The organism is Burkholderia sp. AU19243 (assembly GCF_018148075.1).
In the GTDB taxonomy this organism is placed as follows: domain Bacteria; phylum Pseudomonadota; class Gammaproteobacteria; order Burkholderiales; family Burkholderiaceae; genus Burkholderia; species Burkholderia latens_A.
In genome coordinates, this window is the sequence record NZ_JAGSTV010000010.1 from 57,524 (window position 1) to 170,505 (window position 112,982).

At 67.2% G+C, this 112,982-nt stretch carries 100 protein-coding genes and 1 other RNA gene (2 of these 101 running past the window's edge); 42 read left to right on the plus strand and 59 right to left on the minus strand.

From position 1 onward, the window contains the following. From katG to recG, 3 genes are all read right to left on the minus strand, one after another. A protein-coding gene (katG, locus tag KDW55_RS19310; protein WP_040143453.1) for a catalase/peroxidase HPI crosses the window boundary here: on the minus strand, window positions 1-1,837 show its 5' portion. It extends 350 nt beyond the left edge of the window; 1,837 of the gene's 2,187 nt are visible here — the first part of the coding sequence; its start codon is at window positions 1,835-1,837; its stop codon lies off the left edge, out of view. A gap of 542 nt (window positions 1,838-2,379) precedes the next feature. Beyond that, complete coding sequence (locus KDW55_RS19315) at window positions 2,380-3,339, minus strand: LysR substrate-binding domain-containing protein (protein WP_040143452.1); 960 nt, start codon at window positions 3,337-3,339, stop codon at window positions 2,380-2,382. A gap of 135 nt (window positions 3,340-3,474) precedes the next feature. Beyond that, window positions 3,475-5,823 carry an ATP-dependent DNA helicase RecG gene (gene recG / locus KDW55_RS19320; protein WP_212160914.1) on the minus strand — a complete coding sequence of 783 codons (2,349 nt, stop codon included), beginning with the start codon at window positions 5,821-5,823 and terminating at the stop codon, window positions 3,475-3,477. A 167-nt stretch (window positions 5,824-5,990) separates the two neighbouring features. On the opposite strand from recG, the gene queA reads away from it, so the two are divergent. From queA to secF, 5 genes are all read left to right on the plus strand, one after another. Beyond that, on the plus strand, window positions 5,991-7,067 hold the full coding sequence (queA, locus tag KDW55_RS19325; RefSeq protein ID WP_209824937.1) for a tRNA preQ1(34) S-adenosylmethionine ribosyltransferase-isomerase QueA: 1,077 nt from the start codon (window positions 5,991-5,993) through the stop codon (window positions 7,065-7,067). A gap of 176 nt (window positions 7,068-7,243) precedes the next feature. Continuing rightward, window positions 7,244-8,443 carry a tRNA guanosine(34) transglycosylase Tgt gene (gene tgt, locus KDW55_RS19330; protein ID WP_059547814.1) on the plus strand — a complete coding sequence of 400 codons (1,200 nt, stop codon included), beginning with the start codon at window positions 7,244-7,246 and terminating at the stop codon, window positions 8,441-8,443. 231 nt (window positions 8,444-8,674) lie between these two features. Further along, on the plus strand, window positions 8,675-8,998 hold the full coding sequence (yajC, locus tag KDW55_RS19335) for a preprotein translocase subunit YajC (protein WP_006401647.1): 324 nt from the start codon (window positions 8,675-8,677) through the stop codon (window positions 8,996-8,998). Window positions 8,999-9,104: 106 nt separating this feature from the next. Beyond that, a complete protein-coding gene (gene secD, locus KDW55_RS19340; protein ID WP_059547816.1) occupies window positions 9,105-11,135 on the plus strand; it encodes a protein translocase subunit SecD in 2,031 nt (676 codons plus the stop codon). A gap of 18 nt (window positions 11,136-11,153) precedes the next feature. Continuing rightward, window positions 11,154-12,104 (plus strand): protein translocase subunit SecF, encoded by a 951-nt coding sequence (secF, locus tag KDW55_RS19345; RefSeq protein ID WP_040143447.1) that lies wholly within the window; start codon window positions 11,154-11,156, stop codon window positions 12,102-12,104. Between the two features lie 372 nt (window positions 12,105-12,476). On the opposite strand, the gene KDW55_RS19350 is transcribed toward secF, so the two are convergent. From KDW55_RS19350 to KDW55_RS19365, 4 genes are all read right to left on the minus strand, one after another. Further along, on the minus strand, window positions 12,477-13,754 hold the full coding sequence (locus KDW55_RS19350) for an MFS transporter (protein ID WP_212160913.1): 1,278 nt from the start codon (window positions 13,752-13,754) through the stop codon (window positions 12,477-12,479). A 150-nt stretch (window positions 13,755-13,904) separates the two neighbouring features. Further along, window positions 13,905-14,486: a YceI family protein gene (locus KDW55_RS19355; protein ID WP_040143444.1), complete on the minus strand. Its 582-nt coding sequence runs from the start codon at window positions 14,484-14,486 to the stop codon at window positions 13,905-13,907. Between the two features lie 64 nt (window positions 14,487-14,550). After that, on the minus strand, window positions 14,551-15,111 hold the full coding sequence (locus KDW55_RS19360; protein WP_040144880.1) for a YceI family protein: 561 nt from the start codon (window positions 15,109-15,111) through the stop codon (window positions 14,551-14,553). A gap of 8 nt (window positions 15,112-15,119) precedes the next feature. Continuing rightward, window positions 15,120-15,680 carry a cytochrome b gene (locus KDW55_RS19365; RefSeq protein ID WP_212160912.1) on the minus strand — a complete coding sequence of 187 codons (561 nt, stop codon included), beginning with the start codon at window positions 15,678-15,680 and terminating at the stop codon, window positions 15,120-15,122. A 258-nt stretch (window positions 15,681-15,938) separates the two neighbouring features. Between KDW55_RS19365 and KDW55_RS19370 the strand changes: the two genes are divergently transcribed. The 8 genes from KDW55_RS19370 (at window position 15,939) to KDW55_RS19405 (ending at window position 25,262) form a co-directional block, all read left to right on the plus strand. Then, window positions 15,939-16,631 (plus strand): paraquat-inducible protein A, encoded by a 693-nt coding sequence (locus KDW55_RS19370; RefSeq protein ID WP_040143442.1) that lies wholly within the window; start codon window positions 15,939-15,941, stop codon window positions 16,629-16,631. After that, entirely contained in the window at window positions 16,628-17,257 is a 630-nt protein-coding gene (locus KDW55_RS19375) for a paraquat-inducible protein A (protein WP_040143441.1), read from the plus strand. The genes KDW55_RS19370 and KDW55_RS19375 overlap by 4 nt, the downstream gene beginning before the upstream one ends. After that, a complete protein-coding gene (locus tag KDW55_RS19380) occupies window positions 17,250-18,869 on the plus strand; it encodes an MlaD family protein (protein WP_040143440.1) in 1,620 nt (539 codons plus the stop codon). Before KDW55_RS19375 ends, KDW55_RS19380 begins: the two co-directional genes overlap by 8 nt. Beyond that, entirely contained in the window at window positions 18,866-19,591 is a 726-nt protein-coding gene (locus KDW55_RS19385) for a PqiC family protein (RefSeq protein ID WP_040143439.1), read from the plus strand. Before KDW55_RS19380 ends, KDW55_RS19385 begins: the two co-directional genes overlap by 4 nt. 547 nt (window positions 19,592-20,138) lie before the next feature. Next, a complete protein-coding gene (locus tag KDW55_RS19390; RefSeq protein WP_209821421.1) occupies window positions 20,139-22,262 on the plus strand; it encodes a site-specific recombinase in 2,124 nt (707 codons plus the stop codon). A gap of 168 nt (window positions 22,263-22,430) precedes the next feature. Next, complete coding sequence (locus KDW55_RS19395; protein WP_040143436.1) at window positions 22,431-23,735, plus strand: class I SAM-dependent RNA methyltransferase; 1,305 nt, start codon at window positions 22,431-22,433, stop codon at window positions 23,733-23,735. Window positions 23,736-24,097: 362 nt separating this feature from the next. Next, the gene (locus KDW55_RS19400) at window positions 24,098-24,502 is read left to right on the plus strand and encodes a VOC family protein (RefSeq protein WP_006751908.1); all 405 of its coding nucleotides are present in this window, start codon (window positions 24,098-24,100) and stop codon (window positions 24,500-24,502) included. A gap of 73 nt (window positions 24,503-24,575) precedes the next feature. Continuing rightward, window positions 24,576-25,262, plus strand: coding sequence for a YafY family protein (locus tag KDW55_RS19405; RefSeq protein ID WP_040143435.1), 687 nt, complete (start codon window positions 24,576-24,578; stop codon window positions 25,260-25,262). A gap of 73 nt (window positions 25,263-25,335) precedes the next feature. Here the strand turns inward: KDW55_RS19405 and KDW55_RS19410 are convergent, their stop codons facing one another. Continuing rightward, complete coding sequence (locus tag KDW55_RS19410; RefSeq protein ID WP_212198015.1) at window positions 25,336-26,259, minus strand: carbon-nitrogen hydrolase family protein; 924 nt, start codon at window positions 26,257-26,259, stop codon at window positions 25,336-25,338. Window positions 26,260-26,348: 89 nt separating this feature from the next. On the opposite strand from KDW55_RS19410, the gene KDW55_RS19415 reads away from it, so the two are divergent. From KDW55_RS19415 to KDW55_RS19430, 4 genes are all read left to right on the plus strand, one after another. After that, complete coding sequence (locus KDW55_RS19415) at window positions 26,349-27,269, plus strand: LysR family transcriptional regulator (protein ID WP_040143433.1); 921 nt, start codon at window positions 26,349-26,351, stop codon at window positions 27,267-27,269. Between the two features lie 90 nt (window positions 27,270-27,359). Further along, a complete protein-coding gene (locus tag KDW55_RS19420; protein WP_040144879.1) occupies window positions 27,360-27,869 on the plus strand; it encodes an NUDIX hydrolase in 510 nt (169 codons plus the stop codon). Next, entirely contained in the window at window positions 27,866-29,050 is a 1,185-nt protein-coding gene (gene mnmA / locus KDW55_RS19425) for a tRNA 2-thiouridine(34) synthase MnmA (RefSeq protein WP_212160911.1), read from the plus strand. Before KDW55_RS19420 ends, mnmA begins: the two co-directional genes overlap by 4 nt. Window positions 29,051-29,169: 119 nt before the next feature. Continuing rightward, complete coding sequence (locus KDW55_RS19430) at window positions 29,170-30,789, plus strand: FMN-binding glutamate synthase family protein (RefSeq protein WP_212160909.1); 1,620 nt, start codon at window positions 29,170-29,172, stop codon at window positions 30,787-30,789. A 106-nt stretch (window positions 30,790-30,895) separates the two neighbouring features. Here KDW55_RS19430 and KDW55_RS19435 read toward each other — a convergent pair whose 3' ends face one another. Then, window positions 30,896-31,510, minus strand: coding sequence for a glutathione S-transferase N-terminal domain-containing protein (locus tag KDW55_RS19435; protein ID WP_040143430.1), 615 nt, complete (start codon window positions 31,508-31,510; stop codon window positions 30,896-30,898). Between the two features lie 185 nt (window positions 31,511-31,695). Here KDW55_RS19435 and KDW55_RS19440 point away from each other — a divergent pair, with 185 nt between their 5' ends. The 9 genes from KDW55_RS19440 to KDW55_RS19480 all read left to right on the plus strand — a co-directional run bounded on the left by KDW55_RS19440 (window position 31,696) and on the right by KDW55_RS19480 (window position 41,144). Further along, entirely contained in the window at window positions 31,696-33,090 is a 1,395-nt protein-coding gene (locus KDW55_RS19440) for an aminopeptidase P N-terminal domain-containing protein (protein WP_212160908.1), read from the plus strand. Between the two features lie 110 nt (window positions 33,091-33,200). After that, the gene (locus KDW55_RS19445) at window positions 33,201-34,379 is read left to right on the plus strand and encodes a UbiH/UbiF/VisC/COQ6 family ubiquinone biosynthesis hydroxylase (protein ID WP_212160907.1); all 1,179 of its coding nucleotides are present in this window, start codon (window positions 33,201-33,203) and stop codon (window positions 34,377-34,379) included. 143 nt (window positions 34,380-34,522) lie between these two features. Then, window positions 34,523-35,590 carry a tRNA dihydrouridine synthase DusB gene (gene dusB, locus KDW55_RS19450; protein ID WP_212160906.1) on the plus strand — a complete coding sequence of 356 codons (1,068 nt, stop codon included), beginning with the start codon at window positions 34,523-34,525 and terminating at the stop codon, window positions 35,588-35,590. After that, complete coding sequence (locus KDW55_RS19455; RefSeq protein WP_006476892.1) at window positions 35,587-35,820, plus strand: Fis family transcriptional regulator; 234 nt, start codon at window positions 35,587-35,589, stop codon at window positions 35,818-35,820. The genes dusB and KDW55_RS19455 overlap by 4 nt, the downstream gene beginning before the upstream one ends. 44 nt (window positions 35,821-35,864) lie before the next feature. Then, window positions 35,865-37,430: a bifunctional phosphoribosylaminoimidazolecarboxamide formyltransferase/IMP cyclohydrolase gene (purH, locus tag KDW55_RS19460; protein ID WP_040143427.1), complete on the plus strand. Its 1,566-nt coding sequence runs from the start codon at window positions 35,865-35,867 to the stop codon at window positions 37,428-37,430. Window positions 37,431-37,581: 151 nt separating this feature from the next. Beyond that, window positions 37,582-38,124: a crossover junction endodeoxyribonuclease RuvC gene (ruvC, locus tag KDW55_RS19465; protein ID WP_040143426.1), complete on the plus strand. Its 543-nt coding sequence runs from the start codon at window positions 37,582-37,584 to the stop codon at window positions 38,122-38,124. Between the two features lie 271 nt (window positions 38,125-38,395). After that, entirely contained in the window at window positions 38,396-38,977 is a 582-nt protein-coding gene (gene ruvA, locus KDW55_RS19470; RefSeq protein WP_212160905.1) for a Holliday junction branch migration protein RuvA, read from the plus strand. 121 nt (window positions 38,978-39,098) lie between these two features. Beyond that, window positions 39,099-40,166, plus strand: coding sequence for a Holliday junction branch migration DNA helicase RuvB (ruvB, locus tag KDW55_RS19475; protein WP_040143424.1), 1,068 nt, complete (start codon window positions 39,099-39,101; stop codon window positions 40,164-40,166). Between the two features lie 24 nt (window positions 40,167-40,190). Beyond that, window positions 40,191-41,144 carry an oxygenase MpaB family protein gene (locus tag KDW55_RS19480; protein WP_212160903.1) on the plus strand — a complete coding sequence of 318 codons (954 nt, stop codon included), beginning with the start codon at window positions 40,191-40,193 and terminating at the stop codon, window positions 41,142-41,144. Between the two features lie 144 nt (window positions 41,145-41,288). Here KDW55_RS19480 and KDW55_RS19485 read toward each other — a convergent pair whose 3' ends face one another. The 3 genes from KDW55_RS19485 to tyrS are packed head-to-tail and all read right to left on the minus strand — an operon-like array spanning window position 41,289 to window position 43,681. Next, complete coding sequence (locus tag KDW55_RS19485) at window positions 41,289-41,951, minus strand: histidine phosphatase family protein (protein ID WP_069240973.1); 663 nt, start codon at window positions 41,949-41,951, stop codon at window positions 41,289-41,291. Window positions 41,952-41,984: 33 nt separating this feature from the next. Then, window positions 41,985-42,443 carry a D-aminoacyl-tRNA deacylase gene (gene dtd / locus KDW55_RS19490; protein WP_040143421.1) on the minus strand — a complete coding sequence of 153 codons (459 nt, stop codon included), beginning with the start codon at window positions 42,441-42,443 and terminating at the stop codon, window positions 41,985-41,987. Then, a complete protein-coding gene (tyrS, locus tag KDW55_RS19495; protein ID WP_040143420.1) occupies window positions 42,440-43,681 on the minus strand; it encodes a tyrosine--tRNA ligase in 1,242 nt (413 codons plus the stop codon). The genes dtd and tyrS overlap by 4 nt, the downstream gene beginning before the upstream one ends. Before the next feature lie 142 nt (window positions 43,682-43,823). Between tyrS and KDW55_RS19500 the strand changes: the two genes are divergently transcribed. Further along, window positions 43,824-44,972, plus strand: a complete 1,149-nt coding sequence (locus KDW55_RS19500; RefSeq protein ID WP_040144877.1) for an anhydro-N-acetylmuramic acid kinase — start codon at window positions 43,824-43,826, stop codon at window positions 44,970-44,972. A gap of 105 nt (window positions 44,973-45,077) precedes the next feature. On the opposite strand, the gene erpA is transcribed toward KDW55_RS19500, so the two are convergent. The 3 genes from erpA to rplM form a co-directional block, all read right to left on the minus strand. Further along, a complete protein-coding gene (erpA, locus tag KDW55_RS19505) occupies window positions 45,078-45,449 on the minus strand; it encodes an iron-sulfur cluster insertion protein ErpA (RefSeq protein WP_006751888.1) in 372 nt (123 codons plus the stop codon). Window positions 45,450-45,655: 206 nt separating this feature from the next. Next, entirely contained in the window at window positions 45,656-46,048 is a 393-nt protein-coding gene (gene rpsI / locus KDW55_RS19510; protein WP_011883283.1) for a 30S ribosomal protein S9, read from the minus strand. A gap of 11 nt (window positions 46,049-46,059) precedes the next feature. After that, window positions 46,060-46,488, minus strand: coding sequence for a 50S ribosomal protein L13 (rplM, locus tag KDW55_RS19515; protein ID WP_009687896.1), 429 nt, complete (start codon window positions 46,486-46,488; stop codon window positions 46,060-46,062). Between the two features lie 315 nt (window positions 46,489-46,803). Between rplM and KDW55_RS19520 the strand changes: the two genes are divergently transcribed. Together KDW55_RS19520 and KDW55_RS19525 are read left to right on the plus strand one after the other, a co-directional pair. Continuing rightward, a complete protein-coding gene (locus KDW55_RS19520; RefSeq protein ID WP_059547891.1) occupies window positions 46,804-47,124 on the plus strand; it encodes a DUF1090 family protein in 321 nt (106 codons plus the stop codon). 434 nt (window positions 47,125-47,558) lie between these two features. Next, on the plus strand, window positions 47,559-48,023 hold the full coding sequence (locus tag KDW55_RS19525; protein WP_080294563.1) for an OsmC family protein: 465 nt from the start codon (window positions 47,559-47,561) through the stop codon (window positions 48,021-48,023). Window positions 48,024-48,092: 69 nt separating this feature from the next. Here KDW55_RS19525 and rnpB read toward each other — a convergent pair. The 3 genes from rnpB to pyrC all read right to left on the minus strand — a co-directional run bounded on the left by rnpB (window position 48,093) and on the right by pyrC (window position 50,456). Beyond that, window positions 48,093-48,504, minus strand: an RNA gene (rnpB, locus tag KDW55_RS19530) — RNase P RNA component class A. A 12-nt stretch (window positions 48,505-48,516) separates the two neighbouring features. Continuing rightward, complete coding sequence (locus KDW55_RS19535) at window positions 48,517-49,395, minus strand: DUF3025 domain-containing protein (protein WP_040143418.1); 879 nt, start codon at window positions 49,393-49,395, stop codon at window positions 48,517-48,519. Next, window positions 49,392-50,456, minus strand: coding sequence for a dihydroorotase (pyrC, locus tag KDW55_RS19540; RefSeq protein ID WP_212160902.1), 1,065 nt, complete (start codon window positions 50,454-50,456; stop codon window positions 49,392-49,394). The genes KDW55_RS19535 and pyrC overlap by 4 nt, the downstream gene beginning before the upstream one ends. Before the next feature lie 201 nt (window positions 50,457-50,657). Between pyrC and KDW55_RS19545 the strand changes: the two genes are divergently transcribed. Both KDW55_RS19545 and KDW55_RS19550 read left to right on the plus strand, forming a co-directional pair. Next, the gene (locus KDW55_RS19545; protein WP_040143416.1) at window positions 50,658-51,575 is read left to right on the plus strand and encodes a class II glutamine amidotransferase; all 918 of its coding nucleotides are present in this window, start codon (window positions 50,658-50,660) and stop codon (window positions 51,573-51,575) included. 671 nt (window positions 51,576-52,246) lie between these two features. Continuing rightward, on the plus strand, window positions 52,247-57,505 hold the full coding sequence (locus tag KDW55_RS19550) for an autotransporter outer membrane beta-barrel domain-containing protein (RefSeq protein ID WP_212198016.1): 5,259 nt from the start codon (window positions 52,247-52,249) through the stop codon (window positions 57,503-57,505). A 94-nt stretch (window positions 57,506-57,599) separates the two neighbouring features. Here the strand turns inward: KDW55_RS19550 and KDW55_RS19555 are convergent, their stop codons facing one another. The 6 genes from KDW55_RS19555 to KDW55_RS19580 form a co-directional block, all read right to left on the minus strand. Beyond that, a complete protein-coding gene (locus KDW55_RS19555) occupies window positions 57,600-58,325 on the minus strand; it encodes an amino acid ABC transporter ATP-binding protein (protein WP_040143414.1) in 726 nt (241 codons plus the stop codon). Next, a complete protein-coding gene (gene gltK, locus KDW55_RS19560) occupies window positions 58,322-58,999 on the minus strand; it encodes a glutamate/aspartate ABC transporter permease GltK (protein ID WP_040143413.1) in 678 nt (225 codons plus the stop codon). The genes KDW55_RS19555 and gltK overlap by 4 nt, the downstream gene beginning before the upstream one ends. Continuing rightward, window positions 58,999-59,739 (minus strand): amino acid ABC transporter permease, encoded by a 741-nt coding sequence (locus tag KDW55_RS19565; RefSeq protein WP_040143412.1) that lies wholly within the window; start codon window positions 59,737-59,739, stop codon window positions 58,999-59,001. Before KDW55_RS19565 ends, gltK begins: the two co-directional genes overlap by 1 nt. Before the next feature lie 84 nt (window positions 59,740-59,823). Continuing rightward, window positions 59,824-60,717 (minus strand): glutamate/aspartate ABC transporter substrate-binding protein, encoded by an 894-nt coding sequence (locus tag KDW55_RS19570; RefSeq protein ID WP_040143411.1) that lies wholly within the window; start codon window positions 60,715-60,717, stop codon window positions 59,824-59,826. Window positions 60,718-60,971: 254 nt separating this feature from the next. Further along, window positions 60,972-62,258, minus strand: coding sequence for a Glu/Leu/Phe/Val dehydrogenase (locus KDW55_RS19575; protein WP_040143410.1), 1,287 nt, complete (start codon window positions 62,256-62,258; stop codon window positions 60,972-60,974). Window positions 62,259-62,543: 285 nt separating this feature from the next. Then, window positions 62,544-63,497, minus strand: a complete 954-nt coding sequence (locus KDW55_RS19580) for a LysR substrate-binding domain-containing protein (RefSeq protein WP_040143409.1) — start codon at window positions 63,495-63,497, stop codon at window positions 62,544-62,546. A gap of 247 nt (window positions 63,498-63,744) precedes the next feature. On the opposite strand from KDW55_RS19580, the gene purB reads away from it, so the two are divergent. Then, the gene (purB, locus tag KDW55_RS19585) at window positions 63,745-65,133 is read left to right on the plus strand and encodes an adenylosuccinate lyase (protein WP_059547833.1); all 1,389 of its coding nucleotides are present in this window, start codon (window positions 63,745-63,747) and stop codon (window positions 65,131-65,133) included. Window positions 65,134-65,205: 72 nt separating this feature from the next. Here purB and KDW55_RS19590 read toward each other — a convergent pair whose 3' ends face one another. Beyond that, complete coding sequence (locus KDW55_RS19590; RefSeq protein ID WP_059547835.1) at window positions 65,206-66,627, minus strand: FAD-dependent oxidoreductase; 1,422 nt, start codon at window positions 66,625-66,627, stop codon at window positions 65,206-65,208. Window positions 66,628-66,901: 274 nt separating this feature from the next. Here KDW55_RS19590 and KDW55_RS19595 point away from each other — a divergent pair, with 274 nt between their 5' ends. Continuing rightward, window positions 66,902-67,549 carry a TetR family transcriptional regulator gene (locus KDW55_RS19595; RefSeq protein ID WP_212198017.1) on the plus strand — a complete coding sequence of 216 codons (648 nt, stop codon included), beginning with the start codon at window positions 66,902-66,904 and terminating at the stop codon, window positions 67,547-67,549. 93 nt (window positions 67,550-67,642) lie between these two features. Here the strand turns inward: KDW55_RS19595 and KDW55_RS19600 are convergent, their stop codons facing one another. The 4 genes from KDW55_RS19600 to edd all read right to left on the minus strand — a co-directional run bounded on the left by KDW55_RS19600 (window position 67,643) and on the right by edd (window position 72,245). Further along, window positions 67,643-68,146, minus strand: a complete 504-nt coding sequence (locus KDW55_RS19600; RefSeq protein ID WP_040143405.1) for a gluconokinase — start codon at window positions 68,144-68,146, stop codon at window positions 67,643-67,645. Window positions 68,147-68,159: 13 nt separating this feature from the next. After that, a complete protein-coding gene (locus KDW55_RS19605; RefSeq protein ID WP_040143404.1) occupies window positions 68,160-69,521 on the minus strand; it encodes a GntP family permease in 1,362 nt (453 codons plus the stop codon). A gap of 221 nt (window positions 69,522-69,742) precedes the next feature. After that, complete coding sequence (eda, locus tag KDW55_RS19610) at window positions 69,743-70,369, minus strand: bifunctional 4-hydroxy-2-oxoglutarate aldolase/2-dehydro-3-deoxy-phosphogluconate aldolase (RefSeq protein ID WP_040143403.1); 627 nt, start codon at window positions 70,367-70,369, stop codon at window positions 69,743-69,745. Between the two features lie 19 nt (window positions 70,370-70,388). Next, the gene (edd, locus tag KDW55_RS19615) at window positions 70,389-72,245 is read right to left on the minus strand and encodes a phosphogluconate dehydratase (protein WP_040143402.1); all 1,857 of its coding nucleotides are present in this window, start codon (window positions 72,243-72,245) and stop codon (window positions 70,389-70,391) included. A gap of 294 nt (window positions 72,246-72,539) precedes the next feature. Between edd and KDW55_RS19620 the strand changes: the two genes are divergently transcribed. Then, on the plus strand, window positions 72,540-73,388 hold the full coding sequence (locus KDW55_RS19620; protein WP_040143401.1) for a MurR/RpiR family transcriptional regulator: 849 nt from the start codon (window positions 72,540-72,542) through the stop codon (window positions 73,386-73,388). A gap of 90 nt (window positions 73,389-73,478) precedes the next feature. Here the strand turns inward: KDW55_RS19620 and KDW55_RS19625 are convergent, their stop codons facing one another. The 9 genes from KDW55_RS19625 to KDW55_RS19665 form a co-directional block, all read right to left on the minus strand. Beyond that, complete coding sequence (locus tag KDW55_RS19625) at window positions 73,479-73,901, minus strand: CopD family protein (protein ID WP_144245423.1); 423 nt, start codon at window positions 73,899-73,901, stop codon at window positions 73,479-73,481. Window positions 73,902-73,918: 17 nt separating this feature from the next. Next, complete coding sequence (locus tag KDW55_RS19630) at window positions 73,919-75,190, minus strand: glutamate-5-semialdehyde dehydrogenase (RefSeq protein WP_209821404.1); 1,272 nt, start codon at window positions 75,188-75,190, stop codon at window positions 73,919-73,921. 167 nt (window positions 75,191-75,357) lie between these two features. Continuing rightward, a complete protein-coding gene (holA, locus tag KDW55_RS19635; RefSeq protein WP_212160898.1) occupies window positions 75,358-76,452 on the minus strand; it encodes a DNA polymerase III subunit delta in 1,095 nt (364 codons plus the stop codon). An 18-nt stretch (window positions 76,453-76,470) separates the two neighbouring features. Continuing rightward, a complete protein-coding gene (gene lptE, locus KDW55_RS19640) occupies window positions 76,471-77,025 on the minus strand; it encodes an LPS assembly lipoprotein LptE (RefSeq protein WP_040143397.1) in 555 nt (184 codons plus the stop codon). A 38-nt stretch (window positions 77,026-77,063) separates the two neighbouring features. Continuing rightward, window positions 77,064-79,658: a leucine--tRNA ligase gene (leuS, locus tag KDW55_RS19645; RefSeq protein WP_040143396.1), complete on the minus strand. Its 2,595-nt coding sequence runs from the start codon at window positions 79,656-79,658 to the stop codon at window positions 77,064-77,066. A 410-nt stretch (window positions 79,659-80,068) separates the two neighbouring features. Beyond that, window positions 80,069-80,524: a biopolymer transporter ExbD gene (locus tag KDW55_RS19650; RefSeq protein ID WP_069240967.1), complete on the minus strand. Its 456-nt coding sequence runs from the start codon at window positions 80,522-80,524 to the stop codon at window positions 80,069-80,071. A gap of 22 nt (window positions 80,525-80,546) precedes the next feature. Beyond that, the gene (locus KDW55_RS19655; RefSeq protein ID WP_040143394.1) at window positions 80,547-81,215 is read right to left on the minus strand and encodes a MotA/TolQ/ExbB proton channel family protein; all 669 of its coding nucleotides are present in this window, start codon (window positions 81,213-81,215) and stop codon (window positions 80,547-80,549) included. Window positions 81,216-81,235: 20 nt separating this feature from the next. After that, window positions 81,236-82,033, minus strand: a complete 798-nt coding sequence (gene dapB, locus KDW55_RS19660) for a 4-hydroxy-tetrahydrodipicolinate reductase (protein ID WP_040143393.1) — start codon at window positions 82,031-82,033, stop codon at window positions 81,236-81,238. A gap of 65 nt (window positions 82,034-82,098) precedes the next feature. Beyond that, on the minus strand, window positions 82,099-82,896 hold the full coding sequence (locus tag KDW55_RS19665) for an outer membrane protein assembly factor BamE (protein WP_040143392.1): 798 nt from the start codon (window positions 82,894-82,896) through the stop codon (window positions 82,099-82,101). Window positions 82,897-83,038: 142 nt separating this feature from the next. Here KDW55_RS19665 and fur point away from each other — a divergent pair, with 142 nt between their 5' ends. Further along, window positions 83,039-83,467, plus strand: a complete 429-nt coding sequence (fur, locus tag KDW55_RS19670; protein ID WP_006400349.1) for a ferric iron uptake transcriptional regulator — start codon at window positions 83,039-83,041, stop codon at window positions 83,465-83,467. A 105-nt stretch (window positions 83,468-83,572) separates the two neighbouring features. On the opposite strand, the gene KDW55_RS19675 is transcribed toward fur, so the two are convergent. From KDW55_RS19675 to KDW55_RS19685, 3 genes are all read right to left on the minus strand, one after another. Then, window positions 83,573-84,097: an ureidoglycolate lyase gene (locus KDW55_RS19675; protein WP_069241919.1), complete on the minus strand. Its 525-nt coding sequence runs from the start codon at window positions 84,095-84,097 to the stop codon at window positions 83,573-83,575. Window positions 84,098-84,111: 14 nt separating this feature from the next. Further along, the gene (gene alc, locus KDW55_RS19680; RefSeq protein ID WP_040143391.1) at window positions 84,112-85,119 is read right to left on the minus strand and encodes an allantoicase; all 1,008 of its coding nucleotides are present in this window, start codon (window positions 85,117-85,119) and stop codon (window positions 84,112-84,114) included. 105 nt (window positions 85,120-85,224) lie between these two features. Continuing rightward, window positions 85,225-86,544 carry a C4-dicarboxylate transporter DctA gene (locus tag KDW55_RS19685; RefSeq protein ID WP_059547842.1) on the minus strand — a complete coding sequence of 440 codons (1,320 nt, stop codon included), beginning with the start codon at window positions 86,542-86,544 and terminating at the stop codon, window positions 85,225-85,227. Between the two features lie 211 nt (window positions 86,545-86,755). Between KDW55_RS19685 and KDW55_RS19690 the strand changes: the two genes are divergently transcribed. Further along, entirely contained in the window at window positions 86,756-87,478 is a 723-nt protein-coding gene (locus tag KDW55_RS19690) for an FCD domain-containing protein (protein WP_174554664.1), read from the plus strand. Window positions 87,479-87,726: 248 nt separating this feature from the next. Here the strand turns inward: KDW55_RS19690 and gap are convergent, their stop codons facing one another. Further along, the gene (gap, locus tag KDW55_RS19695; RefSeq protein WP_040143388.1) at window positions 87,727-88,737 is read right to left on the minus strand and encodes a type I glyceraldehyde-3-phosphate dehydrogenase; all 1,011 of its coding nucleotides are present in this window, start codon (window positions 88,735-88,737) and stop codon (window positions 87,727-87,729) included. Window positions 88,738-88,824: 87 nt separating this feature from the next. Further along, window positions 88,825-90,897, minus strand: a complete 2,073-nt coding sequence (gene tkt / locus KDW55_RS19700) for a transketolase (RefSeq protein WP_212160896.1) — start codon at window positions 90,895-90,897, stop codon at window positions 88,825-88,827. A 218-nt stretch (window positions 90,898-91,115) separates the two neighbouring features. Between tkt and speE the strand changes: the two genes are divergently transcribed. The 3 genes from speE to KDW55_RS19715 all read left to right on the plus strand — a co-directional run bounded on the left by speE (window position 91,116) and on the right by KDW55_RS19715 (window position 93,452). Continuing rightward, on the plus strand, window positions 91,116-91,973 hold the full coding sequence (gene speE / locus KDW55_RS19705) for a polyamine aminopropyltransferase (RefSeq protein WP_040143386.1): 858 nt from the start codon (window positions 91,116-91,118) through the stop codon (window positions 91,971-91,973). 281 nt (window positions 91,974-92,254) lie between these two features. Next, complete coding sequence (locus KDW55_RS19710) at window positions 92,255-92,692, plus strand: VOC family protein (RefSeq protein ID WP_040143385.1); 438 nt, start codon at window positions 92,255-92,257, stop codon at window positions 92,690-92,692. Further along, window positions 92,685-93,452, plus strand: coding sequence for a 16S rRNA (uracil(1498)-N(3))-methyltransferase (locus KDW55_RS19715; RefSeq protein WP_040143384.1), 768 nt, complete (start codon window positions 92,685-92,687; stop codon window positions 93,450-93,452). Before KDW55_RS19710 ends, KDW55_RS19715 begins: the two co-directional genes overlap by 8 nt. A gap of 155 nt (window positions 93,453-93,607) precedes the next feature. Here KDW55_RS19715 and KDW55_RS19720 read toward each other — a convergent pair whose 3' ends face one another. The 3 genes from KDW55_RS19720 to KDW55_RS19730 form a co-directional block, all read right to left on the minus strand. After that, a complete protein-coding gene (locus KDW55_RS19720) occupies window positions 93,608-94,171 on the minus strand; it encodes a barstar family protein (protein ID WP_040144874.1) in 564 nt (187 codons plus the stop codon). A 16-nt stretch (window positions 94,172-94,187) separates the two neighbouring features. Then, window positions 94,188-94,619: a ribonuclease gene (locus KDW55_RS19725; protein ID WP_069240965.1), complete on the minus strand. Its 432-nt coding sequence runs from the start codon at window positions 94,617-94,619 to the stop codon at window positions 94,188-94,190. A gap of 377 nt (window positions 94,620-94,996) precedes the next feature. Next, complete coding sequence (locus KDW55_RS19730; protein WP_282972519.1) at window positions 94,997-97,339, minus strand: NADP-dependent malic enzyme; 2,343 nt, start codon at window positions 97,337-97,339, stop codon at window positions 94,997-94,999. 100 nt (window positions 97,340-97,439) lie between these two features. Here KDW55_RS19730 and thiL point away from each other — a divergent pair, with 100 nt between their 5' ends. The 3 genes from thiL to KDW55_RS19745 are packed head-to-tail and all read left to right on the plus strand — an operon-like array spanning window position 97,440 to window position 99,541. After that, window positions 97,440-98,474, plus strand: coding sequence for a thiamine-phosphate kinase (thiL, locus tag KDW55_RS19735; RefSeq protein WP_144245422.1), 1,035 nt, complete (start codon window positions 97,440-97,442; stop codon window positions 98,472-98,474). Further along, window positions 98,464-99,009, plus strand: coding sequence for a phosphatidylglycerophosphatase A (locus KDW55_RS19740; protein WP_040143380.1), 546 nt, complete (start codon window positions 98,464-98,466; stop codon window positions 99,007-99,009). The genes thiL and KDW55_RS19740 overlap by 11 nt, the downstream gene beginning before the upstream one ends. Window positions 99,010-99,040: 31 nt before the next feature. Next, window positions 99,041-99,541: a CinA family protein gene (locus tag KDW55_RS19745; RefSeq protein ID WP_040143379.1), complete on the plus strand. Its 501-nt coding sequence runs from the start codon at window positions 99,041-99,043 to the stop codon at window positions 99,539-99,541. A gap of 48 nt (window positions 99,542-99,589) precedes the next feature. Here KDW55_RS19745 and KDW55_RS19750 read toward each other — a convergent pair whose 3' ends face one another. The 13 genes from KDW55_RS19750 to KDW55_RS19810 form a co-directional block, all read right to left on the minus strand. Then, window positions 99,590-100,648, minus strand: a complete 1,059-nt coding sequence (locus KDW55_RS19750) for a haloacid dehalogenase-like hydrolase (RefSeq protein ID WP_212160895.1) — start codon at window positions 100,646-100,648, stop codon at window positions 99,590-99,592. 202 nt (window positions 100,649-100,850) lie between these two features. Further along, window positions 100,851-101,678, minus strand: a complete 828-nt coding sequence (gene pyrF, locus KDW55_RS19755; RefSeq protein ID WP_209824926.1) for an orotidine-5'-phosphate decarboxylase — start codon at window positions 101,676-101,678, stop codon at window positions 100,851-100,853. 39 nt (window positions 101,679-101,717) lie between these two features. Next, window positions 101,718-102,779, minus strand: a complete 1,062-nt coding sequence (locus KDW55_RS19760; RefSeq protein WP_212160894.1) for an aldose 1-epimerase — start codon at window positions 102,777-102,779, stop codon at window positions 101,718-101,720. A 64-nt stretch (window positions 102,780-102,843) separates the two neighbouring features. Further along, window positions 102,844-103,662: an SDR family oxidoreductase gene (locus tag KDW55_RS19765; protein WP_040143375.1), complete on the minus strand. Its 819-nt coding sequence runs from the start codon at window positions 103,660-103,662 to the stop codon at window positions 102,844-102,846. Window positions 103,663-103,685: 23 nt separating this feature from the next. Continuing rightward, on the minus strand, window positions 103,686-104,702 hold the full coding sequence (araH, locus tag KDW55_RS19770) for an L-arabinose ABC transporter permease AraH (protein WP_040143374.1): 1,017 nt from the start codon (window positions 104,700-104,702) through the stop codon (window positions 103,686-103,688). 80 nt (window positions 104,703-104,782) lie between these two features. Then, window positions 104,783-106,303: an L-arabinose ABC transporter ATP-binding protein AraG gene (araG, locus tag KDW55_RS19775; RefSeq protein WP_069240961.1), complete on the minus strand. Its 1,521-nt coding sequence runs from the start codon at window positions 106,301-106,303 to the stop codon at window positions 104,783-104,785. A gap of 66 nt (window positions 106,304-106,369) precedes the next feature. Beyond that, window positions 106,370-107,365: an arabinose ABC transporter substrate-binding protein gene (locus tag KDW55_RS19780; RefSeq protein WP_059547855.1), complete on the minus strand. Its 996-nt coding sequence runs from the start codon at window positions 107,363-107,365 to the stop codon at window positions 106,370-106,372. 102 nt (window positions 107,366-107,467) lie between these two features. Then, window positions 107,468-108,247 (minus strand): SDR family oxidoreductase, encoded by a 780-nt coding sequence (locus KDW55_RS19785; protein WP_040144873.1) that lies wholly within the window; start codon window positions 108,245-108,247, stop codon window positions 107,468-107,470. Continuing rightward, window positions 108,247-108,924: a 2-dehydro-3-deoxy-6-phosphogalactonate aldolase gene (locus KDW55_RS19790; protein WP_059547893.1), complete on the minus strand. Its 678-nt coding sequence runs from the start codon at window positions 108,922-108,924 to the stop codon at window positions 108,247-108,249. The genes KDW55_RS19785 and KDW55_RS19790 overlap by 1 nt, the downstream gene beginning before the upstream one ends. A 22-nt stretch (window positions 108,925-108,946) precedes the next feature. Next, complete coding sequence (locus KDW55_RS19795) at window positions 108,947-109,972, minus strand: 2-dehydro-3-deoxygalactonokinase (RefSeq protein ID WP_212160893.1); 1,026 nt, start codon at window positions 109,970-109,972, stop codon at window positions 108,947-108,949. Continuing rightward, entirely contained in the window at window positions 109,969-110,868 is a 900-nt protein-coding gene (locus KDW55_RS19800) for an IclR family transcriptional regulator (RefSeq protein WP_040143370.1), read from the minus strand. Before KDW55_RS19800 ends, KDW55_RS19795 begins: the two co-directional genes overlap by 4 nt. A gap of 349 nt (window positions 110,869-111,217) precedes the next feature. Further along, window positions 111,218-111,622: an EF-hand domain-containing protein gene (locus KDW55_RS19805; protein ID WP_212160891.1), complete on the minus strand. Its 405-nt coding sequence runs from the start codon at window positions 111,620-111,622 to the stop codon at window positions 111,218-111,220. A gap of 78 nt (window positions 111,623-111,700) precedes the next feature. Then, a protein-coding gene (locus KDW55_RS19810) for a peptidase S10 (protein WP_212160890.1) crosses the window boundary here: on the minus strand, window positions 111,701-112,982 show its 3' portion. 329 nt of this gene lie beyond the right edge of the window; the window shows 1,282 of its 1,611 coding nt (coding positions 330-1,611); its start codon lies off the right edge, out of view; the stop codon is at window positions 111,701-111,703.

The following is a 112,982-nucleotide window of genomic DNA, read 5'->3' on the forward strand; positions in this document are numbered from 1 at the left end:
CGGTCATCTCGGGCGCCGTCAGCGTCAGCAACTGCGCCTTGTCGACCAGCAGCGCCTCGGCCGGCGTCTTATACGCGGCCTTCAGGTAGTTGCGGAAGCCGTCGGCCACCGGCTCGAGCACGGCCATCGCGTCGACGTCGGTCTGCTCCTGCGACGCATCCATCCGGCCCGGCGCGAACGGCACGGTGACCGCGACACCCGCGTTCTTCGCGGCCTGCTCGACGGCTGCCGCGCCGGCCAGCACGATCAGGTCGGCCAGCGATACCTTCTTGCCGCCCGTCTGCGCGTCGTTGAACGCCTTTTGCACGCCTTCGAGCGCCTCGAGTACTGCCGCGAGCGCGGCCGGCTGGTTCACTTCCCAGTCCTTCTGCGGTGCGAGGCGGATACGCGCGCCGTTCGCGCCGCCGCGCTTGTCCGAACCGCGGAACGTCGATGCGGACGCCCATGCGGTCGACACGAGCTGCGACACGCTCAGTCCCGTCGCAAGGATCTTCGCCTTCAGCGCAGCGACATCCGCGTCGTCGATCAACTGGTGGTCGACGGCCGGAATCGGGTCCTGCCACAGCAGTTCTTCAGCCGGCACTTCCGGGCCGAGATAGCGAGCGCGCGGCCCCATGTCGCGGTGCGTGAGCTTGAACCATGCGCGCGCGAACGCGTCGGCGAATTCAGCGGGATTCTCGTAGAAGCGGCGCGAGATCTTCTCGTAGGCCGGATCGAAACGCAGCGACAGGTCGGTCGTCAGCATCGTCGGACGGTGCTTCTTCGACGGATCGAACGCATCCGGGATCACCGCATCGGCATCCTTCGCGACCCACTGGTGCGCGCCGGCCGGGCTCTTCGTCAACTCCCACTCGTAGCTGAACAGGTGCTTGAAGAAGTCGTTGCTCCACTTCGTCGGCGTCGACGTCCACGTGACTTCGAGGCCGCTCGTGATCGCGTCGCGGCCCTTGCCCGATGCGTACGTGCTCTTCCAGCCGAGGCCTTGCTGTTCGATGCCCGCTGCTTCCGGCTCCGGACCGACGCTCGACGCAGGGCCCGCGCCGTGCGTCTTGCCGAACGTGTGGCCGCCCGCGATCAGCGCGACCGTCTCTTCGTCGTTCATCGCCATCCGCGCGAACGTCTCGCGGATGTCACGCGCGGCCGCAACCGGGTCGGGGTTGCCGTCCGGACCTTCAGGGTTCACATAGATCAGGCCCATCTGCACGGCCGCGAGCGGATTCTCGAGCTCGCGGTCGCCCGAATAGCGGCTGTTCGGGCCGCCGCTCAATTCCAGCCAGATCTTTTCCGAGCCCCAGTAGACGTCGTCCGGCTCCCACGTGTCGGCACGGCCGCCCGCGTAGCCGAAGGTCTTGAAGCCCATCGATTCGAGCGCGACGTTGCCGGTCAGGATCATCAGGTCGGCCCACGAAATGCTGCGGCCGTACTTTTGCTTGATCGGCCACAGCAGCCGGCGCGCCTTGTCGAGGTTACCGTTGTCGGGCCAGCTGTTCAGCGGCGCGAAGCGCTGCTGCCCGCCGCCCGCGCCGCCGCGACCGTCGGCGATCCGGTACGTGCCGGCGCTGTGCCATGCCATCCGCACGAACAGGCCGCCGTAATGGCCGAAATCGGCCGGCCACCAGTCCTGCGACGTGGTCATCAACGCGTGCAGGTCGCGCTTCACCGCCGCGAGGTCGAGCTTGTTGAACGCTTCCGCGTAGTCGAAATCCGGATCCATCGGATCGGACAGCGCCGAGTGGCGGTGCAGGATGTTGAGGTCCAGCTGATTCGGCCACCAGTCCTTGTTCGACGTGCCGCCGGCCGCCGTGTGGTGGAACGGACATTTCGCTTCGGTCGACATGCTTTTTCTCCTTTTCTTGCTCGTAGGCCCCCACTTGCCGGGCGCGGTTCGTGGAGCATTGCGGGGGGATGAAACGGAACAGGTTGATCCTGTCGTGTTACGGGGTGCCACGGGCGGCTTGGGTTACGGCCTTGCAGACCTTGGACCTGCAACGCCACCTCATGGCCGGACAACGCGCGAAGCGCCGGACCTCCGGCCCGGCGCGCGGCGGCGCTCATCCGCCATACGCGCGATCCGCCAGGTACGCGAACGCAAGCGGCTGAAGACCGCGAACCGCGGCCTTCGCACGGCGAACGACCTCGTCGCGCGACGGGATGGTCCGTTGCGCTTGCTGCAATACCGACCGCATCATGACATCCTCCTTTGACCGTTGCATTTAGCGTGCAGACCGGGCCCTTCGCGGTGACGCCGATCCATGCGAAAGATAGTATATTCATCTATCGCATATTAGAATTTAATAAATTTCATCTATGTGATAGAGAAAAATAAACGGGGTCGCGAGACCCCGTCGATTCGGACCGTCGGCACGCGACACGCGCGGCTCAATTCATCGTGGTCGGCATGTCGAGCTTCGTGACGCCGGGCAGCTCGCACGCGGCGATCGCCTCGCTGATCGCGTCGATGGCGGGCATCCGCGTAAAGCTCTTGCGCCATACCAGCACGACGCGGCGGTCGGGCACCGGTTCGTGAAACGGCACGTACGACAGCAGCTCGGCGTCCGGGCCGTTGGCGCGCGGGCCGACCTCGGCGACCGACATGCGCGGCAGCACCGTGATGCCGACACCGCTCGCGACCATATGCCGAATCGTTTCGAGCGACGATCCTTCGAAGGTCTTCTGGATGCCGTCGGCCGTCTGCGAGAAGCGCATCAGTTCCGGGCACACGCCGAGCACGTGATCGCGGAAGCAGTGGCCGTTGCCGAGCAGCAGCATCGTCTCCTGCTTCAGGTCCTCGGCGTCGATCTCGTCGCGCTTCTCCCACGGGTGGCCAGCCGGCAGCGCGACGACGAACGGCTCGTCGTACAGCGGCCGCACCATCAGGCCGGTTTCGGGGAACGGGAGCGCCATGATCGCGGCGTCGATCTCGCCCTGCTTCAGCAGCTCGAGCAGCTTCAGCGTGTAGTTCTCCTGCAGCATCAGCGGCATCTGCGGCACGCGCTGGATCATCTGCTTGACGAGCGTCGGCAGCAGGTAGGGGCCGATCGTGTAGATCACGCCGAGACGGAACGGGCCGACGAGCGGGTCCTTGCCCTGCTTCGCAATCTCCTTGATCGCGAACGTCTGCTCGAGCACACGCTGCGCCTGCGTGACGATCTGGTCGCCGATCGGCGTCACGCTCACTTCGCTCGCGCCGCGCTCGAAAATCTGCACGTTGAGCTCGTCTTCCAGCTTCTTGATCGCCACCGACAACGTCGGCTGGCTCACGAAGCATGCTTCGGCCGCGCGGCCGAAATGCCGCTCGCGCGCCACCGCGACGATGTATTTCAGTTCAGTCAGGGTCATTGTGGGTCAATCAGAGATATACAGGCGATAGGTTTAATTTATACACCCGTTGGCACCGGTTCGCCAAGTTTCTCTGCATCGCGGCACGCCCAATATGCGCGCCACGCTGTTTTAAATCCGGCCCCGAATGCACGATCACGCTTTCAGATACTGCTCGCGCGCGCCGAGCCAGCGCGCCAGATGCTGCGTGACCACGTCAGGATAAGCGGCGATCAGGCGCGCCGCCGCGTCGCGGGCCGGGTCGATCAGCCACCCGTCGGTCTCGAGGTTCGCGAAGCGCAGCATCGCCGCGCCCGACTGGCGCGCGCCCAGGAATTCGCCGGGGCCGCGGATCTCGAGGTCGCGCCGCGCGATCTCGAAGCCGTCGGTGGTTTCGCGCATCGTCTTCAGCCGCTCGCGGCCGGCAACGGACAGCGGCCCGCTGTACAGCAGCACGCACACCGACGCCGCGGTGCCGCGCCCGACGCGCCCGCGCAGCTGGTGCAGCTGCGCGAGGCCGAAGCGTTCCGCATGCTCGATCACCATCAGCGACGCGTTCGGCACGTCGACACCGACCTCGATCACGGTCGTCGCGACGAGCAGCTGCACTTCGTTGCGCGTGAACGCGTCCATCACGGCCGCCTTTTCGGCCGGCGACAGCCGCCCGTGCACGAGCCCGACCTTCAGCTCGGGCAGCGCCGCGGCCAGCGTCTCGTAGGTTTCGACAGCCGTCTGCAATTGCAGCGTCTCGCTCTCCTCGATCAGCGGACACACCCAGTACACCTGGCGGCCGGTCAGCGCGGCTTCGCGCACACGGGCGATCACCTCCTCGCGCCGCGCGTCGCCGACGACGCGCGTGAGCACCGGCGTGCGGCCCGGCGGCAGCTCGTCGATCGTCGACACCTCGAGATCCGCGTAATACGTCATCGCCAGCGTGCGCGGAATCGGCGTAGCCGACATCATCAGCTGGTGCGGCTGGAAGTCGCGCGCGCCATTGGCCGCGTTCGCGGCTTTCGCGCGCAGCGCGAGACGCTGCTCGACGCCGAAGCGGTGCTGCTCGTCGACGATCACGAGGCCGAGCCGCGCGAATTCGACCGTGTCCTGGATGATCGCATGCGTGCCGATCACGAGCTGCGCGGTGCCGAGCGCCGCCGCCTCGACCGCCGCGCGCTTCTCCTTCGCCTTCAGGCTGCCGGCGAGCCACGCGACCGACACGCCGAGCGGTTCGAGCCACGCGCGCAGCTTGCGTGCGTGTTGTTCCGCCAGGATTTCGGTCGGCGCCATCAGCGCGGCCTGATAGCCGGCGTCGATCGCCTGCGTCGCGGCCAGCGCCGCGACGACCGTTTTGCCGCTGCCGACGTCGCCCTGCAGCAGTCGCTGCATCGGGTGCGGGAGCGTGAGATCGTGCGCGATCTCGTCGACCACGCGCGCCTGCGCGCCCGTCAGCGTGAACGGCAGCGCCGCGTACAGGCGCGTGGTCAGCGCGTCGGCGTCGGCCGCGCTACGACGCGGCATCGCGGGGGCCGCGCGCGTGCGGCGCTCCTCATGCGCGCGCTTCAGCGACAGCTGCTGCGCGAGCAGTTCCTCGAACTTGATGCGCGTCCACGCGGGGTGCGAGCCGTCCATCAGCGCGGCTTCGTCGGAGTCGACGCCCGGATGGTGCAGGATCCGCACCGCCTGCGCGAGCGTCGGCACGCCGAGCGGCCTCAGGTAGTCGCGTTCGATTTCGGGCGGCAGCAGCTCGGGGAGCGGCGTGCGCTCGACCGCGTTCTCGATCGCCTTGCGCAGATACGCCTGCGACACGCCCGCCGTGCTCGGATAGACGGGCGTGAGCACCTGCGGCAGCGGCGCATCGGCTTCGACCACGCGCACGGCCGGATGCACCATCTCCATCCCGAAGAAGCCGCCGCGCACGTCGCCACGCACGCGCAGCCGCTGACCGACGGCCATCTGCTTGACCTGCGAGCCGTAGAAATTGAGAAAGCGCAGCACCAGCTGGTCGCCGTCGTCGTCGCGGATCTTCACGACGAGCTGGCGGCGCGGCCGGTAGGCCACCTCGTTGTCGAACACGACGCCTTCGGTCTGCGCGATGCCGCCCGGCAGCAGTTCGCCGATCGGCGTGAGCGTGGTTTCGTCCTCGTAGCGCATCGGCAGATGCAGCACGAGATCGATCGAGCGCGTGAGGCCGAGCTTCGCGAGCTTGTCGGCGGTTTTCACGGGCTTGTCCGCGGCCGGCTTCTTCTTGCCCTTCGTGCCCTTCGCGCCGGATGCCCCCGATTCCGCCGCTTCGTTGCCGTCCGTTGCGGGTTCGACGCCGGGCGCGGCCGCGGCCGGCTGCGCGAGCCGCCCGTCGGCGCCGCGTTTCGGCCCCGCGCGACGCGATGCCGTGCGGTGCGGCGCGGCGCCCTCGCCCGCGCTTTCGGCGGGCGGCGCAGCATCGTTCGCGTCGAACGGATCGGCGGAATCGGCAACGGCGGCGGCGGAACGGCGGGGCGACACGGGCATTGGATCGTCTGGATGCTTCGCAAGGCAAGTACAATAGCGGCTTTCACGTCGTCCGAACGAACGGCGCCGGCCAGGCCGCGCATCCCGCCATCATAGCGGCTCGCGCGCGCCGATTACGCGTTTCCGCCTTGTCGGCGGCGCCCGCCGGCCGTTTCGAACCAGCCCGCATGTTCACGCTTTCCGATTTCGATTTCAATCTGCCCCCCGAGCTGATCGCGCAAACCGCGCTGCCCGACCGCACCGCGAGCCGCCTGCTCGAGGTCGACGCCACCGTCGAACCCGCCCGCCTCGTCGACCGCCGCTTCACCGAACTGCTGTCGTGCATCGCGCCGGGCGACCTGCTCGTGTTCAACGATACCAAGGTGCTGAAGGCGCGGTTCTTCGGCCAGAAGGCCAGCGGCGGCAAGATCGAGGTGCTGATCGAGCGCGTGACCGGCACGCACACGGCGCTCGCGCAAATCCGTGCGAGCAAGTCGCCGGGCGCCGGCACGACGCTGCGCCTCGCCGACGCGTTCGACGTGACGGTCGGCGAGCGCGTGGAGCCGTTCTTCACGCTGCACTTTCCCGCGCCGTGCCTCGACCTGATCGAGCAGTACGGACGCCTGCCGTTGCCGCCGTATATCGAGCACGACGCCGACGCGAACGACGAGACGCGCTACCAGACCGTCTATGCGAGCAACCCGGGTGCGGTCGCGGCGCCAACCGCCGGCCTCCATTTCGACCAGCCGCTGCTCGACAAGCTCGACGCGATCGGCGTCGAGCGCGCGACGCTGACGCTGCACGTCGGCGCCGGCACGTTCCAGCCGGTGCGCGTCGAGAACATCGCCGAGCACAAGATGCACAGCGAGTGGTACGACCTGCCGCAGACGCTCGTCGACAAGATTGCCGCGACCCGCGCGCGCGGCGGCAGCGTGATCGCGGTCGGCACGACGTCGATGCGCGCGCTCGAAGCCGCGGCGCGCGACGCCGACGAAGCCGGCCGCCCGCTCGCGGCGACGCAGGCCGAAACCGACATCTTCATCACGCCAGGCTATCGTTTCCGCGTCGTCGACCGGCTCGTCACGAACTTCCATCTGCCGAAGTCGACGCTGCTGATGCTGGTGTCCGCGTTCGCGGGCGTCGAGACGATCCGCGCCGCGTACAGGCATGCGATCGAAGCACGCTACCGCTTCTTCAGCTATGGCGACGCGATGCTGCTCACGCGACGCGACACGCCGGAGGCGCCGGAAGCGCCGCGCGCGTAAGCGCGGCTCACGGCATCCGCCTGATTGCGCACGGCGGCCGGCACGTCGCACGGTCGCCGCGCTTTTTTGCGTTGCGCGCGCTACGCGCGCACACCCGCTTTCCCCCCGCCGCCGGTTGCCCGGCGGCGTTTCCAACATGCGCCGGACTGTTTTCCGGTGGCAAGGAGAATGACGCGATGACCGAAGGCTCATCCCACGATACGCACGCTGATACGCACGCCCCCGCGCAGGAACGCCCCGCGAACGGGCTCGAATTCGAACTGCTGACGACCGACGGCCATGCGCGCCGCGGCCGCGTGAAGCTCAACCACGGCGTGGTCGAAACGCCGATCTTCATGCCGGTCGGCACGTACGGCACCGTGAAGGCGATCCAGCCGCGCGAGCTGCACGAGATCAAGGCCCAGATCATCCTCGGCAACACGTTCCACCTGTGGCTGCGCCCAGGCCTCGACACGATCGACGCGCACGGCGGCCTGCACGGCTTCATGGGCTGGAACAAGCCGATCCTGACCGACTCGGGCGGCTTCCAGGTGTTCTCGCTCGGCGACCTGCGCAAGATCACCGAGGACGGCGTCACGTTCGCGTCGCCGATCAACGGCGACAAGCTGTTCCTGTCGCCGGAAGTGTCGATGCAGATCCAGAAGGTGCTGAATTCGGACATCGTGATGCAGTTCGACGAATGCACGCCGTATGCGACCAACGGCGTACCGACGACGCACAAGGAAGCGGCCGACTCGATGCGCATGTCGCTGCGCTGGGCGAAGCGCTCGCTCGACGAGTTCGATCGGCTCGGCAACCCGAACGCGCTGTTCGGGATCGTGCAGGGCGGGATGTTCGAAGACTTGCGCGACGAGTCGCTCGCGGGCCTGTCCGAGCTCGGCTTCCATGGCCTCGCGATCGGCGGGCTGTCGGTCGGCGAGCCGAAGGAAGACATGATGCGCGTGCTGCGGCACGTCGGCCCGAAGCTGCCGGCCGACAAGCCGCACTACCTGATGGGTGTCGGCACGCCGGAGGATCTCGTCGAGGGCGTCGCGAACGGCGTCGACATGTTCGACTGCGTGATGCCGACCCGCAACGCGCGCAACGGCTGGCTGTTCACGCGCTTCGGCGACGTGAAGATCCGCAACGCGACGCACAAGAATTCGCTGAAGCCGCTCGACGCGAGCTGCACGTGCTACACGTGCCAGAACTTCTCGCGCGGCTATCTGCATCACCTGCACCGCGTCGGCGAGATCCTCGGCGCGCAGTTGAATACGATCCACAACCTGCATTACTACCTGCAGCTGATGAGCGAGATCCGGGAGGCCATCGAGACTCATACGTTCGACGCATTCCGTCAGCGCTTCGCGGAGGATCGGGCGAGAGGCGTCGACTGACGGGCGGCTGCCACGCCTCCGCCCGTCACATAAGACGAGTACTAAATTCGGCCGCCCCGATACCGGTCGGGACCGCCGAACATTACAATTGCCTTTCCAGATGCGTTGCGACCGTGCCGGTTCGCGCTTTAACAGCTTGATCCGAAAGCGCATTTGCTGCGCGGTTTGCGCATGGGGCCGGTGGTAGAATAACCGGCTTATTTTTCGATCTTCCCCTACGGAGAGACCAACGTGCCGTTCATTTCCAATGCCTTCGCGCAAGGTGCCGGTGGCGCCGAATCGAGCCTGATGAGCTTCCTGCCGCTCATCCTGATGTTCGCGGTGCTGTACTTCATCATGATCCGTCCGCAGATGAAGCGCCAGAAGGAACACCGCAACATGCTCGCGGCCATGGCGAAGGGCGACGAAGTCGTCACGAGCGGCGGCCTCGTCGGCAAGGTGACGAAGGTCAGCGAAGGCTACATCGGCGTCGAGATCGCCGAAGGCACCGAAATCACCGTGCAGAAGGCTGCCGTCACGACCATTCTGCCGAAGGGCACGATCAAGTCGCTGTAAGGCTTTCACCGAGCGTCCGGCTCCCCGCGCCGTGCCCGCCTGAGAGAGCGGGCCGTCGCGGCGCCGGACGCGACGCTTTCACGCCAACCACCCGTTCGGCCCCCTCATGAATCGTTATCCAATCTGGAAATATGTCGTGATGGTCGTGGCGCTCGCCATCGGCCTTCTGTACACATTGCCCAACTTCTTCGGCGAAGCGCCGGCGGTGCAGGTGTCGAGCGGCAAGGCCACGGTCAAGCTCGATTCGACCACGCTGACCCAGGTCGAATCCGCGCTCGCGTCCGCGCAGATCAAGCCGGACGACGTCACGTTCGAGAACACGGCGACCAACGCGAACATCCGCGTGCGCCTGAAGGACACCGATACGCAGCTGCGCGTCAAGGACCTGCTGCAGAAGTCGCTGAACACCGACCCGAACGATCCGCAGTATGTTGTCGCACTGAACCTGCAGAGCGCGTCGCCGCGCTGGCTGACCGCGCTGCACGCACTGCCGATGTATCTCGGCCTCGACCTGCGCGGCGGTGTGCACTTCCTGCTCCAGGTCGACATGACGGGCGCGCTCACGAAGAAGCTCGACTCCGACGCGTCCGACGCGCGCTCGCTGCTGCGCGACAAGAACATCCGCGACGGCGGCGTGAGCCGCGTCGACCAGTCCGTGGTCGTCAACTTCAGCGATGCGCAGACGGCCGAAGACGCCCGCAAGGTGCTCGCAGCGTCGATCACCGAACTGCAATGGGCGACCCAGCCCGGCGGCGGCGGCACGCAGGTCGTCGGCACGTTCACGCCGGCGGTGCAGAAGGCCGTCGAGGACGCAGCGCTCAAGCAGAACCTGACAACCCTGCACAACCGCGTAAACGAGCTCGGCGTGTCCGAGCCGATCCTGCAGCAGCAAGGCAGCGACCGCATCGTCGTCGAACTGCCGGGCGTGCAGGACACCGCGAAGGCGAAAGACATCATTGGCCGCACCGCGACGCTCGAGGCGCGCCTCGCCGATCCGATCAACACGCACCCGAACCCGAACGACCCCGTGCCGCCAGGCGAGGAACTGTTCACACAGGGCAACCAGGTCCCCGTGCTGCTGAAGAAGGACGTGATCTTCACCGGCGATCGCATCATCGATGCATCCGCCGGCTTCGACGAACACCAGCGTCCGTCGGTCAACATCCGGCTCGACTCGGCGGGCGGCCGCTCGGTCCGCACCGTGTCGCGCGACAACATCGGCAAGCCGATGGCGATGGTGCTGTTCGAGAAGGGCAAGGGCGAAGTGCTGACGGTCGCGACGATCCAGTCCGAACTCGGCGACCGCTTCCAGATCACGGGCCAGCCGACGCCGCAGGCCGCGGCCGATCTCGCACTGCTGCTGCGCGCCGGCTCGCTCGCCGCGCCGATGGACATCATCGAGGAGCGCACGATCGGCCCGAGCCTCGGCGCGGACAACATCAAGATGGGCGTGCATTCGGTGATCTGGGGTTTCTGCGCGATCGCCGTGTTCATGATCGCGTACTACATGCTGTTCGGCGTGATCTCGGTGATTGGGCTGTCGGTGAACCTGCTGCTGCTCGTCGCGGTGCTGTCGCTGATGCAGGCGACGCTGACGCTGCCCGGTATCGCGGCAATCGCGCTCGCACTCGGCATGGCGATCGACTCGAACGTGCTGATCAACGAGCGCGTGCGTGAAGAATTGCGCGCGGGCCAGCCGCCGCAGCTCGCGATCCAGGCCGGCTACGCGCACGCATGGGCGACGATTCTCGACTCGAACGTCACGACGCTGATCGCGGGTCTCGCCCTGCTCGCGTTCGGCTCGGGCCCGGTTCGCGCATTCGCGATCGTGCACTGCCTCGGCATCCTGACGTCGATGTTCTCCGCGGTGTTCTTCTCGCGCGGGATCGTCAACCTCTGGTACGGCGGCCGCAAGAAGCTGAAGTCGCTCGCGATCGGCCAGGTGTGGAAGCCGGAAGGCGCGACGGCCGGCGCCGCCGGTGCGGCGTTCGACGCGGCAGACGAATCGACCGACACCGCGCGCGCCGCGAAGCTCGCGGCCCCGGCGAAGAGCAACGCGCCGCGCGCGGGCAAGCCGCAACTGCGCAACCGCGCGCAGCAACGCGTGTCGCCGAAGAAACCGGGCTCGACCCAATAAGGCCCCGGAGACGAAGCCATGGAATTTTTCCGCATCCGTAAAGACATTCCGTTCATGCGGCACGCGCTGGTGTTCAACGTGATCTCGCTGGTCACGTTCCTCGCCGCCGTATTCTTTCTGTTCCACCGCGGGCTGCACCTGTCCGTCGAGTTCACCGGCGGCACGGTGATCGAGGTCCAGTATCAGCAGGCCGCGCAGCTCGAACCCGTGCGCGCGACGCTCGGCAAGCTCGGCTACGCCGACGCGCAGGTGCAGAACTTCGGCACGTCGCGCAACGTGCTGATCCGCCTGCAGTTGAAGCAGGGCCTCACGTCCGCGCAGCAAAGCGACCAGGTGATGAACGCGCTGAAGGCGCAAAGCCCGGACGTGACGCTGCAGCGCGTCGAGTTCGTCGGCCCGCAAGTCGGCCGCGAGCTCGCGACCGACGGCCTGCTCGCGCTGGCGTGCGTCGTGATCGGTATCGTGATCTATCTGTCGTTCCGCTTCGAATGGAAGTACGCGGTGGCCGGCATCATCGCCAACCTGCACGACGTCGTGATCATTCTCGGCTTCTTCGCGTTCTTCCAGTGGGAGTTCTCGCTGGCGGTGCTCGCGGCAATCCTCGCGGTGCTCGGCTACTCGGTCAACGAGTCGGTCGTCATCTTCGACCGGATCCGCGAAACGTTCCGCCGCGAACGGAAGATGAACGTGCAGGAAGTGATCAACCACGCGATCACGACCACGATGTCGCGCACGATCATCACGCACACGTCGACGGAAATGATGGTGCTGTCGATGTTCTTCTTCGGCGGCCCGACGTTGCACTACTTCGCGCTCGCGCTGACGGTCGGCATCATGTTCGGCATCTACTCGTCGGTGTTCGTCGCGGGTTCGCTCGCGATGTGGCTCGGCATCAAACGCGAAGACCTGATCAAGGAAAAGAAGACCGCGCACGATCCGGACGATCCGAACGCCGGCGCGCAGGTTTGAGCGGCGCGGCGTTTTGGCTGATTGACGAAGGCCGGTCCTGTTGGACCGGCCTTTTTTCATGCGGGCGCGCCGCCCTCGTCTCGCGGCGCGCCGTCCGGGTGCTGGCTACGGTGTCGGGCCGGCCTCGCGCTTGACGCCGCGTTGCGATGGGGATGTCGACGACATGCTGCCGTCGTACCGGGAAGTCGATCTCGCACGCGATTTGCGAACGGGCCGGTTTCGACTGCGACACCGTCGCGCAGTGGAGCGTAGCCGCGCTGCTTTTCACTGCGGTCGTCGTCGTGCTTGCAGCAACCGCTCGCTTGGAGCCTGCGGCACCGGCGGGCGTCCCGCGACGCCGGTTAACCGCGCTTCCTGCACCCCGTTACTCGATTACCGAAACCCGAACCGCCGCCGCAGCACAACCAGCGCCCCAAGGCTCAGCACCGCCGCGAACATCAGGTAGAAGCTCGGTGCCGTCTTCATCCCGGTCGCCTTGATCAGCCACGCGATGATGAACGGCCCGAAGCCGCCGAAGATCGTCACCGCGACGTTGTACGCGAGCGACATCCCCGTCGTGCGCGTCTGCACCGGAAATACCTCGGAAAGCAGGCCCGGCAGCGCCGCGAAGTAGCCCGTCATCAGGAATGCGAGCAGCACCTGCAGCGCGATCAGCGTGCCGAAGCCCGGATGCGCGACGAGGTACGCGAATGCCGGATAGATCAGCACGAGAATGCCCAGCGCCGGCGCGATCATCACGCGCACACGGCCGTAGCGATCGGACCAGTGGCCGACGAGCGGCGCGAACGCCATCTGAATTACGCCGACGACGAGGATCGCCGCGAACGCGGCCGAAGGCGCGAGGCCGAGTTGCTTCACGCCGTACGTCGGCATGAACAGCACGAGATACGTCGCGACCGTGCCAAGTACGACCACTCCCATCGCAGCAACGAGTCGCGCCTTGTGCGATGCGAACGTATCGCGCAGCGGGTTCGCGGTGCTTTCGGCAGCGAGGAATTCGGGCGTCTCGTCGACCTTCGCCCGGATGTAGTACGCGACCGGCCCGAGCAGCAGCCCGAAGAAGAACGGCACACGCCAGCCCCATGCGGCCATCTGGTCGGCCGTGAGCTGCGCGTTCAGCACGGTGCCGAAACCGGCCGCGAGCAGCGTCGTGAGACCCTGGCTCGCGACCTGCCAGCTCGCGAAGAAACCGCGCCGGCCGGGGACGTGCTCGGCCAGGAACGCGGTCGCGCTACCGAATTCGCCGCCGGCCGAGAAGCCCTGCATCAGCCGTGCGGCGACGAGAATCAGCGGCGCCGCAACGCCGATCGTCTGGTAGGTCGGCAGCACCGCGATCACCAGCGTGCCGGCCATCATCAGCAGGATCGATAGCGTGAGCGCGGCCTTGCGGCCCGCGCGGTCCGCGTACGCGCCGAGCACGATCGCGCCGAGCGGGCGCATGAAGAAGGACACGCCGAAGGTGCCGAGCGTGAGCAGAAGCGACACGGTGTCGTTGCCGGCGGGGAAGAACAGCTTCGAGATCGTCACCGCGAAGAAGCCGTAGACGACGAGGTCGAACCACTCGAGCGCGTTGCCGATCGACGCGGCGACCACCGCGCGCCACACGCGCGGCGACGATGCTACGGAGCTGGACTGCGTGACGGCATGCATCGGCGATCTCCTTGTCGTTGTACGTTCTGTCAGACGCGTCCGTTGTCGCGCCGCGAGCTGTGCCGACGATTATAGGCGCGCAAAAAAAAGCCGCCGCGCCCCCCGGAAAGGGAGCGCGGCGGTGCGTATGCGACGGCCAGGCCGCGCGCGTTACTGCTGCTTGACGGCTTCGGCCGTGATCAGCAGCTTCGTCTTCATCTTGAAGCCGTACTGCTTGCCGTAGTCGAGGCCGAAATCGTCACGGCTGAATTCGCCGACCGCGTCGACGCCGCACACTTCACGCTTGAGCATCGGATGCGGCATGCACTTGAGCGAATCGATCTTCAGCGTCAGCGGCTTCGTGACGCCATGCAGCGTCAGATTGCCGACGACCGCCACCGGCTTGTCGCCTTCGAACTTGATCGTGCCCTTGTAGTTCGCCTGCGGGAACTTCGCCGCATCGAAGAAATCCGGCGTCTGCAGATGCTCGTCGAGCTTCGCGCTGCCCGTGTGGATCGACGCGATGTCGGTCGTCACGTCGACCGTACCCGTCTTCGCCGCGCGGTCGAGCGTCACGGTGCCGCTCGACTTGTCGAACTTGCCGCGCCAGACCGACAGGCCGCCGAAGTGATCGGCCTCGAAGCTCGGGTACGTGTGGCTCGGATCGAACTGGTACGTCGCGCTGTCGGCGAAAGCCGAGAACGACAGCGAAGCGGCCAGCGCGCCCGCGGCGATGATCAGATGCTTTTTCAACTCTTTCTCCTTGGAACAGCGCCGCGCCCTCGCGCGGCATTCGGGTGATGCGACACCCCGCCGCTTACTTCGTCGCGACGAGATGGAACTTGATCTGCACTTCGTCGGCGACGATCGACGTGTCCTTCCATTCGCCGGTGCCGACGTTGAACGCCGAACGCTTGATCGGCAGCACGCCGTCGAAGGTCTGCGTCGCGCCGCTTTGCGTGACGGTGACGGGCACCGTGACGGTCTCGGACTTGCCCTTGATCGTCAGCTTGCCGGTCACGTTGTACTTGTTGCCGCCGGCCGGCGCGATCGCCGACGACGTGAAGGTTGCCTGCGGGTACGCCTTCGCGTCGAACCAGTCCTTGCCCGCGACCTGGTCGTTGTACATCTTGTCGCCGAGGTCGAAGCTCGCGACGTCGATCGTCATTTGCGCGCTGCCTTGCGCGGCCTTCGCCGGATCGAACTTCACCTGCGCGGAGAACTTCTTGAATGCGCCTTCGGTCGGCACGTTCATCTGCTTCGACACGGCGGACACCTTGCTCTTCGAGAGATCGACGTCGGCGTGCGCCGCGGCCGATGCGGCGAGTGACACCGCGGCGAACGCGGTCAGCATGGAGCGGGAGAAAGACACTTTCATGGGATCCTTCATTTGGCAAAGGGAAGCATGCGCGACAGCAGCCCGTCGCGGTCCAGCACCTGGTGCTTGAGCGCAGCGAGCACGTGCAGTGAAACGAGCGCAAGCAGAATGTAATTCAAAGTCACGTGCAGCGTCTTGAACGTTTCCTTCAGCGCCGGATCCGGGTCGATCAGGCGCGGCAGCGGCACGATGCTGAGGTAGACGACCGGGATGTTCGACGCCGAGCTGTACAGATAGCCGGTCAGCGGAATCGCGAGCATCAGCGCGTAGAGCAGGATGTGCACGCCGTGCGATGCCGCGCGCTGCCATGCCGGGGTACTTCCGGGCAGCGCGGGCGCGGCATGGGTTGCGCGCCACAGCACGCGCACGACCGCCAGCGCGAACGCAGTCACGCCGATCCACTTGTGCCACGAAAAGTACTTCAGCTTGGTCGGCGTGAAACCGGGGATGTCGGTCATCACCCAGCCGAGCCCGAAGCCGCAGACGATCAGCAGCGCGATCAGCCAGTGCAATGCGATCGCCGTCTGCGAGTAACGTACCGGGCTGGCCGGCAGCGAATTCGATGCCATCGTGGATCCTCAGTTGAGCGAACGGCTGCGCCGGCAACTTCGACCGACGCATGTCAAGGGCGCCATGCTACCGCAACCTTTTGACGGCCGCCGACTCTGAGAACTGACGCGTCAGCGGGCTGCCATGTCGACGCCATGTTACCGACCGGTCACCGGTCATTTGGACGTTGACACCGCCAAAAGGCCGTTTTGGTAAGATTGGCGCGGGTTCCGGCCCCGTCGACGCGTGCTCCCTGCCGTCGCAACACCGCCTTTTCCATGCAACGATACGATCTGATTGCCTGCCACGAATGCGACGCACTGTTGCATAAACCGCGTCTGAGCGGCCGCGAAATCGCGCGCTGCCCGCGCTGCGACGCGCTGCTCTATCGCAACAGCACCACGCAGATCGAGCGCATCAGCGCGCTCGCGGTCGCCGCGCTCGTCACGTTCATCATCGCGCAGACGTTCCCGATCCTCGAAATGGACCTGAACGGCACGCGCGTGCAGACGACGCTGATCGGCGCGATCGATGCGCTTTGGCATCAGGACATGGCGATCGTCGGCGTGATGGTGTTCTGCTCGACGGTGCTGTTCCCGCTCGTCGAGATGGCCGCGCTGCTGTACGTGCTGCTGCCGATCCGGCGCGGCGTCGTGCCGCCGGGCCTGAACCTGGTGCTGCGCACGATCCAGTTCGTGCGCCCGTGGGGGATGATCGAGGTGTTCATGCTCGGCATCGTCGTCACGATCGTGAAGATGGTGAGCCTCGCGCGCGTCGTGCCCGACGCCGCGCTGTTCGCATTCGGCGCGCTCACGCTGATGACCGCCGTCGTGCTGATGTTCGACCCGCGCACGTTGTGGGACATCGCCGACGACCTGCGCGCCGGCCGCACGCCCGGACGGCCCGAACCCGCTCCCGCCATCCCAGCCACCCCCGCCGCCGCGCCGCGGCCGGACGCGCCGCGCCAATGACGACGCCCATCGCTGCCCGCGAGGGCTATGCCAGCTGCCACGCATGCGGGCTCGTGCAGACGATCGACCATCCGCACGCGCACTGCGCTCGCTGCGGCAGCGCGCTGCACTTCCGCACGCCGAACAGCATCATGCGCACGTGGGCGCTGCTGATCGCCGCCGCGATCCTGTACATTCCGGCGAACCTGCTGCCGATCCTGCACACGTCGTCGATCGTCGGCTCGCAGGATGACACGATCATGAGCGGCGTCATCTATTTCTGGACGTCGGGCGACTGGCCGCTCGCGGTCGTCGTGTTTGTCGCGAGCATTCTCGTGCCGATGCTCAAGCTGGGCGTGCTGACGATCCTCGCGACCAGCGCGCAGCGCCGCGTCGCTTGGCGGCCGCTGCAGCGTACGCGGCTGTACCGGATCGTCGAGCGGATCGGCCGCTGGTCGATGCTTGACGTCTTCGTCGTGACGCTGACCGTCGCGCTCGTCCATTTCCGTTCGCTCGCCGTCATCACGGCCGGCCCCGGCGCGCTCGCGTTCGGCTCGGTCGTGATCCTGACGATGCTCGCGTCGATGCAGTTCGATCCCCGCCTGATCTGGGATCCAGTCGAAACCTCAGGGAAACACCATGAATAGTCCGCAAGGCCCGCAGCACGACGCGCCCCGGCCGCCCGATCCGGCCATCTCGACGAAGAGCGGCTGGCTGCCGTCGCTCGTCTGGCTCGTGCCGCTGATCGCCGCGCTGATCGGCATCGGCCTCGTGATCAAGTCCGTGCGCGAGCGCGGCCCGGAAATCTCGATCAGCTTCCACAGCGCGGAAGGGCTCGAGCCGGGCAAAACGCAGGTCAAGTACAAGGACGTCGAGATCGGCATGGTCAAGACGATCAAGCTGTCGAAAGACCTGTCGCGCGTGCTCGTCCAGGTGCAACTGAAGAAGGAGGCCGAGGACTTCGCGGTCAAGGGCTCGCGCTTCTGGATCGTGCGGCCGCGCGTCGGCGCGACCGGCGTGTCGGGGCTGGGCACGCTGCTGTCGGGCGCGTACATCGGCGTCGACGCCGGCCACGGGCAGGACACGCAGACCGACTTCACCGGCCTCGAGACGCCGCCGGCCGTGACCGGCGACCAGAAAGGCACGCAGTACGTGCTGCGCGGCGATTCGCTCGGCTCGGTCGACATCGGCTCGCCGGTCTACTACCGCCGCGTGCAGGTGGGCCAGGTGGTCGGCTTCTCGCTCGACAAGGACGGCACCGGCGTCACGTTCAACGTGTTCGTCAATGCGCCGTACGACCAGTACGTCGGCCTGAATTCGCGCTGGTGGCAGGCGAGCGGCGTCGACCTGCGGCTCGATTCGAGCGGCCTGAAGCTGAACACGCAGTCGCTCGCCACGGTGATCCTCGGCGGCATCGCGTTCCAGACGCCGCCGAACCAGGACACCGGCGCGATCGCGCCGAACAACACGACCTTCCGTCTCGGCTCCGACGAGGGCGATGCAATGCGCGACCCGGACGGCCAGCCGCTGCAGGTCGTGATGAACTTCAACCAGTCGCTGCGCGGGCTCGCCGTCGGCGCGCCGGTCGACTTCCGCGGCATCGTGCTCGGCGAAGTGACGAACATCGGCATCGACTACGACCCGAAGACCAAGAACTTCCTGATGCCGGTCACGATGAACGTGTATCCGGAGCGGCTCGGCCGACGCTTCCGCGAAACGATCGAAAGCAAGGGCGAACCGGCGCGCCGCGAAATCGTCGAGCGCCTCGTCCAGCACGGGCTGCGCGGCCAGCTGCGCACCGGCAACCTGCTGACGAGCCAGCTGTACGTCGCGCTCGACTTCTTCCCGAAGGCGCCGCCGGTGAAGATCGACGCGGCGCGCCAGCCGCTCGAGCTGCCGACCGTACCGAACACGCTCGACGAGCTGCAGCTGCAGGTCGCCGACATCGCGAAGAAGCTCGACAAGGTGCCGTTCGACCAGATCGGCGCGAACCTGAACAGCGCGCTGTCGAACGCCGACAAACTGTTCAAGCAGCTCGACACGCAGATCGCGCCGCAAGCGCGCGACACGCTGGCGGCTGCGAAGCAGACCTTCTCGACCGCCGAAGCGACGCTGCAGCAGGATTCGCCGCTGCAGTCCGACGTGCGCGGCGCGCTGAAGGAGCTCACGCGCACGCTGCAATCGCTGAACGCGCTCGCCGATTATCTCGAGCGCCACCCCGAATCGCTGCTCAAGGGCAAGCCAGGAGATCAACAATGACGACGACACGCGTGAACGGCCTCGCGAGCGGCGCGGCGGCAGTCTTCGCCGCGCTCGCGCTGGCCGCGTGCAGTTCGCCGCCCGCGCGGTTCTATACGCTGAGCCCCGCAGATGCCGCGGCGCCCGTGCGCACCGCACCCGCCAACCCCGCGTTCCTGATCGAGGTGCCGGCCGTCGGCGTGCCCGAGCAGGTCGCGAAGAACCAGCTCGTCGTGCAGAAGAACGCCGCGCAGGTCGACGTGCTCGAGCAGGAGCGGTGGGCCGCGGCGCCCGCCGACGAGATCCGCCGCGCGCTGTCGGACGATCTCGCCGCGCGGCTCGGCACGATCGACGTCGCGAATTCTGCGTATCCGGCCGGCGTGCCCGTCTATCGAATCAGTGTGAACGTGCAGCGCTTCGAGTCGTGGCCGGGCAAACGCGCGGCGATCGACGCGGTGTGGAGCGTGCGTGCGCTCGACACGCAAGCGGTGATGACGTGCCGCACGAGCGTCGCGGAGCCGGTTGGTGACGGGTACGACGCGCTCGTCGCCGGCCACCGGCGTGCGCTCGACGTGATCGCATCGCAAGCCGCAGCCGGCGTGCGCACGATGGCCGCGCGGCGCGCGGCGGCGCCGTCATCGGCTGCGTCCGGCAAGGCGGCCGCCGCCGCGCCCGTCCTGGCCTGCCCGGCCAATCCGGCGGCGCACGATGACGCGGGCGCGACGGGCAAGTCCGGCGTGTAAGCGTCCGGTGCGCGGCCGTACGCCCGTGCAGCCGTGCAGCCGTGCAGCCGTGCAGCCGCGCAGCCGGCAGCCGGCAGCCGGCCCGTCTCGCCGATGACGATCACGATCATCTGCCGCGAACCGCACGCGCACCCGGCCGCATATGCGACGGCGCCGCCATCGCCGCTGCCGCAGCGGCTGCGCACACTCCGCGGCATCCATTGGCCGGACGGCCGCTTTGCATTGTTTGTCAAAATCCTCCGGAACCCGCGCCCGGCAATGCGGTCGGCTTGCGTTTTCGCGTCCGATTGACGATCCTACGCACGTTCCGGCTCGCGCCGCCGTCGTGCGCGCCCGCCGGCGGCGATCCACCCGTCGTCTCGGGGGCGGCCGCCGCGTCTGCCGGGGTGCGCATGCGTGTCCGCATGCGCCGCGTCGGGGCAGCCGCATCGCGAGTCGCCGCGCATCGTCCGGCCACCCGGCCAGCGTCACCGTTCTCTCCGGCGCCGCGCCGCAATCCCGGCCGGCATCCCGTACCCGCCCGTCTCGGGCTTTCGCTATTCCGTTTATGTTTCGTTCCCTGACGACCCTGATCAAGAAGTGGCGCGCGTCGCGCAATGCCGGTCACCAGCTCGATGCGCTGCTCGCGCATGCCGACGCGGACGCGTCGTACGCCGAGCGCAGCGAATGGCTGATCGAACTCGCGCACTGGCTGCGCCGCAACGGCGCGATGCAGGCCGCGCAGGAGGTGCCGGCCGACCGCGACGCCGACGCACGCACGTACCCGGCGCATGCACGCTTGCGCTACCTGTTCCACGTGCTGGACCGCAATCCCGAATGGAAGTCCCACGCGGCGCGCATCCTGCGCGGGATTCTGCGCGAATGCGACGGCATCTCGCTGCTGTGCGATGCGGGGATGCCCGTGCATTCGGGCTTTTTCGGCGCGCTGTTCGAGCGGATCGACTCGTCGCTGATCCCGCCGGCGCCGAACCGCCGCGAGCTGACGGCGCTGTTCACGCTGATGTTCCCCGCGCCGGAAGACGCGCAATGGATCGACGCGCTGCCCGACGACCTGCTCGCGCGCATCGCCGAGCTCCTCGCGTTCGACGTTACCGACGAGGAGCGCCACGAGCCGGGCTCGTTCTCGCGCGACTTGCTGGCCGCGCTGCACAACCTGACGTGCCAGATCAGCTCGACGGGATTGTCGCAAACGGTGCGCAGCCGCCTGTCCGACGACGACGCGCGCAAGCCGCTCGAAACGCAGCCGTTCTACCGTCTCACGCGCGCGATGCTCGCGGTCGAGACCGCGCACGCGGCCGTCGAGGACGGCGGCGACCCGAGCAAGCTGCTGCACGAGGTGAATTACCTGCGCGTGCTGCTCGACCAATGCCGGATCGCGGTCGACGACGTGTTCGCGCACCTGTACCGCAACGGCGTGTCGGTCGACATCGTGTTCCAGGTCGAGCGGATGCGCATGCGCATCCTGCGCGCGGAAATGCTGCTGAACGCGTGGATGGCGCGCGACGACCTGCACGGGATGGCGCGCCTCACGGCCGAGCTTGTCGACGCGAACCAGAACAGCCAGAGCGTGTCGCACCTCGTGCGCAGCAATTTCTCGCTGTTCGCGCGCAAGCTCGTCGAGACCAACGCGGATACCGGCGAGCACTACATCTCGCGCGGCCGCGCCGAATACCTGAAGATGCTGCGGATGGCGGCGGGCGGCGGCCTCGTCACCGTCGCGACCGTGTGCGTGAAGTTCGCGATCACGGGCGCCCATCTGCAATCGATGCTCGAAGGGCTGCTGGCGGGCATCAACTACGCGGCGAGTTTCATGCTGATGCACTTCCTGCACTTCACGCTCGCAACCAAGCAGCCGGCAATGACCGCGCCGACGCTCGCGCGCGAGCTCGACGACACGAACCACGACGAAGGGGTGAAGGCGTTCGTCGCGTCGGTGATCGCGCTGATCCGCACGCAGGCCGCGGCGATTTCCGGCAACGTGCTCGTCGTGCTGCCCGTGTGCCTGCTCGTGCAGTTGTTCGCGGGCAACCTGCTGCACGCGAACCTGATCTCGCCGCAGAAGGCGCACGCGACGCTGCACTCATTCTCGCTGCTGGGCCCAACGCCGTTCTACGCGGCGCTCACGGGCGTGCTGCTGTGGGCGTCGAGCCTGCTCGCGGGCTGGGCCGACAACTGGTTCGTGCTGCACCGGGTCGGCGACGCGCTCGCGTACAACCGCCGCCTGCGCCTCACGCTCGGCGCGGCCGGGGCCGCGAAGTTCGCACACTTCTGCCGGTCGAACGTCGCGGGCGTCGTCGCCAACGTCGGCCTCGGCCTGATGCTCGGCCTGATCCCCGCGATCGTCACCGTGTTTCTGTTCCCGTTCGAAGTGCGGCACGTAACGCTGTCGGCCGGTTCGATCGGCGTCGCGCTCGGCGTGCTCGGCAAGGACGCGTTGAGTACGCCCGAACTCTGGTGGGCCTGCGCGGGCGTGCTCAGCATGGCGATCCTCAACGTGCTCGTGAGCTTCGCGCTCGCGTTCACGATGGCCGTGCGCTCGCGCAGCCTGCGCCGCGCCAAGGTACGCTCGCTGGTCGGCGCGATCGTGCGCACGGTGCTGTCGAAGCCGTCCGCGCTGTTCTGGCCGGCCGGCGCCCCGGCAGTGCGGACCGGCCAGACGGGCTCGCACTGAACCTGTCGCAGCCGCGGAGGCACCTCGCCATGCGCGCGGCGGCGGGCGCCGCGCGCCCGGCGAGCACGAGTGCGGACGCATGCGTGGGGTCATGAAACGGACGCAACGCCGGCCCCGGCCGTCCGCGCCGCGTACAATAGTGGACTTTTGCACGCCTTCACCCGCCTTATGTCCTCGCCCACCCTGTACGAATTCTTCGCTCCCTGCCCGCGCGGCCTCGAAGCGGCGCTTGCCGCCGAGCTGGCCGAGATCGCCGGCCGTCATCTGGACGGCGCGCCGTTCACCGCGGGCGCGCAGGTGCCGGGCGGCGTGCATTTCCGCGGCGGCTGGGCCGCCGGCATGGCCGCGAACCTCCATTCGCGCATTGCGAGCCGGATCCTGCTGAAGATCGCGCACCGCCCGTACCGCAACGAACAGGACGTCTACGCGCTCGCGCTCGAGCAGCCGTGGGAACGCTGGTTTGCGTCGACGCAGACGCTGCGTGTCGACATCACCGCGATCAAGTCGCCGCTGAAGAGCCTCGAATTCGCGACGCTGCGCGTGAAGGATGCGATCTGCGACCGGATGCGCGACAAGACCGGCGCGCGGCCGAGCATCGACACCGGCGCGCCGGACGTGCGCGTGTTCGCGTTTCTGACGGCCACCGAATGCACGCTGTACCTCGATACGTCGGGCGAGCCGCTGTTCAAGCGCGGCTGGCGCCTCGACAAGGGTGCGGCGCCGCTGCGCGAGAACCTCGCGGCCGGCATCCTGCGGCTCACCGGCTGGACACCCGGCACGCCGCTGTACGACCCGATGTGCGGCAGCGGCACGTTCCTCGCGGAAGCCGCGCAGATCGCACTCGGCGTCGCGCCGGGCGTCGAGCGTCGTTTCGGCTTCGAAAAGCTCAAGCAATACGACATCACCGCGTGGCAAGGCCTGAAGGTCGCGGCGCTCGACGCGAAGCGCGCGGCACGCGGCAAGCGCGATTCGCTCGGCGTGTACGGCAGCGACATCTCCGGTGACATGCTCGAGAAGGCGCGCGCCAACCTGGAGCGCGCGGGTGTGCCGTCGGTATGGCTCAAGCAGGTCGATGCGCGCGGGATGACGCCGCCTTGCGACGGCCCCGGCATCATCCTCGCGAACCCGCCGTACGGCGAGCGGATCGAAGTGCGCGGCCGCAGCGCGCGGGGCGAGGTGCGGGAGACGGGCCGCAACCGCGGCAACGACGACGCATTCCGCCGCACGCACACCGATGCGCCGGACAGCGAGTTCTTCAACGCGCTCGGCGACGCGCTCAAGCAGCGCTTCACGGGCTGGCAGGCGTTCCTGCTGACGTCCGACCGCTCGCTGCCGGGCCAGCTGCGCCTGCGTGAATCGGCGAAGACGCCGCTGTTCAACGGCGCGCTCGAATGCCGGCTGTTCCGTTTCGACCTGATCGCCGGCAGCGTGAAGGCACGCCCGGCCGCGCACGAAGGCGACGCCGAATCCTGACGCGCGACACCCGCACACACGTCGCTGCGGCCGCCACGGCCGCCTGCTGACACCTCGACGACGCCCGGCATCCGCCGGGCGTCTTGCTTTGCGCGGCCGCGATGCGCGGGCGGCAGTGCCCGCTCTCGCGCCGCGCCGCGTGTGCACGCCGCCCCGCGGGCGACCTCCGCCGTTCCCGGGGCCGCCGCCCTCGCCGCCCTCGCCGCGACTGCCCGGCGCCCGCAGACACCGCGACGCGAGCTTTGTCAGCACCGCCATCACTACTGACAGCACGCTGTCAGCAGCCCCCGCTCACACTGCAATCCCGGCGCAATGCAAGGCTGGTTTCCGTGAAGAACAACCCGAACAACAAGGAGCTCGTCATGACGTCCGCAACTGCAACCGCAACACTCGAGCGTGCGATCGCGTGGTTCGACATCCCGTCCCTCGATTTCGACCGCGCGATCCGTTTCTACGAGACCGTGCTGCAAACCACCCTTCAGCGCGAAGTCATCGGCGGCGTGCCGATGGCGATGTTCGATCACGAAGCGTCGAGCACGGGCGGCAGCATCGTGTTCGATCCTCAACAGATGAAGCCGAGCGCGAACGGCGTGCTCGTGTACCTGAACGCCGGCGAATCGGTCGTCGCGGCGCTCGAGCGCGCGAAGCGCGCAGGCGGCGTCGTGCAGGGCTCGGTCGTCGAGTTGCCGAACAACTACGGCTACATCGGCTATCTGATCGACACCGAAGGCAACCGCGTCGGTCTGCACGCGCCGAAATGCCACTGAACGCGTCCACGATCGGGCCGGCACGGCGCTATCATCGCGAAGTCCCCATAGCCGTTGGAGCCGAGGTGCAGCCATGACGCGCCGTGCCGACCGCCTGTTCCAGATCGCCGAGCTGCTGCGCGGGCGCCGTCTCACGACCGCGCAGCAGCTGGCCGACTGGCTGTCGGTGTCGCCGCGCACCGTCTATCGCGACGTGCGCGACCTGCAACTGTCAGGGGTGCCGATCGAAGGCGAAGCCGGCATCGGCTATCGGCTGAACCGCAATGCGAGCCTGCCGCCGCTCACGTTCACGGCCGAGGAACTCGCGGCGCTCGCGGTCGGCGCGCGGATGCTCGAAACCTGGGGCGGCGCGCGCTTCGCAGGCGGTGCGCGTTCGGCGCTCGCGAAGATCGCGTCGGCGATGCCGGCCGACAAGCGCACGGCGCTCGACCGGCTGCCGGTGTTCGCGCCGTCGTTTCATATCGACGAGACGTTCTGCGCGAAGGTCGACGCGATCCACCAGGCGGTCGACACGCGCCACATCGTCAGCTTCGATTACCGCGACCGGCTCGGCGCGCACACGAAGCGCCGCGTGTGGCCGCTCGGGCTCGTCTACTGGGGCGGCCGCTGGACGATCGGTGCGTGGTGCGAGTTGCGCGGCGACTTCCGTACGTTCGACATCGCACGGATGGGCGACATCACCGTGCACGAGCAATTTCCGGACATGGAAGGCCGCCGGATCGCCGACTACATGAGAATCGCCGAAGCGCCGATGCGCTGACGCACGCGGCGGCCCGCCGCACGCCACACGGCGGCCATGCCGCCGTGGCGCAGCGTCGCCCCGCCAACGGCCGTCACGCGTCGAATACCACCGGCCGCTTCGGCCGCTCGTCGACGTGCAGCGAAAACACGTCGGCGCGCGCATAGTGGCCCACGACGTCGAAGTCGTAACGCGCGCGCACGAGTTCGTCGAGATCGATGCGCGCGGTCACGAGCCCCGCCTCGCCGATGAGCGGCTCGGTCAGCAGATCGCCAAGCGGCCCGACGATCACGCTGCCGCCACGGATCAGCGGCCGCTCGGGATCCCAGCCGGGCACGTCGATGCCCAGCGCGCTCGGCGACGGCTGCACCTGACACGCGCTCACGACGAAACAGCGCCCCTCGTGCGCGATGTGCCGCATCGAGCTTAGCCACAGGTCGCGCTCGTCGACGGTCGGCGCGCACCAGATCTGCACACCTTTCGCGTACATCGCGCAGCGCAGCAGCGGCATGTGGTTCTCCCAGCAGATTGCGGCGCCCGCGCGGCCCGCGGCAGTTTCGACGACGGGCAGCGTCGAGCCGTCGCCCTGCCCCCAGATCAGCCGCTCCGTGCCGGTCGGCATCAGCTTGCGGTGCTTCGCGACGAGCCCGTCGCGCGGATCGAAGAACAGTGCCGCGCAGTACAGCGTGCTGCCGCCGCGCTCGATCACGCCGACCACGATGCTTGCACCGGTGCGCTGCGACAGCGCAGCCAGTTCGTCGGTTTCCGGCCCCGGCACGTCGATCGCCTGGGCGGCGTAGCGGGCATACGCGTCGCGTCCCTCGGGCAATCGGTAGCCGAGCCGCGTGCCGAAGATCTCGCCTTTCGGATAACCACCGAGCACGGCCTCGGGGAGTACGACGAGCGAGGCGCCGCTGTCGCGGATCGCAGTTTCGTAGCCGAGGATCGTGTCGAGCGTGGCACGCGTGCCGGCGGGCGATGCGCCAATCTGCAGCGCGGCAATGACCGAGGTGAACATGAGAGCGTCTCCGGCAAGTGCGGTAAATCGGACGACGCCATCTTGGTCGATATCATTTCATCGATCAAATCGATGCAACGATAACTGACATGAACGCAGATGATATCGCCGGGCTCGACCTGAACCTGCTGAAGGTGTTCGAGGCGCTCTACGAGGAAGGCGGCGCGAGCCGCGCGGCGCTGCGGCTCGGCCTTACGCAGTCGGCGGTCAGCGCGGCGCTCGCCCGGCTGCGCGTGATCTACGCCGATCCGCTGTTCGCGCGCACCGGCCGCGGGCTCGCGCCGACGCCGCGCGCGGACGAACTGAAGCCGATCCTGTCCGATGCGCTCGACCGCTGCCGCGAAAGCCTCGCGATCGTGACCGACGGCGGCGAGCGGATCGGCCGCACGATCTCGATCGGGCTGTCGGACGACTTCGAAATCGCGCTCGGCCGCGCGCTGATCGACGCGGTCGCGCGAGAAGCCGCCGGTATTCGGCTGATCTTCAGGCAAACCCACAGCGGGATCGCGGGCGACGCGCTGCTGCGGCACGGCGTCGACGTGGCGATCGCTTCGGGCGGATTCTCGGCAAACGGACTCAGCCGGCGCGCGGTCGCGACGGGCGGTTACGCGTGCCTGATCGATCCTGCCGGCCAGGCCGGTGCGCCGCGCAAGCTCGCGCTGGCCGACTTCCTCGCGCGGGATCACCTGCTGGTGTCGTCCGGAGGCGTGATCGGCATTGTCGACGAGGCGCTCGCCGCGCTCGGCCACAAGCGGCGCGTCGCGGCGTCGACCACGCACTTCGCGGCGCTGCCGTACCTGCTCGCCGGGTCCGGCGCGGTGGCGACGATTCCGGCGCACGCCGCGCGCGCGATCGCGCACGCGACGTCGCTGCGGGCGCTCGCGTGCCCGGTCGAGTTGCCGCGCTATCCGGTCGAGATCGGCTGGCGGACCAGCACGCAGCGCGATCCGGCGATCGTGCGCGTGCGGGACACGATCGCTGCCTGTGTCGCGAGAATCGTCGCGCCATAAAAAGGGGCGGATATGGCGGGTCGATCGGGGCCGGATTCGTCCAACGAGACGGCCGGCAGCGTCGTGGCGCAACCGGTAAAATGCCGAACCATGAAACCCGAAATCTGGACCCCGCATGTGACCGTCGCGGCGCTCGTCGAGCGCGCCGGCCGCTTTCTCGTGATCGAGGAAGAAACCTCGACGGGCCTGCGCATCAATCAGCCGGCCGGCCATCTTGAGGCCGGCGAGACGCTCGCCGACGCCGTGATTCGCGAGACGCTCGAGGAAACCGCGCATCCGTTCACGCCCGACGCGCTCGTCGGCGTCTATCTCGCGCACTACGACCGCCCGGACAGCGCCGGCGCGACCTACCTGCGCTTCACGTTCTGCGGCACGGCCGGCGAGCCGCTGCCGAACCACGTGCTCGACGAAGGCATCGTCCGCACGCTGTGGATGAGCGCCGACGAACTGCGCGCGTGCACCGAGCGCCACCGTTCGCCGGCGGTGATGCGCTGCGTCGACGATTATCTCGCCGGGCGGCGCATTCCGCTCGATTTCGTGCATACGCATTCGGTCGCGCCGCGCCCGGAAGCATTCGACCGTCAGGCGGTAGGCAAATGAGCAAGCGCCGTGTAGTGGTGGGCATGTCGGGCGGCGTCGATTCGTCGGTGACCGCGTGGCTGTTGAAGGAACAGGGCTACGACGTGGTCGGCCTGTTCATGAAGAACTGGGAAGACGACGACGACGGCGAATACTGCTCGACGCGCCAGGACTGGATCGACGTGGTATCCGTCGCCGACCTGATCGGCATCGACGTCGAAGCGGTGAACTTCGCAGCCGAATACAAGGACCGCGTATTCGCCGAATTCCTGCGCGAATACTCTGCCGGCCGCACGCCGAACCCCGACGTGCTGTGCAACGCCGAGATCAAGTTCAAGGCGTTCCTCGACCACGCGATGTCGCTCGACGCCGAAATGATCGCGACCGGCCACTACGCGCGCGTGCGCGAGCGCGACGGCCGCTTCGAGCTGCTGAAGGCGTTCGATCATACGAAAGACCAGTCGTACTTCCTGCACCGGCTGAACCAGGCGCAGTTGTCGAAAACGATGTTCCCGCTCGGCGAGATCCCGAAGACGAAGGTGCGCGAGATCGCTGCGCAGATCGGCCTGCCGAACGCGAAGAAGAAGGATTCGACCGGCATCTGCTTCATCGGCGAGCGGCCGTTTCGCGATTTCCTGAACCGCTATCTGCCGACGAAACCCGGCCCGATGAAGACGCCGGACGGCAAGGTGGTCGGCGAGCACATCGGCCTCGCGTTCTACACGTTCGGCCAGCGCAAGGGCATCGGCCTCGGCGGCAGCAAGGACGGCAACGGCGATCCGTGGTTCGTCGCCGCGAAGGACATCGCGTCGAACACGCTGTACGTCGTGCAAGGCCACGACCATCCATGGCTGCTGTCGCGCGAGCTGGTCGCCGGCAACGTGAGCTGGGTCGCCGGCGAGCCGCCGGGCGAAGGCTTCGCATGTGGCGCGAAGACGCGCTACCGGCAGGCCGACGCGGCGTGCAGGTTCAGTCGGGCCGCGCTCGGTCGGGCCGCGCTCGGCCAGACCGACGACGGACGCTTCTCGCTCGCGTTCGACGACGCGCAATGGGCGGTCACGCCCGGCCAGTCGGCCGTGCTGTACGACGGCGAGATCTGCCTCGGCGGCGGCATCATCGAGTTCGCGGCCACCGGCCAGCCCGGCCAAACCGCACCGGCATCGGCGGCAGGTCACGCAATCGCGCTCGCCGACGCACGCTGACATTCATTCGGTTTAGACTTGCGGCACGCCGCGCCCGGCGGAACACGATTCCGTCGCGGCCGGCGCGCCGCCTTCGCAGCGCACGCATGGCGGCATTTCAAGATTCTTACGGAGTCCCCATGCTTTCTCGACGCTACCTCGCGATGTGGTGTGCCGTCCTGCTGCTCGTTGCCGCGGCCGCACTCGCGTCGATCCACGCGCTTTCGTGGCTGTGGATCGTCATCCCCGTTGCCCTCGTCGCCGTCGGCCTGTACGACCTGAACCAGGACCGCCACGCGATCCTGCGCAACTACCCGCTCTGGGGCCACTTCCGCTTCCTGTTCGAGTTCATCCGCCCCGAGATCCGCCAGTATTTCGTCGAGGACGACACCGACGAGAAGCCGTTCTCGCGCGCGCAGCGCAGCCTCGTCTACCAGCGCGCGAAGAACGTCGCCGACAACCGCCCGTACGGCACCGAACTCAACGTGAAGGCCGTCGCGCACGAATGGATCAGCCATTCGCTCGCGCCGACGAAGCTGCCGAACCACGACTTCCGCATCCGGGTCGGCGCGAGTCGCGCGCAGCCTTACGACATCTCGATCTTCAACATCTCGGCGATGAGCTTCGGCTCGCTGTCCGCGAACGCGATCCGCTCGTTGAACCTCGGCGCGAAGAAAGGCGGGTTCGCGCACGACACCGGCGAAGGCTCGCTGTCGAAATATCACCGTGAGCATGGCGGCGACATCATCTGGGAAATCGCGTCCGGCTACTTCGGCTGCCGCAACGACGACGGCACGTTCAACCCGGACAAGTTCGCGAAGCAGGCCGCGGAGCCGCAGGTCAAGATGATCGAGATCAAGCTGTCGCAGGGCGCGAAGCCGGGCCACGGCGGCGTGCTGCCGGCCGCGAAGATCACGCCGGAAATCGCCGAGACGCGCGGCGTGCCGATGGGCAAGGATTGCATCTCGCCCGCGACGCACTCCGAGTTTTCGACGCCGCGCGGGCTGCTCGAATTCGTCGAGCGGCTGCGCACGCTGTCGGGCGGCAAGCCGACCGGTTTCAAGCTGTGCATCGGCCATCCGTGGGAATTCTTCGGGATCGCGAAGGCGATGATCGAGACAGGCATCGTGCCGGACTTCATCGTCGTCGACGGCGCGGAAGGCGGCACCGGCGCGGCACCGCTCGAATTCACCGACCACGTCGGCGTGCCGCTGCAGGAAGGGCTGCTGCTGGTGCACAACACGCTCGTCGGGATCGGCGTGCGCGACCGCGTGAAGATCGGCGCGAGCGGCAAAATCATTACCGCGTTCGACATCGCGCGCACGCTCGCGATCGGCGCGGACTGGGTGAACTCGGCGCGCGGCTTCATGTTCGCGGTCGGCTGCATCCAGGCGCAGCATTGCCACACCGACCGCTGCCCGACCGGCGTCGCGACACAGGATCCGGTGCGCCAGCGCGCGATCGTCGTGCCGGACAAGGCCGAACGCGTGTACAACTTCCATCGCAACACGCTGCATGCGCTGCAGGAACTCGTGCAGGCGGCCGGCCTCGGGCATCCGTCCGAGTTGCGCGCGCATCACATCGTGCAGCGCGTCGCGCCGCACGAGGTGCGGTTGATGTCGCAATTGCTGAAGTATCTGAAGCCCGGCGCGCTGCTTGACGGCCAGACCTGCGGCTATACGCTGTACGACAAGTGGTGGCCGATCGCGCGCAGCGATTCGTTCGTGCTCGGCGAGACCGTTTACGCGTCGATCGAATAACGCCCGGCACGGGCCATACGGGTGGCGCCGGCCGGCGCGACCCGCCAAGAAGAAAAGCGCCCGCGGGCGCTTTTCTTTCGTCTGCTCGATATGGAGCCGGCGCCGTTCAGTTCTGCGGCACCGTGTCGGCGAACGTCTGCCGCTGCGACAGCTTCACGAAATGCTTGTCGAGGTTCGGATGACGGTCGCGCCAGTTCAGCTCGGGCATCCGGAAATCGAGGTAGCCGAGCGCGCAGCCGAGCGCGATGTCGGCGAGCGTGTAATGATTACCGACGCACCACGTCTTGCCGCCAAGGCCCTGCGACATCGCGACGAGCGCGTCGTCGATCTTGCGCTGCTGGCGCGCGATCCAGCTCGCGCTGCGCTGCCCTTCTTCCCGTAGCGTGTGTTCGAGACGAATCGCAACGGCCGCATCGAGCACGCCGTCGCCGAGCGCTTCCCAGCAGCGCACTTCGACGCGCTCGCGCCCCGACGGCGGAATCAGCTTGCCGACCGGCGACAGCGTATCGACGTATTCGCAAATCACGCGGGAATCGAATACCGCGGCACCATCTTCCATCACGAGACACGGGACCTTGCCGAGCGGATTCGATGCATGAATGCTCGTCTCCGGCGCCCACACGTTCTCGAGCTCCAGCTTGTAGTCGATCTTCTTTTCAGCAAGCACGATCCGCGCCTTGCGGACGTACGGGCTGCTGAGCGAACCGATTAATTTCATCATCTGCCTTTTCAAGGGAACTGCCGGGAGTATACGTTGTCGCCGATCATAACCGGCCGGCACTGCCGGGTAGAAAATCGCCCGTCCGGCCTGTGGATGGTTTGCAACAGCTGCCGCACAGGCCCGTCCGGCGTGGCTTGCGGCCATGCCTGTCACGCGCGGCGCCCGGCGGCGCTACAATCGCACGAATGAACGCGCCCCTCGATACCGACATCGCCGTCGACGTCTACCTCCAGCGCCGCGAACGCGTGCTTGCCGCACTGCGCGCCGCCGGCGGCGGCGTCGCCATCGTGCCAACCGCCCCGGAACTGCTGCGCAACCGCGATACGGCCTTCCCGTACCGGCATGACAGCTACTTCCATTACCTGACCGGCTTCGCCGAACCCGATGCCGTGCTCGTGCTGAATGCCGCCGGCTCGCACGGCGCGCCGGAATCGATCCTGTTCTGCCGCGCGAAGAATGCCGATCGCGAAATCTGGGAAGGCTTCCATTACGGGCCCGAGGCCGCGCGCGACGCGTTCGGCTTCGACGCGGCGTATGCGGTCGACGTGATCGATACCGAGATGCCGCGCCTGCTTGCCGATGCGGGCACCGTCCACTATCGCTTCGGCGCATCGGCCGAGTTCGATCGCCAACTGGCCGGCTGGCTCGACGCGGTGCGCGCGCAGGCGCGCACCGGCGTTGCCGCGCCGGACGCGATGCTCGACCTCACGCCGCTGCTCGACGACATGCGGCTCGTGAAGGACGAACACGAACTCGCGATCATGATGCGCGCCGCGCACATCTCCGCGCTCGCGCACCGCCGCGCGATGCAGGTATGCCGCCCGGGCATACGCGAATACGAACTCGAGGCCGAGCTGCTGTACACGTTCCGCAAGCACGGTGCGCAGGCGCCCGCGTACGGCTCGATCGTCGCGGCCGGCGCGAACGCGTGCGTGCTGCACTACCCGGCGGGCAACGCGGCCGCGCAGGACGGCGACCTGATCCTGATCGACGCCGCGTGCGAACTCGATGGCTACGCGTCGGACATCACACGCACGTTCCCGGCCAACGGCCGCTTCTCGCCCGCGCAGCGCACGCTGTACGACATCGTGCTTGCCGCGCAGCAGGCCGCGATCGACGCGACGCGCGCGGGCGTGCCGTTCGAAGCGCCGCACGACGCGGCCGTGCGCGTGCTCGCGCAGGGGCTGCTCGACACCGGCATCATTCCGAAGACCCGCTTCTCGAGCGTCGACGACGTGATCGCCGAGCGTGCGTATGCGCGCTTCTACATGCACCGCACCGGCCACTGGCTCGGGATGGACGTGCACGATTGCGGCGACTACCGCGAGCGGCTCGCCGCGCGCGACGCGAACGGCGCGCTGCCGTGGCGCACGCTGAAGCCCGGCATGACGCTCACCGTCGAGCCCGGCTTGTACGTGCGCGCGGCCGACGACGTGCCGGCCGAGTACTGGAACATCGGCATCCGCATCGAGGACGACGCGATCGTGCGCGAGCACGGTTGCGAACTGATCACGCGCGACGTGCCCGTCGCGGCCGCCGAGATCGAGGCGCTGATGCGCGCGGGCGCACCCGGCGCATGAGCGCGCCGCAAGCCGCCGCGCCCCATCGGCCTTCGGGCGGCGACGGCGGCCGGCGTATTGCCGCTCGCCACTGATCGGACGTTGACCGTTACCCCGTTTCACGAACACTGATGACGACCGCTTCCTCCCCGGCCACGCCGGACTACGACCTCGCCATCGTCGGCGCAGGCCCCGTCGGGCTCGCGCTCGCCGGCTGGCTCGCGCGACGCAGCGCGACGCAGCACGCATCGATCGCGCTGATCGACGCGCGCGAACCGGCCGCGAGCGCGAACGATCCACGCGCGATCGCCGTATCGCACGGCAGCCGCGTATTGCTCGACACGCTCGCATGGCCCGCCGACGCGACGCCGATCGAACACATCCACGTATCGCAGCGCGGCCATTTCGGCCGCACGCTGATCGACCGCGACGAACACGATGTCGCCGCGCTCGGCTACGTCGTGCGTTACGGTTCGATCGTGCAGGCGCTCGCGACCGCGGTGCGCGGCACGCGCATCGACTGGCTCACGTCGACCACCGCCCGCGCCCCGCAGCAGGACGCCGACGGCGTCACGCTGACGCTCGACGGGCCGCAAGGCGAACGCACACTGCGCGCGCGCATCGTCATCAATGCCGAGGGCGGACTGTTTCACGAGCAGCACGCCGATACGGGCAAGCATCGCCGCGACTACGGGCAGACGGCGATCGTCGGCACGGTCACGGTGTCGGCGCCGCGCCCGAACGTCGCGTGGGAGCGCTTCACGCACGAAGGCCCGCTTGCGCTGCTGCCGCTTGGCGGTGCTGCGTATTCGCTCGTGTGGTGCTGCACGCCCGCCGAGGCCGCACGCCGCGCGGCGCTGCCCGACGATGCGTTCCTGCGCGAACTCGGCGCGGCCTTCGGCGAACGGATGGGCCGGTTCGTCGCGATCGCGGGACGCGCGTCGTTCCCGCTTGGGCTGACCGCCGCGCAAACGCTCGTCAGCGGACGCACCGCGATCGTCGGGAACGCCGCGCAAACACTGCATCCGGTCGCCGGCCAGGGGCTCAATCTCGGGCTGCGCGATGCGCATACGCTCGTCGACGCGCTGTCGACGCACGGCTTCGAAGCGGCCGCGCTTGCAACTTTCAACGCGCGCCGCGCGCTGGACCGGCGGTTCACGATCGGCGCGACCGACACGCTCGCGCGCCTGTTCACGATCGACGCGGGGCCGCTTCCGCTGCTGCGCGGCGCGGCGCTCACCGCGCTCGAATTCGTGCCGCCGCTCAAGAAGGCGATCGCGCGCCAGATGATGTTCGGCCAGCGCAACTGACGCTTGGCGTGCCGCGCGTGACGTGCGCCCGCGCCGCGCAAACCGGGTCAAATCGGCGGGGCATGGGAATACGGTAAAATGCGCGTTTTCCCTCCGCCCTTTTTTGCCCGCGACGCCCGGTGCCCGCGGGCGGTGCCATTGCGATGCCCGTTATCGGCCCTCACGTTTTGCGTAACAACCTGTTCGTCGCCCCGATGGCCGGCGTGACGGACCGTCCGTTCCGCCAGCTGTGCAAGCGGCTGGGGGCCGGATACGCGGTGTCCGAGATGGTCGCGTCCAATGCGCAGCTGTGGAAAAGCGCGAAGACGATGCGGCGCGCGAACCACGAAGGCGAAGTCGAGCCGATCGCGGTGCAGATCGCCGGCGCCGATCCGGCGATGATGGCCGAAGCGGCCCGCTACAACGTCGACAACGGCGCGCAAATCATCGACATCAACATGGGCTGCCCGGCGAAGAAGGTCTGCAACGTCGCGGCCGGTTCCGCGCTGCTGCAGAACGAGCCGCTCGTGCAGCGGATCGTCGAGGCCGTCGTCGCGGCGGTCGGTACGGGGGCCGATGCGGTGCCGGTCACGCTGAAGATCCGTACCGGCTGGGATCGCGAGCACAAGAACGCGATCACGGTCGCGCGCCTCGCCGAAGCAGCCGGCATCTCGATGCTGACCGTGCACGGCCGCACGCGCGCCGACCTTTACCGCGGCGAAGCGGAATACGACACGATCGCGGCCGTGAAGGCGGCCGTGCGCATCCCGGTCGTCGCGAACGGCGACATCACGTCGCCGGCGAAAGCGAAAGCCGTGCTCGACGCAACCGGCGCCGACGCGCTGATGATCGGTCGCGCCGCGCAAGGCCGGCCGTGGCTGTTCCGTGAAATCGATCATTTCCTGCAAACCGGCGAGCTGATGCCGCCGCCGCGGATCGACGAGATCCAGCACGTGATGAACGAACACCTGGAAGACCACTACGCGTTCTACGGCGAATTCACCGGAGTCCGTACTGCGCGCAAGCACATCGGCTGGTACACTCGCGGCCTTTCCGGTGCCAATGCGTTCCGGCACCGGATGAACACGCTCGATTCCACCCGCGAGCAGCTCGCCGCCGTCAATGCCTTCTTCGAGGCGCAAAAGGCGCTGTCGGACCACCTCGTCTATGTCGATGACGAAGCGGAAAACGGCCAGGGCGAGCCGGACGACCATAACCAGTTAGCAGCATGAGCAAGCACAACATCGAACAATGTGTCCGCGAGAGCCTGGACGTGTATTTCCGGGATCTAGACGGCTCCAATCCGCACGACGTCTATGAAATGGTGATGTCCTGCGTCGAAAAGCCGATGCTCGAGGTCGTGCTCGTACAGGCCGGCGGCAACCAGTCGCTCGCCGCCGAGTACCTCGGCATCAACCGCAACACGCTGCGCAAGAAGCTGCAGCAGCACGGCCTGCTGTAGGCGGCCGTCCCGTCCCCGTTTCCCTGGCTATTGGTGGTTCCATCATGATCAAGCAAGCGCTCATTTCCGTTTCCGACAAGACCGGCATCGTCGACTTCGCGAAGTCGCTGTCCGACCTCGGCGTCAAGCTGCTGTCGACCGGCGGCACCGCGAAACTTCTCGCCGACGCCGGCCTGGCCGTTACCGAAGTGGCCGATTACACGGGCTTTCCGGAAATGCTCGATGGGCGCGTGAAGACGCTGCACCCGAAGGTGCACGGCGGCATCCTCGCCCGCCGCGACCTGCCCGAGCACATGCAGGCCCTGGAGCAGCACAACATCCCGACGATCGATCTGCTGGTCGTGAACCTGTATCCGTTCGTCGCGACGATCGCGAAGGACGACTGCACGCTCGCCGACGCGATCGAGAACATCGACATCGGCGGCCCGACGATGCTGCGTTCGGCCGCGAAGAACCACCGCGACGTGACGGTCGTCGTCGATCCGGCCGACTACGCGGTCGTGCTCGACGAAATGAAGGCGAACGGCAACGCGATCGGCTACGCGACCAACTTCCGCCTCGCGACCAAGGTGTTCGCGCACACCGCGCAATACGACGGCGCGATCACGAACTATCTGACGAGCCTGACCGACGAGCTGCAGCACGCATCGCGCAGCGCATACCCGGCCACGCTGAACATGGCGTTCGACAAGGTGCAGGACCTGCGCTACGGCGAGAACCCGCACCAGAGCGCCGCGTTCTACCGCGACCTCGCGGCGCCGGCCGGCGCGCTGGCCAACTACCGCCAGCTGCAGGGCAAGGAACTGTCGTACAACAACATCGCCGATTCGGACGCGGCGTGGGAATGCGTAAAGACGTTCGACGCGCCGGCCTGCGTGATCATCAAGCACGCGAACCCGTGCGGCGTTGCGGTCGGCAGCGATTCGGCCGACGCGTACGCGAAGGCATTCCAGACCGACCCGACGTCGGCATTCGGCGGCATCATCGCGTTCAATCGCGAAGTCGACGAAGCGGCCGCCCAGGCAGTCGCGAAGCAGTTCGTCGAAGTGCTGATCGCGCCGTCGTTCACGGACGCCGCGAAGCAGGTGTTCGCCGCGAAGCAGAACGTGCGTCTGCTGGAAATCGCGCTCGGCGACGGCCACAACGCATTCGACCTGAAGCGTGTCGGCGGCGGCCTGCTCGTGCAGTCGCTCGACTCGAAGAACGTGCAGCCGAGCGAGCTGCGCGTCGTCACGAAGCGCCAGCCGACCGAGAAGGAGATGGACGACCTGCTGTTCGCATGGCGCGTCGCGAAGTACGTGAAGTCGAACGCGATCGTGTTCTGCGGCAACGGCATGACGCTCGGCGTCGGCGCGGGTCAGATGAGCCGCGTCGATTCCGCACGCATCGCGAGCATCAAGGCACAGAACGCCGGCCTCACGCTCGCCGGTTCGGCGGTTGCGTCCGATGCATTCTTCCCGTTCCGCGACGGCCTTGACGTGGTCGTGGCGGCGGGCGCGACTTGCGTGATCCAGCCGGGCGGCTCGATGCGCGACGACGAAGTGATCGCGGCAGCCGACGAGCACGGCATCGCGATGATCCTGACGGGCGTACGCCACTTCCGTCACTGATCGCACGCGGCCTGCGCGGCCGCTGCACGCAAGCCCGGCGGTATCGCACCCGCCGGGTTTTTTATTGCGCGGCGCGTTCGTGCGCGGCCGTTCGGCCGGCCCGGCGCGCCGTTCGTTGTAGTATCGCTGCATCACGTTTTTCTCCTCACTCATGCGAATTCTCGGCATCGACCCTGGCCTGCGCGTTACCGGCTTCGGCGTCATCGACGTCAGCGGCCACCGCCTCGCGTATGTCGCGAGCGGCGTGATCCGCACGCCTGCGGCCGACCTTGCCACCCGGCTCGGTACGATCTTCCAGGGCGTGTCGACGCTCGTGCGCGAGCATGCGCCGGACCAGGCCGCGATCGAGCAGGTGTTCGTGAACGTGAACCCGCAGTCGACGCTGCTGCTCGGGCAAGCGCGCGGCGCCGCGATTTGCGGACTCGTCGCCGGCGGGTTGCCGGTTGCCGAATACACCGCGCTGCAACTGAAGCAGGCGGTCGTCGGTTACGGCCGCGCGACCAAGTCCCAGATGCAGGAGATGGTCACGCGGCTGCTCAATCTCACCGGCCAGCCCGGCAGCGACGCGGCCGACGCGCTCGGCATGGCGATCTGCCACGCGCACAGCGGCAATACGCTCGGCACGATCAGCGGCATCGCGCCGGCGCTCGCGAAGAAGGGGCTGCGCGTGCGGCGTGGTCGGCTTGTCGGCTGACGCCGCTGCCGCACGCGACCGCGTGCCGCAGCGGCAGCCAACCGGGACGGCCGAAACGCGGCTTGCCGGCCCTGGTGGGCTCATCGCCCCATCGCCTGCCATCTCCCGACTTATTGCCCGCCGCCTGCCGCCTACACCGTCACCATCTACCGCCATCCCCGGCCGTCCGCATCCAGGTTGCACGGGGCGCCCCCCGATCTGACAGCCGCCCCGTCGGCATCGCGCCGCAGCTGCGCTACACTCGCGCTTTCTTCCTCGCATCCCGCCATCCATGATCGGTCGCATCGCCGGCATCCTGCTCGAAAAGAATCCGCCTCACCTGCTCGTCGACTGCAATGGCGTCGGCTACGAAATCGACGTGCCGATGAGTACCTTCTACAACCTGCCGCAAACGGGCGAACGCGTCGTCCTGCTCACGCAGCAGATCGTTCGCGAAGACGCGCACCTGCTGTACGGCTTCCTGACGCCGCAAGAGCGCACGACCTTCCGCGAACTGCTGAAGATCACCGGCATCGGCGCGCGCATGGCGCTCGCCGTGCTGTCCGGCATGAGCGTGCAGGAGCTCGCGCAGGCCGTGACGATGCAGGACGCCGCACGCCTCACGCGCCTGCCAGGCATCGGCAAGAAGACTGCCGAACGCCTGCTGCTCGAGCTGAAGGGCAAGCTCGGCGCGGACCTCGGCGCGCTCGCCGGCGCCGCGTCGCCGTCCGATCACGCGACTGACATCCTCAACGCGCTCGTCGCGCTCGGCTATTCCGAAAAGGAAGGTCTCGCCGCGATCAAGAACGTGCCGGCGGGCACCGGCGTGTCGGAAGGCATCAAGTTCGCGCTGAAGGCGCTGTCGAAGGTGTAACGGCCGCCCGAGCCGGTTGTCGGAACCACCTGTCGGAGCGAGTGTCGCGCCGCCGTGCGGGGCGCGCCAGTCGGCCGTTCGGCCAGTTCGGCCGCGCGACGGTGCGCGGTACAATGGCCGCATGATTGAAACCGACAAACTTGCCGCCGAGCGGATCATCGCCGCCACGCCCGCCTCGTCGCACGAGGAGGTGTTCGAACGCGCGCTGCGGCCGCGCCAGCTCGACGACTACGTCGGCCAGGAAAAGGTGCGCGGCCAGCTCGAGATCTTCATCGAAGCCGCGAAGCGCCGTTCCGAGCCGCTCGACCACGTGCTGCTGTTCGGGCCGCCGGGCCTCGGCAAGACGACCCTCGCGCACATCATCGCGCGTGAAATGGGCGTGAACCTGCGGCAGACGTCGGGCCCCGTGCTCGAACGCGCGGGCGACCTCGCCGCGCTGCTGACCAACCTCGAAGCGAACGACGTGCTGTTCATCGACGAGATCCACCGTCTGTCGCCGGTCGTCGAGGAAATCCTGTATCCGGCGCTCGAGGATTACCAGATCGACATCATGATCGGTGAAGGGCCGGCCGCGCGCAGCGTGAAGCTCGACCTGCAGCCGTTCACGCTCGTGGGTGCGACCACGCGCGCGGGGATGCTGACCAATCCGCTGCGCGACCGCTTCGGTATCGTCGCCCGGCTCGAGTTCTACGATGCCGATCAGCTGTCGCGCATCGTGCGCCGCTCGGCGTCGCTGCTGAACGCGCAGATCGATCCAAATGGCGCGCTGGAGATCGCGAAGCGCTCGCGCGGCACGCCGCGGATTGCGAACCGGCTGCTGCGCCGCGTGCGCGACTATGCGGAAGTGAAGGCCGACGGCCAGATCACCGCGGCCGTCGCCGACGCCGCGCTCGCAATGCTCGACGTCGATCCGGTCGGCTTCGACCTGATGGACCGCAAGCTGCTCGAGGCAATCCTGCACAAGTTCGACGGCGGTCCGGTCGGCATCGACAACCTCGCGGCGGCGATCGGCGAGGAGCGCGACACGATCGAGGACGTGCTCGAACCATATCTGATCCAGCAGGGCTTCCTGCAGCGCACGCCGCGCGGGCGAGTCGCGACGCTGCTCACGTATCGCCACTTCGGGCTTTCCGCGCCCGACGTCCGCAACACCGAACGCGACATGTGGGATACCCCGGACGGGAAGTAACCCGCTGCCAGCACGAAGCCAGCCATGACCACGCCGCCCAGCTCACACCGCTCCGCCCCGGCACCGGGCCCGCGCTGGGCCGAGCCGATCCGCAAACGGCTCGTGGCGGGCGTCACGCACCTGACGGCAGGCGGCGGCGGTCCGTCGATCGATCTGTCGTCCCCGCCCGGCGACCCGGGGCTGTTCGGCCCCGATGCGATCTGCTGGCGCGTGCATGCCGATTTCACGTCGATGATGACGGGCGGCATCGCCGCGCTGCTGCTGCAGGCACTCCACCCGCTCGCGCTTGCGGGCGTCTGGGATCACTCGTCGTTCCGCACCGACATCCTCGGCCGCTTGCGGCGCACCGCGACGTTCATCACGGGCACGACGTTCGGCAGCCGCGCGGACGCCCTGGCGCTGATCGAACGCGTGAAGGCGATCCACGCGCGCGTCTCGGGCACCGCGCCCGACGGCCGTCCATACCGGGCCGACGATCCGGCGTTGCTCACGTGGGTGCATGTCGCGGAAGTATCGAGCTTCCTCGCCGCGCACTTGCGCTATGTGAATCCGTCGCTGCCGGACGAACTGCAGGACGGCTACTACGCCGAAACGGCGTTGATCGCCGAGTTGCTGGGCGCCGTGGACGTCCCGCGTTCACGCGCCGAAGTCGCGACGTATCTCGCGCGAATGCAGCCTGAACTCGCGGCGGGGCCGCGCACGTTCGACGTGATGGATATCCTGATGAACGCGCCGGTCGCCACGCCGGCACTGCGTCCGGCCGCGTCGCTGATGATGCATGCTGGAATCGACCTGCTGCCGCCCTGGGCGCAACGGATGCTGCGCGTAGCGACGTTCGCGCCGCTGCGGCGCGCGGTGGTGCGTCCAGGGGTCCGGGCCGTCGCGCCGGTGCTGCGCTGGGCGCTGGTCAATGGTGCGTCGAAACGCGCACGACGCCGCGCGGCCGCGACACCGCCCGACGGCACGCCTCCCGGCTGACGGCTCTGCTGATCGTCTACCCGAAACAGGCTGACGATCCTGCGCCCGCGCGCGGTCGCGTGACCGGGCGTCAATCCTGCCCGCTCCCAGCGCGGCATTCCGCTCAATGGATATATCCGTGACGAGCAGGCGCACACGCCCGGATCAAAGCACCTTGCGATACCCGTCGTCGTCGCTCGCGGTATCGAGATGCGACACGTCGGCCCAATGGACGATCTGCGCGCGACCATCGACGTAATCGACGACATTGATGCTCGTGTTGAGCAGTTGATAGCTGCGCGGCGCTGCCAGGTCGATGCCGTTTGCAAAGCGATAGACGCAGTCGAGCACGCCGCCGTGCGCGACGCATGCGATGCGTCCGCCCGGATGCGACGCGACGATCGGCTCGAGCGCATGCAGCACACGGTGATAGAACTCGCGCTGCGACTCGCCGCCGTCGGGCGCGAAGCCGGGGTCGCGCGTCTGCCATGCGGCATACGCATCCGGGAACAGCGTCTCGATCTCGGTGCTGTCATGCCCCTGGAACACGCCGTACGAGCGTTCGCGCAGCCCTTCGCGCAACTGCAGCGGCAGCCCGAGCGCATCGGCGAAGGGTTGCGCGGTCTGCTGCGCGCGCATCAGGTCGCTCGAATAAATCGCGTCGATGCGCTGGCCGTCGCGCGCTTCGCGCACCAGCCGGGCCGCCAACCGCTGCGCCTGCGCGAGCCCCGTGTCGGCCAGCGGAATGTCGATATGGCCCTGGATCCGCTTGATGCGGTTCCAGGCCGTCTCGCCATGGCGAATGAACAGGATTTGCGTGGTTGCCATCGCGGCGCGTCTCCGGGAAAGTATCAGGGCCGCTCAGGGCCGCACTTGCAGCCAGAACGTCACCGGGCCGTCGTTGACGAGCGACACCTGCATGTCGGCGCCGAACTCGCCGGTCTCGACGACCGAATGACGCGCGCGCGCGGCCGCGACGAAATAGTCGAACAGGCGCGCGCCTTCGTCGGGCGGCGCCGCCGGCGTGAAGCTCGGCCGCAGCCCGCTGTTGGTATCAGCGGCGAGTGTGAACTGCGACACGAGCAGCAGCCCGCCGGCGCGGCCTGCGCCGTCGATGTTCGACACCGGCAGGTTCATCTTGCCGGCCGCGTCACTGAACACGCGGTAGCCCAGCACCTTCGCGAGCAGTTTGTCGGCCACGGCCTCGGTGTCGCCGCGCTCCGCGCAGACGAGCGCGAGCAGGCCCGGGCCGATCTCGCCGGTCGTGCGGTCGCCGACGCGCACGTCGGCGCGCTTCACGCGCTGAATCAGCGCGATCATGCGGTCAGCGTGACGCGCGCGAAGCGGCGCTTGCCGACCTGGACGACGAACTCGCCGGCATCGACCTTCAGGCCCTTGTCGGACACCGTCGCGCCGTCGATCTTCACACCGCCCTGCTCGATGTTGCGCAGCGCTTCGCTCGTCGACGGCACGAGGCCCGCCTGCTTCAGCAACTGGCCGATCGCGAGCGGTGCGCCCGCGAGCGTGACCGACGGGATATCGTCCGGCACGCCGCCCTTCGCGCGGTGGTTGAAATCCTCCAGCGCCCGCTCGGCATCGGCCTGCGAGTGGAAGCGCGCGACGATTTCCTGCGCGAGCAGCACCTTGAAGTCGCGCGGGTTGCGGCCGCCTTCTGCGTCGCGCTTGAAGCCGGCGATTTCTTCCATGCTGCGGAACGACAGCAGTTCGAAGTAACGCCACATCAGCGTGTCCGAGATGCTCATCAGCTTGCCGAACATGTCGGTCGGCTTCTCGCTGATGCCGACGTAGTTGCCCTTCGACTTCGACATCTTCTCGACGCCGTCCAGGCCTTCGAGGAGCGGCATCGTCAGAATGCACTGCTGTTCCTGGCCGTATTGCTTCTGCAGTTCGCGGCCGACCAGCAGGTTGAACTTCTGATCGGTGCCGCCGAGCTCGAGGTCGGCATTCAGCGCGACCGAGTCGTAGCCCTGCATCAGCGGGTACAGGAATTCGTGGATCGAGATCGGCACGCCGCTCTGGAAGCGCTTCGTGAAGTCCTCGCGCTCGAGAATCCGCGCGACGGTGTAACGCGACGCGAGCTTGATCATGCCGTCGGCGCCGAGCGGCATCGACCATTCGCTGTTGTAGCGGATCTCGGTCTTGTCGCGATCGAGCACGAGCGCGGCCTGCTCGAAATAGGTCTTCGCGTTCGCTTCGATCTGCTCGCGCGTGAGCGGCGGCCGCGTCGCGTTGCGGCCCGACGGATCGCCGATCAGCGACGTGAAATCGCCGATCAGGAAGATTACCGTGTGACCGAGGTCCTGCAGCTGACGCATCTTGTTCAGCACGACCGTATGGCCGATGTGAATGTCGGGCGCGGTCGGATCGAGGCCGAGCTTGATGCGCAGCGGCGTGCCGGTGGCCGCGCTGCGCGCGAGCTTCTGCGCGAATTCTTCCTCGATCAGCAGTTCGTCGACGCCGCGCTTCGTGACGGCGAGCGCATGGCGGACTTCGTCGGTGATCGGGAAAACAGGCTTGGAACTGGGTTCGGTGCTCATCGGTGCCGGGAAGAATGTCGCAAAGACAGGGATTTTCCCATAACTTGCGCGTGGATCGCTTAACGACGCGTCAGGTTGCGCGGATAATCGGGCGCAAGGCGCGCGGCACCGGCCCGCGCCGCATGATCGAGGAGAACCCAACGTGCCGCAACGACATCCGCAACCCGCCCATCCTGCCGACGGCATTTACTTCGGGCTGATGTCGGGAACCAGCATGGACGGCGTCGATGGCGTCGCCGTGCGTTTCGAGACGGGCAAGGCGCCCGTCGTGCTCGCGGAAGCGTTCGTCGGCTTCGCGCAGTCGCTGCGCGACGCGCTGTTCGCGCTGCAGCAGCCCGGCGACAACGAAATCGATCGCGAATCGGTCGCGGCGAACGCGCTCGTCGCACGCTACGCGGTGTGCTGCCACGAGCTGCAGCGCACGGCCGGGCTGGCGCGCGACGACATCCGCGCGATCGGCGTGCACGGCCAGACGGTGCGGCATCGTCCGGAGCGCGGCTACACGCGTCAGCTCAACAATCCGGCGTTGCTCGCGGAGCTCGCGCATATCGACGTCATCGCCGATTTCCGCAGCCGCGACGTCGCGGCAGGCGGCCACGGCGCCCCGCTCGCGCCGGCATTTCATGCGACGGTGTTCGGGGCCGCCGGCGACACGCGGGTCGTCTGCAATCTCGGCGGGATCAGCAATATCACGATCCTGCCCGCCGCAGGCGGCGACGTGCGCGGCTTCGACTGCGGCCCCGCGAATGCGCTGCTCGACGCATGGGCGACACGCCACCTCGGCAAGCCGTACGACGACGGCGGCAAGTTCGCCGCGCGCGGAACCGTGCACGCGCCGCTGCTCGACGCGCTGCTCGCGGAACCGTACTTCACCGCGCCGCCGCCGAAGAGTACCGGCCGCGACCTGTTCAATCCCGCGTGGCTCGACGCGAAGCTGACGGCGTTCCCGCAGGTCGCGCCCGAAGACGTGCAGGCCACGCTGACCGCGCTCACGGCCGTGTCGGTCGCGCGCGAAATCGCGCAGCATGCGGCGGATTGCAGCGCCGTGTTCGTCTGCGGCGGCGGCGCGCGCAATCCTGTGCTGCTGGCCGCGCTGAAGGACGCACTGCGCGACGCCGGCGTGCCGGCGGCGGTCGACACCACTGCCGCGCTCGGCGTGCCGCCGCAGCAGGTCGAGGCGCTCGCGTTCGCGTGGCTCGCGTACCGCTTTACCGCCCGCCAGCCGGGAAATCTTGCAAGCGTGACCGGTGCGGCGGGCGAACGCGTGCTCGGCGCCCTCTACCCACGCTGACGACCCGCCAGCACGACGCACGCGTTCACGCCGCGCACGGGAATAAAAAAACGGGGCATGTAGCCCCGTTTTCATTCTGGCGAACCGGACACGTCCGTCGCGCGCTCAGACCGAGAACGACGAGCCGCACCCGCAGGTGGTCGTGGCATTCGGGTTCTTGATCACGAACTGGGCGCCATTGAGGTCGTCCTTGTAGTCGATCTCGGCGCCGACCAGATACTGGTAGCTCATCGAGTCGATCAGCAGCTGGACGCCATTCTTGTTCATCACGGTGTCGTCCTCGTTGACTTCCTCGTCGAACGTGAAGCCATACTGGAAGCCCGAGCAGCCGCCGCCTTGCACGAACACGCGCAGCTTCAGGTCGGGATTGCCCTCTTCGTCGATCAGTTGCTTGACCTTGTCGGCCGCGGCGTCGGTGAAGACGAACGGTACCGGCATTTCGGCCGTCGTTGCTGCGGATTCGGTAACAGCGTTCATGCGAACTCTCCAAAAAGCTTTAGCCGCTATTGTAGGGCCGATCAGAAGATCGTGCTGATGTCCATGAAATCAATAGGTTCTTGTTGATTTCAGTTCACGAAACGTTCCGCGGGCGCCGCCGCGCGGGCATAAAAAAACCGCCAGCGCGATGACTGGCGGTTTTTCGGGCGGACGCCGCCCGAAGGCGACGCGGCCATGAAGCGAAATTAACGCTTCGAGAACTGCTTTGCGCGGCGTGCCTTGCGCAGACCAACCTTCTTACGCTCGACTTCACGTGCATCGCGCGTGACGAAGCCTGCGTTCGACAGCGACGGCTTCAGCGTCGCATCGTAGTCGATCAGTGCGCGGGTGATGCCGTGACGCACTGCGCCTGCCTGGCCCGTTTCACCGCCGCCATTGACGTTGACCTTGATGTCGAACGTCTGGCCGTGGTTCGTGAGTTCCAGCGGCTGACGCACGATCATCAGCGACGTTTCACGCGAGAAGTAGTCAGCGATGGGCTTGCCGTTGACGATGATGTCGCCCTTGCCAGCCTTGATGAAGACACGTGCGACTGCGCTCTTGCGGCGGCCCGTGCCGTAGTTCCAGTTACCGATCATGTGGGCTCCCCTTAGATCTCGAGCGCCTTCGGCTGTTGAGCCGAGTGCGGATGCGTCGCTTCTGCGTAGACCTTCAGCTTCTTGATCATCGCGTAGCCGAGCGGGCCCTTCGGCAGCATGCCCTTGACCGCCTTCTCGAGCGCACGGCCCGGGAAGCGTTCCTGCATCTTGCCGAACGTCGTTTCATAGATACCGCCCGGGTAGCCCGAGTGACGGTAGTACTTCTTGTCCAGAGTCTTGTTGCCCGTGACCTTCAACTTGCTCGCGTTGATGATGATGATGAAATCACCAGTGTCGACGTGCGGGGTGAACTCAGGCTTGTGCTTGCCGCGCAGACGGCGTGCCACTTCGCTGGCAACACGGCCGAGAACCTTATCCGTCGCGTCAATCACGTACCATTCGCGCGTCACCTCATGGGCTTTTGCGGAAAACGTCTTCATGATCGATCCAAAAAAAATGCTTTGCCCGATGTGTTCTTCCTGCTTGTCTGAGTGCGCTTCGAGGCGCGGTGCAGGCTCTCCCTGTTCTTTTTCCGTGGGCATGAATGCGGAAAAGCCCTGAATTATAAAGGAAATACCGCGCCTCGGTCAAAGAGAATCCGCGTCCCGCGACACCCGGCGTCCGAAATGGGCCAAAATTCGGTCGTGCCCCATCTACGCTTGGCGAACCGACCGCCCGCGCCGGCACCCGTCGACGCGCGACACCTGACCTTGCCGCGCCCGACCGGCCAGATCCGAGAAAACGAACAAACAAGCATGATGAAACAACGACTTACACCCTTTCTCGCGGCTGCGCTGATGGCCGCCGCGGCACCTGCCACCGCAGCCCGGGCCGGTTGCGAGGCCAAGCTCGCAGCGCTCGACGCGCGCATCGCCGACGCGCGAGACGCGCATGCCGAAGATCGCGTCGCCCGCCTGCGCGCGGTGCGCGATCGCGTGCACCACTTCTGCGCCCGCAGCCGCGAGCACGCGTCCGCCGCCCACGCTTCGCCGCCGCCCGCACGTTCCGGCGAGGCGCCGGCCGCCACGGCGCCGGCGGCCGCAGCATCGCAGCCCGCCGCACGACAACCTGCGTAATCCACGTCCACCACGGATATCGGCGCGCGCAGCGTGCGCACCGATGTTTGCATTGGACGAAAAAAAGCCCGAACGGCTGGTTCGGGCTTAATCCACCTTAGGAGGAGGGTGGAGGAGACATTCGGAGGTTGCCGCAGCGCGACAACCAATGACGCTTATTATACGAAGCGGTTGCCGACTGCACAAGAAAATTTGCATTACGAAATCGCACACCACAATGCGGGATTGTCGACGAATCGCCGGCCTCGGAAATTTTTCTTTTAAAATCATCAAGTTCCGGCACATTTGCGACGAGCGGACACCGCCCCATCTAGAGCAAAACCCCTAAAGGCATCGTGGAATGCGCGCTGCGTCGGCGGGTGCGGCTGCCTGTTCGCCGGTCGGGCGTTTCGCTTCGTGCAGCGCATCAGCCGACCGTTGCGCCACGGGCTACAATGCAGGATCGAATCCGAATCAGGCAACGCTGGAGTGCAAGCATGGAATGCAAAGTAAGCTGGATGGGTCAGGACGGCATGGCGTTTTCGGCCCAGACCGGAAGCGGGCACCTCGTCGCGATGGACGGCGCGCCGGAGGGCGGCGGCCATAACCTCGCGCCGCGCCCGATGGAGATGGTGCTGGTCGGCACCGGCGGCTGCACTGCGTACGACGTCGTGCTGATCCTGAAGAAGAGCCGGCAGGAAGTCACCGGCTGCTCGGTCACGCTGAAGGCAGAACGCGCAAGCGAGGACCCGAAGGTGTTCACGAAAGTGCACTTCCACTTTACCGTCACGGGCCGCAACCTGAATCCGGCCACGGTCGAGCGCGCGATCAACCTGTCGCATGACAAGTACTGCTCCGCATCGATCATGATCGCGAAAACGGCCGAGCTGACGCACTCGTTCGACATCGTCGCGTCCTGAACGCGCGGCGGTCGCGCATGAAAAAAGGGCCGGCGCTCCGTGACGAGCGCCGGCCCTTTCGCATTCGAGCGGCAAAGCTGGCCGATAAGCCGGATTCTGTGCACGCCGCACGCCGAAGCGTGCCGCGCGTGGCAGTCATTCCTCTAGGCGCGCCATTGCTGACGCGCTCAAGCTTCCTACCCGCAGACGAGACGGGGGCCCCGTCCTGCATCCGAAAATGCGCGCCTGCCTACTTGGAATTGCTCCGGGTGGAGGTTACCGTGCCGGCGAACGTCGCCGTCGCCGCGGTGCGCTCTTACCGCACCGTTTCACCCTTACCTGATCCCGGCTTGCGCCGGGCCATCGGCGGTTTGCTTTCTGTTGCCCTGTTCCGCGTGTCGCCACGGATGGCCGTTAGCCATCACCCTGCCCTGTGGAGTCCGGACTTTCCTCGCCCCTGCCTGCCCGAAGGCGGCAAGGCCGCGACTGCCTGGCCTGCTTTGCGATGCGCATTCTAGCACTGCGCGCCGTCGGCGGCAGCCCGACTGCGGCGGCCGCTGCGGAACACGGCCGGATCGTCGTAAAACGACGGCGCCGCATTCGCATCGCACCAGCCCGGCACGCCGAGCACCGGCAGCGGCGCGAAATCGCGGCTCGTCAGCGCGCGCGTCGCGAGTTCGCCGGCGATCTGCGCATCGACATGCGCGGCACGCTGCGCGTCGGGCCACGAAAAATAGTCGTCACTCACTTCGACGATCCACGTGTGTGCGGTGCAGGACTTGTAAGGCGCGACGAGCTTCTCGAGCAGCGCATGGCCGACGAGCCGGGCCTCGCAACGCGCGCCCCACGCGTCGCGCGCGGCAACCAGAAGCTGCTGCCAGTCGAAGCCGCGCAGCGCATCGGCGAGCGTGCGGTCGGCCGTCACGAACAGCGCGGCGTTTTCATCGAACAGCGTCAGCGCATCGCGCAGTGTGCCGCGCACGGGCCCGACACCGCCCGCCGCGTCGATCGCCGCGGCCTGGCGTGCGTTCAGCGCGGCCTTGATACGCGGATATGCGAACCAGACGAGTGCATTGAAGAAGTCGTGCAGATTGTGGCGGGTCGGCACGCGGCCCGTGTCGGCGATATGGGTTTCGTACGCGATGCCCGCCGGGAGCTCGGCCTGCGGCGCGAACCGCAGCGGCTTGCCGCGGCCGCTCGCGCGCGCGCCGCCGCGCAGCGCGTCGTTCAGCGCATCGAGCAACGCGGGCTCGCCGGCGATCGCGGCGGCCTGCAGCGCACGCCCGTGCACGCGATAAGGCGCGAGCCACGGCGCGGACCAGTCGATCCGCGCGAACGCCGCCGCCCCGCTGCCGTCCGTCTGGCCGGCGCCGCGCGGCGGCGAGCCGGTCATGCGAATTTCCAGCCGATCGTTTCGCCGGCGCGCAGCGGCACGACCGGCGTATCCCCGGCGAAAACCTCGCGCGGCAATTCCCACGTCTCGCGACGCAGCGTGATCGTGTCGGTGCTGTGCGGAAGCCCGTAGAAATCGGCGCCGAAGCGGCTCGCAAAATTTTCCAGCTTGTCGAGCGCGCCCGCCTGGTCGAATGCTTCCGCGTACAGCTCGAGCGCGTGCAGGGCCGTGTAGCAGCCCGCGCAGCCGCACGCCGTTTCCTTCGCGCCGCGCGCGTGCGGCGCGCTGTCGGTGCCGAGGAAGAAGCGCGGGTTGCCCGACGTCGCTGCTTCGACGAGCGCGACGCGGTGCGTCTCGCGCTTGAGCACCGGCAGGCAGTAGTAGTGCGGGCGAATCCCGCCGACGAACAACGCGTTGCGGCTGTACAGCATGTGCTGCGGCGTGATCGTCGCGCCGAGCAGGCCCGGCGCCGCGTCGGCGTCGCGCACGTAGTCGGCCGCATCCTTCGTCGTGATGTGCTCGAACACGACCTTCAGGCCCGGAAAATCGCAGCGCAGCGGCGTCATTACACGGTCGATGAACACCTTCTCGCGATCGAACATGTCGACCGCCGGATCGGTCACTTCGCCGTGCACGAGCAGCGGCATGCCGGTTTCCTGCATCACCTCGAGCGTCTTCGCGCACTTCGCGAGATCGCTGACGCCATGGTCGGAATTCGTTGTCGCGCCGGCCGGATACAGCTTCACGCCGTGCACGAAGCCGCTATCGCGCGCGCGGCGGATTTCGTCGGGCGCCGTGTTGTCGGTCAGGTACAGCGTCATCAGCGGCTCGAACGCCATCCCCGCCGGCAGTGCGGCGAGGATCCGCTCGCGATACGCTTGCGCGTGCGCGGTGGTCGTGACGGGCGGCTTCAGGTTCGGCATCACGATCGCACGGGCGAACTGGCGCGCTGTGTGCGGCAGCACCGCGGCCAGCATGTCGCCGTCGCGCAGGTGCAGGTGCAGGTCGTCGGGACGGGCGAGCGTGAGCGTCGCCGGAGAGGAAGCGTTCGAGGCAGTCATAGGAGGCGTCGTGAGGAACGGGCTGGCCATCTGCGGGGCCGGAACGCGTGCGCGGGCCGACTGACGGCAAACCGCAACACGCGGCCTTCGGCCGGCGGAATCCGCTTTTTACCGCTCGAGGCTCGGTGATATGCTAGGAGCCACATTGTACCGGGGTTCACCCGGTTGGTTACCCTGCTTCCGCGCCCCGCCCCAAGTAAAATGTGCCAACTCCTAGGAATGAACTGCGCCGCACCGACGGACGTCACATTCTCCTTCACGGGTTTCGCGGCCCGGGGCGGCCTCACCGATCACCATGCCGACGGCTGGGGAATCGCGTTCTTCGAGGACAAGGCGTGCCGCCTCTTCATCGACCACCAGGCATCGGCCACGTCGCCGATCGCCGAGATGGTGAAGCGCTATCCGATCAAGTCCAAGAACACGATCGCGCACATCCGCAAGGCCACGCAGGGCCACATCCTGCTCGAGAACAGCCATCCTTTCATGCGCGAGCTGTGGGGACGCCACTGGATCTTCGCGCATAACGGCGATCTGCAGGACTACGAACCCGATCTCGACGGCAGCGTCTACCATCCGGTCGGCACCACCGACAGCGAGAAGGCGTTCTGCGTGCTGATGCAGGGGCTGCGCGAAGCGTTTCCCGGCGCCCAGCCGCCGTTGCCGGAGCTGTTCGAGCGCGTTGGCGAGCTGACGCGCGGGATCACCGATCACGGCGTGTTCAATTTCCTGATGTCGAACGGCCAGGCGCTGTTCGCGCACTGCTCGACGCGGCTGCACTACCTCGTGCGTCGCTGGCCGTTCTCGACCGCGCATCTGGTCGACGAAGACCTGTCGATCGACTTCGCGAAATACACGACGCCCGAGGATCGCGTCGCGGTAATCGCCACGCAGCCGCTGACCGACAACGAAGTCTGGACCTCGTTCGAACCGGGCGAGCTGATCATGTTCCAGTGCGGCGACGTCGCCGCGCGCATGCAGATTCCGGTTCCCGAACGCGTGCTCGAGAAACTGCGCAACCCGGCGCTCGACGCATCGGCGTCCGCGCCGTGCGCGGACGCGCGTCTCGAAGCGCTCGCGGCAACCGCCGCGAACGACGCCGACGACGCGATCGACTTCTGAGCGGCGTCGTTTCGGCGTCGCTCCCGCTTCTCGCTTCCCGTCACATCGCGATGCAGTGTCGCAGCGGCCGGCGGCCGCTCGCTCGCTTGTCGCGTCGCATTGTCCGCCGCTGAACCAGCCTCACGATCGGTAGAAAATCGCGCCGCTCAGCCGCCGGCAGTCCCGCTTTCGTTTCATACACGCCACACATTCGCATGCCGCACGGGATTCACACAACATTCGCTTGATTTTATTAATGTTCCCGAGAAAATAACAAATACACGGCACAAATAATCCAGCCAACTCGCACTTATATAATCCGGAAGCCCGATATTATCGCGCCCGCCCTCTGCGAACAGTGCGCCAGATCACCGATTCCCCACGCGACATTCCGCCCCCGAAAAACTACAACAAACCCTTGACCCACAAGGCTTTCAGTTCGATCAATCACACAATTCAAAAAGACAGGACAAAATCGTCGTTATCACCACATTTCTCATTTTTTGATTATCTACCTGGCGCACCGATTAGTAGACTGCCTCCGTCCTCGGTGTAACGGATCACGATTGGCGCGATATCGGCAACGCGGCAATGGCTGTCGCGCGCCCTTTTTTCGCCATTTTCCCGCCGTGGAATGCGCTTTCACCGCGCCGCGGTGGATATCACTTCAAAAAAAGAAAGAGGGGCATGTCGTGAATCATTCATTTCGATCGATATGGAGCGAAGCCGCCGGCTGCTGGGTCGCGGTGGCGGAAACGACTCGTGCGCGCGGCAAGCGCTCCGGCCGGGAATCGCGCGCGAGCCGCCGTGCAGGCCGCCCGGCACTGCGCCGCTCCGCGCTGCGGGCCGCCGTGCTCGGCACCGCACTGGCCGTGCTGCCGGCCGGTTACGCGTACGCATCGGCCTGCGGCGACGGTTCACCGGTCGCGAGCGGCGGCAGTTGCACGCCGGGCAGCTTCAGCCCGACGGTCAACGACAACCTCGCGGGCGCGACGCAGGTCGCGGGCGGCGATACGGTCGGCGTGACCGGCGCGTGGACGAGCCAGAACGCCGGCGACGCCGGCTACACGCGCGTTCCGTTCGGCACGACGACGATCGTGTCGGGGAATCCGGACCAGCCGCTCGTCTCGCTCGGCGGCAAGACCCAGAGCGTGAGCACGCCCGATTCGATCACAAGCACGCACACGTCGGTCGCCACGTACAACTCGTCCGCGTTTGCCGCGTCGACGGCCGGCGCGACCAACGTGCCCGTTTATCGCGACGTGAACGGCGACCAGTACGTGAACACGCGCATCGGCACCGTCGACCGTTCAGGCGGCACGCTGAACGTGTCGATCGGCAACCCGGCGAACGCGCCGGACGCAGCCGGCAACGCGATCACGCTCGCCGCGAAGCAAACCGATCTCGCATTCGCCGACGGCACGGGCTCGACGCCGAGCGTCGTCAACTGGAATGGGCGCAACCGCGTCTGGTTCACGACCGGCGACTACCTCGCAAGCGGCGGCCCGGTCGGCAACCTGCAGCTCGACGTACCGGCCTATGCAGGCACCTTCACGGCGTTCGACGGCAGCACGTGGACCGTCAACGACGCCGCATCGCTCGCGGCCTACAACGACTTCCTCGTGCGTTCGGTGAAAAGCGGCGCGCTCGGCTCGCAGGCCGCATACGATACTGCGTTCGGCCAGGCAGTCACGTTCACGCAGCAAAACTTCCAGTACGCGAACAACGTGTCCGCCGGCGACAAGAACACACTGCAGATCGATCATCTGTCGGTGATGCACGGCACAGGCGCGAATGCGACGCTGCACATCGGCCACGACGGGCAGATCGATTTTCGCGGCACCAGCACGATCGAATCGAGCTCGGCCGTCCTCGCGGAAAACGGCGCGCACTTCGTCAACGACGGCCGCCTGTCCGGCGATTTCACGCTGGTGCGCCTGCTCACCGGCGCGAGCGGCATCAACAACGGTGTGATCTCGTCCGGCTACGCGGCCGGCGACAACGTCGACACGAGCAGCAGCACGCCGCCCGACAATTTCGGGTTCCACGCGTACACCGAAGGCAACGGCGTGTACGCGAGCGGCACCGGCACCACGTTCGTGAACAACGGCGTGATGAACGTCGGCGCATGGACGCTCGACGGCAATCGTCCCGACCTGCAGAACTACGCGGTGGGCGTGACGTCGGGCGCGAGTGCGTCGAATGCCGGCACGATCAACGTCGGCGTGAACGCGACGACGCTCGACAGCCAGGTGATCGGCGGGTTCGCGGCCGGCGGCAGCTTCACGAACGAGGCCGGCGGCACGATCTATCTCGGCCGCGCGGCCCAGTACGGGCCGGGCGCCGCGGCGAACGACGTTGCGCTGTCCGCGCATGCGTACGGAATCCTGCTTGGCGCGTCCGGGACCGCCACCAACGTCGGCTCGATCGTGATCGGCTCGCAGACGCAAAACGGCGCCGCAATGGCAAGCATCGGCTCGGCTTCCGGCACGCTGCACAACGCCGGTTCGATCGTCGTGAACGGTGCGGCGCCCGGCACGCCGCTCGCCAACGTCGGCATGCTCGCCGCCAACACCGCGGCGACCGTGACCAACACTGGCACGATCTCGTTGAACGGCGTAAACGGCATCGGCCTCATGGTGGTCGGCACCGGCTCGACCGCGACGGCCGCGACGTCGACCGGCACGATCGACGTCGCCGGCGGCCTGGATCCGGCATCGGACACGCGCAATTACGGCGTGTGGGCCGAAGGCCCGCGCGCGAAGGCCACGGTCGACGGCGCGCTGAACCTGACGGGCACCGGCGCGATCGGCGTGCATGCACGCTCGGGCGCCACCATCGACGTCGGGCCGAACGCGGTACCGCGCTTCATGTCGGGTACGAACCAGACCGGTTTCTACGCGTATGGCGCAGGGTCGCAGATCAACGTCGCCGCACAGCACCTGAGCGTCGATACCGACGATTCGACGCTGTTCCGCATCGCGAGCGGCGCGGCCTACACGGGCGCGTCGGCTGCCGGCACGCTGACGACGGACGTAAACGGCGAACGCGCGCGCGGCGTGCTGGCGACCGGCGCCGGCACGACGCTGTCGACCGGCAACGCCGTCTACAACGTCAACGGTGCGAATGGCATTGCGGTGACGGTCGAGGGCGGCGCGCAGGGTGCGATCGATCCCGGCGCGACCATCAACCTGAACGCGGCCGGCGCGATCGCGGGCGTCGTCGACGGCCAGGCGCACGACCTCGCCGGCGCGAACGCCGGTGCGCCGGTCGCGACGACGCTGGCCAACGATGCGGCGGTCACGTCGTCGAACGCCGGCGTGACCGGTTTCGTCGCGCAGAACCTCGGCACGCTCGCGAACCGCAACACCGTACTGCTGACCGGCGCCGGCTCGACGGGCGTCGTGGTCGGCGCGCTCGGCACGGTGAACAACGCGTCGACGATCCGCGTATCGAACGGCACCGGCGCGCTCGTGCAGGGCGCATCGGCGACGCTGACGAATGCCGGCACGATCGAAGCCGACGACGGCATCGCAGGCGTGCATCTGACCGGCTCGGGTGCATCGGTCGCGTTGTCGGGCACCGGCGCCGTCGTCGCGAACGGCAGCGCCGATGGCGTGCTGGTCGACTCGACGGTGTCCGACGGCGGGATCGCGGCCGGCGCGACGTCGATCGCGGTGCGCGGCACCGGCAACGGCATCGACAACCGCGGCACGAACACGACGATCGTGCTATCGGGCACGCAGCTCGCCACGACAGGCAACGGCGGCGACGCGGTGTCGTCGACGGGTGCCGGTGCGCGCATCGCCGCGAACGCGGCGAGCGCCGTACGTACCGTCGGCGACAACGCGCGCGGCTTCTTCGTGACGGGCGCGGACGCAACGTTGTCGATCGACGGCTCGACCATCGCAACGACCGGGGCCGGCGCACACGCGGTCGTCGCGGGCAGCGGCGCGACCGCACTGCTGTCGGGCGCGAAGCTCTCCACCGCCGGCGCGGCAGCGGACGGCCTCGTCGCGCAGAACGGCGGCCGCATCGGGGACGCGGGCTCGTCGATCGCGAGCGCGGCGGGCAACGGCGCACGCGTCGACGGTGGCGGCGTGCTCGCGCTGACCGGCACGACGCTCAACGGCGCGACGGCCGGCGTGCTCGGCACCGACACGCTCGCGACCGGCGCGACGAGCACGGTGCTGGTCGACGGCGGCAGTGTCGCGTCCGTCGCCGGGCCGGCATTCGCCGCGCGCGGCGGCGTCATCGACATCGCGGTGCGCAACGGCACCGTCGTGACGGCCGGCAACGGCACGCTGCTGGACCTCTCGAACGGCAGCACCGCGACCTTCAACGCATCTGCCGTGAATCTTGCCGGCGACATCGTGTCGGACGCGTCGAGCAACGGCAACGTGTTCCTGACGAACGGCACGACGCTGACCGGCAAGATCGATCCGGTGGCGCTGAGCATCGACGGTTCGAGCGCCTGGCACATGACCGGCAGTTCGGTATTGAGCAGCCTGAACAATGCCGGCCTGGTCGCGTTCGCCGCACCGTCCGGCGCACCGGCGACAGCGGGCAGCTACACGACGCTGACGACGGGCAGCTATGTCGGCAACGGCGGCACGATCGCGCTGCACACTTACCTCGGCGCCGACGCATCGCCGACCGACAGGCTGATCGTGAACGGCGGCGCCGCAAGTGGCACAACCGGGCTGAAGATCGCGAACACGGCCGGCAGCGGCGCGCAGACGACAGGTGACGGAATTCCGGTCGTGCTGACCGCCAACGGCGGCACGACGGCCGCGTCGGCGTTCCATCTCGCGGGCCCGGTACAGGCCGGCGCGTATGAATACCGGCTCTACCGCGGCGGACAAAGCGATGCGAACGGCTGGTACCTGCGTTCGCAGCTGGACCCGACGTCCCCCGGCGATCCCGTCGGTCCGTCCACGATCGACGGCGGCGGCGCCGGCGCCGGCGCCGGCAACAATCTCGCGTACCGTCCGGGCGTGGCGGGCTACGCGATGACGCCGCTGCTGAACGCCGACTACGGCTTCTCGACGCTCGGCAAGCTGCACGAACGCGTCGGCGACATCTACAACCTCGAGAAGCAGGCACCGGGCAACCGCGACGGCGTGTGGGGCCGCATCGGCGGACAGAGCCTCGACGCAAACGCGGGCCGCTTCGCGGCCGACGAGCGCACGTTCTTCGCGCAGTTCGGCAAGGACTGGACGCTCGACCAGGCGCCCGCAGGCGGCAGCACGCACGCGGGCGTGACGGCGAGCATCGGCGTCGCGAACGCCAGCTTCAGCGACATGGCGCGCGCCGCCGCGCCAGGCTTGTCGACGTCGACGGGCTCGGTCGAGATGCATGCGCAGAGCGTCGGCGGCTACTGGACGCGCTACCTGTCCGACGGCACCTACTTCGACACCGTGGGCCAGGTCACGCACTACGGCAACCGCTATCGCGACAGCTACGGCAACGAGGCGTCGCAGAACGGTTTCGGCATCGCGCTGTCGCAGGAAGTCGGCAAGCCGTTCGCGATCGGCGGCCTGCCGGTCGCGGTCGAGCCGCAGGCGCAGTTGATGTATCAGTATCTGAAGCTGAACGGGTTCAACGACAACGTGTCGGCCGTATCGGGCACGACGTCGAATGCGCTGCGCGGACGCGCCGGCGTGCGGATCTTCCGGCCGAACCTCGATGCGAACGCGGGCGGCGGCGCCGCGACGCCGTACTTCACGGCCGACGTGCTGCACGACTTCCTGTCGCCGGGCCAGACGGTGGTGGGCGGCACGCCGTTCGCGACACAGCTGGGCCGCACGTGGTACGAGCTCGGCCTCGGCGTGACCGCAAGCTTCGGCAAGTCCGGCGAGCTGTACGCGAACGTCAAATATGCGCGCAACATCGGCGGCGACTACCGGCGCGGCATCACCGGGCAGGTCGGCTACCGGTACAGCTGGTAGCGCGGCGCGGGCGCCGGCGAAAAAAAACCGCCCGGTGTTCGGCCGGGCGGTTTTCACATGGCGCACGCGTGTCGCGTGCGCGATCGACGAGCGCTCAATGCAGGATTTTCGCGAGGAAGTCCTTCGCGCGATCCGACTTCGGATTCGAGAAGAAATCGTCCTTGCGGTCGTCCTCGACGATCGCGCCCTTGTCCATGAAGATCACGCGATGGGCGACCTTCTTCGCGAAGCCCATTTCGTGCGTGACGACCATCATCGTCATCCCTTCCTGCGCGAGCTCGACCATCACGTCGAGCACTTCGTTGATCATCTCCGGATCGAGCGCGGACGTCGGCTCGTCGAACAGCATGGCGATCGGGTCCATCGACAGCGCACGCGCGATCGCGACCCGCTGCTGCTGGCCGCCGGACAGCTGGCCCGGAAACTTGTGCGCATGGGCCTTCAGGCCGACGCGATCGAGCAGCTTCATGCCCTTGTCGGCCGCTTCGTCCTTGCCGCGGCCGAGCACCTTGATCTGCGCGAGCGTCAGGTTCTCGGTGATCGACAGGTGCGGGAACAGCTCGAAATGCTGGAACACCATCCCGACCTTCGAGCGCAGCTTCGACAGGTTCGTCTTCTTGTCGCCGACCGACTGGCCGTTCACGAGGATCTCGCCCTGCTGGAACGGCTCGAGGCCGTTCACGGTCTTGATCAGCGTCGACTTGCCCGAGCCCGACGGACCGCACACCACGACCACTTCGCCCTTCTTGACCTCGGTCGTGCAATCGGTGAGGACCTGAAACTGGCCGTACCACTTCGAAACGTTCTTGATGGAAATCATCTTGTGACCTTTTTCTGGAGACCTTTGACGAGGGCAGACGCCACCGAGCAAATCACGAAATAGCATGCACCCGCGAACAGGACCATCTCGACGGTCGTGCCGTCGCGATCGCCGATGTTCGCGGCCGTGCGGAAGAAGTCCGCGAGACTGATCACGTACACGAGCGACGTATCCTGGAACAGAACAATCGCCTGCGTGAGCAGCAGCGGCACCATCGCGCGGAACGCCTGGGGCAGGATCACGAGGCGCATCGCCTGCGCGTAGTTCATGCCGAGCGCGAACGCGGCGTTGACCTGCCCGCGCGGCACCGCCTGGATGCCGGCGCGGATGATCTCGGAATAATACGCGGCTTCGAACAGCGAGAACGCGACCATCGCCGAGGCGAGCCGAATGTCGATCGTCGGCGACAGCCCGAGCACGCCCTGCAACACCTGCGGCACGATCAGGAAGAACCACAGCAACACCATCACGAGCGGAATCGAGCGGAACACCGTCACGTACGCCTTCGCGAACCACGCGAGCGGCTTCACGCCGGACAGCCGCATCAGCGCCAGCAGCGTGCCCCAGACGATGCCGACGACGATCGCGATCAGCGTGATCTTGAACGTGACGATCGCGCCCGACCACAGCGTCGGAACCGCGCCGGGAATACTACTCCAGTCGAACTGATGCATCACTTGCCTCCGATGTAGCCGGGCAGCCGCGTGCGGCCTTCGATCCAGCGCATGAACGCCATCACGACGAGGTTGATCAGCACGTACGCGAGCGTCACCGCGATGAACGACTCGTAGGTCTGCGCGGTGTAGTCGACGAGCTGGCGCGCCTGCGCGGACAGGTCGAGCAGGCCGATCGTCGACGCAACGGCCGAGTTCTTGAAGATGTTCAGGAACTCCGACGTGAGCGGCGGCACGATGATCCGGTAAGCAACGGGCAGCAGCACGTAGCGATACGTCTGCCATTGCGTGAAGCCCATCGCGAGGCCGGCCGCGCGCTGGCCTTTCGGCAGCGCGTTGATCCCCGAGCGCACCTGTTCGCACACGCGGGCGCCCGTGAACAGGCCGAGACAGACGATCGATGCGGTGAAGAACTGCGTGGTCGGCGGCAACTGCTTGATCCACGTGCCGATCGATGCGGGCAGCAGTTCGGGCACGACCAGGTACCAGACGAAGAACTGCACGATCAACGGAATGTTCCGGAAGATCGACACGTAGACAGTGCCGATCGCCGACAGCCATCTGTTCGGCACCGTGCGCAGCACGCCGAACAGCGAGCCGACGATCAGCGCGATGACCCAGGCGACGAGCGATACCTCGATCGTCACCCAGAAGCCGGACAGCAGCCAGCCGAAGTACGTCGTCGGCTCGCCGGTCGACACGGGGCTCAGGAATACGCCCCAGTTCCAGTGGTAAGACATGGGCAAGACTCCAGCAAAAAGAAACGGAAGAAGCGTGGCCTCTTCCGTTTCAGTAGCGTCAATTCTGCGTCAACGGCCGCGTGGTCAGTCGAGCGCCTTGTCGTTCGGGTTCGCGTACAGCTTCTTCATCGACTCGGACAGCGGGAAGTTGAGGTTCAGCCCCTTCGGCGGGATCGGATTCTCGAACCACTTCGCGTAGATCTTCGCGGCTTCGCCGGACTTCTCGACTTGCGAGATCGCATCGTCGACGACCTTCTTGAAGTCTGCATCGCCCTTGCGCATCATGCAGCCGTACGCTTCTTCCGATTGCGGCGTGCCGACGATCACCCACTCGCCCGGCTGCTTCGCCTTCGCGCGCTCGCCCGCGAGCAGTGCGTCGTCCATCATGAACGCGACCGCGCGGCCCGATTCAAGCGTGTTGAACGAGTCGCCGTGGTCCTTCGCGCTGATGATGTTCATGCCCATCTGCTTGTCGTTGTTCATCTTGCGCAGCAGGCGCTCGGACGTCGTGCCGGCGGTCGTCACGACCGTCTTGCCCTTCAGGTCCGCGAAATCCTTGATGCCCGAATCCTTCTTCGTCATCAGGCGCGTGCCGATCACGAAGATCGTGTCGGAGAACGCGGCCTGCTGTTGACGCTCGACGTTATTGGTGGTCGAGCCGCACTCGATGTCGACCGTGCCGTTCTGCACGAGCGGGATGCGGTTCTGCGACGTGACCGGGATGTTCTTCACCTGCAGGTTCGGCAGGTTCAGCTTCTTCTTCACCGCGTCGACGACCTTCATCTGGAAATCGCGCGAGTAGCCGACCACCTGCTGGTTCTGGTCGTAATAGGAGAACGGAATCGACGATTCGCGGTGGCCCAGCGCGATCACGCCCGTGTCCTTGATCTTCTTCAGCGTGCCGGTCTCCTGTGCTTGCGCGCCGCTTGCGAACGCGCACAGCGCCGCGACCATCAGGACTGCCTTGTGGTATTTCATTTTTGGTCATCTCCTTGGCTTAAACCCGCGCCAGTGTATCAAAGTAATATTTTTGAAAGTACTGGTTGTTTACCGCACTACGAATCGCCCTGTGAGAAGCCGTCCTCCCGGCTTCGGACACCCCGGATGCGCGCGCGGGCGGTGCCGGATTCGGCACCGCCCGCGGGGGTTCATGCACGCAATCGCGTGGATTGCGTCATGGTGCGATCGAAGTCAACCGGCCGTGCCCGTCGAGGCCGGCCGGCGACGCCCGATCAGGGGTACAGGCCGCGCATTTCGCGCGCCATCAGGATGCGCTTGCACGCGACGATGAACGCCGCCGTACGCACCGACACCTTGTGCTCTTCCGCGACCGCCCACACGCCGGCGAACGCTTCGCGCATCACGCGCTCGAGACGGTGGTTGATCTCGTCTTCCGTCCAGAAGAAGCTCGAGAAGTCCTGCACCCACTCGAAGTACGACACGGTTACGCCGCCTGCGTTCGCGATCACGTCGGGGATCACGAGCACGCCGTTCGCGCTCAGGATGTCGTCCGCAGCGGTCGTCGTCGGGCCGTTTGCGCCTTCGACGATGATCTTCGTGCGGATCTTCGATGCGTTCTTCTCGGTGATCTGATTTTCCAGTGCCGCCGGGATCAGGATGTCGGTTTCGACCGTCCAGAACTCGTCGTTCGGCATCGGCTCCGCGCCTTCGAAGCCCGCGACGCCGCCCGTGCGTGCGACGTGGTCGAGCAGCTTGTTCGAATCGAGGCCGGCCGGCTGGTAGATCGTGCCGGTGTGATCCTGCACCGCGATCACCTTCGCACCCGCTTCCTGGAACAGCTTCGCCGCGATGCCGCCGACGTTGCCGAAGCCCTGCACCGCGATGCGCGCGCCTTCGATCTCGACGCCCTTCTTCTTCGCCGCTTCGCAGCCGACGACGAACACGCCGCGGCCCGTCGCTTCCTTCCGGCCGAGCGAACCGCCGAGCGAGATCGGCTTGCCGGTCACGACGCCGGTCGACGTCTGGCCCTGGTTCATCGAGAACGTGTCCATCATCCACGCCATCACCTGTTCGTTGGTGTTGACGTCCGGCGCCGGAATGTCGGTGTTCGGCCCGATGATGATGCCGATTTCGCTGGTGTAGCGGCGCGTCACGCGCTCGAGCTCGCCACGCGACAGCTTGCGCGGGTCGACGCGGATGCCGCCCTTCGCGCCGCCGTACGGCACGTTCACGGCAGCGTTCTTCACCGACATCCATGCGGACAGTGCCATCACTTCCGACAGCGTCACGTCCTGGTGGTAACGCACGCCGCCCTTGCCCGGACCGCGCGACACGTTGTGCTGCACGCGATAGCCTTCGAAGTGCGCGACGGTGCCGTTGTCGAGCTCGATGGGCACGTCGACGATCAGGATGCGCTTCGGACGCTTCAGCGTTTCCAGCCAGCGCGACAGCGAACCGAGGTACGGCGCGACGCGATCGACCTGCTGAAGGTAGTTGCCCCACGGGCCGAGATCGTCGGCGTGCAGGTAGGACGGGATGGACTGCAGTTGCGAAGACATGGATGCTCCAACGTTCAACGGATTGCGCACATTGTCGAAAAACCCGTTTTTTTTATCCAATGCCGTTTGCTTATTCGATTATGCGTTTCTTGCATGATCGGGATTTTTCGCAAATCCGCGGTCGATTTGCGCAAGAACGGCCGCGATCGCTCGTGCATCGACGACGCGCGGAAACGATGTCGAATGACGCGGAACGTGCGGTGGTCGGCGGTCCGACAGGCGCCGCAAGCGCGTCGTCAGCCGCGCGAGCGCCGCACGCGGTCGCGCCGATCGTGCCGGCGCCGGTCAACCGCCCGTTTCGCGCAGCTCGTCGCGCACGACGTCCCACAGCGCCCGCACGAGCTTCTGGCGCGGATCGTCGCCCTGCAGCGCGAGCTTGTCGCAGTACAGGCGGATTTCCATCGTCAGCGTGAACGGATGCGCGCCGCCGCGCGCGGAACGGTCGAGCCGGATCAGTCGGCCGCTCGCAATCGCGTCCTCGACCGCGCTGTGCGGCAGAAACGCGACGCCGTGGCCCGCGAGCGCCATTGCCTTCAGCCCTTCGGCCATGTCGGTTTCATAAACGCGATCGAGGAACAGCGGCGTCGGCGCATTCGCAACGATGACTTCGGTCATCCGGCCGAGGTACGCGTTCGGCGTATACGACAGATACGGCACGCGCGCATCGGCCGCACCGGGCAGCGTGTAGCGCGGCCGGCCCGCGCGGCCCGGCGCCGAAAACGGGCTGATTGGCTCGCTGCCCAACACCAGCATGTCGTAGCGGGCCGGATCGAGCGCGACCGGATGGCTCGGGTGGTGGTAGCCCATCACGAGATCGCAGCCGCCCTCGACGAGCGACAGCACCGCATCGTGTACGTTCAGCGCGCGCAGCCGCGTGTGGACCTGCCCCATCTTCGCCTCGATCCGCTGCAGCCAGCGCGGGAAATACGTGAGCGACAGCGTGTGCGGCACCGCGAACTCGATCGTCGGCACCGGCGCGCCGACGTGGCCACGCAGCAGCGTGCGCGCCTCGTGCGCCTGCGACAGCATCGTCAGCGCCTGCTCATAGAAGATCTGGCCGGCCTGCGTGAGCCGCGTCGGATAGACCGATCGGTCGATCAGCTCGGTCGCAAGCCATGCCTCGAGCGCCTGGATGCGCCGCGAGAACGCGGGCTGCGACACGTGTCGCAGCTCGGCGGACCGGCTGAAGCTGCGCGTTTCCGCGAGCGAGACGAAGTCTTCGAGCCATTTGAGTTCCATGCAGGCGGGCGCGGCGGGCGGCGGTCGGGAAGAAGCCTGCATTCTACCGGCGGGCGAAACAGGCCGCCGGCTGTACGGCGAACCGCCGCGGCGCGCCCGTCGCCCGGCGGGCCCGGCACCCGCGCGGGGCCGCTCGTCCGATGGATCGGCGGCCGGACCGGTTCGGCCGGAATCGACGCGCGCCGATGGTAAAATGCCGGATTCTCCTCCCCTCGTTCGCCCCGGCCGCAAAAGGCCCTGCCCGATCATGTCCGACACCCGTCCCGATACGCTTTTCGCCCTCACCGCGCTCTCGCCCATCGATGGCCGCTACGCCAGCAAAACCGAAGCGCTGCGCGACTGGCTCTCCGAAGCCGCGTTCATGCGCCACCGCGTCACCGTCGAGGTGCACTGGCTGATCGCGCTGTCGCGCGCCGGCTTTGCTGAAGTCCCGCGCTTCTCGGAAGCGTCCGAGCAGTTCCTGCTGCAGCTCGCCGAGCGCTTCACCGCGCACGACGCCGCGCGCATCAAGGAAATCGAGCGCGTGACGAACCACGACGTGAAGGCCGTCGAATACTGGCTGAAGGAATCGGTGAAGGGCCAGGCCGAACTCGAGAAGGCCAGCGAATTCATCCACTTCGCGTGCACGTCCGAAGACATCAACAACACGTCGCACGGGATGATGCTCGCCGGCGCGCGCGCGCACGTGATCGTGCCGGCGCTGCGCACGGTCCACCAGCGCCTCGTCGCGCTCGCGCATGCTCACGCCGAACAACCGATGCTGTCGCGCACGCACGGCCAGCCGGCCAGCCCGACGACGCTCGGCAAGGAACTCGCGAACGTCGCGGCGCGCCTCGACCGCGCGATCGCGCGCATCGAGAAGGTCGAGATCCTCGGCAAAATGAACGGCGCGGTCGGGAACTTCAACGCGCACCTGTCCGCGTATCCGGAATTCGACTGGGAAGCGTTCTCGCGCGACGTGATCGAGAACCGCCTGAAGCTCACGTTCAACCCGTACACGATCCAGATCGAGCCGCACGACTACATGGCCGAGCTGTTCGACGCGGTCGCCCGCGCGAACACGATCCTGCTCGACCTCGACCGCGACGTGTGGGGCTACATCTCGGTCGGCTACTTCAAGCAGAAGACGAAGGCCGGCGAAATCGGCTCGTCGACGATGCCGCACAAGGTCAACCCGATCGACTTCGAGAACTCGGAGGGCAACCTCGGCCTCGCGAACGCGACGCTGCGCCATCTCGCCGACAAGCTGCCGGTGTCGCGCTGGCAGCGCGACCTGACCGACTCGACGGTGCTGCGCAACATGGGCGTCGCGCTCGGCTACTCGCTGCTCGCGTACGACTCGCTGATCCGCGGCCTCGACAAGCTCGAAGTGAACCCGCAGCGCCTGAACGAAGATCTCGACAACTGCTGGGAAGTGCTCGCGGAGCCGGTGCAGACGGTGATGCGCCGCTACGGCATCGAGAACCCGTACGAGCAGCTGAAGGAGCTGACGCGCGGCAAGGGCATCACCCGCGAAGCGCTGCAGGAATTCGTCGGCACGCTCGCGATCCCGCAGGATGCGAAGGACCGCCTGCTCGCGATGACGCCTGCGTCGTACATCGGCAAGGCCGTCGAACTCGCGAAGCGGATCGCGTAAGCGCCGCCGTCGCCGGACGGAAAAAAGCCCGATGCGAATCGCTTCGCATCGGGCTTTTTGTTTTTTCGCCGGTCAGAACGAGATCATGCGCCCAGGGTTCAGCGCGCTCATCACGCTCATCGCCGCCTTCGCAGCGGGAATCGCGATCGGCGACAGTTGCCGGCCGAGCGGAATCTCGCGATGGTCGATACCGGTCAGCATCGAGAAATCGTCGTTGCGTCCGACGAAGTCGTCGCAGATCGCCTTGCCGATCCGGACCGTCTGCGCAACGCCGTGGCCGCTCCAGCCCTGCACCATGTACATCGGCACGCGACCGTCGGTCTTGCGGCTGTCGGTCGCGCCGTTCAGCGTGAAATCGCTGACGCCGCTCCAGCAGTAGTCGAGCGCGAAGCGGCCGTCGTGCTGCGGAAACACCGTGTTCAGCCGTGTCAGCAGATACGCGTTCACGTCCGGCTGCGCCCAGCACGTGCCGGTGCCCTGCCCGCCGAACAGCAGCCGGTTGCCGCGCACCGGCCGGTAGTAGTCGATCTGGAACTGCGTGTCGTAGACGGGCATGCCGGCCGGCACCAGCGTCGCGACGTCGACGTCGAGCGGCGCCGTCACGCTCACGTACGTGAAGAACGGCACGGTGGTCGCCGCGCCGTCGTCGAGCAGCCGGAACGTCGTGTTGTGCAGCGCGAGCACGACGCCGCGACGCGCCGTGATCGTGCCGCCCGGCGTCACCGCAACGACGCCCGCCGGCGTTTCGTCGAGTTCCAGCACCTCGGTGCGTTCGTACAGCGCGCCGCCGTTCATCCGGAAGCCGTGCACGAGGCCGCGCACCAGCGCGAGCGGATGCAGCTGGCCGCCGATCGCGTCGATCGCCGCGCCGTGATAGAGGCCCGAACGCACGTACTCGTCGTGCAGTTGATGACGCCCGACGAGCGTCACGCCGGCGTCGCCGAGATGGCGGCGCGCGTCTGCGCCGTCGAGCAGCGCACTCATGTGGCCCGGATGGACGGCCGCCGTCACGTGGCCGCGCTTGCGATCGAGGTCGAGCGCGTAACGCGCGCCGATCGCATCGATCAGGTCCATCGATTCGGCGGATGCGAAGCGCCACAGCCGCTTCGCATCGTCGTGCGACAGATGGTCGATCATGTCGGCCGCTTCCCAGCGCGCGAGGCCCGGAGTCAGCTGGCCGCCGTTGCGGCCGGACGCCGCGGAGCCGACGTGATGCTTGTCGACGAGGATCGTGTCGACGCCCGCTTCCGCGAGATGCAGCGCGGCCGATGCGCCGAGCAGCCCCGCGCCGATCACCAGCACGTCGCACACCACATCGTGTGCGAGCGGCGCGCTGTTCTCATGGCGCGACAGCGACGCCTCGTACCAGTTGGCCGGCTGCGGCCCATCGTAGCGTGACGGTTCGCACCAGTTCCAGTTGTCCTTCTCGATGTTCAGTTGCGTCTGCTCGAAACGCGATTCCCCGTGGATCACGGGTTTGTTGTTGGTAGTCATGATTGCACTTGCATGGTCTTGGGCCGCCAGTCGAAGAGCCTCGTTGCTGCTGGGCTTCGCGGGTGGGGCAGCCGGTTCCACTTGGGTGTCAACGAAGATAAGGGGCGCAATGGCCCGTGTTGACGGCGGACGCGCTTGCGTCTGCCTGGATCCCGGACCGTGCGAAAGCACGCATTGAAGGTGCCGGGACACCCAATTTCTACACCGCAGAAATAATTCTACAGCGTAGAATATGCTTTCGTCAAGATTACAGTCCGCCGCCGTACCCGTTCCGATGAATGACAAACCCGCCCAGGGCCCGCGCGGCCTCGACAAGGACGCGATCGTCGCCGCCGCGCTCGCGCTGCTCGAAGAAGTCGGCGAAGCCGCGTTCAGCGTGCGCAAGCTCGCGCAGACGGTCGGCTGCGATCCGATGAGCGTGCTGTATCACTTCAAGTCGAAAGAGGGGCTGAGCCGTGCGATCGCGAACGCGCTGTCGCGCTCGCTGGTGCCGGTCGATCCGTCGCTGCCGTGGCGCGACAGGCTGCGCGATCTCGCGCGCCAGTACCGCGCGCTCGCGCTGCGCCATCCGGCCGCGTTCGCGCTGCTGCAGCGTCACATGAGCACCGGCCCGGCCGATCTCGCGCATATCGAAGCCGTGCATCGGGCGCTGGCCGATGCCGGTATCGCGCCCGCGGCGCTGCCGTCGGTGTGCGTCGGCTGGTATGCAAGCGTGATCGGCCTCGCCGCGGCCGAGGCCGGCGGCCTCACGCGGCCGGCGAACGACGTCGAGCTCGCGGAAATGAACGCGCTGTCCGACACCGAACAGCCGCTCGTCAAGGCTGCCGCGCCGCTTTATGCGCGGCTCGACCCGACCGTCGTGCACGACACGATGCTCGGCGTGCTGCTCGACGGGATCGCACGGCGCGCCCGCACCGCCTGAGCACTGCGCCCGAGCATTGCGCGCCCGTAAACGACACAGGCGCCCAACCGGGCGCCTGTGTCACTGCTGGATGACGATTGCCGCGAACCGCGCTCAGTGCTGCTGCGCGAGACCGATCTTCACCATCACTTCATCGACGATCTGTTCGGGCGTCAGCTCGATGCTGACCTCGATCGCTTCGTCGGGGCCCGGTTCCTCGAGCGTGTCGAGCTGGCTCTTCAGCAGCGACGGATCGAAGAAATGGCCGGTGCGGGTCTTCAGGCGCTCGCGCAACACGTCGAACGAACCCTTCAGATATACGAACCGCACGTCGGTGTCGGTGCCGCGCAGCACGTCGCGGTATGAGCGCTTCAGCGACGAACACGTGAACACGGCCGTCTCGCCGGCACGCTGCTTTTCCTCGATGGCCGCGCGGATCGCGCGCAGCCACGGCCAACGGTCGTCGTCGGTCAGCGGAATGCCGTGGTGCATCTTTTCCTTGTTCGCCGCGCTGTGAAACGCGTCGCCGTCGGTATAGCTGCACGACAGGCGTTCCGCCAGCATTTCGCCGATTCGCGACTTGCCCGCGCCCGACACGCCCATTGCGATCAGAATCATTGACTACCCCTTGTTACAGAACCATGCTCAGCAGCAGTGTAAAGCCCAGGCCAAGCACGGAGATGATGGTTTCGAGCAACGACCAGGTCTTGAACGTCTGACCGACCGTCATCCCGAAGTATTCCTTGATCAGCCAGAAGCCGCCGTCGTTCACATGCGAGAAGATCAGCGAGCCCGAGCCGGTCGCGAGCACCAGCAGTTCCGGGCTGACCGCCGCGCCCGACGCGGCGGCGATCGGCGCAACGATACCGCAGGCCGTGGTCATCGCGACCGTTGCCGAACCGGTCGCGAGACGCATCAGCGCCGCGACGAACCAGCCGAGCAGCAGCGGCGACAGGTGCGCATGCTTCGCGGTCTCGACGATCTGTTGCGAGATCCCGCTGTCGCGCAGCACGCCGCCGAAGCCGCCGCCCGCGCCGACGATCAGCGTGATGCCGGCGATCGGCGCCAGACATTCGCCGCAGAACTTCTGGATCTGGTCGCGGTTGAAGCCCTGCAGCTTGCCGAACGTGAAGAAGCTCACGAGCACGGCGATCAGCAGCGCGACGTCGGAGTTGCCGGCAAAGCGCAGCAGGTTGTTCGGCAGCGACTTCGGCGCGAACACCAGGTCGGCCCAGCTGCCGACGAGCATCAGCACGACGGGCAGCAGGATCGTAAACAGCGTGATGCCGAAGCTCGGCAGTTGGCGCTTGCCGCCGTCGGTGCGCGTATCGACGAATTGCGATGCGAGCGGATTGTTCTCCGGCAGCTTCACGAACTTCGAGATCGTCAGCGCGAACAGCGGACCGGCGATGATCGCGGTCGGCACGCCGACGATCAGGCCGAACGCGATCGTCTTGCCGATATCGGCGCCGTATTGCTGGACAGCCAGCAGCGCGGCCGGATGCGGCGGGATCAGCCCGTGCACGACGGACAGGCCAGCCACCATCGGCAGGCCGACGACGAGCAGCGACTTGCCGGTGCGCTTCGCGACGTTGAACGCGATCGGGATCAGCAGCACAAAGCCCACTTCGAAGAATACCGGCAGGCCGACGATGATCGCGACGAACATCATCGCCCAGTGGATGTTCTTTTCACCGAACCAGTCGATCAGCGTAGTCGCGATCCGTTCGGCGCCGCCCGACTCGGCCATCATCTTGCCGAGCATCGTGCCGAGGCCGACGACGATCGCAATGTGGCCGAGCGTGCCGCCCGTGCCGGTTTCGAACGACTTGACGATCTTGTCCATCGGCATGCCGACGGCGAGACCCAGGCCCAGCGAGACGATGATCAGTACCAGGAACGGGTAGATCTTGTAGCGCGCGATCATCAGGATCAGCGCGGCGATCGCGATCAGCGTGAATACGAGCAGCATGCTGCCTTGGACAGCCCCCATGTGGCACTCCTCCTAGGAATTGTTCGAAGCCGGGCGGGTTGTAGCGAGTATGCCCGGCTATGCAGGTCTCCGAAACACGGGCGTACACACCCCCGCGAGGACGCTGAATTTTACTTATCTTTACCGCCCGCGGATAGAACCGGTTCCATCAGCAAAAACCCTCGGTAAAACAAGCACTAAGCGCTCGTCTGCCGAGGGTCAAACGGTCATCCGGTACAAGGTCAGCGGGTAAGCTGGCTCGCCGCTTGCGCGAGACGCGTGACTTCCGCCCAATCCTGCGCGGCGAGCGCAGCTTTCGGCGTCAGCCACGAGCCGCCGACGCACACGACGTTCGGCTGCTTCAGGAAAGTGGGGGCGCTTTCGGCGGTGATGCCGCCCGTCGGGCAGAACTTCAGCGCCGGGAACGGACCGTGGAACGCCTGCAGCATCGGCACGCCGCCCGCCTGCTGCGCGGGGAAGAACTTGACGATGTCGTAACCGAATTCGAGCGCCTGGATGATGTCGCTCGGCGTCATCACGCCCGGCAGCAACGGCAAGCCCGCGTCGAGCGATGCCAGGTGCAGGTCCTTCGTCAGGCCCGGCGACACGCCGAACGTCGCGCCCGCGCGCTTCGCCTGCGCGCAGTGCTCGGGCTTCGTGATCGTACCGACGCCGACGACGATGTCGTCCGCGAGCTGGCTCGCGCGCTGGATCGCCTCGAGGCCCGCCGGCGTGCGCAGGGTGATCTCGAGCACTTTGACGCCGCCCGCGTGCAACGCGCGCGACACGTTTTCCCCCTGCTCGACCGAGTCGAACGCAAGCACCGGGATCACCGGGCCCAGCTTCACGATTTCAGCAATCGTCTTCATTGATCACACTCCTTGAAATTCATGCAGCGACGCGGACGGCAGTTTCGCCGACCAGCGCCCCGAAAACCGATGCGCCCTGCTCGGCCGGCGCGGCCGCCGCACGGAACACGCCGAACAGTTCGCGCCCGAAGCCGACTTCGTTCTCCGCCTGGTGCAGCGGTTGCGCGACCGGACGCGCTTGCCATTCCGCTTCGTCGACCTCGATGTCGAGGATGCCGGCTTCCGCGTCGATCACGAGCGTGTCACCCGTCTTCACCTTGCCGATCGGGCCGGCGAGCAGCGCTTCCGGCGACACGTGGATCACGGCCGGCACCTTGCCCGACGCGCCGGACATGCGGCCGTCGGTGACGAGCGCGACGCGGAAGCCCTGATCCTGCAGCACGCCGAGCAGCGGCGTCAAACGGTGCAGTTCGGGCATCCCGTTCGCCCGTGCGCCCTGGAACCGCACGACCGCAACGAAATCGCGCTTCAGCTCGCCGCGGTCGAACGCTTCCTGCACGGCTTCCTGCGAATCGAACACGATCGCCGGCGCCTTCACCTTGCGGTGCTCGGGCGCGACCGCGGAGATCTTGATCACGCCGCGGCCGAGCCGGCCCTGCATCAGCCGCAGGCCGCCGTCCGGCTGGAACGGATCGCGGATGCCGCGCAGCACCTTCGTGTCATGGCTCTCGGCGGTGCCGTCCACCCACGTCAGCTTGCCGTCGATCAGCTTCGGCTCCTTCGTGTAGTGAGACAGCCCCTTGCCGGCGATCGTCGTCACGTCTTCGTGCAGCAGTCCGCCTTCGAGCAGGTTGCGCACCAGGAATGCGACACCGCCCGCCGCATGGAAATGGTTCACGTCGGCCTTGCCGTTCGGATAGATCTTCGCCAGCAGCGGCACCGCGGCCGACAGTTCGTCGAAATCGTCCCAGTCGATCAGGATGCCGGCCGCACGCGCGATCGCGACGAGATGCAGCGTGTGATTGGTCGAGCCGCCCGTCGCGAGCAGCGCGACGATCCCGTTGACGATCGCCTTCTCGTCGATCACGTGGCCGATCGGCGTGTACTGGCCGCGCTCGACGGTGAGGTCGAGCACGCGGCGTGCAGCCTCCGCCGTCAGCGCGTCGCGCAGCGGCGTGTGCGGATGGATGAACGCCGAGCCCGGCAGATGCAGGCCCATCAGTTCCATCAGCATCTGGTTGCTGTTCGCGGTGCCGTAGAACGTGCAGGTGCCATGACCGTGATACGCGGCCGATTCCGCCTCGAGCAGCGCGTCGCGGCCGACCTGACCGGTCGCGAACTGCTGGCGAATCTTTGCCTTGTCGTCGTTGGACAACCCGCTCGTCATCGGGCCGGCCGGCACGAAAATGGTCGGCAGGTGGCCGAACTGCAGTGCGCCGATCAACAGGCCCGGCACGATCTTGTCGCAAATGCCGAGGCAGAGCGCCGCGTCGAACATGTTGTGCGTGAGCGCGATCGCCGTGCCCATCGCGATGGCCTCGCGCGAAAACAGCGACAGCTCCATGCCCGGGTTGCCCTGCGTGACGCCGTCGCACATCGCCGGCACGCCGCCCGCGAACTGCGCGACGCCGCCGTTCTCGCGCGCGGCGGCCTTGATGATGTCGGGGAAATTCTTGTACGGCGCATGCGCGGACAGCATCTCGTTGTACGAGGACACGATGCCGATGTTCGGTTCGCGAATCGCCTTGATCTGGAACTTGTCGCTGCCTTCGAGGCCCGCGAAGCCGTGCGCGAGGTTCGCGCATGACAGCGCGCCGCGCGCCGGGAACTTGCCTTGCGCGCGATCGATGCGCTGCAGATAGGCCGAACGGGTCGATTGGCTGCGGGCGATCACGCGTTCGGTGACCTTCGCCAAGGTGGGATGCAGCGACGTCATGCTGGGCGCTCCTGTATACCGGACGACACCGGCGGTTGGAATCGTGGGGACGATCGAGCTTCGTCGAACGAACGAAGGCAGTCTAGTAGAAAAACTACAAGCATGCAATGCGAACTGGCAAGCTCGCAACCCATATTCCCGCCACCAGCAAGGGTTCACCTAGTGAAAACCCTGATTTCCGCCCTCGCCATCTCCGTAAATTGCCGATAAACGCGCTAGTATTTTCTTGTAGATTTTCTACAATTCGATTGCGATACACTCCCGCATCCGAACCCGATTTCCACGTGCCGCCCCATGCTGCCCCGCATTGAAGCGATTCGCCCCGAGTTGCGTCCGTCCGAGCGCAAGCTCGCCGACTACATCCTCGCCGCGCCGCGCGAGGTGCTCGACCTCGCGATGACCGAGCTGTCGACTCGCGCCGGCGTCAGCCAGCCGACGATCGCACGCTTCTGCCAGGCGCTCGGCTGCAGCGGCTTTCGCGAATTCAAGATCCGGCTCGCGCAGAGCGTCGCGCCGGGCGTGTCGTCGGTCTACCGCGACGTCGAGCCAGACGAACCGGCGCCCGGCATCATCGGCAAGGTGTTCGACCGCACGATCGGCGCGCTGATCGAGGTGCGCAACAGCTTATCCGCGGGCAGCGTCGCCGAAGCGATCGCGCTGCTGTCGAACGCGTCGCGCATCGAGTTCTACGGCGCCGGCGGCTCGGGCATCGCTGCGCAGGACATCCAGCACAAGTTCTTTCGGCTCGGCGTGCCGAGCGTCGCGTATTCGGATCCGCACACGTTCTCGATGTCGTCGGCGCTGCTCGGCCCGCACGACGTCGTCGTCGCGATCTCGAACACCGGCCGCACGCGCGACATCGTCGAGGCCGCGCGTTCCGCGCTCGCGTGCGGCGCGAACGTCGTCGCGATCACGCAAAGCCATTCGCCGCTCGCGAAACTCGCGACCGTGAGCCTCGCGTCGAACGTGGCGGAAGAAACCGACGTGTTCTCGCCAATGACGTCGCGGATGTCGCATCTCGCGATCGGCGACATTCTCGCGGTCGGCGTCGCGCTGTCGCGCGGCCCGGCGCTGATGGAGCGCGTCGGCCGTGCGAAGGAAGCGATCACGCGGCGCCGGATCGACGATCCGGCGAAGGAGTGAGCCAGAGCGGGGCGCCGCCGCGCGTAAACGAAAAACGGCGCCCGACGGGCGCCGTTGCGCATCGTTCGCCGGCGGTGCCGGCCAACGGACTCAGAACGGTTTGATCACGACCAGCGCGACCGCCGCGAGCATGCCGAGCACCGGCAGCTCGTTGAACACGCGATACCACTTGTCGGTGCGGCGGTTCTCGCCACGCTCGAACACCCGCAGCAGATGCCCGCAATACGCGTGGTAAATGATCAGCAGCAGCACGACCGTCACCTTCGCATGGATCCACCCCTGCCCCTGGCCGATGCCGATCGCGAGCCACAACCACAGCCCGCACGCGAGCGCCGGCACTGCGATCATCGTCATGAAGCGGAACAGCTTGCGCGCCATCAGCAGCAGCCGGCGCACCGCGGCCGGATCGGTTTCCATGGCCAGGTTCACGTAGATGCGCGGCAGATAGAACAGGCCCGCGAACCACGCGGCGATCAGAACGATATGGAACGTCTTGACCCAGAGCATTGCCATCGAATGTGCGCCTCGCCTTATTGACGGCCTTCGCCGTGTCCAAGCACCACGTACTTCAGCGACGTGAGCCCTTCCAGTCCGACGGGCCCGCGTGCATGCAGCTTGTCGTTCGAGATGCCGATCTCCGCGCCGAGGCCGAACTCGAAGCCGTCCGCGAAACGCGTCGACGCGTTGACCATCACGCTCGCCGAATCGACTTCGCGCAGGAAGCGCATCGCCCGGTCGTGATCCTCGGTGACGATCGCATCGGTGTGGTGGGAGCCGTAGTGGTTGATGTGCTCGATCGCCGCGTCGAGGCCGTCGACGACCTTGATCGCGAGCACCGGCGCGAGGTATTCGGTATGCCAGTCTTCTTCGGTCGCGTCGACGAGCGGGCCGACGCCGGCGTCGGCCAGCACCGTGCGCGCAGCCGCATCGACGCGCAGTTCGACCTGCTTGTCGCGATACAGCTTGCCGAGCGGCGGCAGCAGCGCGGCCGCGATACCGCGCGACACGAGCAGCGTCTCCATCGTGTTGCAGGTGCCGTAGCGGTGCGTCTTCGCGTTGTCGCAGACAGTCAGCGCCTTCGCGATATCCGCGCGGTCGTCGACATACACGTGGCAGATGCCGTCGAGGTGCTTGATCATCGGCACGCGGGCCTCGTTGATCAGACGCTCGATCAGGCTCTTGCCGCCGCGCGGCACGATCACGTCGACGTATTCGGTCATCGTGATCAGCTTGCCGACCGCCGCACGATCGGCCGTCGCGACGACCTGCACCGCGTCCTGCGGCAGGCCGGCCGCGGCGAGCCCTTCACCGATCAGCTTCGCGAGCGCCGCGTTCGACTCGAGCGCCTCGGAGCCGCCGCGCAGGATCGTCGCATTGCCCGACTTCAGGCACAGCGCAGCCGCGTCGATCGTCACGTTCGGGCGCGATTCGTAGATGATCCCGATCACGCCGAGCGGCACGCGCATCTGGCCGACCTGGATCCCGCTCGGGCGGTACTTCAGGTTGCCGATCTCGCCGATCGGATCGGCAAGCGACGCGACCTGACGCAGGCCTTCGACCATCGTGTTCAGCGCTTTGTCGGACAACGTCAGGCGATCGACGAACGCCGCGTCGAGCCCCTTTTCGCGCGCACGGGCGACGTCGCGCGCATTCGCATCTTTCAGCGCCTGTGCGTCGCGCTCGATCGCGCGCGCAACGGCATCGAGCGCCGCGTTCTTCGCGGCCGTGCTGGCGCGCGCCATCGCACGGGAAGCGTGCCGGGCGCGGCGGCCCAGGTCCATCATGTACTGATCGATATCCATCGTGTGACTCGGAAACAAGCCGCTTCGCGCGGCGTGAATTCGTGGAGAAGCGTGGGCAGGCCGACCGCGGGCCAACCATCCGTGCGACGCGGCGGCAGCAAGGCCGCGCCGGCCATCGAAGCATTGTAAGCGGGTTGCGATGCGTGCGCTGAAGCGCGCGGACGGGCTTAACGCCGCACGCGACCCGCGGTCGGCGGTCGCTCGCCGCGCTCGCCGGCGACCGTCATCGCGAGCTGAAACAGGCCATCCCACGGATCCGGCGGCGGATCGTCCTGCGTACGGCGGCCCGGCGTGACGGCCGACAGCCCCTTCACCTGCCGGTCGAGCTTCGCGGCGAACGCGAGCGCCTTTTCCAGCACGGTTTCCGACACGCGATTCAGCGCGGGACCGATCAGCCGCTCGCGCGGTCCCCATACGCGGTTCTCGCGCAGCAGCGTCGCGAGCGGCTTGCCGGCGTTCGCGCCGCGCTTGATTCGCAGCAGCGTGCGCAATTCCTCGACGACGGCCCACATCACAAGCACGATCGCCTCGCCTTCGCCCTTCAGCCCGTCGATCATCCGCGCGAGCCGCGCGGCATCGCCCGCCAGCATCGCCTCGTTCAGCTTGAACACGTCGTAGCGCGCGACGTTCAGCACCGCGTCGTGCACCTGCTCGAACGACAGCGCGCCCTGCGGATACAGCAGGCCGAGCTTCTGGATTTCCTGGTGCGCGGCGAGCAGGTTGCCCTCGACGCGCTCCGCGATGAACTGCAGCGCACGCCGGCCGTCTTCGCCGGGCGCGACGCGCTGGCCCTGCATCGCCAGCCGCTGGCCGATCCAGTTCGGCAGTTGTGCGCGATCGACCGGATCGATCTTCAGCGCGACGCCGCCGTTCTGCAGCGCGGTGAACCACGCGGATTTCTGCGTCGCCGCGTCGAGGCGCGGCAGCGTGACGAGCATCAGCGCGTCCGGATTGGGCGTGGCCGCAAGCGTTTTCAGCGCGTCGGCGCCTTCCTTGCCGGGCTTGCCCGACGGAATGCGCAGCTCGATCAGCTGGCGCTCGCCGAACAGCGACATCGCCTGCGTCGCGCCGAGCAGCACGCTCCAGTCGAAACCGCGCTCGACCGTATGCACCGAACGCTCGGTGAAGCCCGCTGCGCGCGCGGCTCCGCGAATGCGGTCGCACGCTTCCTGCGCGAGCAGCGGCTCGTCGCCGTACACGGTGTAGAGCCCGGCCACCCCCTTCGCGAGGTGCGGCTCGAGCGCCTCAAGTCGCAATTGCATCGGTGCGTGCGCCCGCGATCAGAGCGGCGGCGGCGGCAGCGGCGCGCGCGGCGCGACGCCCGGCACCACGTCCTCGGGCGCCGGCGTCAGCGAGTGGACGATCGCGAGACGCCGCATCAACTGATCGACCGCGTCGTTCTGCATGTCGCCGTACAGGATCTCGGCTTCCTGCGCCTTCGCGTTCGTGTACTGGTCGCTATACGTCATCGCACGGTTCAGCGCGATCGCGCTCGGCGGAATCAGTACGGTGCCGTCCTTGCTCGTCAGCGTGTAGTTCAGCGTGTAGAACAGCGCATACTCCTGCGCGGAGCCGAATCTGTTGAGCGTCAGCGTGTTCTGCCCGCGCGATTCCCACATGCGCAGCACGGCGTCGGCATCGTCCGCCGACTTGACGATCTTCGTGTCGCTGCCGGCCTCGACGAGGCGCACGAGGCGCGCCTCGACGGGCGCCGGCGCACCGGCGATCAGCAAGTGCTTGAACGCGTAGTCCTGCTGGCCGCGCAACTGGAAACCGCATGCCGACAGCGCGAGCGCGCTGCCGGCGGCGAGCATCAAAAACGATCTGCGGATCACCTTCGCTCCTTCTGTGTGCGCCCGACGGCCTGCGGCCGTCAGACGACGATGTTCACGAGGCGGCCCGGCACGACGACGATCTTCTTCGCCGGCTTGCCTTCGCCGAACTTCGCGAACGCGTCGTCGGCCAGGGCCGCGGCCTCGATGGCCTCGCGGCTCGCGTCCTTCGCGACCTTCAGCGCGCCGCGCACCTTGCCGTTCACCTGCAGCACGAGTTCGATCTCGGACTGCTCGAGCGCAGCCTCGTCGACTTTCGGCCACGGCGCGTCGAGCAGCGGACCGAATTCGTCCGCGTAGCCGAGCGCCTTCCACAGCTCGAATGTAATGTGCGGCACGACCGGGTACAGCACGCGCAGCAGCACGCCGTACGTCTCGCGCAGCACGGCCGGCGTCGCGCCTTTCGCGCCGTCGATCGCGTTCAGCATCTTCATCGCGGCCGACACGACCGTGTTGTACTGCAGACGCTGGTAGTCGAAATCGGCCTGCTTCAGCACGCTGTAGATCTCGCGGCGCAGCGCCTTGTCGGCGTCGCCGAGCGCGGCCGCGTCGAAACCGGTACGCGCGGCAAGCGCTTCGCGATTGCCGGCCCCGAAGCTCCACACGCGGCGCAGGAAGCGGCTCGCGCCTTCGACGCCCGCGCCCGACCATTCAAGCTGCTGCTCGGGCGGCGCGGCGAACATCGTGAACAGGCGCGCGGTATCGGCGCCGTACTGATCGATCAACACCTGCGGGTCGACGCCGTTGTTCTTCGACTTCGACATCTTCTCGATGCCGCCGAGCACGACCGGCTGGCCGTCGGCGTTCAGCGTCGCGCCGACCGGGCGGCCCTTGTCGTCGTGCGTGACCGTCACGTCGGCCGGGTTGTACCAGGTCTTCTTGCCCGCCGCGTCCTCGCGGTAGTACGTCTCGTTCAGCACCATCCCCTGCGTGAGCAGGTTCTTCGCCGGCTCGCCGAACTTCACGAGGCCGAGGTCACGCATCACCTTGGTCCAGAAGCGCGAATACAGCAGGTGCAGGATCGCGTGCTCGATGCCGCCGATGTATTGATCCATCGGCATCCAGTAATCGGTGCGCGCGTCGACCATGGTCTCGGCGTCCGGCGCCGTGTAGCGCGAGAAGTACCACGACGAATCGACGAACGTGTCCATCGTGTCGGTTTCGCGCTTCGCGGCCGCCCCGCACTTCGGGCACGAGCAGTTCAGGAATGCCTCCGACTTCGCGAGCGGATTGCCCGAGCCGTCCGGCACGAGGTCTTCCGGCAGCACGACCGGCAGGTCGGCTTCCGGCACCGGCACGTCGCCGCACGACGGGCAGTGGATGATCGGGATCGGCGTGCCCCAGTAGCGCTGGCGCGACACGCCCCAGTCACGCAAGCGCCACGTGACCTGCTTGTCGCCGAAGCCGCCGGCCTTCAGGTCGGCCGCGATGGCGTCGACCGCTTCCGCATGGCGCAGCCCGTCGTACTTGCCGCTGTTCACGCAGACCGCGGTTTCCTTGTCGCCGTACCACTCTTGCCACGCGTCGAGCGAGTACGTCTGCCCTTCGCTCGCGATCACTTGCTTGATCGGCAGCCCGTACTTCTTCGCGAACGCGAAATCGCGCTCGTCGTGCCCCGGCACGCCCATCACCGCGCCTTCGCCGTAGCTCATCAGCACGTAGTTGCCGATCCACACGTCGACCGGCTCGCCAGTCAGCGGGTGCGTGACCGAAAAGCCCGTCGCGATGCCCTTCTTCTCCATCGTCGCGACGTCGGCCTCGGCGACGCCGCCGCGCTTGCATTCGTCGATGAACGCCTGCAGCTCCGGCTTGCCCTGCGCGAGGCGGGCGGCGAGCGGGTGCTCGGCCGCGATCGCACAGAACGTGACGCCCATGATCGTGTCCGCACGCGTCGTGAACACGCGCAGCAGCGCCTTCTCGCCGTCGAGTTCGTACGGGAAGCCGAAGTTCACGCCGAAGCTCTTGCCGATCCAGTTCTGCTGCATGATCTTCACGCGCTCGGGCCAGCCGAGGCCGTCGAGGTCGTTCAGCAGCTCATCCGCGTACTGCGTGATCCGCAGGTAGTACATCGGGATCTCGCGCTTCTCCACGAGCGCGCCCGAACGCCAGCCGCGGCCGTCGATCACCTGCTCGTTCGCGAGCACGGTCTGGTCGACCGGGTCCCAGTTCACGGTGCCCGTCTTCTTGTACGCGATGCCCTTCTCGAGCATCTTCAGGAACAACCACTGGTTCCACTTGTAGTAGTCCGGCTTGCACGTCGCGATCTCGCGCGACCAGTCGATCGCGAGCCCCATCGACTGCATCTGGCCCTTCATGTAATCGATGTTGTCGTAGGTCCACTTCGCCGGCGGCACGCCGTTCGCCATCGCGGCGTTCTCCGCAGGCATCCCGAACGCGTCCCAGCCCATCGGCATCAGCGTGTTGTAGCCGTTCATCCGCAGGTAGCGGTACATCACGTCGTTGATCGTGTAGTTGCGCACGTGACCCATGTGCAGCTTGCCGGACGGGTACGGCAGCATCGACACGCAGTAGAACTTCGGCTTCTGCGAGTCTTCCTTCGTCTTGTAGGCATCGGCTGCGCGCCAGTCGCCCTGGGCGGCGGCTTCGACGTCGGCGGGTACGTATCTCTCGTGCATGGTGTGGTTCGGACTAGGCTTTAAGCGGCGCGCCACGCGGCGGGCACGCGGAAGTGGACGAAAATCGGGCAGCCCGGCGGCGGGTGCAGGCTCACGGATCTCGGACCTGCTCATGGTGCGGATATTCGCCGGGTAACCTGGAGGATCTCCAGCTTACCCGGCGAAACCCTGCCGACCGGGCGGAAACGACGATTATACCGTTCGCGGCACCCGGTACGGCCGGTCTCGGCGGCCAGCGTGCATTTCTGCCTGTGCGCCACGCGCGGGCGGCCAGTGACTCGGTGATTCGTTAGCTCGGCGACTCCGTGGCTCGGCGGCTCGGCGGCTTGGCGACTTGGCGACTTGGCGACTTGGCGACTTGGCGACTTGGCGACTTGGCGACTCGGCGGCTTGGTGGGTAACTCGGCACGTCAGCGTTTCGCGCCCGACGCAGCGGGCGCTGCGGCGCCCGCCGGCGGCACGTCGGTGACGAAGCCGATCCGTGTGAGGCCGGCGGCCTGCGCGGCCCCCATCACCTGCGCGATCACGTCGTAGCGGGTCGCGCGCGACGCGCGCAGCCGCAGCTCCGGCGGTGCCGCGCCCGCGGCGGCGGCCTTGAAGCGCGCGGGCAGCGCGTCGAGCTCGACGGGCGTGTCATCCCAGTACAGCTTGCCGGCGTCGTCAATCGACAGCGTGACCGACTGCGGCGTGTCGCGCGCGACGCTCGCCGCGACCTTCGGCAGATCGAGTCGAATCGCGTGCGTCATCAGCGGCGCGGTGATGATGAAGATCACGAGCAGCACGAGCATCACGTCGATCAGCGGCGTCATGTTGATTTCCGCCATCGGCGCGGACGTCTTGTGGTGCTCCAGTCCGCCGAATGCCATGATCGTTCCTCCTGGCCGCGAATCAGGCGCCCTGCGCGCACACGAACACGTGCAGGTCGCGCGCGAAGCCGTCGAGTTCCTCGGCAAGCTGGCGCACGAGCCGACCGAGGATGTTGTACGCGAGTACCGCCGGAATCGCGACGACGAGCCCGAACGCGGTCATGATCAGCGCCTCGCCAACCGGCCCCGCGACGTTCTCGATCTGCGCCTGCCCGCTCGCGGCAATGCTGCCGAGCGCATGGTAGATGCCCCACACGGTGCCGAGCAATCCGACGAACGGCGCGGTGCTGCCGATCGACGCGAGCAGCACCTGGCCGAATTCGAGGCGTCGCTGCGAACGCAGCATCGCGTGACGCAGCGCGCGCAGCACGCGTTCGCTGCGCTCGACCCGCGCGGCGAGCGCGGCCGGATCGTGCGCGTCGGCCGCGTCGCGGGCGGCTTCGGCGAGCGGCACGAACACGCGCTCGCGGTCGGCGCCGGCGAGTGCGTCGATGCCCGCGTCTAGCGACGCGGCGCGCCAGAACGCGGCGAGCGCGCGCGGCCCCTGCCGCTTCGCGCGGACCAGCAGCCAGGCTTTCGTCAGCAGGAAGCACCAGCTGGCGACGGACATCGCCAGCAGCACGTACGCGACGGCATGCGTGATCGCATCGCCGCTTTCGAGGTAGTGGACAACGCCGGTGGGAATGGCCATCGGAGTTTCCCCCGTGAGGGTCAGCGCAGGCCGAGCACGTCCTGCATGTCGAACAGGCCGGCGCCGCGCGCCGACAGGAAACGGACCGCACGCAGCGCGCCCTGCGCATACGACACGCGGCTCGACGACTTGTGCGTGATCTCGATCCGCTCGCCGATCCCGGCGAACAGCACGGTGTGATCGCCGACGATGTCGCCGCCGCGCACGGCCGCAAAGCCGATCGTCGACGGATCGCGTTCACCGGTCACGCCGTGGCGGCCATACACCGCGCAGTCGTCGAGCGAGCGCCCGAGCGCGCCGGCCACGGCCTCGCCCATCATCAGCGCGGTGCCCGACGGCGCGTCTACCTTGTGACGGTGATGCGCCTCGATGATCTCGATGTCGTAGCCGTGCGAGAAATGCTTCGCCGCGAATTCGAGCAGCTTCAGCGTGACGTTCACGCCGACGCTCATGTTCGCGGCGAACACGATGCCGATCTTGCCTGCCGCGGCCTGCAGCTCGGCCTTCTGCTCGGCGGTGAAGCCGGTCGTGCCGATCACGAGCTTCACGTCGTGGCGCAGCGCGGCCGCGACATGCGCGATCGTGCCTTCCGGCCGCGTGAAATCGATCAGGTAGTCGGCCTGCGCGAAAACGGCATCGAGGTCGTCGGTCAGCTTGATCCCGGTTTCCTTGCCGAGGAACGCGCCGGCGTCCTGGCCGAGAAACGGCGAACCGGCGCGGTCGAGCGCGCCGACGAGCTGCGCGTCGGAATCGTTGAGAACGGCTTCGATCAGCATCCGGCCCATACGGCCCGATGCACCCGCAATCGCAATCTTCATGGCTTTCTACACGACAGGTCTAAAGGCGGGCGGCGCATGCCGCCCTGTTTCCGCATGCCGGCCGCTTACTGCGCCGGTGCGGTGAGCGGCTGGTTCTGCAGGTTGTCCGAGCCTTGCGGGCCGACCGGCGGCGACGCCTCGTTCGACACGTTCGGCTGCGGCGGACGATGGAACTGGAACTGCGGCTGGATCGCCGGCGCGGCGCCCGGCGGCTGGCCGCCCGGCACCGGCGCGCCGCCCGTGGCCTGCGCGGCCGGCGTGAACCGGCGCGAACCTGAACCCTGCCCGGACACCTGGTTGGTCGCGCGGTTTGCCGCGCGCGCCGCCTGTGCGTTCGCATCCTGATCGACCGCCGCGCCGGACGCCGGCACGGTGGCCGGGCTCGCCGCAGCGGCAGCCTGCGCGGCGCTCGCGGCGGCCGCGGCTTCGGATGCCTTCTTCGCGGCAGCCGCGGCCTTCGCCTTCTTGCCCCCGCGATCGCCGTCGATATCGGCCAGCAGGTCGAGTTCGGACGGCAGGTTTTCGGCGCCCGTCCAGCTCGCGAGGCGATCGCCCGCGAACGTCAGCACGAGGTCGCGCTGCTGGACGACCGACGTCGAGCCGCGCTTGAAGTAGAAGAGGTAATCCCAGCGGTCGGCATGGAACATGTCCGCGAGCAGCGGCGTGCCGAGCAGCGCGCGAACCTGCTCGCGCGTCATCCCGGCCTGCAGCTGCGCGGCCTTTTCCTGCGACACGAAGTTGCCCTGCACGACAGTGATCCGATAGGGCGTGATGCTCTGCGCGATGCGCTGCGTCACGCTGTCGTACGACGAACAACCAGCCAGCGCGGCAACGGCGGCGGCAGCGATGATGGCACTCCGCATGCGACTCCTCTGAAAGTGCGAAAGGGATTCCGGGAACATTTCCTTCACCGTGCTGGCCCGCTGCGCAGGCCGCGCGTGTTTCTGGAACGGCCAAAAGCCGGTAACATTGAAGCCCTGCATTGTACTCTAGGGATGCCTAGCCATGACCAATCCGACGGATCTCAAGAATATCGGGCTAAAGGCCACCCTACCGCGCCTCAAGATTCTCGAGATCTTCCAGCAAAGCCCGGTGCGTCACCTGACGGCCGAAGACGTCTACCGCAATCTGCTCAACGAGCAGTTGGACATCGGGCTCGCCACCGTTTACCGCGTGCTGACGCAGTTCGAGCAGGCTGGCCTGCTGTCGCGCAGCAACTTCGAATCCGGGAAGGCCGTGTTCGAACTGAACGAAGGTTCGCACCACGATCACCTCGTCTGCCTCGATTGCGGCCGCGTCGAGGAATTCTTCGATGCCGAGATCGAAAGCCGCCAGCAGGCAATCGCCAAGGAACGCGGCTTCCGGCTTCAGGAGCACTCGCTCGCGATGTACGGTTCCTGCACCACCGAGAACTGCCCGCACCGCAAACACTGATCCGCGCGCTGCGCGCGTACGCAACGGCCCGGCCGGCATCCCGCCGCCCGGGCCGTGTTGCTTTCGGACAGGAACGAAAAAGTCAGTGGCCGCGTGCGCCGCGCGTCAGGCCGCGCCGGCACAGGCCGGCTCGAACTCGAGCGTCCACGCGTCGTCGAGCGGGATCTCGTCGCAGTTCGGCTGCGGGCCGCCGCGATCGACGATCACGAAGTCGCTGACCGCATCGAGCGCAAGCAGCGGATGGTGCCAGACGCCCTTCGCGTAATTCACGCCCTGCCAGCCTTCGGCGAGGAATGCACGCATCGCCTGGGGCCGAAACTCGCCGGCCGGCGCGACGACGATCGCGTAGCGCGACACCGCCGCGAGCGGGATGAACGCCTGGCTGCCGTGCGGATGGCGCTCCATCAGCGTGATCGCGACCGGCAGCGCGCGCGGCTGAGCACGAAACACGCTGACGAGCGGCCGGCCGCCGTCCGCGCACACGTCGATCGTCGCGAGATCGTGAAAACGCTCGGTCGTGCCGCCGTTGATCGGGAAGTGCCGCGCGCCTTCGAGCGCGATCACGTCGCCGAACGGTGCGAACGCGTCGCGGGTCAGGCGCTCGACGCGCAGGATGTGGGGTCCGCTCATGCCGATGCCCTCCTTCAAGCAGGCTCGCCCCACAGACGCAGCCGCGACACTCCGCCGTCCGGGAAAATGTTGAAGCGCACGTGCGTAACGGGGCCGAGCGCCGCGAGCTCGTCGAACGTGTGCACGCGATCCATTTGCAGCTTCTGCTCGCCGAGCAGTTCGGCCCAGAACATCGCCTGCGTGACGAGCGAATCGTCGGTGCCGCCCGCAACCCGCGCGGCCTGCAACGAACAGCGGTCGGGGAAATTGCCTTTGAAGAATGCGGTATCGACTTCGACCCGCCGGATGATGCCAGGGCGCGCAAGCGCGACGATTGCCCAGTCGTTGCCGGGCTCGCGCCGGCGCCGCGTTTCCCACCCGTCGCCCATGTTCGCGCCGCGCCCCGGCATCAGCATCTGCGACGCCGGACCGAAGTGCTGGTTGTTCGCCGCCACCAGGTAGCCGCCGTTCTCGATCGCCGCAAGATCGACCAGCTCGCCGGCCGGCACGTCGCGCCAGTCGCGCTGCGGCTGTCCGTAAACGCGCAGCCGCGCAAGGCCGCCGTCCGGATACAGGTTCACGCGCAAATGCGTGACCGCCTGCGCATCGTCGACGCTCACGTAGTGATGCGAATTGCCCTGCAGCGTCGTCGCGGGGACGATCGTGCGCCATTCGGCGTCGTCCGGCGGCGTATCGCCGTCCACCGCGCACGCATCGATCGACGCGGCCGGCGGGAAGTTGCCGGTGAAGTGGCTCGTGTCGAGGTCGACGCCGTGAATCACGCCCGGTCGCGCGAGCCGGACCACGCAGAAGTCATGGCCGGTCGTGCGCTTGCGGCGCGTTTCCCAGCCGTCCATCCACTTGCCGTGATCGTCGTACTTGCCGGGAATGAACACGGCAGGCTCCGGGTTGAGCATGCGCTCCTTCGGCGCGAAGAATTCGTCGCTCGCAAAAAGCGCCTGCGCGCCCAGGCGCGGGTCGGCGAGGTTCATGTAGCGCCGCGTGAAAGCCGGCGCGTTCGGATCGAGGATGGGGGCTGCCATGTCGTCTCCACGTTATTGCAGGAGCGCCGGCGCGCTAGCGCGCCGGTCGCGAGGAATGCGTGTGCGCGGTGCGGCAGGGTGCGCCGCGCCGCGCGAACGTCGCGCTCAGAGCGCGTGGGCCTGGTCGCCGGCGACCGGTGCGGTGCTGCCCGGCGCGTCGGCCACGTAGCGCAGTTCGCGGTTCAGCACGCGGTTCGCGCGGGCGCGGTCGATGTCGTTCTCCCACACCGCGACGACGACCGTCGCGACGCAGTTGCCGATCAGGTTGGTCAGTGCACGGGCGATGCCGACGAACCAGTCGACCGGCAGGATCAGCACGAGGCCGAGCACCGGAATCGCGGGAATCGCCGACAGCGTCGCCGCGAGGATCACGATCGCCGAGCCGGGAATGCCGTGCGCGCCCTTCGACGTGACGAGCGACACGAGCAGCACGACGATCAGGTCATGCGTGGACAGCGGCGTGTTGGTGGCCTGCGCGATGAACAGCACCGCGAGCGTCAGATAGATCGAGAAGCCGTCGAGGTTGAACGAATAGCCGGTCGGGATCACGAGGCCGACCGTCGAATCCTTGATGCCCATGTATTCGAGCTTGCTCATCACCTGCGGCAGCACTGCATCCGAGGACGCCGTGCCGAGCACGATCGACAGTTCCTCGCGCAGGTAGCGGATCAGCTTGAACACCGAAAAGCCCGCGATCCGCATCACGATGCCGAGCACGACCGTAACGAACACGAAGCAGCTCAGGTAGAACACCGCGACGAGGTAACCGAGTTGCTTGAGCGACGCGACGCCGTACTTGCCGGTCGTGAACGCAATCGCGCCAAGCACGCCGAGCGGCGCGAGCTTGATGATGAAGCCGATGATGCGGAAGAACACGTGCGACAGCTCCTCGATCAGGCTGTTCACGCGCTGCGCCTTGTCGCCCAGCAGCGACAGCGCGGAGCCGAACAGCACCGCGAACACGAGGATCTGCAGGATGTCGCCCTTCGCGAACGCGTCGATCGCGGTCTCGGGAATGATCTTCATCAGATAGCCGGCCGTATCCTTCAGGCTTTCTGCATTCTTCGCGTACGTCGACAGCGACGCCGCATCGAGCGAGCGCAGGTCGATGTTCATCCCGACGCCCGGACGCGTGAGCCACGCGAGCACCAGGCCGATGCCGAGCGCGAGCGTCGTCATCACCTCGAAGTAGACGACCGCCTTCAGGCCGACCCGGCCGACCTTCTTCAGGTCGCCCGCATTGGCCATCCCGCTGACCACCACGCAGAACACGATCGGGCCGATCACCATCTTGATGAGCTTCAGGAAGCCGTCGCCGAGCGGTCGCAGCGACTCGGCGAAATGCGGGAAGAACGCGCCTAGCGCGACCCCGAGAATTAATGCGACGACTACCCGGCCAAACAGCGAATTGAGGAATTTCGACACGGCGCTCTCCCGATCCAACGGTTGCAGTTTCGTCTGTTCATACTGGTAAGACCAGTGATGTTATGGTCGATAGTAGGAAGCCGATATAGTCGCGTCAAGGCCAAACAAAATAGGGATTTCCCGCCCTTTGGGGCCGCGCCGCCGCCCCCGCGCGCGGTTCGATCGTGGCTTTCCCGTAGGACGGTCGTGTACCCGGCGCGTGCGGATTACAATGCCGGTCAGACCGGCCATCGCTCACATCATGAAGAACGTTCCGCACACTGTGACCGACGCCGCCATCGCGACGATCCGCGACCGGATCGAGGCAGGCGTATATCCGGTCGGCAGCCTGCTGCCGGCCCAGCGCCAGCTCTCAGAGGAGCTGGAGATCAGCCGCGCGTCGCTGCGCGAAGCGCTGTCCACGCTGGAAGCGCTCGGCATGCTGCGCATCCGCGCGGGCAAAGGCGTGTACGTCGAAAGCGCGCAGGCGACGGCCGCGCATCCGTGGCAGTTCGCCGAGCAATCGTCGCCGCCCGACACGTACCAGATGCGCTACGCGCTCGAAGGGTTCGCCGCGCGGATGGCCGCCCACGTCGTCACCGACGACGACATTGCGTGGTTCGAGGAGAATCTCGCCGGCCTGCACGTCGCGCTGACCGAGAGCGCGCTCGACGAAGCGGCGCGGCTCGACTTCGATTTCCACATGCGGATCATCCATCTCGCCGGTAACGCGGCAATCGAGTCGGTGCTGCGCAGCAGCGCTGACGTCATGAAGGAAAGCCAGCGCATGCCGTTCTACCGGCGCGAGCTGCTGCTGTCGACGTGGCACGAGCACCGTGCGATCGTCGACGCGCTGATCGCACGCGACGCGGCCGCAGCCGGCGCCGCGATCGAGACGCACATCGCGAACGCCGCGCAGCGCGCGGGCGTCTTTTTCCCGACGCCGCGCATCTGACGCAACCCGAGGCCCGTTACGGGCGCGAGCGGCTCACGTCGCGGCGGTCGCGCGCCGGCGTGCGGCCGCCACGCGGTGGCCGGCTGCTGCTTCGCCGATGCGACCTGCGCGACCCGCGAAGGCACGTACGCAAACCGTCGCGTGCGTTTCGCGGCGCAATAAAAAACCCGGCCGGGACAGCCCGGGCCGGGTTCGTTCGCTGCGTCGGCCGCCCCGCGGCGGCCGCGCAACGTGCGCGACGACTGCGATTACTTCGCGTTCGCGAATGCGATCGCCGTATCGAGCATGCGGTTCGAGAAGCCCCACTCGTTGTCGTACCAGCTCGACACCTTCACGAGACGGCCCGACACCTTCGTCAGCGTCGCGTCGAACGTCGACGAAGCCGGGTTGTGGTTGAAGTCGATCGACACCAGCGGTGCGTCGTTGTAGCCGAGGATCCCCTTCAGCGCGCCTTCCGATGCTTCCTTCATGATCGCGTTGACTTCCTCGACCGTCGTGTCGCGCTTCGCGATGAACGACAGATCGACGATCGACACGTTGATGGTCGGGACGCGAATCGCGTAGCCGTCGAGCTTGCCGTTCAGTTCCGGCAGCACGAGGCCGACAGCCGATGCGGCACCCGTCTTCGTCGGGATCTGGCTGTGCGTGGCCGAACGCGCGCGGCGCAGGTCTTCGTGGTAGACGTCCGTCAGCACCTGGTCGTTCGTGTACGCGTGGATCGTCGTCATCAGGCCGGTTTCGAGGCCGATCTTGTCGTTCAGCGGCTTGACGAGCGGTGCGAGGCAGTTCGTCGTGCACGATGCGTTCGAGATCACCGTGTGCTCGGCCTTCAGCACGTTGTGGTTCACGCCGTAGACGATCGTTGCGTCGACGTCCTTGCCGCCCGGCGCCGAGATGATCACCTTCTTCGCGCCGCCCTTCAGGTGGGCGCTCGCCTTTTCCTTCGTCGTGAAGAAGCCCGTGCATTCCATCACGACGTCGACGCCCAGCTCGCCCCACGGCAGCTCGGCCGGGTTACGGTTCGCAAGCACGCGGATCTTGTCGCCGTTCACGACGAGGTAGTCGCCGTCGACCGACACTTCACCCGGGAACTTGCCGTGCGCGGTGTCGTACTGGGTCAGGTGCGCGTTGGTCTTCGCATCGCCCAGGTCGTTGATCGCGACGATCTCGAGATCGTGCTTCTTGCCGTTTTCATAGAACGCGCGCAGCGTGTTGCGGCCGATACGGCCGTAGCCGTTGATTGCGACGCGGATCGTCATGGTCTATCTCCTGATGGCTGAAAAAATTCGTTTCGTGCAGCTTCACGGTGCGACGCGCGCGAGGGGCCGCGCGCGTCGCGAATGCTTTTAGGCCAGCACGGCCTTCGCGGTCTCGACGACGTGCTCGACGGTGAAGCCGAAGTACTTGAACAGCACGCCGGCCGGCGCCGATTCGCCGAACGTGTCGATCCCGACGACGCCGCCTTCGAGGCCGACGTACTTGTGCCAGAACGCGGTCACGCCGGCTTCGATCGCGACGCGGCGCACGCCGTGCGGCAGCACGCGTTCGCGATATTCGGCGTCCTGGCGGTCGAACACGGTGGTCGACGGCATCGACACGACGCGGGCCGCGATGCCCTGCTGCGCGAGCGGCTCGACCGCCTTCATCGCCAGCTCGACTTCCGAGCCCGTCGCGATCAGGATGATCTTGCGCGCGACGATCTCGTCGTCCCAGTCCTTCAGCACGTAACCGCCCTTGTCGATGTTCGCGATCTGCGCATCGGTGCGCGGGTTGAACGCGAGGTTCTGGCGGCTGAAGATCAGGCTCGACGGGCGGTCGGCGGCAACCGCGTGCGTCCAGGCAACGGCCGTCTCGACCGTGTCGGCCGGACGCCATACGTCGTGATTCGGAATCAGGCGCAGGCTCGACACGTGCTCGATCGACTGGTGCGTCGGACCGTCCTCGCCGAGGCCGATCGAATCGTGCGTGAACACGAAGATCGACGGAACCTTCATCAGCGCGGCCACGCGCAGCGCGTTGCGGCTGTAGTCGGAGAACGTCAGGAACGTGCCGCCGAACGGCTTGTGGCCACCGTGCAGCGCGAGGCCGTTGATCGCGGCGCTCATGCCGAATTCGCGCACGCCGTAGTTGATGTGGTTGCCAAGCAGCACGCCCGCACCTTCCGGATTCGCGCGCACTGCCTTCGATGCCTTCCAGTTGGTGAGGTTCGAGCCGGTCAGGTCGGCCGAACCGCCGAGCAGCTCCGGCAGTACGGCGGCAAGCCCTTCGATCGCCTGCTGCGACGCCTTGCGGGTCGCGACCGTTTCGGCGCGCTCGTTCGCCGCGGCGATGATCGCGGCCGCCTTCTCGGCCCAGTCGGCCGGCAGCTTGTTCGCCATCCGGCGTTCGAATTCAGCGGCTTCGGCCGGATACTTCGCGCGGTACTGCGCGAACGTGTCGTTCCATGCCGCTTCGGCGCGCTTGCCGGCTTCCTTCGCGTCCCATGCCGCATAGACTTCCTGCGGAATCACGAACGGCTCCCACGTCCAGCCGAGCGCCGCGCGCGTCTTCGCGATTTCTTCCGCGCCGAGCGCCGCGCCGTGCACGTCGTGGCCGCCCGCCTTCGTGGCCGCGCCCTTGCCGATCACCGTCTTGCAGCAGATCAGCGTCGGCTTGTCAGACAACTTCGCTTTCGCGATCGCCGCGTCGACCGCCTCGACGTCATGGCCGTTCACGTTCGGGATCACGTTCCAGCCGTACGCCTCGAAGCGCTTCGGCGTGTCGTCGTGGAACCAGTTGACGACGTCGCCGTCGATCGAGATGCCGTTGTCGTCGTACAGCGCGATCAGCTTGTTCAGCTTCAGCGTGCCCGCGAGCGAGCAGGCTTCGTGCGAGATGCCCTCCATCAGGCAGCCGTCGCCGAGGAACACGTACGTGTGGTGATCGACGATCTTCGCGCCGTCACGGTTGAACTCGTCCGCCATCAGCGCTTCGCCGAGCGCCATGCCGACCGCGTTCGCGAGACCCTGGCCGAGCGGGCCGGTGGTCGTCTCGACGCCCGGCGTGATCCCGTATTCCGGGTGGCCCGGCGTCTTCGAGTGCAGCTGGCGGAAGTTCTTCAGCTCTTCCATCGGCAGGTCGTAGCCGGTCAGGTGCAGCAGCGAGTACAGCAGCATCGAGCCATGGCCGTTCGACAGCACGAAGCGGTCGCGGTCCGCCCAGTGCGGGTTCGTCGGATTGTGCTTCAGGTGGCGCGACCAGAGCGCCACGCCGATTTCGGCCATGCCCATCGGCATGCCGGGGTGACCGGAGTTCGCTTGCTGGACGGCGTCCATCGCGAGCGCACGGATCGCGTTGGCCATCAGGGTGGTGGAGGCGGGAGACGAAGTCGTCATGTCGAGTCCGGAGAACGAGTCGAGGAAACGGGGGCACGGCGGCATCCGCAAGCTCGAGCGTCGATCGTTCCCGGCGCGCGGTGCGGCGCCTGACGGACGCGAAGCGGACGGAGCCTACGGACGGGGCTGCAAAGCTCGTCATTTTAACAGATGGGCCGACATTTCCCCTGCCGGTGCGCGGTGTTCCGGCACGCATTTCCATCGAACCGCGCGCCTCCTATAATTCAGGCGTCGGAACTGCCCGCCCCGAGCGGCCCCCGCCCTTGAGCACGACCCTTCTATTTCATCCCACACCCGATGTCGCTTACGGCTTCCCGAACGCCCGGCGGCTCGCGCACGTCGCATCGCCGCATCAGCACATCGAGGTCTGGGAGACCGCGCAGCTCGGCCGCCTGTTCACGCTGGACGGCCGGCCGATGACGTCGGTCGGCGACGAGTACGTGTACCACGAGTGCATGACGCATCCTGCCGCGCTCGCGCACCCGTGCCCGCGGAAGGCGCTCGTGCTCGGCGGCGGCGACGGCGGCGCCGCGCGCCAGTTGCTCAAGCACGCGTGCATCGAGCGGATCGTCGTCGCCGAGCTCGACGACGAAGTGGTCGGCATGGCGCGCCGCTATCTCGGCGACGTGCACCAGGGCGCACTCGACGACCCGCGCGTCGAAGTCGTGATCGGCGACGCCGCGCATTTCGTCGCGTCGACCGTCGAGCATTTCGATCTGGTCGTGTTCGACCTCACGCCGCCGGACTCCCCCGCGGCCGGCCTCTATACGCGCGAGTTCTACGCACGACTGAAGCGGATCCTCACGCCGCGCGGCGCGATCTCGATGCACCTCGGCTCGCCGGTGTTCCATGCGGCGCGCGTCGCCGCGCTGCTCGACGACCTGCGCGCGAGCTTCGCGTTCGTCGATCCGTTGTCCGCGCACGTGCCGCTGTACGGTTCGCAATGGCTGATGGCGATCGCAAGCGACACGCTCGATGCGGCCGCGCTGTTCGCGCACGACGTCGACGAGCGGCTCGCCGCGCGCTGCGTCCACGGATTGCGCTACTACGATGCGCGACTTCATGCGGCCCTCTTTGCCCTGCCGCGCACGCTGCGCGATACACTGGGCGTTCGCCGCTGAACTTCCTGGAAAGCGCGTTGTTGTGCGGGCTCGTCGCGCTCATCGCCCTCATCGCGTTTCTCGCGCGAACCGCCTGCGACACGCAATCCCGGAACGACAGAGGCCGCCCGCCGCGATGGCCGCGATGCATCGCGCGCCGTCGACGGGGCCCCGGCGCCGATTGCCGTTGTACCGCACGGCGCAGGACGGGAGCCGCTGCTGGAGCGCCAATACTGTTCGACCGCAAAGCATGGGAACAGAGTAAGCGCTGAAGCGCCCACACTGTTCGACAGGAGATTTTCATGACCGATCCACGTCCGGCCAACGTGCCTTGGTTGACGCCGTATCTGGCCGTCCGCAATACGCAGGCGGCCATCGAGTTCTTCAAGGCCGCATTCGGCTTCGCGGTGCGTGACGTCCACGACGAAGACGGCGCGATCATGCACGTCGAGATGTCCTACCGTGATCAACTGATTGTGATGTTCGCGCCGGAGGGCGCGTTCGGCTCGATCGCGCTCACGCCGAAGAGTGCGCATGCAACCGCTCCGCAGTCGTTTTATCTGTATGTCGACGACGTCGATGCGACCTGGCAGCGCGCGCTCGACGCCGGTGCGAAATCGCTGAGCGCGCCGCAGGACCAGTTCTGGGGCGATCGCTTCGCGCAGGTCGAGGATCTCGACGGCTACCGGTGGGCACTCGCGTGCCGCCTCGACGCACGGAGCCGTACCGAGCATGAGTGAAGCCACCACCACCGCAGCCGTGCCGCGCTTTTTCGTCGAAGCGGCGCTGCGCACCGATGCGACGCTCGCGCTGCCCGCCGACGTCGCCCGCCACGCGCAGGTGCTGCGGCTGCAGCCCGGCGACGCGCTTGCGCTGTTCGACGGCAACGGCGGCCAGTACCGCGCGCGCCTCGTCGAGATCGACAAGCGCAACGCGCTCGCGCAAATCGACGCGTTCGATCCGGCCGAGGCCGAGCCGCCCTATCGCGTGACGCTCGCGCAAGGGATCGCCGGCGGCGACAAGATGGACTGGGTGATCGAGAAGGCCGTCGAACTCGGTGTCGCGGCCGTCGTGCCGCTGTCGACCGCGCGCGGCGTCGTGAAACTGTCCGGGGAGCGAGCGGACAAACGCGTCGCGCACTGGCGCGGCGTTGTGCGCGCATCGTGCGAGCAATGCGGGCGCAACCGCGTGCCGGACGTCGCGGCAATCCGCGGCTTCGGCGCGTGGCTCGATACGCTGCCGGCCGCACCGGCCGACGGCGAGCTGCGGCTGCTGCTGTCGCCGCGCGCGAGCATCCCGTTCACGTCGCTGCCCGATGCGCCGCCTGCATCCCCTGTCACGCTGCTGATCGGGCCGGAAGGCGGATTGTCGCCGGACGAGGAAAACGCGGCCCGTGCGCACGGCTTCACCGCGCTATCGCTCGGGCCGCGCGTGTTGCGTACCGAGACGGCCGGCGCGGCCGTGCTCGCGGCGCTCGCCGCACGTTGGGGCGGCTGGTGAGCGGCGATCGCTGAACGCGCGGGGCCGCGCCAGGTCCGCGCGTACCCCCCCCCCCGAGCGTGCCGCTGCACGCGCCGTGCAAACGCAAAAAAGCCCGCTCGACGCGGGCTTTTTTGGCAATTCGGCTGCGACCGACGCGGTATGCGATGCGCGGGTTACGCGAACGAATAGAACACGCGGAACGCGACCTTGCGCTCGGCCCAGAATTCGGCGGCCTCGCGGAACACGTCGAGCAGCGTTTCGCGCCCTTCCTTGTCGAATTTCTGTGCGATCGGCAGCCCTTCGAGGACGATCACGAAACCGGGCTGCGCGCCGGCCTTCGCAACGAGGTCGGTCAGGCAGTCGTACAGCGCGTCGTAGTTCTTGCCGAAATGCTTCGGAAACAGGAACGAGGTCGCGATCGTTTCCATCACTTCCTGCTTCGACTGCGCGGCGCCGCAATACGCGTACAGGAAATGCTGGCCGAGCCGACCGGCTTCGTCGGCGAGATCCTGCACGCGGAACGCGCGGATCGACTGCACGAGATTGGGTCGCACGGTCGTGAAAAGGCTCATAGGCTCCTCGTTCGATGAAAGCCCGGGCTCGGCCGCCGGCTGCTCCGGCGCGCCGCCGGCCTGTGCCGCCGCGTGTAGTTGCATCACGCGCTGAAACAGATTGCCGTCGCCGGCCGCGAACAGTTCCGCCGCCGCCGTGTCGTGCGCGTAGATGGAGTCGCTCATGCCGTTCATCCCGAAGTCATTCAACAATACGTTTAAAACTGTTGTAGTGGTCGTCCGTGTAATAACAGTTGTCGATCCGGCGCAATGGCCCGCCGCAGACGATCCGGCGCGCGCCGCGATTGCGCGCGCGCGGCGTCGGCACCGTGTACTCGTGGTAGTAGCCGCGCTTCGCCTTCGGCAGAATCCGCTCGCGGTTACCGAAAACGACGCCGTCTTTCTCGTACGGGTAGGGACCACCGGCGCCGATCAGGCCGAGCGTTGTCACGGCTTCGCGAGGCAAGCGGGCGGTCGGGATCGTATCGACCCCGCCGACGGCCATGTCTGCCGACGCGGCCTGCCGTGCGTAAGCGGCGGAAACCAGACTGCCCGTCGGCGTGCCGACGATACCCATCGCGAACATCGCGAAGACGGACGCGAGCGCGCCGTTGCGGAGCCACTTGCGTGCCATGAACCAGGGTTCCCGCTGTTAAATCAAGTAGTTGACGACCAACCAAAGGCGTTAGCGTAGCGCTATTGTTCGCGCGAATCAATGTTCGTTTGGGAAACGAAAGCGTCACGCCGCGCCAAACCGCGCATTTTTTACCGAAACTAGACTACATTTATCTTTCATGAGATAAAATATGCGCGGCATCTCTGTCATGGCAAGACTCTGCCTCCTTGCCACGCTCGTTACCCGGAGTGGAGAGATGCTGCTGTTGCTTTATGGGAAGCGCGGTTGCGCCCTGCCCGGCGGCGTGCCCATTGCGGGCACGCCCCTTTTTGCGTTTGTTTACAATTTCGCCCGACGCGCCGCACCGGTTGCCCGGCGCGGCGCGCGTTTCCGGCTCAGCGCGCGGCGTTCACGTCGGCGACCAGCAGGGCCGCCATGTTGACGATGCGGCGAACCGTCGCCGATTCGGTCAGCACGTGCACCGGCTCGGCCGCGCCAAGCAGAATCGGCCCGATCGCGATGTTGTTGCCGGCGGCCGTCTTCAGCAGGTTGTACGCGATGTTCGCGGCATCGATGTTCGGGAGGACCAGGAGGTTCGCGTCGCCTTCGAGCGTCGATTCCGGCAGGATTTCCTTGCGCAGCGCCGCGTCGAGCGCGACATCGCCGTGCATTTCGCCGTCGACCTTCAGCTCCGGCGCGCGCGCCTGCAGGATCGCGAGCGTATCGCGCATCTTCTGCGCCGACGGCGCGTTGCTCGTGCCGAAATTCGAATGCGACAGCAGCGCAACCTTCGGCTCGATGCCGAAGCGCCGCACTTCTTCGGCAGCCATGATCGTGATCTCGGCCAGCTGTTCCGGGGTCGGATCAACGTTCACGTGCGTGTCGACGAGGAAGATCTGGCGGCCCGGCAGCACGAGGCCGTTCATCGCGGCGTACACGCTGCAGCCCGGACGCTTGCCGATCACCTGGTCGATGAAGTGCAGATGGCGGTGCGTGGTGCTGATCGTGCCGCAAATCATCCCGTCCGCTTCGCCCTTCTTCACCAGCATCGAGCCGATCAGCGTCGTGCGGCGGCGCATTTCGACGCGGGCCAGCTGCTCGCTGATGCCCTTGCGCGCCATCATCTTGTAGTACGTCTGCCAGAAGTCGCGGTAACGCTCGTCGTGCTCGGTGTTCACGACGGTGAAATCGGTGCCCGGCGTGAGACGCAGCCCGTAGCGCTGGATACGGTGCTCGATCACCGACGGGCGGCCGATCAGGATCGGCTTCGCGAGCTTCTCGTCGACGATGATCTGGACCGCGCGCAGCACGCGCTCTTCCTCGCCTTCCGCGAACACGACGCGCTTCTTCCCTTCCGGCGCCGCGCGCGCGATCTGGAAGATCGGCTTCATCGTCGTGCCGCTGTGATACACGAATTGCTGCAGATGCTGCTTGTACGCGTCCATGTCCTCGATCGGGCGCGTCGCGACGCCGCCGTCCATCGCGGCCTGTGCGACGGCCGGCGCGATCTTCACGATCAGGCGCGGATCGAACGGCTTCGGAATCAGGTATTCGGGCCCGAACGACAGATCCTGGATTCCGTACGCGGTCGCGACGATGTCGCTCTGCTCATGCTGCGCGAGTTCGGCGATCGCGTTGACCGCCGCGATCTCCATTTCCCGCGTGATCGTCGTCGCGCCGACGTCGAGCGCGCCGCGGAAGATGAACGGGAAGCACAGCACGTTGTTGACCTGGTTCGGGTAATCGGTGCGGCCGGTGGCCAGCACCGCGTCCGGGCGCACTTCGAGCGCGAGCTCCGGCAGGATTTCCGGCGTCGGGTTCGCGAGCGCGAGAATCAGCGGGCGCTCGGCCATCCCCTTCACCATCTCCTGCTTCAGCACGCCGGCGGCCGACAGGCCAAGGAAGATGTCCGCGCCGTCGATCACCTCGGCCAGCGTGCGTGCGTCGGTTTCGCGCGCGAAACGCTCCTTGTCCGGATCCATCAGCTCGGTGCGGCCTTTGTAGACCACGCCAGCCAGGTCGGTCACCGTGATGTTCTCGAGCGGCAGGCCGATGTCGACGAGCAGGTCCAGGCATGCGAGCGCGGCGGCGCCGGCGCCGGATGCGACGAGCTTGACCTTCTTGATGTCCTTGTTCACGACCTTCAGGCCGTTCGTGACGGCCGCGGCCACGACGATCGCGGTGCCGTGCTGGTCGTCGTGGAACACCGGGATCTTCATCCGCTTGCGCGCTTCGCGCTCGACGATGAAGCAGTCCGGCGCCTTGATGTCCTCGAGGTTGATCCCGCCGAAGGTCGGCTCCAGCGCGGCGATCACGTCGACCAGCTTGTGCGGGTCCGACTCGTTCAGCTCGATGTCGAACACGTCGATGCCGGCGAACTTCTTGAACAGCACGGCCTTGCCTTCCATCACCGGCTTCGACGCGAGCGGGCCGATGTTGCCGAGACCGAGCACCGCGGTGCCGTTGGTGACCACGCCGACCAGGTTGCTGCGCGCGGTGAAGCGCGCGGCGTTCAGAGGGTTCTCGACGATCTCCTCGCACGCGTACGCGACACCCGGCGAATACGCGAGCGCGAGATCGCGCTGGTTGATCATCTGCTTGGTCGGAGCGATCGCGATCTTCCCCGGCGTCGGGAATTCGTGATAGTCGAGCGCGGCTTCGCGGAGCTTGGCTTTGGAGGAGGCTTGAGTGGACATGTGTCTCGTGGCGGGCAGATTAGAATAACTGTTCGACGGCATTGTAGCGCCAATCGAAGCCCGCCAGACCGGCGATTCGGGTGCAACAGCCGCGACAAAAATGTACTGAACGGTGCAAGAACGGCGCCGTTCGCTGCGTACAATGCCGTTCCCCTCACCGCTACCGGGTCCGTCCGCCGTGCCAGCCGCCTTGTCCGAGTTTTCGTTGATCGACCGCTTCTTCGCACGCCGTGCCGCCCGGGGCGCAAGGGCGTCCACGCTCGGCATCGGCGACGATTGCGCGCTGATCGCACCGCGATCCGGCAAGTTGATGGCCATTTCGACCGACATGCTGGTCGAGGGCCGCCATTTCTTTCCCGACGTCGCACCCGACGCGCTCGGCCACAAGACGCTCGCCGTCAACCTGTCGGATCTCGCCGCGATGGGCGCCGAGCCGCGCGCGTTCACGCTCGCGTGCGCGCTGCCGCGCGCCGACGCCGCGTGGCTCGAGGCGTTCAGCGACGGCCTTTTCGCGCTCGCCGAGCGGTTCGGCTGCGAGCTGATCGGCGGCGACACGACGAGCGGGCCGCTGAACCTGTGCGTGACCGTATTCGGCGAAGTCGCGCCCGACGCCGCGTTGCGGCGCGATGCCGCGTGCGACGGCGACGACGTGTGGGTGTCCGGCACGCTCGGCGACGCGCGCGCGGGGCTCGGAATCGCGCGCGGCGAATGGACGGCCGGCACGGACGAAGCCGCCGCGTTCCGGCAAGCGCTCGAGCGCCCGGAGCCGCGCATCGCGCTCGGGCTGGCACTCGCGGGTGTCGCCCACGCGGCGCTCGACATCTCCGACGGCCTCGCCGGCGACCTGCAACACGTCCTCACGCGCTCGAACGTGTGCGCGGACATCGACGCCGACGCGGTGCCGCGCTCGGCCGCGCTCGCGACGCTGCCGCCCGACGTGCAGCGGCGCTGCGCGCTCGCCGGCGGCGACGACTACGAGCTGTGCTTCACCGCGCCGGCGGCGGCCCGCGCGGCAGTCGATGCGGCCGGCACGCGCGCCGGCGTCCGGGTCACGCGAATCGGTACAATACGCGCGTTGTCCTCGCCGGCGGAGCGGCCCGCGATCGCGTGGCGCGACGCCGCCGGCGCGCCGCTGACCCTCACGTTGCACGGTTTCGACCACTTCCATGCAGACTGATCCGACGCCCGCGCAACGCGCGGCCGCGCCCGGCGCCGCCGGCGCCGCGCCGCAGCGCGCCACCGCGCGCCTCATGCTGTCGCATCCGGCGCACCTCGTGTCGCTCGGCTTCGGCAGCGGGCTCGCGCCGTTCATGCCCGGCACGTTCGGCACGCTGTTCGGCTGGCTCGCGTTCGTCGTCCTCAACCGCTATCTGACGGTGCCCGAATGGTGGGCGCTGATCGCGGTCGGGTTCGTCGCCGGTACGTGGATCACCGGTTTCACCGCACGCAGGATGGGCACGGCCGATCCTGGCGCCGTCGTCTGGGACGAAATCGTCGCGATCTGGCTCGTGATGCTGTTCGTCACGCCCGCGACCTTCATCGGCCAGTTGTGGGCGTTCGTCGTGTTCCGCTTCTTCGACATGCTCAAGCCGCCGCCGATCCGCTATTTCGACCGTCGCGTGAAAGGCGGGCTTGGCATCATGGTCGACGACCTGATCGCCGCATTCATGACGCTGCTCGTGATCGCGCTGTGGCGCTCCGCCGCCGGCTGACCGATTTCCCGACTCCCGTTTCCCGACGCGCATGCCAACCGATTCCGTCGTTCATCAGCTTGCGATCCGCGCAGGCAACAAGCTGCGTGACGAGCACCTGTCGCTCGCCACTGCCGAATCCTGCACTGGCGGCATGATCGCCGCCGCGATCACCGACATTTCCGGCAGCAGCCAGTGGTTCGAGCGCGGCTTCGTCACTTATTCGAATCAGGCGAAGAGCGAGATGATCGGCGTGCCGCCCGACCTGATCGACAAGCACGGCGCGGTCAGCGAGCCGGTCGCGCGCGCGATGGCCGAAGGCGCGCTGCGCAACAGCCGCGCGCAGGTCGCGCTGTCCGTTACCGGGATCGCCGGCCCGGGCGGCGGCAGCGAGAAGAAGCCGGTCGGCACCGTATCGTTCGCATGGAGCAACCGGCTGCACACCGACGTCGAGACGCTCGTGTTCAAGGGCGACCGCGAGCAGATCCGCACGCAGGCGGCCGCACATGCGCTGCGCGGGCTGCTGAAGCTGCTCGACGAACACGAGCGCTGATCCGCTCGCGCGACGATCGCGACAAGCGCGGGCGGTGCCCCGCGCTGCTTACTGGATCGCGTCGGGTTTCACGACGATCCAGTTCTTGTCCGCGGTCACCGGCAGGCCCAGCGCCTTCTGTTGCGCGGCCGATTCGTCCGACCACGCGCGGATCTGCGTCATCTGCTTGTCTTTCTTGTTCACCCACACGCGCACGCCGCCGTGCGCGACATCGGTCGCATTCAGCAGCATGTAGCCGTCAGATTTCGGCGTGTCGCCCGCGACCAGCACCGGCTTTTTCCACTGGTCGATCCATCCGACGATCGAGCCGAGCTTGCCTTCGTACCACGTCATCGGGTTCATCAGGAACGGCGTGATCACGAGGTCGCGGTTCGCGGCCTCGTCGTACTTGCCGGCCTTGATCTGCAGCCGCGACGTGGTCAGCGCGCCCGTTGCCGGATTGCGCAGCAGCGTCGTCACGCCGATCACGTTCTGCGGCTTCACGTTGTAGCCGTACTTCGGATCGGCCAGCACGAGCCGCGCGAGCTCCTCGTGCGCGGCCGTCATCACGTACACGTCGATCCCGTTCTCGCGCAGCGCGTTGTACAGCTGCTGCATCCCCCGGAAGAAACGCGGCGGGTTCGCGGCACCGTCCACAACCTTGTCGCCCTGCCAGTAACGGATCGGCACCGGCTTGCCGTCGGCGAGCATCGCGTCGATGTGGCGTTTCAGCTCGGCGAGCGACAACCCGGAGAATGCCTGCGCGATCCACGGGTAGCAGACCAGGTCGTCGATCTCGCAGAGCCGATAGTAGTAGCTCGTCAGCGATTCCTTGTAGTCGGCCGAATCCCTGAACGGAATCAGCTTCAGCGACGGATCGAGCGAGTCGCGCGTAAGCACGCCGCGGTTCTCGAGATACGGCAGCAGCGCTTCTTCGAGGTCGTAGCGGTACGTGGTGTTGTCGGCGTCGAACACCGCGTAGTCGCCGCGATGCGCGTGCGCGGCAATCATGTCGTTCAGCGCCTTCGCGCTGTCTGCGGGCCAGTGCGACAAGTCGGCCGCATGAGCGAACGACATGCACAACGACGCGGCAAGCGCGCCCAGAAAACGTCGGGACAGGCGAGGCATGGCGTCACTCCATTCTTGACATTTTTGTTACGGAACGATGACAAGCGGCAGCATCGCGCGTTTGCCGGGCGCGCGTGCGGTGCGAAAGCGACGGGAAATTGTTCGTGCGCGCCAATGCGGCGCAATGCGAAGGCGGGGTATTGCGGCCCGCGAACGCGGGCTCGGCGTTGCACGCGCCGCCCGGAACGGGCGGCGCGGCATTTCAGCGATGCGCGTTGATCGTGTCGCGCGTCTTCTGCGCGGCGAGCGCCGCGGCTTCGGCGAAATCCTCGCCCTTGCTCGCGTAAAGGATCGCGCGCGACGAGTTGATCATCATCCCGGTGCCGTCGGCCGTGCGGCCCGCATTGACGGTCGCCTGCACGTCGCCGCCCTGCGCGCCGATACCGGGAATCAGCAGCGGCATGTCGCCGACGATCCCGCGCACGATCTCGATTTCCTTCGGGAACGTCGCGCCGACCACGAGGCCGAGCTGGCCGTTCTTCGCGTTCCACTTGTTCGCCGCGAGATCGGCGACGATCTGGTACAGCGGTCGGCCGTTCGTCTCGAGGAACTGCAGGTCCGAGCCGCCCGGGTTCGACGTGCGGCACAGCACGATCACGCCCTTGCCTTCATGCTCGAAGTACGGCTCGACCGAGTCGTAGCCCATGTACGGGTTCACGGTGACGGCATCCGCGCGATAGCGCTCGAACGCTTCGCGCGCGTATTGCTCGGCCGTGCTGCCGATGTCGCCGCGTTTCGCGTCGAGGATCACCGGCAGGCCCGGATGCTGCAAGTGAATGTGCGCGATCAGCCGCTCGAGCTGGTCTTCCGCACGATGCGCGGCGAAGTATGCGATCTGCGGCTTAAACGCGCTCGCATACGGTGCGGTCGCGTCGACGATCTGCCGGCAGAATTCGAAGATCGCATCAGGCTGGCCGTCGAACTGCACGGGAAAGCGCGACGGCTCGGGATCGAGGCCGACGCACAGCAGCGAATTCGTGCGCTGCCACGCGGCGCGCAGCGATTCGATGAAAGTAAGCGGGGAAGACATGGCGGGTACTCGCGGCAAACCGTTGGTAGACCGCGTATTTTACCCGCGTCGACGGCGCCCTTCGCGCACGGCCGCATCGACGCGCGCATCGGAGCGCTCGACGGTGAACGTGAAACGGCGCGCAAGCCGCTCGCCCGGCGCGAGCAGCGTCATCCCGTGCGCGGCCGCGCCGCCCGGCAAATTCACCGCATTGATCGGATGATCGACCGGCTCGAAGCAGAAGAACGGCTCGCCCGGCGGCGTATAGAGCACGTAGGCATCGGCGTCGGCCGAGATCGTCAGCGACAGCGCGCGGCGCGGCCAGCTCACCGTCGCGTGGCCGCCCCAGCCGGTGAACGCGTGATTGACGAGCGTCGGCGGCAGCGGATACGCGACACCGAACTGCCAGGCCGGCGGCACGCTCACGTGCCGCACCGGCAAAAAATCGGCGCCCGACAGCCACAGCCCGCCCGCGGCCGCGGCCAGCTCGGTCACGTCGTCGCGCACGAGAAACGGATGCACGCCAAGCCCGAACGGCAGCCGGGCGCGCCCGGCATTCTCGATCGTCAGCGCGATGGACAGCGTCGTGTCGTCGAGCGAGAACGACTGGATCGCGCGAAACGCATACGGCGCACCGCTCGCGCGATCGAGCGACAACTGCAGCGTCGTGTCGGTCGCGTCGTCGACCTGCCAGCACGCGAGCCAGCCGTCGCCGTGGATCGGCAGCGGCTCGTCGCGGCGATTGCGCGGCACCGCGACGCTGCGCCCGTCGCATTCGAACCGGCCGTTGCCGATCCGGTTCGAGTACGGCAACAGCGGATAGCATGCGAGCTGGCTCGGGTCGGTCGCGGTTTCCGGATGCTCGCAGCGGCGGAACACCGGCACCAGCACGCCATGATCGCCCCGCCAGTCGAAGCGGGCGATGCCGCCGCCGAGGTGCGGCAGCACGTCGAGCCGCAACGATGCGTTCGACAGCGTGACGGCCGCAGCGTGCGCGGCGCCCACGCCCTGCGCGAACGCGGCGGTCTGCGGGCCGGCGCTGACCGGCTGCGCGGCGGCCGCGAGACGCGCGCGGCGCGACTGGCTCGTGGACGACGATGCGCGCGAGGGCGTGGCAGTCATGGTGAGCTCCTTTTCTTCGTCGATGAAACGATACGAGGTGCCGCGCGAGCACGAACCCCGGCAATCAGGCCCAGCCGCCGTCGACCACCACGTCCTGCGCGGTGATCATCCGGCTGTCGTCGGCCGCGAGAAACAGCGCCATCCGTGCGAGATCGTCCGGCAGAAGCTCGGCGTCGATGCACTGGCCGGCCTTGATCGCGGCCCGGCCCGCGTCGTCGAGCCACAGCCTGCGCTGCTTGTCGGTCATCACCCAACCCGGCACCAGCGAATTCACGCGGATCCCGAATGGCCCGAGATCGCGCGCGAGCCCGCGCGTGAGCCCCTGCACGGCTGCCTTCGCGATCACGTACACGGGATATCCGCCGTTCTTCAGCATCCAGCTGATCGAGCCGAGATTGATGATCGCGCCGCCGCGGTGCTGCTTCATGTCGTCGATCACCGCCTGCGCGGCAAAGAACTGGTGACGCAGGTTCACCGCGATGCCCGCGTCGAACGATTCGGGCGTCACGTCGCCGATCGCATGGCGCATGTCGTTCGCCGCGTTGTTCACGAGCACCGCGATCGCGCCGACCCGCGCACGGATCGCGTCGATCGTCCGGCGCAGCGCGTCGATGTCGGTCAGGTCGCACGGCAGGAACAGCGGCGCGTGGCGCACGTGCGGCTCATGCGCGAGGCGCTCGGCAAGCGCGGCGCCCGCGTGCGCATCGAGGTCGACGAACGCGACGCGCGCGCCCTGTCGCGCAAAGTGCTCGACGAACGACGCGCCGATGCCGGTCGCGCCGCCCGTGATCAGCACCGCGCGATCCTCGAGGCTCGGGTAGCGTGCATAGCGCGCGTCGGCCGCCGTGGCGTGCGCATCCTGCGCGGATGTTTCGATGGTCATGCGTATCGTCTCCGTGGAATCGGTCAGTCGCGCACGCCGCGGTTCTTCAGCTGGTCGAGCAGCACAGCCGCGAGCAGGATCGCGCCACGCACCAGGTACTGGTAGAACGCGTCGATGTTCAGCAGGTTCATCACGTTCTCGACGGTGCCCATGATCAGCACGCCGATCACGACGCCGGAGATCGTCGCGCGGCCGCCCATCAGCGACACGCCGCCGAGCACGCACGCAGAGATCACGTTCAGCTCGAATCCCTGCGCGGCGTTCGGCTGGCCCGACGTGATGCGCGACGCGAGAATCACGCCGGCGAGCGCCGTCACCGCGCCCTGAATCAGGAAGATGTACACGCGCGTGCGTTCGACGTTGATCCCCGCGAGCCGCGACGCTTCCGGATTGCCGCCGATCGCGAGCGTGTTGCGGCCGTACACCGTCTGGTTCAGCAGCACGCCGAACACGATGAAACACAGCAGCGTGACCCAGATCGGCAGCGATACGCCGAACAGCGTGAGGCCGCCGAGCGCGATGAACGTATCGGACGACACGCCGACCGCCTGCCCCTTCGACACGATGAAGCCGAGCCCGCGCACGATTTCCATCGTCGCGAGCGTCGTGATCAGCGCGTTGATGCGCAGGTACGCGATCACCGCACCGTTCACGAAGCCGATCGCCGCACCGGCCGCAACCGCCGCGACGATCGCGACGAACGTGTTGTCGGTCGCGTTCAGCACCATCGCGCACAGCACGCCGGAGAACGCGACGGTCGAGCCGATCGACAGGTCGAAGTCGCGCGACGCGAGACAGAACATCATCGTGCACGCGACCATCCCGATCTGCGAGATCGACAGCGCGAGGCCGAGCATGTTGTCGATCGAGAAGAAGTGATCGACCGTCAGCGACATCGTGATGAACATCACCGCGAAGATCGCGATCAGGCTGTATTCGGTGAGGTGCTGCCACCACTTCTGGCGATCGCTCTGCTGCGGCACCAGCGCGTCGGCCGACGGCTTCACGGCTGCGCTGGCGAGGTTTTCCCTGACTTGCATGGTTGTGTCTCCTGCTCCTGCATCGCGCGGCCCGCGCCGCGCTTGATCGATTCGAAAGTCCTGCGTCGCACGCGGCGACCTCAAACTGCGTCAGCCGCCTCGACGACGCTCGTCTGCGGCAGCGCGAGGCTCAGCACCGCATGTTCGTTCGCCCGCTCGCGCGGCAGCTCGCCGGCGATTCGCCCTTCGCGCATCACGACGATGCGGTCGGACACGCCGAGCACCTCCGGCAACTCAGACGACACCATCACGATCGCGCAGCCGCGCTCCGCGAGCCGGTAGATCACGTCGTAGATCTCGTGCTTCGCGCCGACGTCGATGCCGCGCGTCGGCTCGTCGAGGATCACGACCTTCAGGTCGGGCTCCGCGAGCCAGCGCGACAGGATCGCCTTCTGCTGGTTGCCGCCCGACAGGAAGCGGATCTTCTGCCGCCGGCTCGGCGTCTTGATCTTCAGCCGCTGGATGAAGCGGTCGGCCGTTTCGGTTTCGGTCTTGCGGTCGATGAAAAGCCCTGCGCGCAACGAATGGCGGCGGCAGCTGATGTTGATGTTCTCCGCGACCGATGCCATCGCGATGATCCCTTCCTCCTTGCGGTCCTCCGGACACAGCACGATCCCGTGGCGGATCGCGTCGCCGGTGCGCTTTACGTCGATGCGCGTGCCGTCGAGCGTCAGCGTGCCCGCGCGCCGGCGGTCCGCGCCGTACACGAGCCGCATCAGCTCGCTGCGGCCGGCGCCGACCAGCCCGAAGAAGCCGACGATCTCGCCCGCGCGTACCGAGAAGCTCGCCGGCTCGCGCAGCGCCGGGCCGTCGATGCCTTCGGCCGAGAAGCGCACGTCGCCGAGCGCGCGCGGCGCGTAATGGTAGATGTCCGAAATCTCGCGCCCGACCATCTCGGCGACCAGCCGCTCGCGCGGCACGTCGGCCAGCGATTCGTGCGACGCGATCTTGCGCCCGTCGCGGAAGATCGTGCACGCATCGCAAAGCCGGTAGATCTCGTCCATCCGGTGCGAGATGTAGATCAGCGCGCGACCCTGCGCGCGCAGGTCGTCGACGAGCTTGAACAGCACCTCGGTCTCCCGATGCGACAACGAGCTCGTCGGTTCGTCGAGCGCGATCACGCGTGCATTGCGCATCAGCGCCTTGCAGATCTCGACCATCTGCCGCTGCGCGATCGACAGCCGCCCGAGCTTCGCGTCCGGATCGAGATCGACGCCCATCGCGGCGAGCCGCTCGCGCACGTGGCGCTTCGCCTCGCCCTTTCTTACCCAGCCGAGCGCATTCGGCAGCCGGCCGAGCAGCAGGTTCTCCGCGACCGTCAGGTCGGGCACGTACTGCAGTTCCTGGTGAATCACCGCGATGCCGGCCGCGATCGATGCGGCCGCACTCGAAAAATGCACGGGCTGGCCGTCGACCAGCACGCTGCCCGCGTCGGGCTGGTATTCGCCGCCGAGAATCTTCAGCAGCGTCGACTTGCCCGCGCCGTTCTCGCCCATCAGGCCATGCACCTCGCCCGCGTGCACGTCGAACGAGATGCCGTCGAGTGCGCGCACGCCGGGAAATACCTTGCCGATATTGTCAAAACGCAGTGCCGCTGACACGTCGTCTCCCCACTTGCAGATCCATCGATTGCCGGCCGCGCGTCGCCGCGGCGGCCGGCAAGCCGCTTACTTCGATGCGAGCCCCATCTCCTCGCGCACCTTCGACACGTTGTCGCGCGTCGCGAGCATGCCCGTCGTCAGCGTCAGCGCCGGCGGGGCCTTGCCTTGCGTGATCCACGCATACATCAGGTCCGAGGTTTCCTCGCCGTGGCGCTTCGGGCTGATGATCACGGTGCCGTAGAAACCCGTCGGCTGCGGCTTCTTGAACTCGTTCAGCGCCGAATCGGAGCCGCCGATGCCGATGCCGATCATGTTGTCCGCCTTGAAGCCGCGCCCTTCGGCCGCGCGCACCGCGCCGAGCACGGCCTCGTCGTTCAGCCCGTACGCGACCCAGTGCTTGAACTGCGGGTTCTTCGTGAGCGCGATGTTGGCCGCGTTGAACGCGTTCTCGGTGTCGGTCTTCGCCTGCGGCGCCGCGATCACGTTCGCCTTCGGGAAACCGGCCGCGACCAGCGCGTCGGTCGCGCCGCTCGTGCGGTCGTGCGCGGTGGGCAGCTGCTCGTACGTGATGTCGATCGCGCCGACGTCCTTCATGTTCCAGCCGCGCTTCTTGATCTCGGCCGCGATGCCGTCACCCACCTGCTTGCCGATGTTGTATGCGGAAATCCCCATGTGCGGCACCGACTCGATCGGCTTGCCCGCGCCGTCGACGAGACGGTCGTCGACCGTCATCATCTTCAGGTTGTGGGACTTCGCCTTCGCGACGATGCCCGGCCCGAGCTTCACGTCGGGCGTGCAGATGATGAAGCCCTGCGCCTTCTGCGCGGACAGGTTGTCGATCGCGCTCATCACCTTCTCGCCGGACGGCGCACCGATCTTCACGAGCGTGAAGCCCTTGTCCTTCGCGGCCATCTCGGCGAATTTCCATTCGTCCTGGAACCACGGCTCTTCCGGCTGCTTCACCAGGAAGCCGATCTTGACCGGATCGGCCGCGTGCGCGATCGGGCTTCCCATCACCACCGCGGCCGCGGCCGCCAGCGTTACGAACGTTCTGCGTTTCATCTCCAGTGTCTCCTTGTCTTCATCGAACGGGATACAGCCGCTTGTTGGTTTCGACGCAGCGTGCGCGCGGCCGTCGCACGTGCGGTCTTTCGAATCGTCGCGTCAGTCGTGGTACAGCGCCGCGCGCCCGCCGTCGACGGTGATGCACGCGGCATTGATGAACGGCGCCTCGTCGGATGCGAGGAACACCGCCGTCATCGCGACCTCCTCCGGCTTGCCGATCCGCTTCATCGGCTGCAGTGCGAGCGTCTGCGCCCGCGCCGCGGCCGGGTCGGCCTGCGCATCCCACCAGTCGCGCGTGAGCTGCGTCTCGATGTAGCCCGGCGCAATCGCATTCACGCGCACGTTGCGCGCCGCATATTCGATGCCGAGGGCGCGCGTGAGGCCCAGCACGCCGTGTTTCGCGACCGGGTAAGGAAAACATCCCGGGATGATCCGGAACGCGTGCGTCGACGCGATGTTCACGATGCTGCCGCGCCCGCGCTCCACCATTCCCGGCAGCGCCGCGCGACAGCCGTGCCACACGCCGTCGAGGTCGACCGCGAAGCACCGGCGCCAGTCGTCGTCCGTCATCGTCAGCGGATCGGCGAATACGTTGATGCCCGCGTTGTTCACCAGCACGTCGAGCGGGCCGAACGCGGCTTCGGTCTGCGCGAGTGCGTCGCGCACCGACTCCTGGCGCGTGACGTCCGCATGCAGCGGCAGCACGCGCGCGCCGTCGACGGCGTCGGCGGTCGCCGCAGCCGTGCGCCGTGCGAGCGGGAAGTCGACGTCGACGAGTGCGACGGCCGCACCCTCGCGCGCAAACGCGAGCGCAATCGCCGCGCCGATTCCGCGGCCCGCGCCGGTCACCACGGCGACCTTGCCTGCGAGGCGATCCATCATGCGGCTCCGCCGCGCGCGGCGCGCAGGCCGGCCTGGAACGCACGCGCATTCGCCGCGGTCGCGTCGGCGGACTGGCCGGGCCGGTACAACGCCGAGCCTAGCCCGAACCCATTCGCTCCGGCAGCGAGGAACGGCTGCATGTTGTCCGGCGCAATGCCGCCGACCGGAATCAGCGGCACCGCGCGATCGATCACCGCGCGCCACGCCTTCACGACCGGCACGCCGAGCTGCTCGGCCGGAAACATCTTCAGCACGTCGGCGCCGTTCGCGAGCGCGGCGAACGCCTCGGTCGGCGTCGCGACGCCGGGCGCACTCGCGAGCCCGCGCTCGCGCGCGCGGCGGATCACCGCCGCATCGCTGTGCGGCATCACGATCAGCGCGCCGCCCGCGTCCTGCACGCGGTCGACGAACTCGGCGCGCAGCACGGTGCCCGCGCCGACGATCATGTCGTCGGGCAAAGCACGGCGCAGCGCCGCGATGCTGTCGAACGGATCGGGCGAATTGAGCGGCACCTCGACGATCCGGAAGCCGGCTTCATGCAGTGCATGACCGTGGTCCGCCGCCTCGGCGGGCGTGATCCCGCGCATGATCGCGATCAGCGGGCACGCGTCGAAGGCGCGCATCAGCGCGGCGTTCGGCATGTACGGCGCGGGCAGCGTTAGGTCGGGCGACATCGGCAGTTCCTCTTCAAGCAGTTCATTGATCGGCGCAAACCGGTGCGCCGTCCGCGCGCACGAGCCCGGCACGCGATGCGATCCACCACAGGCCGCGTTCGGTCGCCTGCGCGGCCACACGCGCGTGCGTGCAACCGAACACGTTCAGCGCGTCGACGTAGCGCGCGCACAATCCGCCGTCGCCGATCAGCAGCAGCGGCTGATTTGCAAGCGCCGCGCCGCGCTCCGCGAGCATCGCGTCGAGCGCATTCAGCTCGTGGCCGATTAGCAGCCCGGACAGGTAGTCGCCCTGCGCATCCGGCGCGAGCCGGTCGGTCAGGCCTAGCGTGCGCGTGCTGAAGATCGTCGCGAGCAGCCCCGTGCGCTGCGCGCCGCGGGCCACCGCGACGCCGCGCTCGAACGCCGCGCGGTCCGGCGACGCGCTCGCGCGCATCGTGCGGCCGAGGATCGTGTGGTCGCGCAGCGCCGCGTACAGCTCGCCGGTCATGAAGGTCTGGAAGCGCTCGATGAGACCGTCCTTCACCCATGCCCATTTCGCATGCGTGCCCGGCAGGCCGATCAGTACCCCTGAACGATCGGCATCAAGCATCGGATCGTTCGCGAGCGCGCCGAATATCTGCGTTTCCTCGCCGCGCATCACGTCGGGCAGTTCGCCCGTTGCGATCACGCCCGGCACGATCGATACCGTCGTGCCGCGTGCGGTCGTTACCGTGACGAGGCCCGCGACGAGCGCATCCGCGCCGGCCGGCACCGCGACGTACGGCGCCTCGCGCCAGCCCTGCGCGCTGCCGACCATCCCGGCCGCCAGCACCGGCATGCCGGGCGCGCGGTCCAGCCAGTCGCCGCACGCTTCCTCGAACACGACGTCGAACGCGCGCGCGCCGCCGGCCGGCACGTGCATCACGCCCGCCGCGCGGGTGCGCGTGTCGACGAGCGCGCCGTGCGCGTCGAACAGATACGCGCGCAGCGACGTCGTGCCCCAGTCGAGCGCAATCAGCGACGGGTCGGCGGAATTGGCGTCCGGAACGGTCCGGGTCGAATTGGTCATCGTTTGATCCTGCGGGTACCCTGCGGCGGGCTCCAGCCCAGCTCCGCGGAAATGGCTCGCGCTTCGCGCTGCACGAGCGGAATCAGTTCGTCCATCCGGTCGTGCGGCATGTACGGAATCGTGCTGGCCACCGACACCGCTGCGACGATCGCGCCCGATGCATCGCGGATCGGCGCGGCCACGCAGCGGATCGACGCTTCGTTTTCCTCGAGGTCGAACGTGTAGCCGCCGGCCGCGTAATGCGCCATGCGCTGCAGGAACGCACTCGTCTCGGGCCGGTTGTCCGGCTTGAAATTGACTCCGGCGAGCGCGCGCCGCGCAGCCTCGAACAGCGAGCGCCACAGGTCCGGATCGAGGTCGAGCATCATCGCCTTGCCGATGCCGGTCGACGCGAGCGGCATCCGGTGGCCGACGCGCGAGCGCATCTCGAGCCCGCGCGTGCCCGGAATCTTGTCGATGTACAGCACGTCGTCGCCGTCGCGCACGCCGAGGTGGATCGTGTCGAGCGTCGCTTCCGCGAGCGCTTCGAGATGAGGCCGCGCGACCGCCGTGAGCGGCATCTGCTCGAGCGCGATCGTGCCGAGCTCGATCAGCTTCGGGCCGAGCAGATAGCCGCCCTGCACCTGGCGCAGGTAACGCGCCTGTACGAGGCTGCTGACAAGCCGGTGCGTCGTGCTGCGCGTCGTGCCGAGCGCGGCGCCGATCGCACGCATGTCGCGCGCGCCGTTTGCGATCGCTTCGAGGATCGCCAGGCCGCGCAGCAACGTCTGCGTGCCGGCCTGCTGCGCGGCGAGATCGAGCGGCGTGCTGGTCGCGCCGATGCTGTCGGTGAGCGGCGCATCGTCCGGCGTCGCGCGCCGGGCGTCGAGAGCGAGGGTGTCAGGCATCTTGGTCATGGAACAGGCTTCTTCAGCGGAATCGGGTAAGCCGCAGTCGCAACGCCGTAACGAACTCTGGCGTCGCGGCAACGCGGCGGTCGATGCACCGAGGAAAGGGCCCGGCGAACGTCATGGAAGGTGTCTCCGTGTGCTCGGGCGCCGCGCGGTGCGTGGGTCCGAAGCTGTCGATGTGCTTCGGATTGTAGGAGCGGACGTACGCGCCACCAATATTTGAGTGCGTTGTCCAAATAATGAGAAACCGGCATGCGCGTGCGTGTGTTACCGGACGCGCAACGGCTGCGCAATGCGCGCGGGGGCGGAACCCGCGCGTCGCAGATTCCGCCCCCGTTATCCGTGCGCGCCGTGCTTACTGCTGTTTCGCGCTGCGCGCCTGCATGTAGCGCTGCACGTCGGCGAACGACACGCGGCCGCTGCCGTTCGCATCGATCTGCCGGAAGTGATTCGCGACGTAGCCGAGGCCGGCCGCGCGCGCCTGCGCTTCGGTGATCGAACCGGTGTTCTGCGTGTCCGCCGCGCCGAACTGCCGCGCGAGCTTGCGCACCACCTGCGCGTGCAGCGCGGCGCCGGTCGTCTGCGTGCCGGCGGTCGGCTTGCGCGCGGCCAGCGGCACGTACGGGTCGCCGAGTTGCGCCTGGCGCGCGCGCGCCGGAGTGGCGGCGTCGCCCGCCTGCGCGAATGCGGACACCGGTGCGGATGCTGCGACGCCCGCGCACGCGAGTGCGGCGGCAACGACGATGAAACGTTTGGTCATGTCAGGCTCCAGTCTGGAATGAGGTCGTCGATGGCCGGCGCATGCGCCGCGAGGGGCGCGCGGCGCCGGCCCGTCGCGTCAGTGCGCGGCCGCGTTGTAGAAAGTCACGAGGTCGGCTTTCTCCTGCGGACGCGACGTATCGTCGAGATAGACCATGTGTCCACCCTGATAGTCCTTGATCGTCAGGTTCGGTTGCGAGCCGAGCCGCGCGAGGTCGAGCTCGGTCTGGTAGAACGGCGTCGCGATGTCGTGATACCCGTTCAGCGACAGCACCTTCAGCGACGGATTCAGCGTGAGCGCCGCAGCGAGATCGGGGATCGTGTCGGGCATCGCGAGGCCGTCGTGCGTCCAGTCCCAGGTCTGGATCGCATTGCTGCTGACCGAATACGCCGACTGCGCGCTGTACTTCAGCACGTTCGGCAGGTAGCTGCCGATCGTGTCGGTGAACGGCTTCGTGATGAACGTGCTCGACGGGTCGCCGTCGGCCGCGAGCGGGCTCGACGACGGTACGTTCACGCGCGCGTCGTAGCGGCCGATCAGTGTGCCGGGGATCAGCGACACCTGGAAGCTGTTGTCGAAGAACGTCGGGACCACGTTGAAGTCGGCATTCCACAGCGACGCCTTCACGCCGGTCGCGTTCGACATCGTCGTGACGAGGCTCGGCGGCGGCGGCGTATGGCTCGCGAGATACGCGTTCACGGCAGGCGCGTAGCTGCCGGCCGTCAGTTGGCGCATCTGGTCCGCATACTGCGGCAGAGTCGACGGATTCGGATTGTCGAGCTGGTAGTACGCGCCGACGGTTCCGTACGACGGCACGAAGCCCGCGCAACTGACCGGGCTCGCGCCGTTGTTCGAGTTGCCGACATAGTCGCTCGCCATGTCGCAGTTGGTGTTGTAGTTCAGGATCGACGACTGCAGCACGATGCCGGCCAGTTTTACGCCGGCCGTCTCGAGCAGGTTCGCGAGCACGTCGGTGCGCGGCGTGCCGTACGACTCGCCGAACAGGTACTTCGGCGAATCGTTGCGCTGGTTCACCGCGATGTAGCGCGTGACGAAGTCGCGGAACGCACCGGCGTCCTGGTCGACGCCCCAGAACGTCTGGTTCGTGTTCGGCGCGATCGCTTCCGAGAAGCCGGTGCCGATCGCATCGACGAACACGAGATCGGTGGTGTCGAGCAGGCTTTCCGCGTTGTCGACGAACGGGAACGTCGACGTGTTCGCGTTCGGGTCGCCCGTCTGTATCCGCTTCGGGCCGAACGAGCCCAGATGCAGCCATACCGATGCGGAGCCGGGGCCGCCGTTGTACAGGAACGTGACCGGGCGCTTGGCCGCGCTCTGGTTGTCGGCGGTGTACGCGACG

What these genes read in the sequence shown, in the direction of transcription:
- KDW55_RS19760 (WP_212160894.1), bottom strand. Translation starts at nt 102,779, where the DNA reads ATGACTGCCACGCCCTCGCGCGCATCGTCGTCCACGAGCCAGTCGCGC.
- KDW55_RS19620 (WP_040143401.1), top strand. Translation starts at nt 72,540, where the DNA reads ATGCTGCCCCGCATTGAAGCGATTCGCCCCGAGTTGCGTCCGTCCGAG.
- KDW55_RS19535 (WP_040143418.1), bottom strand. Translation starts at nt 49,395, where the DNA reads ATGACCGGCTCGCCGCCGCGCGGCGCCGGCCAGACGGACGGCAGCGGG.
- KDW55_RS19740 (WP_040143380.1), top strand. Translation starts at nt 98,464, where the DNA reads ATGCAGACTGATCCGACGCCCGCGCAACGCGCGGCCGCGCCCGGCGCC.
- mnmA (WP_212160911.1), top strand. Translation starts at nt 27,866, where the DNA reads ATGAGCAAGCGCCGTGTAGTGGTGGGCATGTCGGGCGGCGTCGATTCG.
- KDW55_RS19420 (WP_040144879.1), top strand. Translation starts at nt 27,360, where the DNA reads ATGAAACCCGAAATCTGGACCCCGCATGTGACCGTCGCGGCGCTCGTC.
- KDW55_RS19440 (WP_212160908.1), top strand. Translation starts at nt 31,696, where the DNA reads ATGAACGCGCCCCTCGATACCGACATCGCCGTCGACGTCTACCTCCAG.
- KDW55_RS19555 (WP_040143414.1), bottom strand. Translation starts at nt 58,325, where the DNA reads ATGATTTCCATCAAGAACGTTTCGAAGTGGTACGGCCAGTTTCAGGTC.
- KDW55_RS19590 (WP_059547835.1), bottom strand. Translation starts at nt 66,627, where the DNA reads ATGACTACCAACAACAAACCCGTGATCCACGGGGAATCGCGTTTCGAG.
- KDW55_RS19600 (WP_040143405.1), bottom strand. Translation starts at nt 68,146, where the DNA reads ATGATTCTGATCGCAATGGGCGTGTCGGGCGCGGGCAAGTCGCGAATC.
- KDW55_RS19370 (WP_040143442.1), top strand. Translation starts at nt 15,939, where the DNA reads ATGCAACGATACGATCTGATTGCCTGCCACGAATGCGACGCACTGTTG.
- KDW55_RS19780 (WP_059547855.1), bottom strand. Translation starts at nt 107,365, where the DNA reads ATGAAACGCAGAACGTTCGTAACGCTGGCGGCCGCGGCCGCGGTGGTG.
- KDW55_RS19435 (WP_040143430.1), bottom strand. Translation starts at nt 31,510, where the DNA reads ATGATGAAATTAATCGGTTCGCTCAGCAGCCCGTACGTCCGCAAGGCG.
- KDW55_RS19650 (WP_069240967.1), bottom strand. Translation starts at nt 80,524, where the DNA reads ATGGCATTCGGCGGACTGGAGCACCACAAGACGTCCGCGCCGATGGCG.
- KDW55_RS19575 (WP_040143410.1), bottom strand. Translation starts at nt 62,258, where the DNA reads ATGTCTTCGCAACTGCAGTCCATCCCGTCCTACCTGCACGCCGACGAT.
- secF (WP_040143447.1), top strand. Translation starts at nt 11,154, where the DNA reads ATGGAATTTTTCCGCATCCGTAAAGACATTCCGTTCATGCGGCACGCG.
- KDW55_RS19430 (WP_212160909.1), top strand. Translation starts at nt 29,170, where the DNA reads ATGCTTTCTCGACGCTACCTCGCGATGTGGTGTGCCGTCCTGCTGCTC.
- KDW55_RS19715 (WP_040143384.1), top strand. Translation starts at nt 92,685, where the DNA reads ATGAGTGAAGCCACCACCACCGCAGCCGTGCCGCGCTTTTTCGTCGAA.
- fur (WP_006400349.1), top strand. Translation starts at nt 83,039, where the DNA reads ATGACCAATCCGACGGATCTCAAGAATATCGGGCTAAAGGCCACCCTA.
- purH (WP_040143427.1), top strand. Translation starts at nt 35,865, where the DNA reads ATGATCAAGCAAGCGCTCATTTCCGTTTCCGACAAGACCGGCATCGTC.
- edd (WP_040143402.1), bottom strand. Translation starts at nt 72,245, where the DNA reads ATGACGTCGCTGCATCCCACCTTGGCGAAGGTCACCGAACGCGTGATC.
- gltK (WP_040143413.1), bottom strand. Translation starts at nt 58,999, where the DNA reads ATGCATCAGTTCGACTGGAGTAGTATTCCCGGCGCGGTTCCGACGCTG.
- KDW55_RS19675 (WP_069241919.1), bottom strand. Translation starts at nt 84,097, where the DNA reads ATGAGCGGACCCCACATCCTGCGCGTCGAGCGCCTGACCCGCGACGCG.
- KDW55_RS19365 (WP_212160912.1), bottom strand. Translation starts at nt 15,680, where the DNA reads ATGGCATCGAATTCGCTGCCGGCCAGCCCGGTACGTTACTCGCAGACG.
- KDW55_RS19800 (WP_040143370.1), bottom strand. Translation starts at nt 110,868, where the DNA reads ATGACCAAGATGCCTGACACCCTCGCTCTCGACGCCCGGCGCGCGACG.
- KDW55_RS19805 (WP_212160891.1), bottom strand. Translation starts at nt 111,622, where the DNA reads ATGACCAAACGTTTCATCGTCGTTGCCGCCGCACTCGCGTGCGCGGGC.
- KDW55_RS19580 (WP_040143409.1), bottom strand. Translation starts at nt 63,497, where the DNA reads ATGGAACTCAAATGGCTCGAAGACTTCGTCTCGCTCGCGGAAACGCGC.
- purB (WP_059547833.1), top strand. Translation starts at nt 63,745, where the DNA reads ATGTCCGACACCCGTCCCGATACGCTTTTCGCCCTCACCGCGCTCTCG.
- KDW55_RS19730 (WP_282972519.1), bottom strand. Translation starts at nt 97,339, where the DNA reads ATGCCGTCGAACAGTTATTCTAATCTGCCCGCCACGAGACACATGTCC.
- araH (WP_040143374.1), bottom strand. Translation starts at nt 104,702, where the DNA reads ATGCAAGTCAGGGAAAACCTCGCCAGCGCAGCCGTGAAGCCGTCGGCC.
- KDW55_RS19665 (WP_040143392.1), bottom strand. Translation starts at nt 82,896, where the DNA reads ATGCGGAGTGCCATCATCGCTGCCGCCGCCGTTGCCGCGCTGGCTGGT.
- KDW55_RS19390 (WP_209821421.1), top strand. Translation starts at nt 20,139, where the DNA reads ATGTTTCGTTCCCTGACGACCCTGATCAAGAAGTGGCGCGCGTCGCGC.
- KDW55_RS19375 (WP_040143441.1), top strand. Translation starts at nt 16,628, where the DNA reads ATGACGACGCCCATCGCTGCCCGCGAGGGCTATGCCAGCTGCCACGCA.
- KDW55_RS19480 (WP_212160903.1), top strand. Translation starts at nt 40,191, where the DNA reads ATGACCACGCCGCCCAGCTCACACCGCTCCGCCCCGGCACCGGGCCCG.
- KDW55_RS19385 (WP_040143439.1), top strand. Translation starts at nt 18,866, where the DNA reads ATGACGACGACACGCGTGAACGGCCTCGCGAGCGGCGCGGCGGCAGTC.
- leuS (WP_040143396.1), bottom strand. Translation starts at nt 79,658, where the DNA reads ATGCACGAGAGATACGTACCCGCCGACGTCGAAGCCGCCGCCCAGGGC.
- ruvC (WP_040143426.1), top strand. Translation starts at nt 37,582, where the DNA reads ATGCGAATTCTCGGCATCGACCCTGGCCTGCGCGTTACCGGCTTCGGC.
- KDW55_RS19525 (WP_080294563.1), top strand. Translation starts at nt 47,559, where the DNA reads ATGCAGGATCGAATCCGAATCAGGCAACGCTGGAGTGCAAGCATGGAA.
- recG (WP_212160914.1), bottom strand. Translation starts at nt 5,823, where the DNA reads ATGCCCGTGTCGCCCCGCCGTTCCGCCGCCGCCGTTGCCGATTCCGCC.
- dtd (WP_040143421.1), bottom strand. Translation starts at nt 42,443, where the DNA reads ATGATCGCGCTGATTCAGCGCGTGAAGCGCGCCGACGTGCGCGTCGGC.
- KDW55_RS19595 (WP_212198017.1), top strand. Translation starts at nt 66,902, where the DNA reads ATGAATGACAAACCCGCCCAGGGCCCGCGCGGCCTCGACAAGGACGCG.
- rpsI (WP_011883283.1), bottom strand. Translation starts at nt 46,048, where the DNA reads ATGATCGGTAACTGGAACTACGGCACGGGCCGCCGCAAGAGCGCAGTC.
- KDW55_RS19625 (WP_144245423.1), bottom strand. Translation starts at nt 73,901, where the DNA reads ATGGCAATGCTCTGGGTCAAGACGTTCCATATCGTTCTGATCGCCGCG.
- thiL (WP_144245422.1), top strand. Translation starts at nt 97,440, where the DNA reads ATGCCGTTCCCCTCACCGCTACCGGGTCCGTCCGCCGTGCCAGCCGCC.
- KDW55_RS19545 (WP_040143416.1), top strand. Translation starts at nt 50,658, where the DNA reads ATGTGCCAACTCCTAGGAATGAACTGCGCCGCACCGACGGACGTCACA.
- gap (WP_040143388.1), bottom strand. Translation starts at nt 88,737, where the DNA reads ATGACGATCCGCGTCGCAATCAACGGCTACGGCCGTATCGGCCGCAAC.
- KDW55_RS19350 (WP_212160913.1), bottom strand. Translation starts at nt 13,754, where the DNA reads ATGCATGCCGTCACGCAGTCCAGCTCCGTAGCATCGTCGCCGCGCGTG.
- ruvA (WP_212160905.1), top strand. Translation starts at nt 38,396, where the DNA reads ATGATCGGTCGCATCGCCGGCATCCTGCTCGAAAAGAATCCGCCTCAC.
- KDW55_RS19400 (WP_006751908.1), top strand. Translation starts at nt 24,098, where the DNA reads ATGACGTCCGCAACTGCAACCGCAACACTCGAGCGTGCGATCGCGTGG.
- KDW55_RS19485 (WP_069240973.1), bottom strand. Translation starts at nt 41,951, where the DNA reads ATGGCAACCACGCAAATCCTGTTCATTCGCCATGGCGAGACGGCCTGG.
- KDW55_RS19520 (WP_059547891.1), top strand. Translation starts at nt 46,804, where the DNA reads ATGATGAAACAACGACTTACACCCTTTCTCGCGGCTGCGCTGATGGCC.
- eda (WP_040143403.1), bottom strand. Translation starts at nt 70,369, where the DNA reads ATGAAGACGATTGCTGAAATCGTGAAGCTGGGCCCGGTGATCCCGGTG.
- KDW55_RS19795 (WP_212160893.1), bottom strand. Translation starts at nt 109,972, where the DNA reads ATGACCAATTCGACCCGGACCGTTCCGGACGCCAATTCCGCCGACCCG.
- KDW55_RS19765 (WP_040143375.1), bottom strand. Translation starts at nt 103,662, where the DNA reads ATGACCATCGAAACATCCGCGCAGGATGCGCACGCCACGGCGGCCGAC.
- KDW55_RS19405 (WP_040143435.1), top strand. Translation starts at nt 24,576, where the DNA reads ATGACGCGCCGTGCCGACCGCCTGTTCCAGATCGCCGAGCTGCTGCGC.
- dusB (WP_212160906.1), top strand. Translation starts at nt 34,523, where the DNA reads ATGCCCGTTATCGGCCCTCACGTTTTGCGTAACAACCTGTTCGTCGCC.
- KDW55_RS19655 (WP_040143394.1), bottom strand. Translation starts at nt 81,215, where the DNA reads ATGGCCATTCCCACCGGCGTTGTCCACTACCTCGAAAGCGGCGATGCG.
- holA (WP_212160898.1), bottom strand. Translation starts at nt 76,452, where the DNA reads ATGCAATTGCGACTTGAGGCGCTCGAGCCGCACCTCGCGAAGGGGGTG.
- alc (WP_040143391.1), bottom strand. Translation starts at nt 85,119, where the DNA reads ATGGCAGCCCCCATCCTCGATCCGAACGCGCCGGCTTTCACGCGGCGC.
- pyrF (WP_209824926.1), bottom strand. Translation starts at nt 101,678, where the DNA reads ATGTCTTCCCCGCTTACTTTCATCGAATCGCTGCGCGCCGCGTGGCAG.
- secD (WP_059547816.1), top strand. Translation starts at nt 9,105, where the DNA reads ATGAATCGTTATCCAATCTGGAAATATGTCGTGATGGTCGTGGCGCTC.
- KDW55_RS19380 (WP_040143440.1), top strand. Translation starts at nt 17,250, where the DNA reads ATGAATAGTCCGCAAGGCCCGCAGCACGACGCGCCCCGGCCGCCCGAT.
- KDW55_RS19790 (WP_059547893.1), bottom strand. Translation starts at nt 108,924, where the DNA reads ATGTCGCCCGACCTAACGCTGCCCGCGCCGTACATGCCGAACGCCGCG.
- KDW55_RS19360 (WP_040144880.1), bottom strand. Translation starts at nt 15,111, where the DNA reads ATGAAAGTGTCTTTCTCCCGCTCCATGCTGACCGCGTTCGCCGCGGTG.
- KDW55_RS19720 (WP_040144874.1), bottom strand. Translation starts at nt 94,171, where the DNA reads ATGAGCGACTCCATCTACGCGCACGACACGGCGGCGGCGGAACTGTTC.
- tyrS (WP_040143420.1), bottom strand. Translation starts at nt 43,681, where the DNA reads ATGAGCACCGAACCCAGTTCCAAGCCTGTTTTCCCGATCACCGACGAA.
- tkt (WP_212160896.1), bottom strand. Translation starts at nt 90,897, where the DNA reads ATGCCGCCGTGCCCCCGTTTCCTCGACTCGTTCTCCGGACTCGACATG.
- KDW55_RS19445 (WP_212160907.1), top strand. Translation starts at nt 33,201, where the DNA reads ATGACGACCGCTTCCTCCCCGGCCACGCCGGACTACGACCTCGCCATC.
- KDW55_RS19785 (WP_040144873.1), bottom strand. Translation starts at nt 108,247, where the DNA reads ATGGATCGCCTCGCAGGCAAGGTCGCCGTGGTGACCGGCGCGGGCCGC.
- KDW55_RS19570 (WP_040143411.1), bottom strand. Translation starts at nt 60,717, where the DNA reads ATGAAATACCACAAGGCAGTCCTGATGGTCGCGGCGCTGTGCGCGTTC.
- dapB (WP_040143393.1), bottom strand. Translation starts at nt 82,033, where the DNA reads ATGAAGATTGCGATTGCGGGTGCATCGGGCCGTATGGGCCGGATGCTG.
- ruvB (WP_040143424.1), top strand. Translation starts at nt 39,099, where the DNA reads ATGATTGAAACCGACAAACTTGCCGCCGAGCGGATCATCGCCGCCACG.
- KDW55_RS19565 (WP_040143412.1), bottom strand. Translation starts at nt 59,739, where the DNA reads ATGTCTTACCACTGGAACTGGGGCGTATTCCTGAGCCCCGTGTCGACC.
- KDW55_RS19315 (WP_040143452.1), bottom strand. Translation starts at nt 3,339, where the DNA reads ATGACCCTGACTGAACTGAAATACATCGTCGCGGTGGCGCGCGAGCGG.
- KDW55_RS19710 (WP_040143385.1), top strand. Translation starts at nt 92,255, where the DNA reads ATGACCGATCCACGTCCGGCCAACGTGCCTTGGTTGACGCCGTATCTG.
- erpA (WP_006751888.1), bottom strand. Translation starts at nt 45,449, where the DNA reads ATGAACGCTGTTACCGAATCCGCAGCAACGACGGCCGAAATGCCGGTA.
- tgt (WP_059547814.1), top strand. Translation starts at nt 7,244, where the DNA reads ATGACCGAAGGCTCATCCCACGATACGCACGCTGATACGCACGCCCCC.
- KDW55_RS19630 (WP_209821404.1), bottom strand. Translation starts at nt 75,190, where the DNA reads ATGGATATCGATCAGTACATGATGGACCTGGGCCGCCGCGCCCGGCAC.
- KDW55_RS19415 (WP_040143433.1), top strand. Translation starts at nt 26,349, where the DNA reads ATGAACGCAGATGATATCGCCGGGCTCGACCTGAACCTGCTGAAGGTG.
- KDW55_RS19750 (WP_212160895.1), bottom strand. Translation starts at nt 100,648, where the DNA reads ATGCCTCGCCTGTCCCGACGTTTTCTGGGCGCGCTTGCCGCGTCGTTG.
- KDW55_RS19410 (WP_212198015.1), bottom strand. Translation starts at nt 26,259, where the DNA reads ATGTTCACCTCGGTCATTGCCGCGCTGCAGATTGGCGCATCGCCCGCC.
- KDW55_RS19745 (WP_040143379.1), top strand. Translation starts at nt 99,041, where the DNA reads ATGCCAACCGATTCCGTCGTTCATCAGCTTGCGATCCGCGCAGGCAAC.
- queA (WP_209824937.1), top strand. Translation starts at nt 5,991, where the DNA reads ATGTTCACGCTTTCCGATTTCGATTTCAATCTGCCCCCCGAGCTGATC.
- KDW55_RS19455 (WP_006476892.1), top strand. Translation starts at nt 35,587, where the DNA reads ATGAGCAAGCACAACATCGAACAATGTGTCCGCGAGAGCCTGGACGTG.
- KDW55_RS19725 (WP_069240965.1), bottom strand. Translation starts at nt 94,619, where the DNA reads ATGGCACGCAAGTGGCTCCGCAACGGCGCGCTCGCGTCCGTCTTCGCG.
- rplM (WP_009687896.1), bottom strand. Translation starts at nt 46,488, where the DNA reads ATGAAGACGTTTTCCGCAAAAGCCCATGAGGTGACGCGCGAATGGTAC.
- KDW55_RS19395 (WP_040143436.1), top strand. Translation starts at nt 22,431, where the DNA reads ATGTCCTCGCCCACCCTGTACGAATTCTTCGCTCCCTGCCCGCGCGGC.
- pyrC (WP_212160902.1), bottom strand. Translation starts at nt 50,456, where the DNA reads ATGACTGCCTCGAACGCTTCCTCTCCGGCGACGCTCACGCTCGCCCGT.
- KDW55_RS19690 (WP_174554664.1), top strand. Translation starts at nt 86,756, where the DNA reads ATGCCGGTCAGACCGGCCATCGCTCACATCATGAAGAACGTTCCGCAC.
- KDW55_RS19605 (WP_040143404.1), bottom strand. Translation starts at nt 69,521, where the DNA reads ATGGGGGCTGTCCAAGGCAGCATGCTGCTCGTATTCACGCTGATCGCG.